Source organism: Bacillus sp. TH30, from assembly GCF_016650875.1.
Taxonomy (GTDB): domain Bacteria; phylum Bacillota; class Bacilli; order Bacillales; family Bacillaceae_G; genus Bacillus_A; species Bacillus_A mycoides.
The window spans coordinates 230687-346029 of record NZ_JAEKEY010000002.1; the positions used below are offsets into that span (position 1 = coordinate 230687).

The following is a 115343-nucleotide window of genomic DNA, read 5'->3' on the forward strand; positions in this document are numbered from 1 at the left end:
TGTAACTGATGATTTGACTTCAAAAAATTAATGAACTACATAGAAAAGAGCCAAGGAAAATATCCTTGGCTCTTCTCTATTATATATCCAATTTTTTTACTTCTTCTCTCTTTTTAGAAAGTTTCCCTGGCCAAAAAGCAAAGCGTCCTAAAACGACTGTAATCGCAGGTACAAGCAGTGGTCTTACAATAAATGTATCTAGCAATACACCGATTGCTGTCACAATACCGAATTGAACTAAAACTTGAATTGGCAATGTACCTAATACTGCAAATGTTCCTGCTAAAATTAAACCTGCGGATGTAATTACACTACCTGTTTGTATAACACCATTTTTAACTGATTCTAAATGATTTTGTTTCTTTTTATTCTTCCATATTTCTGAAACCATAAAGATATTATAATCTTCCCCTAAGGCAACTAAAAATACGAATGCATATAACGGTATCGCACCTTGTATCGCGGGAGCTCCCATACCGAAATGCAGTAAAATCCAGCCTGCTCCTAATGCAGAGAAGAAAGATAAAACGACAGTTACAATTAAGTAAATCATCGCAACGATTGAACGTAAATACACGAGTAAAAGTAAAGCGATGATACTAATCATAACCGGAATAATAACCGCTTCATCCCGTTCAGTAATTTGCTTTGTATCATATAAGGAAGCTGTTTCTCCGCCAATCCATAAATGATTCTCAGCTTGACTAATTCCTTCATCTTTTAATACCTTTTCTACACTATTTTTCAATTTAGGGATTTGATCTAATGCTTCAATTGAGTATGGGTTTTCCACTAAAGAAACTTCATACATTTGCAATTGATTATTTTCTTTTCCCTTCATTGGCTCTTTCACTTTATTAACAAAAGATAATTTCTCTATTTCTTGTTTAATAGGTAAATCTTTTCCCTTTGAATCAACTACAATCTTTACTGGCGCTAATTCTCCAGCTGAAAAATGATCCGTAATTAATGTAAATCCTTCGCGTGATGGCATATCTTTCGGGAATGATTCTAATAAGTCGTACGTGTATTGAATACGCGGTACAAATGAAGCAAAGCCTCCTAATAAAAATACGGTTAGCATAATAATTGTCCACGGTTTACGTACAACAATATCCCCAAGTTTTTTACTAAAGAACCCTTTAGTATTTTTTACTTTTACTACTTTCTTTTTCTTTCTTGCAAACTCTTCATTCATTTCAGCTGTTCTCGGTATGAACGGGAAAAATGCAACTCTACCGAAAATTAATAATAATGCTGGAAGAATCGTTAAAGCAGCGATTCCCATAATGAAAACAGCCACACTAAATGGAACTGCGAATCGATGAAAAGCTCCATAATGAGCAAGTAATAACGTTCCTAACCCTAATACTACAGTAAGTGCACTCATTATAATTGCTCCACCTGATGCTTTTATCGCAAGTTGCAATGCTTTATACTTACTTTCTTCTTCTAGCAAGTACTCTTTATATCTTGAAATAAGAAATAAACAATAGTCCGTTCCTGCTCCAAACAGTAAGACAGTCATAATCGATATAGCCTGTGCATCTACTTTAATCCATCCATTGTCTGCTAAAAAGCCCAGTGTCGGACTGATAATTCCGTATGCAAAACCAACAACGAGTAAAGGTAAAATTGCTAAAATTGGTGAACGGTACAGTAAAATTAATAAAACCAATACTAGTAGTACAGTAGCAACTAATAATTTCACATCAGCTTGACTAAATAAACTTACCGCATCCGTTTGAATACCTACAGGTCCAGATAATCGAACATGTAAACCAGAGTCGGTAATTTTTTGTTTGAACGGATCTTCATCCACTTTACTATTCACTATTTTTCGTAACTCTTCTAAATTACCTTTTAATATATCCGTTCCAGCAGATTTATTAAAAAATATTGGTGTGACAAATGATGTACCATCTTTTGATCCACTTTTTGATAATACTTGCTCTGGAATTGTATCAAATGGTGGTAACAATGATTGTTCTTTTAAAGGGTCCGTTTTTAACTCTTTATAAACGTCCTGTATTAATTTGTAGTCTTTTGACTCTAATCCACCATCCCGATGCCATACAACTAACAACGGGTTTCCTGCATTATTAGGAAATTCTTTTTTCATAAGTGCTTCAGCTTGCTGTGACATAGCTGTTTCAGGTAAATTTTTCGGATTCGATTCTTTCGTACTGTTTACTTGTGGTAACGTAAATGAAAGTACTAATGTAATAAGAATCCATACCGATAAAGTTATCCATTGCGTATTCTTCCCTGCTACAAGCCTCCCTAACATATGTAACGGGTGCTTTTTCATAAAACCCCACCTTCCTTTTTTCCTCCAATATTAATTATATATACTGGTCGGTTAATTAATCAAGAATGATTAAAAAATTATGTTATAATTATCTCAATAATAAATGTCAGGAGCGAATGTATTTGGATCAAAAACAACGTCCTCTCGGAAGGCCTCGTCAAAATAAAAATACAAAGTCTACAAAAGAAATCATTTTAGAAGTTGCAACTAGGTTATTTCTCACTCAAAATTATCAAGTTGTTTCAATGGATGAGGTCGCGAAAGAATGTGGAGTTACAAAAGCAACTGTCTACTATTACTACTCAACAAAAGCTGATCTATTTACCGCTACTATGATTCAAATGATGGTGCGCATAAGAGAAAATATGGATCAAATACTCTCTACGAATAAAACTTTGGAAGAAAGATTATTGAACTTTGCTACAGTATACTTACACGCAACGATGGATATTGATATGAATAATTTTATGAAAGATGCAAAACTTTCTTTATCTGAAGAGCAATTAAAAGAATTAAAAAATGCCGAGGATAACATGTATGAAGTGTTGGAAAAAGCGCTAGATAACGCAATTCTCCTTGGAGAAATTCCTAAAGGAAATCCTAAATTTGCTGCCCATGCTTTCGTCGCTTTATTATCAATCGGGAATTTTAAAGATGAGAATCACAATCCTACTCTTGCAAATATAGATGAATTAGCAAAAGAAATCGTTTCGTTTTATTGGAATGGATTAAGTCATCAAAATTAAATTGATTATATTTAATAAAGAGCACATTTGAAATTCCTTCAAACATGCTCTTTATTAATTTAAGGGTTTTATTTATATACTAGCAATTAAATTATACTTTAGCACTGATTAACAAAAAATTCTTATCTATAGCTCTTGAATTTGTGCATTTATATTCCCCTTACTTAATCCACCATGGTAACAAACTACAGAATCAATTTCTAGATTTAAATACTTCTTCAAAGAATTTTGCGCTTCTTTTATATCCAAAGTAGTTGGGGCATGAATTCCCCCTAAAATTCCGTTTACGCTATACATTGAATCCCCAGCGATAAGAGTTTTACTTTTTCTCAAATATAAACTAATATGACCAGGAGTGTGCCCTGGGGTATGAATAATAAGAATACCACCGCAATATGGAAGTTCTTGGCCGTCAACCAAAGTATCATCCACTTTTCCTTTCGGAGGATTCTGTACTTGTGCATCCTTCAACAAAGGTAACTCCCCCTCGATATACGGCTTATCTAGATCGTGAGCATAGACTTTTATATTACTTCCACAGTTTTGTAATAGTTCAGGAAGACTACCTATATGATCTATATCTTGATGCGTCAAAATCACGGCTTTTAGTTTATCAAACGATACTCCAACCTTCCCCATCTCTATTCGTATATCTTCAATTTGTCCAGGAAATCCAGTATCTATTAAAACTGCCATTTCATCATCCCATAAAAGAATTGGGTGAATAATATACTCTTGAAATTCAAGATGTAACATCTCTACCCCTTTAGCAATCTCCATAACATTATTCTCCTTTATAACGAAATTTTTGAAATCTAAAAATTGGCCTGATAAACAAGTAATTCTAAATTACAAAGCCCCGCTATCGTTTAATATGTTTCGTCATACCAATCGAAAATTCCTCAAATCCAATTGATTCATAGTAAGATTTTAAATCTTCAACACACATAAGTTGTGGAATAACTCGTTTTTGTTCACAGTGCCGGATTAATCGTTCCACTATTTCCTTTCCAACGCCCATGGACTGATACTCTGGCATTACACATACACCGCAAATAATGCCCGTTATTACACCATCTGATATTACTCGTCCCATCCCAATTAATTGTTGCTCTTTAAAAGCATATATCACATACCAACTTTGTTTACACATTTGCTCTAACTCATTAACCGATAAGTTAAGAGAATTCCATCCTAAAGATTCATACATAGTTAATAATTCATTGAAATCTTTAGGGGGTTCAATTGTGTACTTTAAAATAGTTTTCATGTAAATACTCCCTATCATCCTTTTTGTTTTTATTCCAAAAAAATTTTGACCATCGTCAAACTGACTCGAACAATACTTCAATAAGAAAAAAGGAAACTCCTTCTCTTTAAAAACATAAGGAACTTAATAAGATTGGTACCATATATATTTCTCTATTTAATATTTGTTTAGTATATCAACTAATGGTGAGTATAAAATATATACATTTCAACCATCACCAAATACTGAATCTAAATTACAATTATAAGAAAAAGAAGGTATCTCATCTTTGTGAAATACCTTCTTTTATATCAATCTATCATTATATTATCAGCCGAAAATCATACAGCTACATACGATAAGAACAAACAAAACTAATAAACTATTTGAGAAATAACCCATAGAATACTACCCCTTTATTTCATTATGTAAAAGATTTTACCATAAAATTATTAATAGTATAATGACTGAAAAAGACATTGGCTTCATTAGTTTTTTATGTATAAAGTAATATTTTATAATTTTTCCATTCTCCTCTCATAAAAATACTTTAACTTTTCCTCTACTGTATTTCTCACGACTTAAATAACATCGTATTAGTAAATAAATAATTACTAATATCAATGTAATTATTTGATTTTAAGTGAAAATAGCAATAAAATAATTACTAAATTGATAAAGGACACGAAAAATAATGACTAATAAAGAATTAACAAACGAATACATGAATTTATTATTAAATATGTCAGGTACTTTCAAATTATTATCAGAGAAATCTACTGAATTTACACATTTAGAGCAACACATAATTGAGTATATTGCCCAGCAAAAAGTCGCTGTAAATTTAAAAATGATTGCTAGTTATTTAAACATACCTAAACAACAATTAAGTTTAACCGTTCGTAATTTAGAGCAAAACGGATACATTGTAAAAAAGCAAGATACAGTAGATAAACGAGCTGTTTTAATTTCCCTAACAGATAAAGCTGAAAAAGTACATTATGAAAGATGGAAACAAATTTATAATAATTTCACTAGTAATCTTGAAAAACTCAGTGAAGAAGATCAACGTGATTTAACTTACGGACTGTATAAAACAAATAAAATGTTATCAAAAATGCTAAATAACGACTAATCATATAAAAATTTTTTTATTATTAAACGGAGGATGTTTCATGGTTAAAGAAATAGATTTACAATCAGTTCAAGGTACTATGCTTATCCCACTATGGGGACGAGCATATGGTAGTGAGCAAAACAAGGATATTTTAGATGATACGGAAGCTATTCGGATTATTAAAGAATGCGACTTTGATTTCTCTAAAATAGCAGATACATTTGGCGAATATGGATGTATCACTTACATTACCCGTGCAAGAAAAATAGACGATACTATTAAACAATTTATTAGAAAACATCCGAATGCTACTATAGTAAATATCGGTTCTGGACTAGACACTACTTTTTCAAGAATTGATAACGGTACTATACAGTGGTATAACCTTGATTTGCCTGATGCGATCGCTTTCCGCAAAACATTAATTGAAGATACACCACGAAATATAAGCATTGCCAAATCATTTTTTGACACTTCTTGGTTCAACGATATAAAATATGATCCAAAAGACGGTATTCTTTTTATATCAGCAGGTGTGTTTTATTACTTTAAAGAAGAAGAACTGAAGGAGATATTTGTCGCTATGGCAAAACGTTTTCCTGGAGGAGAGTTATATTTTGATGCCGAATCAAAGTTCGCACTGACACTTTCGAATGCTACTGTAAAAAAATCTGGTAATAACGGCGCTATGATGTATTTTTACGTAAATAATCCAAAGACAATAGAAAAGTGGTCTTCTAACATAAAAATATTAAGCTGCTCCCCTTTCTTTAAACATATACCTACAAATAAAGATTGGGATGGAAGTACACGAATTATGATGCGGATTGTAAATTTAATAAAGATGTTGAAGTTCGTTCATATACGGTTTGAAAAATGATAAATCTATAGCTTATATATTAATCATATATAAAAGAAGACCTCGATTTTATTAAATTCATATAATAATCTATAGGATAGTTAGTCCATTATGAGGGCTAACTATCCTTTTTTATTTACATAATGAATGAAATAAGTAAACAATAAATATTTAGTTTAATCAGTATAATAAAGATATATAACTTGAAACGTTCGATTGGTTTTTTGGGAGGGCATAGCCTCGGTGCGAAGGCAACACTCCGCTTTCGAGGACATGCTTCAGTTATAGTTTGTCACTATTTGAATTATAAATCAGTTATTTTATCTTTATCTGGATTCTTGCCCAAACTAATGACCTCTTCTCCTTTTCAATAGTTTCGAGTTAGGTCCGGGATTTCTAAAGGTCGCGTACGTTCCAAACAATCTCACCGCGCTCGTCCCACGTACTGTGATGCCTCTTAAATCCTATCTTTTCTAACACCCGGAAGGACGCAACATTCCAAGCGCCTACAGTCGACCAAAGTCTGTGGCGCCCCGTAGCAATCGCAGCGTCCAGCACAACAGACGCTGCCTCAGTCGCATAGCCTTTGCCATGAGCACTGCGGAACAACTCGTATGCGATCTCCGGCTCTTCCAGTGTGGAACGACCGATAATCAAGCCACAGTATCCGATGAAATCACCTTCGTCTCGTCGGCGAATAGTGAGAAGGGAAATGCCATTTTCGCCTGCTCTCTTACGCATCTCTATAAGCATGCTACGAACGGCGTCAAGGGTTGGCATATCCACACCACGTTCGCCAATTAATTTTCTCATCCAGACTGAATCGGATTCCTCCCACATACTCAGATCAAGTCGTTCAGTTTTCAGCTGGAACTCCATAGCTTTAAATAAAGCTGTCATAGTGGAAACCTCCTAGTTATGTCACTGCACTCATAATAGCTTCGCATCTCATCACCACATCAGGTTGGAAACCCGGCTATTTTCCAACTCTCGCGAGAATTTATAGCAACAGTGTACAAAAAATTAGTGTTATTTTATGCATAGGTAATTACCCTACAAAATAGACCTTTTTATCAAACTTCTTTCAAAACTAACTATAATATAAAGGCAAAAACATATTATACATATCAAATAGGTCCTTGCCTTTACTTTTATTGACTTCAACAACTATAGCCTAAATATAATTCGGACGAGGTCTTTTTTATTTATCTTTCAACTAAGCTAATTGCTAACTCACGTTTGTATCGAATAGATGTGAAACCTTCGCCTACAGGTAGCCCATAAGCTGGTCTTTCATCTTGGTATTTAAATCCAACTGCTTCATAAAATGGAATTCCCATATCATTATCTTTTGCAACTGAAACCCATTGTTCTTTTGCACCTCGTTCAATTTGATCATTTGCAATTATAGAAAGTAATTCTGTACCAATGCCTTCTCTTTTTCTATTTGGATTTAAATATATTACAAATAACTCTGCTGTCTCTTTGCCAGTGAAACCACCTCCACCAGCACCGAGTATTTCTCCATGATCACTTGCAACAAACCAACCATTCCACTCTTGGCTAATATTTAATATTTCACTTCTCACTCTTTCTTCATTGTAAAACTCCTTGATCGTACTTTCTATGTATTGCTGGGGCAACAAACCTGGATATGTATTTCTATAACCGTCTGAACACACTTTAATAATCCCCTGTATATCTTCCACTCTTGCTTTTCTATATTCAATCATATTGCATCCTCCCCAATTATAAATAAACAATTCATTCATTATATAATTCAATATTCAAACAATTAATCCTATCCGTGTTTTTATACTATATTTCTAAAAACCCTATAATCGTTTCACATACATTATCTGTTTCTTCGATATCTGGAAAATGTGCACTATTTTCATATATAACAAGATCAGATATATCTAAATATCGTTCACCATCTTTTAACATATAATTAATCACTTTGCGTCTCTCCCTTATGTATAATGCCCTTACTATTAGACTTTCATTTTTAACTAACTACTAAATGTATTTTATCCCACCACAAATCGAGATCACATTCACTTATATTTTTTCTTTACATACTTAACTCTCTCCTTTAAATTGATATTAATTTTTTTACAGGTGAATAATCGCTACATTTCCCCATATAAATTCCAAACAAATATTACAACAAAAGCTGCACCCTTATACAAAAAAGGTACAGCTTTTTAACAACATACACTAAGAGGTTTATTATCCTAACTAAATCACTTTCACATAACTTCAATAATACATTTGTTAACATGCATTTCAAATTCTTTCGATACATTTAATCCATATTATTGTTTAATTTTTATAATCAAATAAAACAAATTTAACTACAGTACATTAACAGCTTTATTCTTCAAAACAAACTTTCCAAATAAGAAACGTACAAGAGGTCCCATTATTATTAATTGGAGTGGGTACGCCATAATAAAATTTTTAATAAAGACCGAGAAATAAATTGAAATGAATGAGTCACCATGTAACCCATTATGTAAATACATCATAGCCATTCCGTAAAATGACATAAAGAATACCATTCCGATTACCATTGTTGTTGCCATCGCAATAATCATGTTTACTTTTTTTGATTTATCAAATGGTAATGCAAATACAATCTTTTTCGTACACGGTCCAACGATACATATTTCAATTAATAGCGCAATAATAAATCCAATTATTAGTTCTAATGCGATCTCCTTAATATGAATTGGCCCTCCTGCTCCATTCATTAATAAATTGTAAAACGTCATAACTATAACCATCCCAAGGCACATCATCATACCAAATTGGAGGTTTTCCTTTCTTGTTGTTGGCAATTTTCATCATCCCTTCTCTTTGAGTCTTTGTCATTATATCGATATTGGAAACTCCTTCGTAAGTGAACATTTTGTGAACATTTTTAAAGCGTTTACGTGCATTTCTTCCACTCTTCACTCCAATCCTCCCACTCTATAACTTTTTACTTACAAAGGTTTTATATATTTTGATGTTGAATTATTAAATTTAATATTGAATTATATGATAATTACTACTAGGAGGATAACCATGAATAAAGCAGAACTTTACGCATATCACATCGTTACAAGGAAAATAATGAGTATTGGACAAATCATTCACTTTGACAAAAATCAAACTAATACCCTCTATCACTTCTTTTTTGAAAGAGAACAATTAAATTCTAATGATGAAGACTCCATTCAAATTTTAAAAAGGCATTATATCAATGAAGAATTACATATAAATAATGAAAATGCTAAAGTAGTTCTGAATTATATAGATCAAACAATTAGAGCAGTTAGAGAAACGATTGTGGAAATGGTTAGGCTGCAAGAATTTCCTGAATACCCGTCAAGGTTGTCTTGCTTATATGCTGCCAAAAGCTATGAAGATGCTTTGAAATGGAAAGCTTTATTTGATTCTTATAATCGAGATGTTTTACAGATTGTTAAACTACGAGTGATCGGTAGTTCTTTTGAAGGTGACGGAAATCTTTTACCGAAAGAAGATGGTATTCCTTTCGCTCAAAAAATGGAACAAGCTAGAGAGTATTGGAAAGGAAACGTTAGAAATGAACTTCCTGAGTTACTGATTAATGGGAGAATTGAAGTGGTGGAAATTATTGATGATTTTTCATCAATTAAAATTTAATTCCTGGTTAAATATTAAAGAATGGAGATTAAAATGATGAAAAAAGTGTACTTCAATCATGATGGTGGTGTAGATGATTTAATATCACTATTTTTACTACTCCAGATGGAAAATGTAGAACTTACAGGTGTTTCAGTTATTCCTGCAGATTGTTATTTAGAGCCAGCAATGTCTGCCAGTCGTAAAATTATAGATCGCTTCGGCAAAAATAATATTGAGGTAGCAGCGTCCAACTCTCGTGGAAAAAACCCATTTCCAAAAGAATGGCGGATGCATGCATTTTATGTAGATGCTTTACCAATTTTAAATGAGTTTGGGAAAGTTGTTACACCTGCATCAAAAAAACCTGCACATCATCATATAATAGAGACTCTTCTACAAACTGATGGAAAAACAACTTTATTATTTACAGGGCCCCTGACTGACCTTGCTCGTGCACTATATGAATCTCCAATAATCGAAGATAAAATTGAACGTCTCGTTTGGATGGGCGGTACATTTCGTACTGCAGGCAATGTACATGAGCCAGAACATGACGGAACAGCCGAGTGGAATTCATTTTGGGATCCCGAAGCAGTAGCTCGTGTTTGGAATGCTAATATAATCATTGATTTAGTAACTCTAGAAAGTACAAACCAGGTTCCGCTAACTATAGACATACGTGAACAGTGGGCAAAAGAGCGTAAGTATATTGGTGTTGATTTCCTTGGTCAATGCTATGCAATGGTTCCCCCTCTCGTTCACTTCTCAACGAACTCTACTTACTATTTGTGGGATGTATTAACCGCTGCCTTTGCTGGGAAAGCTGATCTTGCAAAGGTACAAGCGATTAAAAGTATTGTTCATACATACGGACCTAGTCAAGGACGTACAGTGGCAACTGATGATGGGCGACCTGTAAATGTCGTTTATGATGTAAAACGTGATGTATTTTTCAACTATATAACTGAATTAGCAAAGAAAGCTTCTACTTGAAATTCTATCTATACGAAAAATAAATAAAGTCGTATAACTTCAGATGATGAGCCTGCAAAAAAATTCAAATTGGTTGCGACTTAATATTTACTTATTAAAAGGAGTATTGAATTAACTTTCAATACTCTTTTTGTGCAATTATATTATATTTGATCAAAATAAGCGTTAATTTGATTAGAGTTGTATTTTACAGCTTAACCATTTCATAACCATTTACAAAGTACGTTATTGTTTCTAGCTCATCTTCATTTAATTCTCTATCTAGTTCTTGTTTATATGCTGCCTTTATCTTCTCTTCATCGCCTTTATGAGTTTCCGTATAAGTTCCTACTGTTTTTAATAAACGAATCTCTCGCAAAAATTCATTTCGATCTATAGCTTCCCCATGTGAAAGAATATAGGTCTCGGCATCAAATTTCTCTAACTCTTGTATCAGTTTAAACGTTCGTTTCGTCGTATAGTTCCACTTAGAAGAAAAAATATCTGCATAAATACAATCTCCTAAAAATAAAATCTTTTCTTCTTTAATATAAATGACAACAGAGTCATGTGAATGGTCTCCGCCCACATGCTCTAACACACATGTCACATCACCAAGGTCTAATTCAAGTTGTTTCTGAAAGGTTAAGGACGGCGGAAGAATTTGAATATTTCTTGGTTTTTCACTGAACTCTTTTTTTATACAGTCCGCACAAAATTCAATTTCTGTACCCTCTTTCACTCGTGCGTCCAATGCCTCATCCGACCACTCATAAGAAACAAGTGTGTTCATCTCTTTTTTTGTTTCAAAATGTGCGATAGACAATGCATTTTGTAATACAGGCAATCCAAAAATATGATCCCAGTGCCAATGCGTTAATGCTACAAAATCAGGATTTGAGATATTTTGCTCTTTTAGCATTTCTAAAAACAATTGTGTATGTGCTTCTGAATTACCTGCATCTATCATCAAAGTCTTTTCTTTTCCAACTACCATTCCTAAGATAGGTCTATCAGTCTCGGAAACAGGTGTCATATACCAAAATGCGTTTCCTATTTTTTTAATTTGCTGCATAACTATTGCCTCCATTTTATGACTGTGTAAAAATTTCCAGCCGAGAATTTCCTTTATTTTGATTACTAGTAAATAACAATGTCAGAAATGAAATCATTCTACATTTTTTATTATCTAGTGAAATACAAATACTAATTTTAACAAGGGAATCCTTTCTCAACATTTGTTACTTTTAATCTATTTTACGCTACGAATTTACATTTAAATTATATTACAATTTGTATAAATGAGATACATTTTACAATATCGAAGGGGTGTTGAACCTGGAATGCAAAGGAAACAATCATTCCCTATTTCGGTAATGTGTTAACAGGTAAAGAGTTGATCAATCAATGAATTTAATGAGGATGGCTACCATGTTATCAGCTGAATAAAAAGCAGCAACTATACAGTTGCTGCTTCCAACATTTCTTTTTGTATTTCAACACGTTTGATTTGGTGAGGGTCTTTAGAAAGAATTTTAAATGCATATCCTTCGCTATTCACTGTTTGCCCTTCCTGGATATCATAATTCTGCATCAGAATCCAACCACCAATCGTGTCAACATCACTATCATTCATATGTAATCCTAGTAAATCATTTAATTCGCTAATTAATACCTTACCTTCTACGACAACATGTCCTTCATTCATTTGCTGAATGGGCGGACGCTCATCTTCATCGTATTCATCACGTATTTCTCCTACAATCTCTTCCAGTATATCCTCAATGGTTACAATACCAGCAGTACCGCCGTATTCATCATATAAGACAGCCAACGGAATACGTTTCTTTTGCATTTGTAGTAAAAGATTATGTATTGGTATGGTCTCAATTACTTCAATTACTGGACGCGTATACGATTGAATAGAACTGAATTCTTTTGTTTCCTTATTCATATAACGAATAAAGAAGTCTTTCACATTCACCATGCCAATGATTTCATCTTTATCTTCCCCAAATACTGGGTAACGTGTATACTTTTCATCACGGATTATTTTCATATGGTCTGCTAAAGAATTATCTACATGTAGCCCTATAATTTCTGTACGAGGGACCATGATTTCTTTCGCAATACGATTATCAAATTCAAAAATATTATTTACATATTTGTATTCAGCTTGATTAATTTCTCCACGTTCATAACTTTCAGAAAGAATCAATCGTAATTCTTCTTCTGTATGTGCTACATCATGCTCTGATGCAGGTTTTAAGCCGTACATTCCTGTTATCATCCTTGCAGAGCCATTTAACAAGCGAATAAACGGATACATGATTTTGTAGAACCAGATAAGCGGAGCCGAAAATAATAAAGTAACCTTCTCAGCCTTTTGAATCGCGAATGTTTTTGGTGCTAATTCACCAACTACAACATGTAAGTACGTCATAATAGTAAAAGCAATTCCTAAAGATAATACACCTGCAATGGAAGGATTGATGTTCCACTTATCAAATAAAGGATGTAAAAGTCTCTCAATCGTTGGTTCACCTAGTGCCCCGAGTCCCATTGCTGTAACTGTAATCCCTAATTGACAAGCTGACAAATACTCATCCAAGTTTGATGTCACTTTCTTAGCTGCTAGCGCACCCTTCTTTCCTTCTAATACAAATTGATCAATCTTTGATCCTCTTACTTTTACAATAGCAAACTCAATTGCCACGAAAAATGCAGTACATGCGATTAAAACCGCTACCATTATTAAATTAAATATGTCCAACTAATTCCCTTAGCTTTCTTGAAACTAAAGGATTCACCTCCTGATATATTTTCTCTTTCCATACCTATAATTTCATACACATTAACATGAGATTGTATACAATCTACATTCTCAAAATGATGAGGGGTACTCTGAGAAAATCGAGGTCATTTAGCCACCTATCCGAGTCAACATCTGAGTCCAATACATTTCCACCGCCTTGATTAAATTATCTATATGTTAGCATGAGAAATAAATCCCAGTCAACGTTAACATTTGAAATACCCTGAAAATTAAACAAAGAACTTCTCTCCCCTGTTTCCTTAGATTTCTTAATGTGTGCACCAAACACTATACCATACCCTCCGCTTCCACTAACTATATTATTTTTTGTTCATTATTTACATTCCTTCTCACAGTAAAAAGTAAAGCGCAGTAATTTTTATCAGACTTTTCGAAAACACTTTGACACACATATTAGCCAATGCTAATATGAATGAAGAATAAACATATTAGTAATGACTAATACGATTGGAGTGAATACGATTGTGCAACTCAAATGACTTAGATATAAAAGCCAAATTTATTCGAGGCTTTGCTGATAAAACAAGACTTCAGATTCTTCAATGTATGTTGGATGGTGAAAAAACGGTATCCGAAATTGTAGAAATCACTAAAGGAAATCAGTCAAATATCTCACAACACCTAAACTGTTTAAAGGGCTGCGGCATTATCCTAGGTAGACAAGAAGGAAAATATGTCTACTATTCCTTACGCAGTACACAAATTGAACAGTTACTTACAATGTTCGATGTTGTCTTTCATGAGGTACAAAATGAAGTAGCATCATGTGACAAAAACGATGGTTGTTTATCTCAAAAAGGAGAGAACTGACATGACAGATAAAAAGATGAGCGGAAAACAAGCGAATTGCTGTCAAGATTCTTCCATAGCACCCACAAAAGAAGAATTAACAACGGAAACTTCATCGTGTTGCTCTTCAAGAAAAGAGATTCCTATTGTTCCAGTTGCTAAAAACACTTCTTGTTGTAATGGTGAAACTAAAACTGAAAACGAAGAAACTACAGATGAAGCAGCATCGTGTTGTTCTTCAAAAAAAGAGATTCCAATTATCCCTATTACTAAGGAAATCTCTTGCTGTAGTAGTAACAACAATTCTATTAAAACTGAAACCTGTTGTTCATCTGAATTAGACCTATCCAAAGAACCAGTGACATCAAAATCTTCTTGCTGTAGTGACCCATCACCTCTTCTTAATACTCAAAAAATATCAGGAGATGGCGTACAAACTTATCTTGTAGAAGGTATGGATTGTGGGGCATGTGCTTTAACAATCGAAAAGCATCTACACAACGTTTCTGGCGTGGAAGAAGTTCGAGTAAACTTCGCTACTGGAAAAATGCATATTCGTCATGACCGGAATGTGGATGACATTATAAAAGAAGTGTCTAACGCAGGATTTGAAGCGTCTCTAGCTGGAGCTCGTAGAGGGGCAACACCTGTTTCAAAATCAAAAAATACAACTTTGATTCTCTCAGGCGTATTTTTAGCTTTAGGATTTGGAGGAAGTTTTACAACCATATCGCCTCTTCTTATTACACTTCTCTATGCGGCGAGCATTGGTATTAGTGGTTATAAACCTGCTAAAAGTTCTTTTTATGCAATTAGAAGTAAATCACTCGATATGAACGTTCTCATGATATCGGCCGCTATTGGTGCTGCATTAATTGGTCAATGGCTAGAAGGCGCAACAGTTGTTTGGTTATTTGCATTAGGGGCAACGCTACAAAATAAATCAATTGAACGTACACGAGAATCTATTCGTGGATTAATTGATTTAGCACCATCAGAAGCTTGGATAAAAATTGGAACTGAACTTATAAAAAAATCCGTTGATGATATTGCATTAAATACAACGATTGTTGTAAAGCCAGGTGAAAAAATCCCATTAGACGGCACAGTTATAGGAGGCACTTCTACTGTAAACCAAGCGCCGATAACTGGTGAATCTATCCCAATTGATAAACAAATTGGCGATTCCGTATATGCAGGAACAATCAATGAAGAAGGTTCGCTTGAGATTACAGTAACTAAACTTGTTGAGGATACTACATTATCTCGAATTATTCATCTTGTAGAGGAAGCACAGGAAAATAAAGCACCGACAGAAGCATTTGTAGATCGTTTCGCAAAAATCTATACACCTATCGTTTTTGTATTAGCAATTGGTGTCATGATTATCCCACCCCTTCTTGGTATGGGCGAATGGATGGAATGGATTTATAAAGGTTTAGAACTTCTTGTTGTTGCGTGTCCTTGTGCTTTAGTTATCTCAACTCCTGTTGCTATTGTATCTGCAATTGGAAATGCAGCAAGAAACGGTGTACTCATTAAAGGTGGTACAGCTCTAGAAATTGCAGGTTCATTAAATGCTATTGCATTTGATAAAACAGGTACATTAACCGAAGGAAAACCAAAAGTAATGCATGTACGAAGCGTGGATTGTAATGAAGATGAGTTATTATCAATTGCAGCAACAATTGAAGAATACTCTAATCATCCAATTGCAAAAGCAATTACAGCATATGCGAAAGAGCATCAAACTTCTATCCAAAGTGGAACAGACTTCCGCGCCATTGTAGGAAAAGGTGCGCAAGTAACGATAGATGGCGAAACATACTATGCTGGAAATAAAGCATTATATGAAGATTTTGGAGTTTCGCTTCAAATGTGGAATGAACCAGTTCGAGAGATGCAAAAAATTGGTCAAACCGTGATACTTATTGGAACAAACAAAGTCATTTTAGGAATGATTTCAGTAGCAGATTCCATTCGTTCTACTACTTATGGAACAATTCAAGAATTAAAACAATCAGGTATTCGGGAAACTGTTATGTTAACAGGAGACAATGAAGGAACAGCTGAACACATTGCACAGAAAGCGAAAGTAGATCGCTATTTTGCTAACTTACTTCCAGAAAATAAGGTTCATTCTGTCAAACAACTTCAATCTGAAGGGAAAACAGTGGCTATGATTGGGGACGGCATAAATGATGCCCCTGCCCTCGCTACCGCAAACCTAGGGATTGCAATGGGCGGTGCAGGAACTGATACCGCAATGGAAACGGCAGATATTGTATTAATGGCAGACAATCTTGAAAAACTTCCATATACAATGAAACTAAGTCGGAAAGCATTGCACATCATAAAACAAAATATATGGTTCTCATTGATTATTAAATTTATCGCCCTTGCCTTTATCTTCCCAGGTTGGCTTACTCTTTGGATGGCTGTCCTAAGTGATACAGGCGCTGCACTTATTGTAATCCTTAACAGTATGCGTTTATTACGGAACAAATAATAAGATAAGGAGCTACTGAGTAGCTCCTTATCTTATATACAAATTGAATTAGGATGTAGAAATGTTATCATTTAATGGGCGTTTACAAAAATAAGCGTTACTGCGAGAACAGCTGAGTTACTATGAACCTATGCCAACACACTCTATCTTTTCCTCATCTTCTGATTTAAAGGTCATCCTCTTCTTGTTTTTCAAAATCACTCCATGTCCAATTGATCCAGTCATTGTATATCTGTAACAATTCAAACCCATTCGCTACAAGTAATCTTTCTAATTCTTGCGGATACGTATACCAAAGATCTATTGTTGTTTTCAGTTCCTCTACTAGCGTATCCTCCTCATAAAACCTTCTTGTTGTTATGTAGTGCTGTATTTGTTGAATTGAATCATAATTCATCTCAGTATATAAATCACATCTCCTTCCCTTTTCATCTGTAATAGTTGTCCAATATTCTTCTGTAGATGGTTGTATTAATTCTTCCTTTGACGGAAAACGTGTATCAAATATGAATATACCATTATCAGTTATTACATTATGAATCGATGCTAATAATTGATTTTGATGTGTATTAGTAAGAAAATGTTGGAATCCATGTCCTACCATAAATGCTAACGGGATTGTTTCTTCGACGCTCAATTGTAAGCAGTCTTGCTATAATCATTTCACATTCTTTAAACTCGCAGATTTACTCTTCGCTTCAGCAAGCATACCTTCATGTATATCTACACCAATCATATGATATCCTTCTTCGATAAAAGGAATAGTGACTCTCCCTGTTCCACATGCAATATCTAAAATCCATTCATTTTGTATATTAAGTTTCCTTGCCCAAGAAAGTAAAAATGGAAAATCTGACAAACTCTTATTTTCTACATCATACCGTTCCGGATTCTCATATTCAGATCAACTCCATTTTGTTTGCAATCTTATTCCCCATTTCGCATTACCTATTTAAATTCAATATATAGATTATAACGAATCGATAGACTTTTCTCTATAATCAAACATAATTACTTGGACTAATCTGCCTCCCCTATTAGTAAGCTAAAAACAAGGGTATAGAATCGGAGTGTGATAATATGGAACGATTATGGATTCCAATGATCGTTACGTTTTTTTCGTTCGGCGGGTTACTATTAGGCGGTGCTGTTGGATTTGCAACACGCCAACTAATTGAAGAAAAGATGCATCGCTTATACGCATTATGTGGTGGTATTTTACTTGGATTATTATCACTTGAAATTATTCCTGAAACATTTTCAAGCTATGAAATAATAGGTCCTTTACTTGGAATTGCTATAGGAGTATTAGTTATGAGCTTATTAGATAACTATTGTCATCATCCAATTATACATAAGAAAGATCAACAAGCATGGCAAACCTTCCTTTTTCTTTCTTTCGCCATATTCATTCATAATATGCCGAGTGGGTTTGCGTTAGGTGCAGCATTTATGAATCATAATGACTCTGCCATTCCTTTCTTACTTGCGATTGTTATTCACCATATTCCAGAAGGATTAGCTTTAATTATTCCATTTCTCTTTACAAAACATAAATATATTTCATTTTTATTAACAACTTTATTACTTTCTCTTATTCTCGGTACCGGTACTGTTTTTGGTATTTTAATGGAAGGAAAAGCTCTTCATCTACAAGGTCTCATTATGGGAAGTGCTATTGGTTCACTTGGCTATGTTACAATTCATGAAATGCTTTGGAAAGCAAAAAAACAGCTACCTTTCCTGCAGTTTCTATCGTGGTCTACTAGTGGCTTTTTACTAATAATAGTGTTCACTCTATTCGCTGGACATCATTAAAACAAAAAAGTAATATCATTTGTATATTTTTCCTTTTTCTCCAAAACATAATAGTATCTACCTATTATAAGGAGGAACGATTATGTTTGGGAAAACAGCCGGTGAAGCATTAGTGGATCTTTTAATTGACTGGGGTGTAGAACACATATATGGTATGCCTGGAGATTCCATCAATTCTATAATTGAAGCTTTAAGGAAAAAACAAGATAAAATTAAATTTATTCAAGTTCGCCATGAAGAAGCTGGTGCGTTAGCAGCGGCAGCATATGCGAAATTAACAGGAAAACTTGGTGTTTGTATGGCTATTGCAGGACCTGGAGCGATTCATTTATTAAATGGTTTATACGATGCAAAACTCGATCAAGCTCCTGTACTAGCAATTTCAGGACAAGTAGAAACCGATTTACTCGGAACGGATTTTTTCCAAGAAGTAAACTTGGAAAGAATGTTTGATGACGTTGCGGTTTATAACCAACGAATTATGTCAGCTGAACAGTTACCTGCTGTAGTGAATCAAGCGATTCGAATGGCATATACGAAAAAAGGTGTCTCTGTTCTTACAATTCCAGATGATGTTCCGAAATTTGAAATAAAAAATGGTGCACGTATTACAAACTCTTCCTTTACATTACCAGAAATATTTCCGCAAGAAGAAGATTTAGCTATAGCAAAACTCGCACTTAATGAAGCGAAAAAACCTGTTATTTTAGCCGGAAAAGGAGCAAAACATGCGAGAGAATCTTTACTTGCATTTGCAGAACATATCGGTGCACCAATCGTACTTACATTACCAGCTAAAGGGATTGTTCCTGATGAACACCCTCTTTGTATCGGTGGATTAGGATTAATTGGGACGAAACCTTCTTATGAAGCAATGAAACATGCCGATACTTTAATTATGGTGGGCACTTCTTATCCGTTCACTGGTTTCTTACCCGAAAAAGCAAAAACACTTCATATTGATACAGACCCCGCACAAATCGGGAAACGTTATACGACAGATATCGGCTTAGCTGGTGACGCTGATAAAACATTAAAATGGTTAATTGAAAATGTAGAAAAACACGAGGACCATTCCTTCTTAGAGCATCATCAAGAAATGATGAAAAAGTGGGAAGAAAAATTACACAATCAAGAAGAAGATTCTTCGACTCCAATTAAACCACAGCGAGTTATGCATGCACTGCAGAAAGTAGCCGAAGATGATGCAATTCTTTCAGTAGATGTCGGAAATGTAACAGTGTGGACAGCAAGGCACTTCCGTATGACAAACCAGAAATTTATCATTTCTAGCTGGCTTGCAACACTTGGCTGCGGTTTACCTGGTGCACTTGCTGGACAAATTGCTTTCCCGGATAAACAAGTGTTTGCAGTTTGTGGTGACGGCGGGTTTGGAATGACAATGAATGACTTCGTAACAGCTGTTAAATATAAACTGCCAATCGTTGTCGTCGTATTAAATAATAATAAAATCGCCATGATTAAATTCGAACAAGAGGTTATGGGTAATATCGAATTTGGTACAGACTTAACGAATCCTGATTTCGCAAAATACGCAGAGGCGTGCGGTGGTATTGGATACCGCGTCGAACAGTTAGATGACTTACTTCCTGCCTTTGAAAATGCGGTAAAACAAAGTAAACCATGCATTATTGATGTAGTTGTAGATGTAAATGAAGCACCAATGCCAGCAAAAATCACATTTGGTCAAGCAGCTGGTTATACGAAACATATGATAAAAGAATTATTTGAAGAAGGTAAGATAGATTTACCACCACTTTAAACAAAAAAGATAGCTGAAAACAATTTGTCTTCAGCTATCTTTTTTTATTTTTGCACCTCACTATGAAATGAAAAATCATTCATGGTAGGCTGTATTTGTTTCTCTACTTTCACTTCTTCCTTCTTCCGATTCGCTCTTCTAACATTTCCTAGCTTAATCGCATCTTGCATACTATTACTAATCAGATTTCCTGACAAAATTGTCATACTATAGAAAGCGATTGGTATAAGTACAATCCATGTATGAGTAGTTAAGTGACGGAAGTTTTGACCAATTAGGCCAGTCCATTCCTTTGTTACACTATCTGCATCTATAGCGCCAAAAATTATTGTTCCGCCAAAAAATAATTCCAACAAACCAAGATGCAAGAGGAGTAATAAAGTACTTACAAATTGCTGGGCTACTAATAAAAGAAATGATGGTAACATATGCGGCCATACATGGCGTTTCAACCGCTGCCACTTACTCCCTCCGAGCACAGTAGCAGCCAACATAAATTCTTCTTTCTTAATTCGCTTGACTTCTTGCGCTACATACAACATAACTGTTGGTACTGCAAGACATGCAAGAACTATAATTTGAAACGCAACTCGCAAATGAAACGGAGCAGCTGCCTCTCCACTGTCGAACATTAAAACTTCCTTTAACATAAAATAGGAAATCATAACCATTGGCACGATACTGAATGGATCAAAAAAAGATGAGATAACTGAAAATGAGCGTTTACTGTACATACCAAGTAATAAACCAATAGCTCCTCCAATTACTACACGTAAAACTGCGATAACGATACTTGCACCAACTGTCCATTTCGCTCCTTCTATTATTAACTGGAACAGGTCACGGCCTTTCTCATCAGTTCCAAACCAAAATTTACTCGACGGTGAAAACGGAGCAGCCTCTAATTCTCCTTTTTCGTTATACATCATAGTTAGTTCACGAATATTCCCATCGAAAAACAGCGTATTTCCAATACTAACAATCATTAGTACACTCAAAAAAGTAACACCTAGCCAAAATCTCACATCTCTTTTTACAACTTGCCACATGTTACACACGCTCCTTTATAACATTTTGTAAAAGCGTATGTAATAAACGAAATAGTATAAAAAGCGGTACGTATAATAAAACTAAACTCACTGTAAATATTTCTAATTTTGAATTTTCTTTCACGAAAACGAACATACCGTACGTATTAAACAGCCATTCAATAATATATAAGTTTGATAACATAAATAAAATATTCGTTTTTGCATAATAGACTGTTGTTAACAGGACATTTCTTGAAATATGATGTGTTAAAATATGTCGTAAACTAAGCCCTTTACTTTTAGCAAATATACTATAATCTTTCTCTAATTCTTCTCTGAAACGTAATAGTAGTAACTTAATAAATAATAATGTTGTAGGTAAAGTTAGACATATTATTGGCAACAGGCGAGCCCTTTCCTCCCCAATCCCTGCAAGTTTCACTGGCATAAATCCCGTCTTTTGAAAGATTATTACTACTAGAAGTTGAGATAATAAAATTATTAAAATATCTGGGATGCTTTCAAGTGCGACAAAAATCCCATTCCACATTCGTTGCTTTGATTGAGACCGTTGTAATACCCAGACAACGAGAAGATACGCAATAAGTAAAGACAGTAAAAATGACGACATAAATACAAACATTGTCTCTAAATAATGAATCCAGATTTGTGGGAATAACTTTCTTGAGTCTCGAAATCCATATGTAATTTCACCTGGTTGAAGTAACTTTCCTCCAAGAAGCACAATCGTGTTCCAAAAACCGATTAAATCAATTTGCAATCCCTTAAATAAACGCGGTAGCGCACCTAGGCAGATTATACATAAGATTGCAGCAAATAATTGTAAACAAGTAATTCCACACCACTTAGCAGTTCGCATCAACATAACTATTCCCCTTACCTTCTTAATAGAATATTCAGAAATAAAAAGTTGGACATATTACATCTCTTCAGCTATACCCTGCACTCTCTTTTGCCCACTAGTTCATATAGCTTGATAAAGGCACGTAACAAATAATAATAAACCAAATAGAGCATACAAACTATTTACCATTTGATTAATACCTGTCGCTGCACCGTATTGATCTAACAAGTAAAACATTACAGAAATTCCAGCAATCATAGAACCGAGTCGCTCTAAAATATTTGCTAGAAAAAACCGTGCATACACTTTCTTTCGAAATAGCTGTAGTATTTCTTTCATACTCAATATCCTTTCTCTCGACAAAATATTATTATTTCAGTCATTTATCGGAAGTCTTGTTATATTTTTCGACCATTATCCAATCTTTTCCTTCTTTATAAAAAACAGGCTAAAAAAAGACCCTTGTTCATAAATACAAGAGTCTTTACATTTTTCTTCGCTTCATGAATTTGTCGTGGATATTTATCTAAAATCTTTAAAATTCTCGCTAATACCTACTTAATCTCTCAATTTTTTTAATTTCCTAAAGTTCGGATACATTTGATTTACTTGACGAATGTTTCACACATCCATTTATAAAACTTTTCCTTCTCTTCAAATTGCGGATAATGAGCTGATTTCTCAAAAGTAATAAATTCTTTTTTATCCGCTTCAATTATATCAAAATATTTTCTTGCTGCAAGAAATGAAGTATTATAATCGTATTTTCCCATAAGAAAATAAAACGGTAGATTCAGCTTAGTTACTTTAGTAGGTAATGGATTCTTTAAATCTTTTTCTAATAAAACTGTTTGAGAATAGGATAATCCATAGTTATAACGAATTACGTCAAACAAGTTATATTCATTACTGAATAACATCCCTATGTTATCACCATCTGGATTTTCAATAAGTCTTGAAGTTCCACCATATTTCGCAACATAATTTCGCGGGGTATATGTATCGCCATTTTTAATTTGTTCAGTTAACCCTTTTAAATGTGAAACCTCATCCGCATTCCCAGCATTTTGTGCCTGTTCAATAACGTAGTTTAAACTATCCATCTCACTTTCTACTGTATCGCTCATCTGTCCAATGCCAATATATGCTTCATATTTTTCAGGAGCTTTGTTGGCAGCCTGTATTCCAATATATGTACCATAAGAATGGCCTATTAAAATTACTTTTTCTTTGCCTAGACGTTTTGAAACGTAATCCGTCATAGCTAATAAATCCTCCACGAGTAGATCTGATGAAAGGTTAGAATAGTCTTCAAAGAAATGATACGATTTTCCACTTGCTCTTTGATCGTAATTGACAACCGTGAATTTCTCTTCCAATAAGTCTTGGTATTTTTGAGCATATGGTATTTCCGAAGAACCTGGTCCACCATGAACAAAGATAATAACTGGATTACTCTTATCTTTGCCTCGTATCATAATTTCATGACCAGTTCCATTTATCTCTACTTGTTCTAATGTACTTATACTGTTTTTGACCTTTATTTGTGAGGTCCATGTAGGAAATACCAACGCTATGATTAGTAATAGTATAGTAATGACTCCAATAAGTTTTATTAATTTTTTTATCTTCCTCATACAACGTTTCCTTTCCTTTAAATTTATAAAAATATCAATTCCATCTAAATTTGTTTGTACATTATTAGTCTCCCATACACTTCTTAACTTTCCACTACATAAACCCTTAACATTTCCTTAATTTTCTATATATTCATTACAGAAAGACTTGAAAACATCTCGCATACACGTATTTATGTATCACAAGCACAGAAAAAAGCCCTTGTTTTCATAACAAGGGCTTTTTCGTTAAACTATTTCACCACTTCTTCTTTCGGCATTACCATTCCTTTATAAAGTTGGACAGTAATCCAATAATAAATGAAATAAATTACTATGAAGATTCCTATTGGCATCCACACTTTTACAAACGGGTCAACTAATATAAAGCTGAATAAGTTAAGCCCTACTAACACGTGGGAAATTCCAATAATTGCTGGGAATATAAATAAATATGAGATTTCTTTATATATACTTTTTGTTAACATACTACGTCTCACACCGATTTTTCGTAGCATTTCATAACGGCGTACATCACGAGAAGCGCCTGTTAATATTTTGAACATAAGAGAACTCGCCATCATTGCTAAAAACGCAATTCCAAGGAAAAACCCCATAAACATTGTTCCGCTCATGAAACTGTTCATGAACTGATAAATTGTCATTTTCGTATATAGTTCTACTTTTGCGCCTGTTGTTTTTTCAATTAATTCTTTTTGTCTCTTATCTATATCGAGCAACAATGGTTTATATTTTTTCATATCATCTACTTTTGCTAATGTTACAGTATGTTCTGTTCCTTGAATTCCTTTATAACGCTCTTCATCTGCAATTCTTACAGGTTTTCCGTTAAATTGATTATGTGTAATTTGTATCTCTCTTACAACCGCATCTTCCCAATCTTTTGGCATACGAGGAAGCTTATTCGCTACTTCAGGAGCTTCCAAAGCAGAATAGACAGGTTCAGTTAAAGGTGTAGCCACACGTTTACGAGCAGGTTCTTTTAAAGTCTTTGTATCAAAATGATCTGAAATAAGTGGTGGTTTTTCAGTTAAGTCGTTACGTAAATAATAAACCGCTTCTCCATCTACTTTATACTTATACTTGCTTTCTTCAACAATTTCCATTTCTTTTAATGCCGCTTTATCTTGTTCATTTGGATCATGAATTACGACATCATATACACGTGAGAAGTCTGTCATAATGCCTACATTCTTTTGAAACGCCATACCTGCTGTCATTGCACCTGCACCTAATGCAATTAACATCGCTACAGTGCCTAGTACCCTCGATAAACTAGTTACTCGAAAACGTAACTGTGCATAAGTAAAACTATTTAATCCCGTTTCATTTCGTTTTTTATTTCCCTTAATTTTCATTACAAAAAGTGGGAGCAACGAGCTAAAAATGAAATACGTTCCTACTGTCGTAACAATTGTCGCTATTATAAATCCTAGTTCAGCAAACATTTTTATATTCACCATAAAATAGTATCCTGTACTTACTAGCAATACACCTAGTACTGTCATAATAACAGTGCGAGTCTTACTTTTCTTCACCTCATCTTGCGTTTCATCTTCACGTATTAACTCTAATTCTGTTTTACGTAATAATCGGAAACTATTCATTAAACCAGTAATGAAAAATAATATTAAGAAGAAAATAGATGTAACTAATATAGCTGGTGTGTACACAGATGCGTAATTACCTTTTGCTGAAATTTCCATTCCATTCATTAAAAAATTTCCTGCTACACTAGCAAGTACTATTCCTACTAAAATACCGATAATAATACTGACAATCCCCATACCAAAAGTCTCAATAAATAATAATTGCGCTACTTTTTTCTTTTTCGCTCCAAGCATCATGTACATACCGAGTTCTTTTCTTCTTAATGTAAGTAAAAAAGAATTGGCATATATGATATAAAAAACTGTAATGAAAGAAAGCAATATTGCACCAACCCAGAAGACGAGCCTAATACTACTAATAAGACTATTATCTTTTGTAAATTCACTATTCATCGCCATCGTTTGGAACATGTAAAAAATACTAATACTAATGACTAGACCAATAAGTAAAACCATATAATCCTTTAACATTTTTTTCATACTATGACGTGATAATTTGAATAACATAGTCTCGCCCCCTTACTTCGACTCAGTTGCTGAGCCCATTTGGGCAAGCACACCTAAAATATCTTGATAAAAATTTTCTCGTGTTCCTTGACGTTTTAACTCTTTATAAAGAAGTCCATCCTGTATAAATAAAATACGTTCACAATAGCTCGCACTAAATGCATCGTGTGTTACCATCAAAATACTTACATTGTGATTTTCATGTAAATCTTGCATCGCTTCTAATAAACTTTTTGCATTTTTACTATCAAGTGCTCCTGTCGGTTCATCTGCTAATACGATTGCCGGATTATGTACTAAAGCTCGTGCTGCCGCTGTTCTTTGTTTTTGTCCACCAGAAACAGCAGTCGGATATTTTGTTAAAATTTCAGTAATCCCTAATTTCGTCGCAACCCCATTTACTTTTCCAGTAATCTCACTTGACGGTACGCCTTGCAGGGAAAGTGGCAAAGCGATATTTTCATAAATTGATAAATTTTCTAGTAGATTAAAGTCTTGAAAAATAAATCCTAGTTTTTGAGAACGAAAATCTGATAATGCATTCCCCTTCATAGAAGTAATATTTGTGCCAGCTATTGTTACACTACCACCTGTCGCTTGATCAAGTGTACTAATCACATTTAATAATGTCGTTTTACCAGATCCAGAAGGACCCATAATCCCTACAAACTCTCCTTCTTTAATACTTAATGAAACACCCCTTAATGCTTTTGACTGATTCTCATTTCTTTTCCCATACGTTTTTTCTACACTTTCTACAGTAACTACATTTGTTGACATCTCTTTCACTCCATCCCTTTTGTATAGTATAAATTTCCCATATATTTCTTATATTTTTCTCATAAAAATTCTTAAGAATTTTTAAATTTTCCAAATGCAGATTGAGATACATAAGAAATACAAACGATTTCTCTGCTTAATATTCTCACTTTTCTAAAATCCTTTCATTCGATTTCCCTTACATTTACCTTACATTTTTGTAAGGTTAAAAAAAACAAACCACTTCATAAGAGCATTTCTTTGGAATGAGAAATGCTTTTTATTGTTATCAAAATTTAAAAGATATTTCAATAGAAATAATAACACAATAAAAAACAATACATTTTTATTGTAAAACGATAAATCTCATGATAAAATCATGTTGTTATTACATAAGTGAGGTGCTTTTTATGAAACAAGTTACGACACTCTTTTTAAAGCTAGCTATTATTTTTATAGGATTCCCAGTTCTTGCATTGTGCATATTTTTGGTGCCTAAGATTGGGAATTTCGCTGGAGAATTGTATCCAGATATTGCTTATATGAAATCTCTCGTTTTAATCGATATGTACGCGGCAGCGATACCTTTTTACTTTGCTCTGTATCAAGCCTTTAAACTTTTAAGCTATATTGATAAGAACCAAGCGTTCTCGGAATTATCGGTAAAGGCTTTAAAGAATATAAAATACTGTGCCATCACGATCAGTACCTTGTACTTGCTAGGTATGCCACTCTACTATCTCATGTCGAAAAAAATTGATCCTCCAAGTTTCATACCAATCGGATTGACCATCATTTTCGCCTCTATGGTGATCGCCGTTTTTGCTGCTGTTCTCCAAAGGCTTTTACAAGAAGCTATTAATATAAAATCAGAAAATGATTTAACGGTCTGAGGTGGAAAATATGGCAATTATTATTAATATTGATGTGATGTTAGCAAAACGAAAAATGAGCGTAACGGAGCTTTCGGAGAGGGTTGGGATTACGATGGCGAATCTTTCCATTCTGAAAAATGGGAAAGCAAAAGCGGTTCGTTTTTCAACATTGGAAGCGATATGTAAGACTTTAGATTGTCAACCAGGTGATATTTTGGAGTACAAAAGCGACGAATTCACTCAATAAATACAGACAACAACTTTCTTCAACCAATGGGATTAAATAGTGAAATTAAAATGAAGGGATAGCAATTAAGCTATCCCTTCTCTTCGTTTATTATTGTTATTTAATATATCTTTAATTACTTTAAATTCAGTATTACATATTAATGGTGTGTTTTATTATCAATCTCTATTTCCTATTTTTAATTTCCTCTTTCATACTTTCCACAAACGCATCTAGTTCAAGAACTTCTGACTTCTCTTCCCCATATTTTCGTACATTTACAGCTTTGCTTTCCATTTCTTTATCACCAATAACAAGAACATAAGGAACTTTTTGCATTTGCGCTTCTCTAATTTTATATCCTAACTTTTCATCTCGTATATCTCGTTCGACACGAATTCCGGCTTGTGCTAATTTATCTGCAATCCTATTTGCGTATTGTTCATGCACTGCATTTGAAACTGGAATTACTTTCACTTGAACCGGTGCCACCCACGCTGGGAACGCGCCTCCAAAGTGTTCAATTAATATCGCTAAAAAGCGATCTAAAGATCCTAATACAGCGCGGTGGATTACAACCGGTCTTCTTTTTTCATTATTTTCATCTATATAATTTAAATCAAATTTTTCTGGCATTTGGAAATCAAGTTGGACTGTTCCGCACTGATGACTTCTATTTAAAGCATCTTTAATATGGAAATCAATTTTCGGACCGTAGAATGCACCGTCACCTTCATTTAATCTATATTTATAATTTAATGACTGTAATACATTTTCTAATGCCAATTCTGCTTGCTCCCATAATTTATCATCACCCATTGAATCTTCTGGACGAGTAGAAAGCTCTACTTCATACTCGAAACCAAAAGTTTTATACACATAGTCAATTTGCGCCAACACTGATTTGATTTCATCTTCAATTTGTTCTGGTGTTACAAATAAATGAGCATCATCTTGGCAGAAAGTACGAACTCTTAATAATCCATTTAAAGCGCCACTAAATTCATGTCGATGCACTTGACCGAACTCACACATACGAATCGGTAATTCACGATAAGAATGTAATTTATTTTTAAACATAAGCATATGGCCTGGGCAATTCATCGGTTTTAACGCAAAACTTTTATGATCTACTTCTGAGAAATACATATTGTCTTTGTAATGTCCCCAGTGTCCTGACTTCTCCCATAATTCTTGATTCATCATAAATGGAGTACGCACTTCTTGATAATTGTACTCATTTTGAATTTCTCTTAAAAATGCTTCTAATTCATTGCGAATAATCTGTCCTTTTGGCCAGTAAAAGGGCATTCCCGGAGCCTCTTCCGAAAACATAAACAATTCAAGTTCACTACCTAATTTCCGATGATTTCTCTTTGCGGCCTCCTCAACAAAATGTAAATACTCTTCTAATTTTTGTTGAGAAGAGAAAGCAACACCATATATACGCTGAAGCACTTGATTGTTACTATCGCCTCGCCAATATGCACCAGAAACATGACTTAATTGAAATGCTTTCAAATAACCAGTAGATGGCAAATGTGGTCCTCTACATAAATCTACAAATTCACCTTGTTTATACAGTGTTACACTTTCCCCATTAGGAATTGCTTCTAAAAGCTCTAATTTCAAACTATCATTCATTTCTTGAAACAATTCTTTTGCTTCTTCTCGAGAAACCTCAACTCGCTCTATCTTTACATTTTCATTTATAATATTTTTCATTTCTTTTTCTATTTTCGGTAAATCTTCTACGTTTACACTACTTTGAAGATCCATGTCATAATAAAATCCATTTTCAATGACTGGCCCTACACCAAGGTTTACATCACCATAAATTCTTTTTACAGCTTGCGCTAATATATGTGCCGCAGAGTGTCTTGCAATTTTTACCCCTTCATCTGAATCCATAGTAATGATTTCAACTTTCGCACTTTCTTCAATGTTTCGTCGTAAATCAAAAGACTGATCATTAACTTTTCCTGCGACTGCTTTCTTTTTCAAGCTACTACTAATTGCCCCAGCAATTTCTTCTAAAGTAATGCCTTTCACAAATTCTTTAACGCTACCATCTGGAAATTTAATTTCGATCATCTGTTCTTTCATTTTTCATCTCTCCATTTCATAATAAAAAGCACACTCATCCCTAAAATAGGGACGAGTGTGCTTTTACCCGTGGTTCCACCCAGATTCCCATCGCAAATATACAATGGCTTCTTTTACGGTAACGTCGTTTACACGGCACTAGATACTTGATTTCCCCAGTGCAGCTCTAAGGTGGTAAGTTATTTTACTGCGTTAGGAAGTTCTCAGCTTTTCTTCCTTCTCTGTATAACCGTTTAAAATAACTCGTGTCCTCTTCTTCGCTTATTATGAAATAAAATATAAAAAAGCATATTCATCCCTAGTAAATAGGGACGAATATGCTTATATTCGTGGTTCCACCCAGATTCCCATCACAAAAAACATAATGGCTTCTTTTGCGATAACGTCGCTTACACGGCACTAGATACTTGATTTCCCCAGTGCAGCTCTAAGGTGGTAAGTTATTTTACTGCGTTAGGAAGTTCTCAGCTTTCTTTCCTTCCTTCTCTGTATAACCGTTTAAAATAACTCGTGTCCTTTTCTTTGCTTTTGTAACAAATACATTTATTGTTATTTAATATATCCTATTCATTTTATTTTTACAAGTGTTAAAAATATATCTTTTATTCAAAAAAAAGAAACCAAAAACATTTTTTGGTCTCCCCTTCTCTTTTTTACCAATCTTGTGGTTCGTAATTTAAGTCTGAAAATAGGCGTTTTTTCTCTTTTTTCGATAAATCTCTCCACTGTCCGACTGGTAAATTATTCAACTCAATATTCATAATTCTCGTACGTTTTAACGTGTATACTTGATAACCCAAAGCTTCACACATACGGCGAATTTGACGATTTAGCCCCTGTGTTAAAATAATTTGGAACTCATATTTTGATAACTGTGTTACTTCACAAGGAAGTGTTTTTGTATCTAAAATTTTAACACCTGCTGCCATTTTCTCTAAAAACTCCGGTGTAATCGGCTTATCTACTGAAACGATATATTCTTTCTCATGTTTGTTTTCAGCACGTAAAATCTCATTAACGATATCGCCATCATTCGTTAACAAAATTAAACCATCTGAGTCTTTATCGAGACGTCCGATGTGATTAATTCGTAAAGGATGATTCACTAAATCGATAATATTACCTTTTACGGCTTTTTCACTTGTACATGTAATACCTACTGGTTTATTTAAAGCGATATACACATGGTCTCGAGCAATACGAAGTTGCTCTCCATTTACTCGTACGTCATCACCTGGATTTACTTGGTCACCAATTTTTGCAACCTTACCGTTAATAATTACTTTTCTCTCGTTAATTAACTTATCTGCTCCACGTCGAGACGCTTTTCCAGCTTCACTAATAAATTTATTGATACGCAAGTTAGGCACATCCTTTTCATAAAAAATTTCAAGCTCACACTGCTTCTACCGTACAATACAAAAGGGTAAGCCTCCTATTATAACTTAAATATATTAACATGAAAGGGTATATGACGTCTTCACTTAATTACATGTTTACACGAAAATAATTGGTCCTCTTTTCCTTTTCACCTCAAACTGTTTAGCAGTCAATAGATCAACCCTTGAATATAACATCATTTATTTACTTTTTTCATAGATAATATACCGATATAAGTTTGATTAATCATGCCTAAATAACTCACAATATGTGAAAAATAAAAAAGAACCCTTTTGAAAATAATCAAAATGGATCCTTCTTCAACTAAACGAATACTAGTTTTTATACAAAAGTGTTCAATAATTATAATCTTTGATAGAAAACATCGTTCAACAAACAAAATAATCTCGAACTCCCCTAATTTTTTACGCTTCACTATTTTCTTCACATACTCCAAAAAGAAGCCCTTGATTATCTATACAATAAGCAAAGTAACCCATATTAGGAATAGCAGTTTTAGGTACAACTACTTGTCCACCATTTTCAATAACTTTATTTATGTACTCATCAACTGAAGGTACTTTAATCGAATTAGTTGTCCTAGTAGCACCATCAGGTGATTTCATTAATCCACCATCGATACCAGGTCTATCACTCTCACCTGTAATTATGAACCAATAGTCATGTGGCCCAGGCATTTTTTCAAACTTCCATCCAAAACTATTTGTATAAAATTGAATAGCTTCTTCAGGGTTTGGGACTTGCAATTCAAATCTTAAAACTCTACTCATTTAAATATCTCCCCTCTTATTCTTGTACAAAGTAATTATAAAAGAACTAATGTTCTGTATCAAATTTTTCGAAACTAGCTACTTTAATAAGTTCTAACTTTATTTAGAAGCGGCAACAGACCATTCTTCCTTCCGAATAACTCTCTTCCCATTTATATTTTCAACATACTCATTTACATTTGCTGACTGATATAACTCTGGGAAAATTTCTTTCATATAGAGTTCGTGTGCTATTTCATCTTGCCAATACGTTAATACTATGTAACGATTTTCAGTCTTTAAAGACTTCCCAACAACTCCACCTAACATTCCTTTTGCATTTTCCATTCCTTTATTCCAAATTGTTTCTTGCGTATGTAAAAAATACTTTTCTTTTCCTTCTTTCACATCGCAAATTGCAACTCTTACAAATGACCCTTGTGCAGTTACGTCTTTCAAAGGAGTTTCTGTTATATCATACAACGTTTGAAACATTTCAATATTACAGGAAATATATGTGCCTTCTTGATTACTATTTAAAAAAATTGTATCATGAGCATCATTCATGAATGATTGATATGCATTTCTATCTTCCCATAAAGTATATACACACGCTTCCCCTTCATTCCACCCACCAAATTGTCCATAGAATCCGTCTAAATACTGTAAATCACGCCATTTTTCTTGCGCATCAGAAAACAATTCCCTTTTCTCTTCTTCCACCTTGCAAAATATTGTTTTTAATAGCATTTCTAATCCCCCTTATGATACGGTCCATTTCCCTCTTGTAACATTTTGTTTACATAATAAAATTATGTAAACAAATTGTATCTGCTGTTATACTCCATACACAACTAACCATTTTTAGTTACTCTAAATCTATCAAACCACCAAATTGATTTTATTTCAAATAATTCGGAATTTAAAGGGAATGTAATCCTATACAGATTACATCTCACTATTAACTCATTTACTATTTCAAAATAAAAAATGATTGCATTTCACTAATTGTATATCTATAATGTTTTTATTGATTCTATACAGAATCAATGCGTTCAAGTTTTTAATTTTATAATTCGGATGAACCATTCAGGAGAAGGTCTATTGATCTACCGACGGGGCAAAAAGTTGCTGAACCAACTTTGAAACTCTCAGGTCTTGTTTACAAGTAGAACTGCATGGGGACGAATCTCTGGAGAGACTCCCTCTCGCTTCATATAGCGCGGAGGAAAACGAGCACCGAAGGAGCAAATCCGCTAATCTAGCGGATAATCTCTCAGGTAAAAGGACAGAGACAAGCGAAAGAAAATGCCGATTTGTATCGGTTTATTTTTCTATCCCTTGTTTCTCCAGAGACCATTTCATTTCCTTGAAGTGGTTTTTATTTTTTCTAAAAAAGGAGAATACAGATGGAGACAGTAAGTAAAGTATTAGAACAAATTAATCAGTATGTGTGGGGGTTACCAACTTTGTTGCTACTCGTTGGAACTGGTATCATTCTCACAGTGCGCTTAAAAGGTTTACAGTTTAGTAAACTAATATACGCTCACAAGCTAGCTTTTAAAAAATCAGAGGATACATCATCTTCTGGAGATATTAGTCACTTCCAAGCACTGATGACAGCTATGGCTGCAACGATTGGTATGGGAAATATAGCAGGTGTCGCAACTGCTGTGACAATCGGTGGACCCGGCGCAATCTTTTGGATGTGGATTACTGCTTTATTTGGAATGGCAACAAAGTATGCCGAAGCAATCCTTGCGGTGAAATACCGTGTTAGTAATGAAAATGGTGAATACTCCGGTGGACCAATGTATTATTTAGAACGTGGTTTAGGAAAAAAATGGCTGGCTGTTTTATTCGCTATATTCGGCACAGCTGCTTCTTTCGGTATCGGTAATATGGTTCAATCTAATTCAGTTGCAGAGGCAATGCGAATCAATTTTTCTTTCCCTCCTGCATTAACTGGTATACTCATGTCATTCTTAATCGCTATCGTTATTTTGGGCGGTGTAAAAAAAATTGGTAGAGTTACTGGATATATCGTTCCTATTAAAGCATTCTTTTATATAATCGCTGGCCTTATTATTATTTTCTATCACTTTGATCAAATTCCAGAAGCATTTTCACTTATTTTTTCTGGTGCATTTCAAGGTACTGCAGCTGCTGGTGGTTTTATCGGAGCAACAGTTGCATCTGCAATTCAAATAGGAATGGCACGTGGTGTATTTGCTAACGAGGCTGGTTTAGGAAGTGCTCCTATTGCTGCGGCTGCTGCCAAAACAGATTCACCTGCAAAACAAGCTTTAGTTTCTATGACTGGTACTTTTCTAGATACATTTATTGTATGTACAATTACGGGGCTAGTATTAATTACTACAGGCGCATGGAAATCAGGTAAAACTGGTGTTGAAGCTACAACATTAGCATTCCAATCCGTATTCGGTACTGCTGGTAGTATGATTCTCGGTATCGCCATTATATTATTCGCCTACTCTACTATTTTAGGTTGGTCGTATTACGGAGAGAAGTGTGTAGCTTATTTATTCGGACAAGGTGCTGTACGATATTATAAAGCAATCTTTATCGTTATGATTGCAATAGGTGCTAATTTAAAGCTAGGTGTCGTATGGACATTTGCCGATATTGCAAATGGACTTATGGCGATTCCAAACTTAATTGGTCTAATCGGATTAAGTGGTATTGTTGTCGCTGAAACGAATCGCTTTTTACAAGCAGAGAAATTGAAAGAAAGTCATAAAAAACAGGCAAGTTAATCACTAAAAAAAGGAATGGCTCATTTATAATAAGCCATTCCTTTTTTCTCTATTTCAATTCCTTTTCCTCCTGAACCATATGTAAATAAAGTACAAAATCCATCATTGTAGATGAATAACCAAGTTGACGGATCATTGCTGTTATATTCCCTCTATGATATGTACCATGATTTACGACGTGTTGCACTAACTCTAAAATGGAAGTGTCTAATGCACCTGCATATGGGTTCTCAATAACAAATACAGTATTTACGTCTTGTATTCTACTTAAAAATTCTTTATATTGATTTGCCATGTTTTCAAACATTTTTTCTAATTCATGTAACGATTTAGTTTCGATTTGTTTTCGTAATTTTTCTCGGTCTTGTATTACTTCACTCATACTTTTACCATGCAATATGTGTAACCACACTTGATCTGTAATATAAATATGTACAAAAGTATCCTTAATTGATGGGAATACACTCTGTATCTGTTCATTAAAAATTGTCTCATAGTTTGGTAACTCTTTTAGTCGGTTGAATAATCGTGTATTAGCCCAAGCATGGTAATCAAACTGTTTTAACATGTAATCTTTCAATCTAAATCTCCTCCTTATTGTATGAAACGAATGTTTTGCTTCTTCATTTCCGCTTCTCTATCAGCTTTTACAATCCCTTTTTCTTTAACTTCATGTTTATTTATAGTTTTATATTTTACATATGTATAAAATTCCGTTTTAAATGGAAACGATGTAATTTGAATTGTTTCTTCATCCACCCATTCGGCTTGAATAGGCTTCTCCCCCTTACTATTAAACATTTCTATTCCTTCAAAACCCTCTTTAAATAAATCAATTTCATCTTTCTTTTTTACACCAGGTTTATTCATACATACATATAAAGAAAGTTCATCACAAAACTTTAATAATCTATAATGTTTATCAAACATCGCATATTGTTCTTTTGTTAACGTTTTCAAAATTCTTTTTTGTCGTTCCAATTCATTTTTATAAAAAGACATCATCTCTTCATCTTCCTCATTTAATGAAAATGATAAAAAGTGCTTACTACAAAGTAGCGCCCCGTATGGATTTGACTCTTCAATTGCATTCAAACCAATCGTATAAAAAACAAAGCGTAATGAACTTGGACAATCCATAAATGTATATGGAATATTTTTAGTATCATTCAAAATTGGTACTTTATCAAGCTCTATCCATCCTCTATCATGCTCATATATAGCATCAATTGTCTCTTTTAAGTATATTTTATCTTCAAAAAAATCTTCTATTATATGTCTTGCAATTTCACCAGCTAAAAAACCATGATCATGTTGACGAATTAATATACTTTCTTTCTCATTCTTTTCACGAAAAATCATCCGTATATTCCCCCTCATCCTCATATTACAGCTTGTTGTATGCATCAATTCTTAATTAATCCCTAAATATTAGCAGGGATTCAGTTTCTTTCAACGAAATTAACATAAATATACAGCATTCTTTCTAATCACAAAGTTAGCTTTATCTTTACTAACCATTATACTAAAACATTCATTCTAAAAAATTTTTTATGAGGTGAAAACATGAACAAAACAGAATTAGTTAAAAATGTAGCACAATCAGCTGATATTTCTCAAAAGGATGCTTCTGCAGCTGTACAATCCGTATTTGACACAATTGCTAATGCATTACAATCTGGCGATAAAGTGCAACTAATCGGCTTTGGAACTTTTGAAGTGCGTGAAAGATCTGCTCGTACAGGGCGTAATCCGCAAACTGGAGAAGAAATTCAGATTGCTGCTGGTAAAGTTCCAGCATTTAAAGCAGGAAAAGAATTAAAAGAAGCTGTTAAATAAACAAGAAACCAGCCATTTTATAGGCTGGTTTCTTGTTTATTATTTATTGTTTATTGTTTATTTAAGCAGTTCCTTTATATTCTCTGCATGATACACTTCACAAATATAAAATACACATTTGCAGTTACTTACAATTTGATATTTTCTAGTTGGATAAACATTCGCCGCAACAGAACATCCATCAAACAATTCGATAATATTTCCAGATGGCTGATATCCTTCATATAATACGTTTCTTCTTACTTCCATCTTTTCTATAAGGTTTTCAACAGGAATATTTCCACTCTCTAATTCACTCTTTATTGTATCCGGTAAAAACGAAGTGTCTGCAAAAATTAGATTTTCAGATAACACCTTACCTTTATAACTAACATTAGATACGCGATAAAGAAATGTTCCGTTTTTATCAAAGAAATTCTTTGCTTCTTTCGGAATGTATTGTCTATCAAGCGCTTCCTGTTCAAGTACATCAAACTGAACTGTATCTTTTACAAGTTTTTCTAAAGCTAGAATAGATGACGTATTTCTAGAAAACAACATATCTTTAATTGCCTGTACATTATAAGTTAATTCAGTTTTTCTATTTTCCGCTACTAACATGAGGAACACCTCTTCTATAAGAAATTTTATTAAAAATTAACGATGATTTAATAGTAATCCCGCGTCTAACTGCGTAATTTCAGTTACTTCTTTACTAAATGTTGCAATGGAAGCCATATAATCTAAACTAGGTCTTACATCTTCCATCATTGTATTTTCTGCTAACTCTTGTCTATCTTTAAAAATCAACAATTTTGGAGGGTCATTTGGAGCTGATACTGTAATTTCTACTGGTGGGATCAATAGTCCTTCACCTGTCGCTTTCAGCACTGCTTCTTTTCGAGTCCAATATGTTAAAAATCCTTCTAGTCGCTGCTCATCAGGTAACTTCATAACTTGTGCTATTTCAATGTCTGTTAATACGCCCTCTGCCATTTTCATAACATCTACATTTGGATTCATTTGCTCAACATCAACACCAACAGGTGCAGATTTAGTAAATGCAACAACAACCCACTCACCCGAATGTGAGACTGATATTTGCGGCATACCTTCTGGTAACTGTGGTCTGCCATGTTGTAATTTACATACTGGGCACATTCGATCAATTGGCACTTGAACTGGCGACATAGAAAGTACCTTTCCAAGTACTAATCTACTAATTGCACAACCTATTATAAAACGCGCACGGTCTGCCGAATGATGATATGAATTTGCTTTCTCCCGCTCTACATCATTTAGTAAATTGTAATGCCATGATTGTAAATCTGAAATTCTTGCCCACCATATTTGACAACTATTCTCATTAAGAGTTGGTACAGAATCTACAACTTTACTCTCTATCATGTAAACTCTCTCCTTTTAAATGCCAATATTACTTTATTTTAAAAGAGTATTAGCATGCTGCAACTCATTCATTTACAACTTCTTTCTCTTTTTGTAATACAGATAACGGCTTTTTATTCTTCTTTGACATTACCTCTTTATCGGAAATACGTAAAGAAAATAGTAATGCTATGAGTAAAAATATTGCTGATCCAATTAATGCTGCTTGATATGGTAAGAAATCTGACTGTGCATTATTCTGTACGTTATTAATTCCAAAACCAGATAGTATACTAGCTAAAACAGCAACTCCTATTGCAGATCCTAATCGGTTTTGCACATTGAATATAGTAGTTGCTCTCCCCATAGAAGGTGGTGCAATATTGTTAAAAGCAGAAAATTGAACCGCACCGACAGATTGACCTAAGAAAATACCAATGCCAAACAATAGTGCCCGAATTTGCCATGGATTCGTATCATGATTTACAAAACTTAATAAAATAAAGATAACCGCCGTACTTACTAATCCAATAGAGATTACCTTTCGAGCTCCTAATTTCTTATATGACCATGGTACAATCTGCGAAGAAATCATTAATCCAATCGCCTCTGGGAATGTAGTAAGACCCGATTCCAGCGCGGAAACTCCTATTACATTTTGATACATAAGCGGAAAAACAAATAACATTCCTAGTAAACCAGCTGATGAAAACAACGAAATAAGACTCATTTTTCTAAAGACCGGTTCTTTTAATAAGTGTAAATCTAACATCGGTTGCTTTACTTTAAGTTCTACAATAATAAACAATGTAAGTAATACAATCCCAGCTATCCCAATACTAATTATTTCTGGAGAAACCCAACCTTTTGACGGGCCTTGACTGAGTGCATAGATGAGCATCGCAAAACCTGGTGCTGAAAGAACAAAACCGAGAGAATCAAAACGACCAGCCGATTTTTCAATATGCTCTGCTAAAAATAGAAGTCCAAATAGCAACGCAATGATACCAAACGGCAGATTAATATAAAATGCCCAGCGCCAAGACATTTGATCTACAAAGAAACCGCCAATAATTGGTCCGATCGCTGGTGCTACAGCAATTGGAAGTACAATAAATCGAGAAATTTTTGGTCTTTCCTCTGGTGAAAATGTTCGGAATAACATCGCCATCCCGACTGGTGTTAAAAATCCGCCACCAGCACCTTGAATGATACGAAAAATGTTTAATGAAGTAATATCATTAGCAATTCCACATAGTGCAGATGCAATTGTAAAAACGAAAAGGGCAGTTAAAAATACTTTTTTCGTACCAAAGCGATCTCCTAACCAACCAGAAATCGGAAGGAAAATAGCTAAGCTAACTAAATACCCAACATTTACAGTCCCCATTGCAGATGGGGGCACTTGCAGTTCTTTGCTTATCGTTTGCAGTGCTACATTCACAATCGTTGCATCCATCGCAGCCATAAACATCGCTGTTATATAAACGATGCTTACAACTACTTTTGGATTTATTTTTACTTTCATTATTGTTTTCCTACTAATATTTTTTCGCTAATTTGATTTTTTTTCGGCTCTAAATCATTCCAGTTAACTTCAACGTATTCTAAGCAAACTTGTCTGCTAGCTTCTTCATGTACGACATTCCATCCAATTGGTACATCGAGAAAGGCAGGCCAGAGAGAATACTGGCCCTCCTCATTCATTAATACTTTATATGTGTAATTATCATTTTCAAATGGATTCGTCATACTTTACTTACCCCTTTCTTATTCTGCAAATATTTCGCTAGCACTTGTCCAATTTCTGTAAGTGGACCTGGCTGACATAAATCTTTATGTCTACAATCAATGTCATGCTGCACGATTTCCCCGTCTAAATAATTTAGCCACGTATTTGGAGAAATAGGATCAAACCAGTCTGGTATAACAGTAGATCTAAAGAATAAAATATCCCCGTTATAAACTTTTGGCACGTATTTCCCTAACAACCCTACTGAATTTACATATGTTTCTTTCAAGTTTAAAATAGTCTCTTCCTCAAGACTTGCTAATGCACTTCCATCTTTGCGAAGTATTGCAACCGCACTTTCCATAGTAAGTGGTTTACCATCCATGTTATCTGGATCATATCCACCTAAAGCAAGTAATGCGATTAACGCTTCTTCTTCAGTAGGTGCTTCCGTATTCGGTAAGAAGTGACCAGGATACGAATCCAGCATAACGAGTAATTCTACTTCTTCCCCTTCATTTTGAAGTTGCGCCGCCATAGCATGAACAACATTTCCTCCAAGCGACCATCCGAGTAAACGATATGGTCCGTGAGGCTGTATTTCACGAACGTGTTTTAAATAATCCGCCGCCATCTCCTCTAAGCTTTTTGGAAGTTCTTCATTTTCAGCGATACCACGTGCTTGTACACCATAGATTGGATAATCTGTTCCTAAAGATTTCATAAGTCCTGCATAGCACCAACTTAATCCACCTGCTGGATGTACACAAAATAGTGGTAATTGATCTCCGCTTGCTCGTAATGGAAGCAACACATCAAGTGCACTTTGACCATTCCCCATTTCAAGTCTTTCAGCAAGCCCTGCAACAGTAGGTGCTGCAAATAAAGTTCCGATATTTAGTTCAACTCCAAGTGCCTCTTTAATGCGACTCATCAGCTGCACTGCAAGAAGTGAATGACCACCAAGATCAAAGAATCCATCATCAATTCCAATTTGAGACACACTTAAAACTTCTGTAAACAAGTCACATAACATTTCTTCTTGCGGTGTTCTCGGTCCGCGGCTAGAAGATGATGCAATAAATTCTGGAGCTGGCAATGCCTTTCTATCTAATTTACCGTTTGGAGTTAAAGGTAACTCATTTACTACTACAAAAGCGTATGGAACCATATAATCTGGCAAACTACCTCCAGCATACTGACGCATTTCATTCGTATCGATCGTTTCATTATTTGATGCGACGATATAAGAAACTAATCGTTTATCCCCTGGTTGATCTTCCCGTACAATAACAGCTACTTGTTCAACTTTAGGATGTTTCATTATTACCGCTTCTATTTCCCCTAATTCAATTCGGAATCCACGAATTTTAATTTGATGATCTGCACGTCCTATATAATCTAACGTCCCATCTTGACGCCAGCGCGCTAGGTCTCCTGTACGATACATTCTTGTACCTGGCTTACCAAATGGATCTGCGATAAAACGTTCAGCAGTTAATCCTGCTCTTCCTAAATATCCACGAGCGAGCCCTGCACCTGCAACATATATTTCTCCAACTACTCCAGGTGGCATCGGTTGTAAATAGTTATCTAATACGTATACTTTAAGATCCGGTATACTGCACCCGATTAAACTATTTGCTCGTAAAGATACGATACTTTCATCTAATTCAATATAACTAACATGTACCGTCGTCTCCGTTATTCCGTACATATTAATAAGCTTCGGTGCGTTATAAGGATGACGACTATACCAATCTTCTAATCGACTTAGTTCAAGTGCTTCTCCGCCAAAAACAACATATCGTAAAGATAATTTTTGACCAATCTCTTCATTTTCACGATCGGCTTGCATCAATTGATAGAACGCTGATGGAGTTTGGTTTAAAACAGTCACCTTTTCCTTAACAAGCAGTTGTAAAAATTCTTTCGGCGAGCGACTTACAGTATGTGGTACTACAACTAAACGCCCTCCATATAATAAAGTTCCCCAAATTTCCCAAACCGAGAAATCAAAAGCGTATGAATGGAACATCGTCCACACATCGTCTGCGTCAAATTGGAACCAATGATCAGTTGCTCCTAAAAGTCTTACTACATTTTGATGAGGTATCATAACCCCTTTCGGTCTACCTGTTGAGCCTGACGTATAAATAACGTAAGCAATATGTGAAGGAGATAACGGCTTCATGCGCTCCATTTCATCTATATTGTCTTCACTATATTTCTCAATTTCTTCTATTACGTTCACATCATCAACTAAAATCTTTAGTGCTTCATCACATTCAATTTCCACATCTGAATTTGTTAAAACACATGATGGTTTCGCATCGTGTAGCATAAATGAGATACGATTTGACGGATAATCCGGATCTAACGGAAGGTATCCCGCACCAGCTTTAAGAACAGCAAGTAAGCTTACAACCATATTTAAAGATCTCGGCATCGCTAAAGCAACAAGTTGATCAGGACCGATTCCTTTCGCTATTAACAAACGAGCTATTTTATTCGCTTTTCTATTTAACTCTTCATAAGTTAGCTTTTCATCTTCAAAGACGACAGCAATAGAATTTTGATTTACATGAGCCTGCTTTTCAAATAATTGTGGCAATGTCATTTCAGGTACAATTTGAAAACCACCATTCCACTTTTCTAAAACTGTATTTCGCTCTGCTAAAGTTAATATTTCTAATCTACCAATTGATTGATCCGGATGTTTCTCTGCATCATCTAATAATAGAATGAATCGTTCTATTAGTTTTTGAACCGTTTCACGTTTATATAAATCGGTACTAAACTCTAACAATCCGTGTAAGCCGTTTGGAGTACCATCAACTCCGTTACTCTCGCTAATTTCAAATGTTAAATCAAATTTTGCAGAACCAACACTTTGAATTTCAAGGCTTGCTTCTAAATCCGGTACATTAAACGTTGCTTCTGGCGTATTTTGGAAAGCTAACATAACTTGAAACAGCGGATGGCTATTTCGAGTTCGTACTGGGTTTAACACTTCAACAAGTCGTTCAAATGGAACATCTTGATTTTCATAAGCTGCAAGGTTTACCTGTTTCACTCTATTTAATAATTCTTTAAAACTTGGATCTCCTGATGTATTTGTGCGTAACACTAATGTATTTACAAATAAACCAACTATATCCGTGAGTACATCGTCATTTCTTCCAGCAATCGGACTACCTAATGGTATATCAGTTCCAGCACCTAATCTTGTAAATAAGGCACTTAGTCCTGCTTGCAACACCATAAACAAACTAACTCCATTTTTACGAGCGAGCTCCACTAACCTACTATGCATACCTTCATCTAAATGAAAATGAATTGTTTCCCCGCGATAACTAGTTTCAATTGGGCGCTGGTAATCTGTAGGTAACTCCATTTGATCTGGTAAACCTTTTAACTCTTCTTTCCAAAAATCTAATTGTGTTGAAATAATACTGTCTGGTTTTGTTTCATCACCTAATAGCTGTTGTTGCCATAGTGAATAATCTGCGTATTGAACTGGAAGGGTTTCTAGTTGAACACTATCACCTTGACATCGTGCTTTATAAGCCGCTGTAAAGTCTCTCGTTAACGGTTGTAATGACCAGCCATCTCCTACAATATGATGTAAAAGAATTAGTAATACATGCTCATTTTCACTCGCTTTAAAAAGTTGTAAACGAACTGCTGGCTCAACATCAAGGTTAAAGCTATATTTTACCGCCTCTGAAAGTACACTTTCTAATTCATCTTTACATGTTTTTGTTATAATCATTTCTAGATTTAAGTCTTCCATATTTAAAATTTCCTGATATGAACTACCTAATACATTAGGGAAAATTGTTCTAAGTGTTTCATGTTTCTTCACTACATCATAAAAGGCACCTTGCAGTGCTTCCTCATTCAATTTTCCAGACATACGAATGACTAACGGAATATTATAAGTAGGGCTTGGACCTTCTAAACAATTTAAGAACCATAACCTGCGCTGTGCAAATGAAAGTGGAACTTCATTTGGCCTACTTACTTTCTTAATAGCTGGTCTTGCGCTTTTTGCATGATCCAATTGTTTCGCTAATTCAGCAACAGTTGGTAATTCAAATAGCTTTCCGATTCCTAATTCTACACTTAACGTTTCACGAATTCTTGCCATTAAACGAGATGCAAGAAGCGAATGGCCGCCCATTTCAAAGAAATTATCATCTATACTAATTCGTGAAACACCAAGTACCTCAGCAAATAAATCACATAATATTTCTTCTTTCGGATTTCTAGCAACTCTCTCATTGTTCATTCCATTAAAATCAGGAGCAGGTAATTTCTTTCTATCAACCTTACCATTTGGCGTTAATGGTAATTCTTCTAGCACAACAAATGCCGATGGTACCATATAATTCGCTAAACTTTCTGAAACATAAGAACGAATTTCTGAAAGATTAATTGGTTCCTTCTCTTCGGCAACGATATACGCAATGATTCGTTTATCATTTGGGCGATCTTCTCGTACCATTACTACCGCTTGTTGAATATTTTCATGTCGTTGTAATACCGTTTCAATTTCAGCTAATTCAATTCGGAAACCGCGAATTTTAATTTGATGATCTGCGCGACTAATGTACTCTAACACACCATCGTTACGCCATTTCACAAGATCACCTGTGCGATACATACGTGCTCCAGCTTTCCCATAAGGGTTTGCAACAAACCGTTCAGCCGTTAACGCTGGTTTTCCTAAATATCCGTTCGCAAGTCCTTCTCCTGCAATATATAATTCACCGATAACTCCAGGTGGAACAGGCTGTAACCCTGCATCCAAAACGTACACTTCTGTATTCCAAATTGGTCTTCCAATAGGAGGTATACCATTTTCACTGTCATCAATATTTATGAAAGTAGACCAAATAGTCGTTTCAGTTGGTCCATATAAGTTAGTTATAGAGCAACCTAATTCTTTTAATTTATTTGCTAAATGTGCCGGAAGAGCTTCACCGCCAACGAGTACGTTTAGCCTTTGTAACCTCTCTGGATATTCAGTTATTAACGCCTGCCAGAGCGTCGGTGTAGCTTGCATAATTGTCGCTCTTTCTTCTTGTAACAATGTCGTTAATGCAGAAGGCTCTTGGATTACCTCTTTTTGTGCAATTGTTAAACTTGCACCACTAATAAGAGGTAAATAAATTTCTAGAGCAGAAATATCAAACGCAAACGTTGTAACTGCTAATAAATGATCGTTTTCATTTAATGAAAACATATCTTTCATAGCTAATAAGAAGTTACTTAAACCTTTCATAGTAACAATTACACCTTTTGGATTTCCGGTTGATCCTGAAGTGTAAATTGTATAAGCTTGGTTTAAAAGTGATTCATCATTTTTAAATGGTAGATTCATATGAGAATATGTTTTTAACGCTATTTTCGTTTCTTCGCTATCTAATATGATTTCTTTAATATCATTTTCTATAACTAAAGTAGATGAAACAGATGAATGTGTTATGATACAAACTGGATTTGCATCATTTACTATATAATGAATTCGCTCGGCTGGGTATTCTGGATCTATCGGTAAATACGCTGCACCAGCCTTTAGAACTGCTAGCATACTAACTACCATTTCTATTGATCTTGGAAATACTAAGGCTACAAACTGATTTACTTCTATTCCTTCTTCTAATAAATAGTGTGCTAGTTCATTCGCTCGTTCATTTAGCTCTTTATACGTAAGTTTTATCCCGTTACAAGTAACTGCTATTTTATTTGGATTTTTTTGTACTTGTTTTTCAAATAATATAGGTAGATTAATTAGCTCTTCAGCTTTCTTCGTTTCATTCCATTCCAATAAAACTTTATGATTTTCTTCAGGAAGAGTAATGTTTATTTTTCCAATCGGCTCGTCTTTATGATAATTATTTATCACTAATTCTAATAGACTCATAAATCTTTCTTTATGCAATGCTAGTTCCGCGCCGTTATATACTTCCGGATTCGCATCAAAATGAATCATTAACTCATTTTCATCGAAACGTTTATATACATTTATCGATAAATCATCAACAGGTCCTGCTGATAAATTATGTGTAATACCACGATTCCCAGCAAAGTTAAGCCCATAATCAAAAGGCATAACATTCACTAACGGTCCAAACAACCTTTGATTTTCACCTAGTAACTTTAAGTCTCTTCTTAATTCCTCATGACGATATTTATGATGACGACGTACGTCTCGAATTTCTTTAGAAACTTGCTGTATTAATTCTGCAAAAGTTATATTTGGAGTTAACTTTAGACGAAGTGGAACTAAATTCATTACCATGCTTGGTGTATGAATAGATACAGAACCAAGACGCCCCATCATCGGTAAACCTAAAACAATATCATTTGCACCTGTTAATTTATGCATGTAAATACTCGTTACGGCTACAACAAATTCGGGCCAACTCGTTAACGAAATATTAATATCTTCTAGTAAAGTTTTTGTACTAGCATTTGATAGATAAGCAGTTTCTCGTAAAAATCCATTTGATGTTCTCGGCGCTCGTTCTGCTAAACTTATAACTTCCGGTTCATCTGCAAACTTTTCTAGCCAAAAAGTACGATCTTCCTGAAATTGTTTAGATTCACGATACTCATTATCTTCTTGTACAATTTTTGCAAGAGAACCAAATGGCTTTTCATTCTTATTTGTTTCTTCTATAAGTGATGTATACTCATTCGCTACCTTTTGGCTAAGAAGTGAAAATCCATAGCCATCCATCACAATGTGATGGATGCGCTGATACCAAAAGAAACGATTATTTTCAACTTGAATAAGTGCTTCAGTAAATAATTTATCTTCTTTTAAATCTATCGGTACAGATAAATCATTTTTCATCCATACTTTAGCAGCTTCTTCAGGATTTTCTTCTTTACGAACGTCAATAAAATGCATATGAAACGTTGACGATTCCTCAATAACTTGCCATGGGCCAATTTCATCCTCTTCGAAACGAACATGAAGTGCTTCTGCTTCTTTTACCACTTTACGTACAGCTAACTCGAAAATTTCATGATTAATATCTCCGTTTATTTCTATATATTCCCCAGTATTATAAATCGGATTAAGCGGATCTAATTGTTGCGCAAACCACATACCAGACTGCGCAGATGATAACGAATGACGAATCTTTTGACTATTAGGCATTCTTTACTACCCCTTTATTATGTAGTCTATTTGTTACAGCACTTGTGCTGCTTGTGAAGATAGTAAACGGTACCAATCATCAACAGTTGGACGTTCTGCTAAATCTGCAAAAGTGATTTCTTTCCCTTCGCGACGCCATTTCTCTACTAAACTCATAATTCTGACCGAATCAAGTCCTCTATTTAATAAGTCTTCATCAACTTCAATACTCTCTACTGGCTCACGGAGTAGTTGTGCAACTAGTTCATGTACTTTCTGTAAAGTGATTCCTTCACTCTCATCGCTTTTTACACTTTGTAAATCTTTTAATAGTAAGTTTGTTGATGTCGTTACTGCACATCTATTTGATGCATACTGCAATGCTTGTTTATGATGCTCTAGTGAAAAATCAGCAACTGCATCTGCTACAAAAAATGGCTCTATACCATCCATAAATGCTTCACAAGCTGTTAAAAGGCAGCCAATATGCGCATAAATACCGCAAATAATAAGTTGATCTCTTCCCTGCTCATTTAAAATTTCTAATAGATTCGTCTTTTTAAATGCACTATATCTCCATTTGGTTAGGAATATATCATCCTCATCTGGAGTAAGCTCATCGACAATTTTCTTTTTATCTGGTCCAGCAGGAATACCGTCACCCCAAAAGTCTTGTAATAACCCTCGTTGTTCTAACGTTTGTCCACCAGGTTGTGCTGTATAAACAACTGGTATACCAAGTTCCTTGCATCTTTCTCTTATCACCTTAATATTTGAAATTAGTTCTACTTTTGGCGATTCTTTATCGCTATATGCATCAAGAAAATATTCTTGCATGTCATGGATTAGAAGAACCGCACGTTTCGGATCTGGCGTCCAATTCACTTTATTTTTTGGTAGTTCTGATTCAATTGGCATTTTATATACTGAAATAGATGGGATAGCCATCTAATCACTTCCTTCCGATTTTTATTATTGTTTTACTGTAATAAGTTTTTCAGCAATGACTTTACGTAATTCTTTTTTGCTTACTTTTCCAACACCTGTTTGTGGGAATGATTCAATAAATTCAATTCGATCTGGAATCTTATAAGCTGCTATACCACGTTCTCTTAAGAACATTTTTAATTCGTTTGCAGTTAGGACTTGTCCACGAGCGATAACAAAAGCGCAAGTGCGTTCTCCTAAATAATCGTCAGGCATAGATACAATTGCTACATCATGTACTGCATCATGTGCTAATAGATGATTTTCAACTTCTTCCGCAGCAACCTTCTCACCACCACGGTTAATTTGATCTTTATCTCTTCCTTCTACAATGATGTAACCTTGTTCATTTACTTTTACAAGATCACCTGTGCGATAAAAACCATCTTCTGTAAATGATCTTACATTATGCTCTTCCGCTTTATAATAGCCACGAATTGTATATGGCCCTCTTGTTAATAAACTACCTACTTCACCAGGCTTAACATCATTATCATGTTCATCAACAACTCGAACTTCATCAAATGTAGACATCGGTCTACCTTGTGTATGAATAATGATTTCTTCTGGATCATCTAGTCTTGTGTAATTTACTAACCCTTCCGCCATACCGAACACTTGCTGTAACGTACATCCGAATGTAGGGCGTATACGCTTCGCAACTTCGGCACTAAATTTCGCACCGCCTACTTGAATAACTTGCAGGCTTGATAAATCGTTATTACGGGAAGATACCGCATCAAGCCAAATCATTGCTAATGGTGGAACGAGCGCTGTAATCGTAACTTTTTCTTTTTCTATAAGAGCAAATGCCTCATCTGGACTACCTCCAGTTGCCAATACTACTTTTCCACCCGCATAGAAAGTTCCAAATGTCCCTGGAGAACTCATCGGGTAATTGTGTGCTACTGGAAGAACTGCCATATAGACACTTTCTGCATTTAAATTACAAATGTCAGCGCTAACACGTAAACTATAAATATAGTCATCATGTGTTCTAGGAATTAATTTAGAAAGTCCTGTCGTCCCTCCTGATAATTGGAGAAACGCAACATCACTTGGCTGAACTTCTGGTAACGGAATCGGATCCATATAAAGATCAGTTATGTTCACGAATTCTTCTTCTTCCCCCACTACGATTACATGTTGTAAAGCGGGAACTTTCTCTTTCACTTCTCTTGCTAGTTTTCGATAATCAAAGCCGAGAGCCTTATCTGAAATAACGTAAGCACTCGCTTCACCAAACTCGCAAAAATAACTAATTTCACTACTGCGATGAGAAGGTAGTGCAAAAACAGGGAGTGCTCCAATGCGAAATAGCGCAAAGCATATTTCGAAAAACTCTATAATATTAGGTAACTGGATTACAACTCGGTCTTCTTTCTTTATTCCTAAATTCAGTAAACCTGAAGCTAAGCGATCTACCTTTTTATCAAGTTCACTATACGTTATATGCGTATTACTACTTACAACCGCAATTTGATCCCCATATTTTTCAGCGCGCTCTTTTAACATCGAACCAAATGTTTCTCCAAGCCAACACCCTTCTTCTCGATAGCGATTGGCAAATTCTTTTGGCCATTCCGTATAACCTATTAACATTCTTTCTTCCCCCTATTTTTCATTCAGCGAATTATCTCTTAACCCTAAAGCCTTCAACATTGTTTGGAACTTAGCTGATGTTTCTGCTAACTCATCTTCTGGCTTTGATTCAGCAACAACTCCAGCACCTGCATATAAGCGAAGTGTATTCTCTTGCACTTCAGCACAACGAATTGTAACAATCCATTCGCCATCTCCATTTAAATCGCTCCACCCTAACATTCCTGTAAAGAATTCACGGTCAAATGGCTCAATTTTTTGAATAGCCTCTCTCGCTTCTTCCATTGGAGTTCCGCAAACTGCTGGCGTTGGATGAAGGGCAATTGCTAATTCTAAAGAAGACGTATTTGGGTCCTTTAGTTCACCTTTCACTTCCGTAGACAAATGCCACATTGCTTCACTATGAATAACTGAGGGTTTTTCTGGAACATGTAATATATGACAGTAAGGGCGAAGCGAAGCGGCAACCGATTCAACTACTACCGCATGTTCATGTAAATCTTTTGGAGAAGAAAGTAATTCTTCTGCCCTTCTTTTATCTTCTACTGGATCCTCACTTCGTGGTCTTGAGCCAGCCAACGGATTAGAAATTACTTGCATACCATGACGTGAAACAAGTAATTCAGGACTTGCTCCAATTAACGTCTTACTGTACTCGTTTTCATCTTTCGGCAAATTAACAGCAAATGTGTAGCCGTGCTTATTATGTTCCGCTAATTCACGGAGTAGTTTTTGTTGATCAATTTTCTCGGAAGACTTAACATCCAATGATCTGGATAGAACGATTTTTCTTAAATCTCCGTCCTGAATTTTTGCTATTCCTTGCTTCACACCATCCATATAAACTTCAGGAGCTGGAACCGGTGTCATTTCAAATGTCAGTTTCTCATTTCGTTTTATCTCATTTGTTGTCTCTAACTGTAAACGCTCAGTAATTCTACTATGTTCTGGTACGATAAGTTGAACTTCTTTTCTACGATCAAAAGGCAAAGCACCAACAACGATAGGATTCGGATTTCCGGCTTGTTTTGCATTACTTAATACCGCTTGTACAAGTTCTGGAAAACTTTCAATTTCATGATGTTTTACTGTAGTAAACTCTCCTTCTGTCAATATCGTTCGAGTTGGTGAAGCGAAAAAGAACGAAGATTCAGTTTTATAATCTTCTAATAATTTTTCTGACAGTTCCTTTACGGCTATAAGTTCATTCATAGTATTAAAACCTCCTGAATTTTTTATTAAACTCCTAATGTAGCTCCGCCATCGACACATAAATTGTGCATTGTAATATGACTCGCTTTATCAGAAGCTAAAAACAATACTGCTTCAGCAATTTCTGAAGGTTGTGCAATTTTTTGTAACGGAATACCGAGTCTATATGTATTTTGAGAACCAGCAATTATATTTTCAGCTCCATTCTCATCAGCCCATAGTAATCTTTGCATTTCAGTTTCAGTAGAACCAGGAGAAACTAAGTTGCAGCGAATATTGTATGCTGCAAGCTCTAATCCTAAACACTTCATAAACATTGTCGTTGCAGCTTTTGATGCAGCGTACGCAGCCATTTCCATTCTCGGAGTATTTGCCGCATTTGAACCAACTGTAACAATTGCCCCTGACCTTCTTTGCATCATATGTTTACTTACTGCTCGAGACATATAGAAAACTCCTGTAGAATTTACAGAGAAGGTTTTATTCCAATCTTCATCACTTAAAGAGTGAATTGGTCCCATACGTAATACCCCTGCAACATTTATTAATATATCTATTGGTGCTATATCATTTTCAATACCGTTTACCATATCTTCAACAGCGGTACTATCACTCACATCTAAATGAAATGTTTTCATACGTGTTTCATTTAATTCATTTTCATTTAAGAGTACGTTTAACCCCTCTTCATTTTGATCAACCGCAATAACTGTAGCTCCTCTTTCTAAAAACATTTTGGCAACAACACTGCCTATACCTTGAGCTGCACCTGTTACTAAAACCGTTTTTCCATCAAATTCCCCTAAGTTCATTTCCTCTATCCTTTCATTTGAAAATTGATCTAATTAAACAAATAGCGATAATGATAACGATTATCACTATCAATGTAAAAATAATACACTTACTAAACTAATTGGTCAAGTGTACTTTTCATCAAAATATTATTCATTGATAATGTTTTTCATTTAATATTCTTACATCGAAATGATAATCTTTCTCAATAAACTTGTCAACCTATTTTTATTTTTCAGATAAAATATTTTAGTACTTCTCAATACAATTACATCTAAAAGCATTAATAAGTACTTACATTAAAAAATTTAATTCGTACTCCTCTTTTTAAAATTGAAGAAGATAAACTGTAGATACCTTCATTTACAAAGCCTTACCAAAAACTCAAGTATATATTTTCTCAACATTTTTCTGAAAATATCGAGAAAGTATATCTTGCAATTACCGATGCATGTCGTGTTTATAATTTAAGATTTAATAAGTATTTCGAATATAATATATCAATTTATGATATTCCAATATAATCCAAACGGATACTTTACTCATTTTTTTGCCTCTAGAAAATTCCACATGTTGTAATTCATAAAAAAGCACCCTATTAAATAGGGTGCTTTTTAGTAAACATAGTGTTAAAGAAGATTTATATACTTACGCTACACTGCGATACTCTTCTTCTTTTTCTTTTTTCTGCTTAGGCACTTGGATTAAAAGTGCGATAATAAATGATACGACACATAATACGCCGATCACCATGAAAGTTGGTTTGAATCCACCTAGAACTGCACCGATAAAGGAACCAGCGAGCGCTCCAAATCCAAATCCTTGATACACAATTCCGTAGTTCTTACTATGGTTTTTCATACCGTAGAAATCACCAACGATAGCTGGGAAAATAGTGATATTTCCACCAAAGCAAAACGCTACACTTGCTACACATACGAAGTAGATACCATAATTTAAATCTACGAAACTTAAAACCAAGACTGAAGCTGCCATAACAACAAATGTACCAGTAACGATTTTTAAACGGCCGATTTTATCTGATAACGGTCCTAAAATAATACGACCTAATGTATTGAAGATTGCAACCATAGCCACCGCATTAGCTGCTGTCGCTGCGCTAAGCCCTACAAGTTGAACACCAATGTCTTTTACCATACCAATTAAGTATAAGCCACTCATACATGATGTAAATAACATAATAAATAATAAGTATACTTGTTTTGTGCCTAACATTTCTTTCGTTGTATATTCCTGAGTTTTTGTTTCATGAACTGCTCCTTGATCTGCAGCTTGATGGATTAAACAAGCACCAAGGACAATCATAGCTGTAACAATTAAACCCCAGTATATAAACGCTTGTGATACACCAACTGATTCAATTAACTGTGCGTTAATATATTTAAAAATTAAGCTACCCGAACCATATGCAGAGACAGAAATACCAGCAATTAAACCTTTACGCTTTGGAAACCACTTTATTAAATTGGATAATGAAGTGATATATGCTGTACCATCTGCATAACCTACAACAACCCCTGCTAGTACATAAAGCAATATTAATGAGGAAGCTTGTGAACTAAGTATTAATCCAATTCCTAATGCTAGTCCAGCTATCATAATAAGTTTACGAAGTCCCCATTTTTCTTGCAATTTACTCGCAAACAAAGTTGAAAACGCTAAAGACAGGCTAGTAATTGAGAAAGTTATAGCAACAGCGTTAAGACTCCAACCGTATTTACTCACTAAGGGCTGATTGAATAAACTCCATGTATATATCGTACCAAGCCCCATTTGTACTATGACTGTTCCAAGGACAACAAGCCATGGATTAACCGATGATTTTTTCATACCATCTCTCCTCCTCTTTCTATTTCAATGCTATTCGCTAAATATGCTTTTTTTATTTTTATTTTCGCCACCTCATTCGACTTAACAACTTCATTGTATAGGATGTTTTCGCTTATGTAAGCACTTACAAGATGGAGCGTCAAAAATATGGAATCAGTTACAGAAAACGAAGGGTGAAATACAAAAAACTACTTGTTAAATACGTAGTAGTTTTTATAATGTTTTACATTAATACGACTTACAGAGCTTTCACATCCTCTTTTACCAAAAAAATTATCGAATTATCCATGGCTGGACTTCAATATTTTGCTTATCCTATTCTTATTTAACTCTTCAACGTTTATAACATGTTGCGTCTGTATTTCTTGATACAAATCATTTAATAGTCTTGTAATCAAAAATTCCATCTTTTATACATTTTAACTCCCATATATCTTGTTTTTTTAACGAAACATACAGAATTACAACGTTTTTTTACAATTTTATACATAAAAATAGAAAATATATAATTCATTTACATAATGTTGCACTTTAATTTTTACTAAACAACAAATATTTTATTGATAAATAAAACTAAACATTCACTAATATATCTATACGTGGTTTAATATATATAATAAACAAACATTTCTGACTTTTATAAGGAGGTACTATGAAAGCAAACGTAGGCGATACTATACTATTTCAACGAAATAACTTAAAGATCACAGCATCTGTACTAAAACTATACACTGAATCGGTCTTAGTTGAAGTCACAGATGTAAGCGGTGGTACTTTTGAATTTGACCGAACAATTGTAAATCATAAAAACTATAAAATTTTAAATGCAAATAAATAAAACAATACAATACAAAATAGCCCCTGCTTAACAGCGGAGGCTATTTTGTATAATAACAATTCATTAATTTACATATCCTAAAACACTAACAATCTTGCTTGCTTTTAAATTATTAATATAATAATAAATTTCTAACCCTCTTCTCTCAGCTCTTAGCACTTTACCTTTCATTTTTGATAAATGCTGCGAAACAGTCGATTGAGGAATATTCAATATTTCTGTTAATTGTGTTACATTACAAGTTTTGCGTGCACTTAATTCATTTACAATTTGTAATCGTATTGGATGCGCCATTATTTTTAAAATATCCACATCTTCTTCAGTTACTAAACTTTTTTTATCTCGCTCGTATATGTTGTCATAAGACATTCCCCTTTTATTTGAATTCCTTTTTATTAAAATCTGCTTCTAAATAAAATATTATCTCTAATATACAATTAAGACCCTTATATAGAAATAATAGGATTTTAATTATTTAAAAGCAGCAATGCTATGTAATTTTATTTATTTGGTACATATACATAATACAATTCCAATTTGTGCTGCATGTGAAGTTAGCATAAATTTATGGTGAAGATTCTTCATTCATTTATACATAAACTGATAGGACTTCTTCGTAGTTCATTTATTATTTCGATTGGCTTATTGTCTTTTATATAGATGCGAGGTATCCTTCTACTTAACATACAAGTAATCTCATAATTAATTGTACTTAATATATCTGCAACGCAATCTACACTTATTGATTCCTCGCCTTGATTACCATAAAAGACCACCTCATCACCAACATGTATTGGCATGATTTTTGTTACGTCCAACATTAACTGGTCCATACAAATACGTCCTATAATAGGAACTTTCATACCCTTTATTAATACAAACCCTTTATTCGAGAGTTGCCTGCTGACACCATCCGCATATCCAACCGGTATCGTCGCAATCCATTCTTCTCCTGTCGCTGTATATGTTGCTCCATAGCCAACCCCATTTCCTTTTTTTACTTTTTTGATATGCGCAACTTTTGATTTAAATATCAGGATAGGCTGTAACGAAATAGCTTCTTGATTGACATCTGCAGATGGATAGAGACCGTATAACGCGATTCCAAGGCGGACCATATTTCCTTTTGTTTCTCTCATATCAATTGTAGCAGCACTATTATTGGCATGAATCCATGGAATAACAATTTGTAACTCTTCTGCTTTGCTTACGGCTTTTTGAAATACCTCTTGTTGCATGAGAGTATACATTTTATCCCTTTCATCTGCACAAGCGAAGTGCGTGTACATTCCTTCAACCTGAATATATTTTGTACACTTTAATGTTTGTAAAAACAATGTGACTTCATTAAGTTGTAAACCGAGTCGGCTCATTCCAGTGTCAATTTTAATATGGATGTACGCATTCTTTTCCATTTGTGAAGCAACCTCTTCTATAGCATGCAAATCCTCAATTGTATATACTGTCATGCTTAAATCATACGTAATTGCATCTACTATCGCTTCATACGGTGTGTATCCAAAGATTAATATTGGTACAGTTATACCAGCTTCTCTAAGTTCAATTCCTTCATCTACAAACGCAACTGCCAAGTGACTTGTGCCTGCCTCTGTTACCGCCTTCGCAATCGGAACTGCCCCGTGTCCATAGGCATTCGCTTTTACAACTGTCATAATTGCTGTACCAAATGGAATAGCTTGTTTGTACTGTTGGAAATTACGTTGCAGTGCATTTAAATCAACTTCAATAATAGTATGTCTACCGTAGTTAACGTTCATAATTTATTTACCTCCTATATTAAGCTATCAAAAATGCTCTTCCTGAAGAGCCAAGTTCATGAATCCGTAAAAGTCATTAGTATTCAAACGAAAATCCGTCGGTTATTATTTTTTTAGTATTCCTTCAGTTATTTTTACCTCGTAGCCTTCCGTGAGCTAAAATCGTTAAAAATCACATTCACTCTCACCCTCATATTTTTACATATCTTCACCTATCCAAAAAGGTACACACATTATGTATTTTTACATTCTAGTGGTATGGTGGAGAGGTATAGATATACCTCTTTGTAATACAATTGCTTTTCGAAGTAATACTATATGAGTAATAAATATATCTACTGTATAAAAATATTCATAAGATGACGTCATGTCCTACAACTATATAATTTAACAATTCATTTTTAAGGTAATTTTAATTTATATTGACCATTTAAATATAGTAATATATAGTTTGCGAATTGATAATTAGGAGGCTGTTTTAAAGTGAATTACAAAAAGGGTATTTTAGTTGGTCTTATATGTGTATTTGTATTTTCATTAAGTGGTTGTAATTTTATCGATGGGTTTAAAAGCGGATTTGCTTCTAAAACGGAAAAGGTAGAAAACCAGGAGGAAAAATAAATCCGTACAAAAAAGACGACATTTTATATGTCGTCTTTTTTGTTTCAACTTTAAAGTGAACTCTCATTATTACTTTATTGCACCAAAGCCCGTCAGTCATTCCTTAGTTCAAAACCAGTAAAAGCTTACACTGTTTTCCATAATGATAAAGCATAAATCCAGTTTGGATCCCCATTTCCTTGGTAATTTTGGACAGCTTCATACACTTTCCCTTCGTGTACGACTCTATCTCCCTTTTTATATGCCTTTTTTGAATTCCACGCTTCGTATGAAGCGCTTTCAGTTTTTGTGGTAACTGTGAATACATCGCTTTGTATTGATTCATTACCAGCTACATCAACAACTTTCACCGCATATTTATATGTAGTATTAGCAAGCAAATTTTTGTCCATATGAGAAGTAGTGTTGGATGTTCCAATTTTTTTCATTACGCCTGATATTTCTCTGTAAATATCGTAATGGTCTACACCGTCATTATCGTCAGACGGACTCCACATCAGATCAACACTTGATGCTGTCGTTCCCATGCTGTGTAATCCTTTTGGCTGTGTAGGTGCTTTTGTATCAAGAATCGCTACTGATGTTTTCACTTTAACTGCCGTACTTTCTTTCGATACATTTCCAGCTGCGTCAATCGCTTTTACAGTATAAGAGTATTCAGTACTTGGTTGTAATTGTTTATCAATAAAATGAGTGCCTGGTACTGTGTCAATAATCTCTCCATTGCGTAGGACCTGATAACCTTTTACCCCTACATTATCTGTAGAAGCGGTCCATGCTAGTTCTACACTATTTGCTGTAACTTTTGTTGCCTCAAGTCCATTTGGATTACTTGGTACTTCTGTGTCTGGTTTTTCATTATTGACTAGATTTACATCAATTACATTATAGAATGCATTTGCTGTATCAGCTACATCCCATACCGCTAAAATAACATGGTATCCACTACGATCAGTAGGTACGTTAATTTTGTGATTTAAATTGTTTAAAGCTGCAGAACCATCATGTTGTACAGTTCCAATTGGCTCAAAGTTTGCTCTTGTTAGCGCTTTATTTGGATTCCAACCTTTTTTCGTAATATAGTAATGCCATTTGCTTGTTAAGTGAGGAGCTGTATAATTCCATGTGAACGTATTTTCTCCACCTGTTATCGTATTTTTAAACCAACGCTCTGTTGTTTGTTGATCCAAAATACCACCAAATTTCCCGCCTGCCGAAGCAATCTGCCCATCAACTGGGCCAACTTGCGGAAATCCTTTTGGAGCTTCTAAACTTTGAGGCTCATACATAATACTTCCGCAGTTCACGTTCAGTGCGCCGTAAGTTGGGCTACATAAAGCAGAACGACTTCCAGGTTTTTCAACAAAACCGTGTGCATATGCATTTTGAGGAATGAGAGTCGTGCCTATGATTCCAGCCGTTAATGCAACGGCTCCCAGGCTTTTCTTGTTCATCTTCATATTTAGTAGGTGTTTTAAAATTCGATTATTCATGTTCGTATCCCCTTCTTGTTATACTTCGTAGTGTGATGAGGGCTTTGATGCAAAAGAATAACAATAAAGACACTTGTTTTGGGGAGTGCGTAAGAAACGCACACTTAATAATGAACGAATGTTTCATTCATTATTATTTAATATTTAGCTTTATGGATATACCATGACATATAAACTACTAAAACTTGTGCAGAAGTTGCGCAGAAGCGTTGAACTTAATACTAACACTAGCTAAATACTAAATTCACTTAGATGCTTATACATATAACTTCTTCATTTTTAACACATGTTAGGCGTTTGTATATACTATTACAAAACACATTTTTATAAAGGAGGGAATCATATGCCTACAATGTTACAAGAAGAAGTTGAAGAAGCACGAGAAACATATGTCAGTCGTATCATATTAGTAGGTGGATCAGCATTATTTTTAGCGGGTGGTGTTATATCGGCAATTTCTGCTTTTAAAACTTATAATCGATTATCACATACGCCGCCTACTTCAGATAACTCATAGTTCCTTATTTCATACAAACGCCGCCTCCAATAAGGAGACGGCGCTTTATTTATTATTTCACTAAATTTTTCAGCAATTAAATCTTGTTACTTCACCACAAACTTAGTCTGACTACACCCATCCTTCTGCTTCGTTACCTCTAATACAGCTGGCATTGCGTTTTTCAGTTCTTGAACGTGTGAAATTACACCGATAAAGCGACCTGATTTTTGCAAGTCGATTAGGGCGTCAACTGCTTTCGTTAATGACTCTTCATCTAATGAGCCGAATCCTTCATCGATAAACATCGTTTCGATGGAAATACCACCCTCATACGCTTGAATTACATCTGCCATTCCAAGTGCTAAGCAAAGTGATGCGTTAAATTTCTCACCGCCAGATAATGTTTTTACATCTCGGGTTTGACCTGTATATGCATCATATACATCTAATCCTAATCCACTTTGTCGATTCCTCTTTTCAACTCGTTCGCTTCGTTTTAAATAAAATTGTCCATTTGATAATTTACGTAGTCGTTCGTTCGCAATTTGAACAATTTGTTCTAAATACTCAATTAAGATGTAACGTTCAAAGGATATACGACTATCATTATCCCCTTTCATTACTTCATATAAATCAACAAGTTCTTGGAATGCTTTTTCTTCCTCATGAATTTGTTCATCAATTCGTTTAATATTTTCATGTAAATCCGTAATATATGATACGGCGTTTTGAGCACGTTGTCGTTTTTCTTTAATAATATCAAGGCTAATTTCCAATTCTCTCACTTGCTCATCTAATGAAGAAATGTCCATATACTCTTTATCTTTTAAGTCTGCTTTTAATTCGTCAATTTGTTTTGTAAGTACTTCTAGAGATGAGTAATAACTTTGGATTTCTTGTTGTAACTTATCCATCTCAGCATCATTTAATTTGGATTCTTTATATGTTAATTGATCTGTAAATCCGCTTTGTTCTAGCTCTTTCATAAAGCGTGTAAACGTCTCTTCTTTCTTCTCTTTTGCACTATTAAATTGATTAGAAGCATTATCATGTTCTGCTTGAATACGTATATTTTCATTTTGCCAATGTTGATACGCCTCTTGTACTTTCTCCCATTCATCTTCCATTAACCTAAGTTCTTGCAGAGCTTGGTCAAACTGTACTTTCCAAGCTTGTACCGTTTGCAAGCTTTCCGGAATATTTTGCTTATCATGTTCATATGACGTACGAAGCTGCATACACTCCATTTCAGTACGGTGCTGCACAGTTTCTACTTCACGCTTTTGTTTCTGGAGTTCTTCTACTTTTTCTTCTACGCTTTTTATATTCACAGCAATTTGCTTACGCGTTTCTTCACTTGCTTTTAACGCATTAACTTCTGCTACTAATTGCTTTCCTTTTTGAACGAGCGCACTATATGTTTCTACTAATTCTTCTGAGCGATAGCCTCGCTTTAGCACTTCTTCTATCACTTGTTCATATTGAACTCGATAGAAATTCCACTTTTCTTCTAATTGAACATGTAATTTTTCCGCAATATTTTTCTTTTCTCTTAGCTCATTTAACTCTTTTTCATCAATTGCATTACTTTGCTCTGTAGCTTTTTTCGGGTGGTCCATACTACCACATACTGGACAAGATTCACCATCATGTAAATGAAGAGCTAATATACCAGCTTGTTCACTTAACCAGCGGCGTTCAATATTTTCATATGTACTAACTGCCTGTTGCATCTTATGAAACGCACTTTCTTTTTCTAGCTCGTATTTTTGTTTTTCTTGCCATACATCATATGCCTGCTTTAATACTTTTGCATCTTCTCGCATATTCGTTAGTTCTTCTACTTTAGCTACATATTGTTCAAGCGCTGCTTCTAATTGCTGTAATTCGCCAGACATTCTTTGTTTTTCATTTTTATGCGCTTCTAGTTGTTCATCTAACTTTTGCATACCTTCTTTTAATTTTCCTATTTGAATTTCAGCATTTTGCAAATTTAACTTTTTCTCAGCTAATGATGCAATAATTGGCTGTAACTCTTCTAGTCTTTGAACTTGTTTTTTAGCATTTTCTCGCTCGGATGCCTTATTCTTTAATGCTTCATATTTCTCCTGAGCAAGTGCAAAACTGTTCATTATATGCTCTTTTTTTGCGATTATCTGTTTTAACAAACTTTCAGACTGCTGTTCATATTGCATCGCTTCCTCATACCATTGCTCAAATGGTAATAATCGCTTCGCCTGTTCCGCATGTTTAAAAGATTTTTCTTTCATTTCGATTACGGCACGGTTTTCTTGTAAAATACTGTACTTCTCATTCTTTTGTTCTAAATCTTTGAATTTCTCATTTACAGCTTTTGCTGCATGAAAACGTGCCTCTGCTTCTTTTAATTGTTTCGTTTTGTCATTTTGTTCTAAGTGTAATTGCTCAACCTCTGCATTGTACCAAACTGTTTCTTGTTCTAATGCCTCTACTACTTGATGTGTATTTACATGCTCTTGTTCCACTAATGTCTCTAATAATGCCCCATCACGTATTGGTAATTTAAATACATTACGGAAATATAGCTCACGTTCTTTTTGTTTTTCTTGTAAGACGTCTTTCCATTGTTTGCGCTTTTGATCTAATATCTCACGCATTAATTTATAACGATCTGTTTTAAAAATGCGGCGTAGTATTTCTTCTTTATTTTCCGTTTCAGATGTTAATAATTTTCGGAACTCTCCTTGCGGTAACATGACAATTTGGCTAAATTGATGTTTACTTAATCCAATTAAATCTTCAACTTTTTTATTTACATCCGTTACATGAAAACGATCGACACATGGAACTTTTTCCTCATCAATTACTTCATATAATTCGACTGCATGTCCTGTAATTGTTTTATTTCCTTGTTTTTTATGGCCCAGTTGTCGTTTAATTTCATAACTTTTTCCTTTTAATTGAAAAGTTAATTCCACACTTGTATAAACATCATCATCAGCAAATTGGCTACGAAGCATGTTTGTATCACTGCGCTCTTCTCCACTAGCCTCTCCATATAATACATAACAAATCGCATCAAAAATCGTTGTCTTTCCAGCTCCTGTATTTCCAGAAATAGCGAAAATACGATGCTCACCAAGATCTTTAAAATCGATTACTTCTTTCTGTTTATATGGACCAAACGCGGTCATTATAAGCTGAATCGGTCTCATCCTCGCTCACCTTCCCGTTCTTGCACTGTTTGCAAAACATCTAAAAATAGACGTTCTTTCTCTTCTGATAAATCTAGCCCTTTCATTTCTTTATAAAATGCTTTTAAAAGAGATAAATCATCCGTTTTATGTCTTGAAACAGTTACTTCATTTTCATCTGTGAACTCTCGTCTTTGAATAGATCTTTCAACATGCATTGCATTTGGGTATACAGAACGTATTTTTTCCATTGGCTGCAAGACAGGATTTTCATCTAATAATTTCACAAATACATAATCTTCACTCACTGGATGAAGCAATAAATCGTCTATTTTGGCTTCTACTGTACGCATTTTACGACGTGGTGTAAGTAAACGTTTTTCAATTGTTGTTTCACCTTTTTCATCCAGTTCCACAATATAATATCCTTTTTTATGCTTTTCTTCAGAAATAGAATATGCAAGTGGTGAACCTGAATAACGAATTGTCTCATTACGTACAAAATGCGCTTGATGTAAATGGCCAAGCGCCGTGTAATGAAACTTATCAAAATAATGGCTATTTACATATTCAGCACCACCAATTGAAAGTGGTCGTTCCGCATCACTCGTATTTTCCTCTGCCTCTCCTGAAGAAGTTACAAATGCATGTCCTACAAATATGTGTCTCGCTTCTTTATCCATCGTTTCAGAGAGTTCGTTCATAAAAATACGCATCGCATCATCATGAGAACGAACATCTTCATTTTTCAATATATGTCTAACAATACTTGGATCTGCATACGGAACGAGATGGAAATGAACCTCTCCGTATTCATCATTTAAAACAACAGGATTGTATGGAAACTGGAATTGTCCAACAATATGTAATCCTTGTTTTTTCATTAAATTACTACCAAAATGTATGCGGTCCGGACTATCGTGGTTTCCTGCAACTGCAATTATTGGTGTTTGTAAATCAATAACTATCTTTTGTAATACATCATTTAATAAGTCTACTGCTTCTGTAGGTGGAATTGCTCGGTCATATAAATCTCCTGCAATAATTACAGCATCCGGTTTTTCCTCTTCAACAGCTTGTACAAACTGATCTAACACAATTTTTTGATCTTCAGTCATATATACACCATGAACAAGCTTACCTAAATGCCAATCCGCTGTATGAAAAAACTTCATATTACCCTTCTCCTTTTAGTTTACTGATTGTAGTGAAACAAGCTGATAGTTTAGTGTAGTTTTTCCGTTCTCCCATTCTAACTTTTGGACAATTGCACTACCGATTCTTTCTTCGTTTGATTTATATAAAGGCAATATTTCTTGAATAGTAAATAGATGATAACCATCTAAAATTAATTGAAATAAATTATCTTCTATATGTAATCTTACTTCTTTTTCATTTGAAATAATTTTTGTATGCATCTCAAATTTCATGCTAGATACAACCCCTTTTTTCTAATCTCTACATTTTAATAGTATAGTGGTCATGCAAGATTGACAAGTAAATACACCGCGATGTACATACTTTTTTAATTATAAATATTTTATGTTTTTTTATATGAAATACGGTATGTGAAATTATTAATCTACAAAAATAAAAATGCCCTTTCAGGCATCCTTATTTTTGTAAGTACTCTTTCATAACGTAGTACAATACAGTTATTAAGACAATCGCTACAAAAAACGCAAATACGGCCACAACATACCCATCTTTATTTAATAAAAAGCATATGGAAATAGATATTATAAAAATCGGAAACACGAGACGTACCTTAGCCTTCACTTCTTCTGTCGTATCTGTATGATGAAAATACTGTGTAATTCCTACCATAAGAGATGACAAAATAATAACCGACAATAGTAAAGGTCCTGGCATTCCGATCTCTCCTTTCTCTATTTCTAATTATATACAAACCCCGCGCTCTTTAAAAGTTAGATAATTCAGCCTTTTAACTTTTTCTACATCAACTCTTTAATTTACGCCACGTATACTAACTCAATATAAGTTATACATATAATAGCGCCTTCAACACGACATTTTCAAATAATAGCACTTACAGTAATGTTGTAATATTCCTCTTCATTCTCTGAAATCCTGCAAATATAACTCGTCAAAATATGCGATAAATACTAACACTAAGCACCTAATTTAGACAAAAATTATAGAGGACATTTCAGCATGTATCAAGAAATAAGAATAGAAAGATAAGTAAGGGAGGATTTATAATGACTGAACACGTTTTATTTTCTGTTAGCGAAAACGGCGTTGCATCTATTACTTTAAACCGTCCAAAAGCACTTAATTCTTTATCCTATGACATGTTACAACCAATTGGGCAAAAACTTAAAGAATGGGAGCAAGATGAGCGTATTGAACTCATCGTTTTAAAAGGAGCTGGGACGAAAGGTTTTTGTGCAGGTGGTGATATTAAAACGCTATACGAAGCACGTTCTAACGAAGTTGCATTACAACATGCAGAGCAGTTTTTTGAAGAAGAATATGAAATTGATACATTTATTTATCAATACAAAAAACCAATTATCGCTTGTTTAGATGGAATTGTAATGGGCGGTGGTGTCGGTCTGACAAATGGAGCGACGTATCGAATTGTAACAGAGCGTACGAAGTGGGCAATGCCTGAAATGAACATCGGTTTCTTCCCTGATGTCGGTGCTGCTTATTTTTTAAATAAAGCGCCTGGATATACTGGTCGATATGTTGCTTTAACAGCATCTATTTTAAAAGCTCCTGATGTATTATATATTAACGCTGCTGATTACTTTATGACATCAGATTCATTACCAAATTTCCTTACCGCACTTGAAAAGGTAAATTGGAAAAAAGAAGATGTACATACTCATTTAAAAGAAGTTATTCGTACATTTGCAACTGCTCCAAACTTAGATGGCAATCTTTCTTCTTCAGTAGAAGAAATTAATTCGCATTTTGCATTCGATACAATTGAGGGAATCATTCAATCGTTAGAGAAAGATCAAAGTCCATTTGCCCAAACAACGAAAGAAAAGCTATTATCCAAATCCCCTGTTTCATTAAAGGTAACATTAAAACAGTTTATTGATGGCCAAGAAAAGTCAGTTGAAGAATGTTTCGCGACAGATCTTATACTCGCTAAAAACTTCATGCGACATGAAGATTTCTTTGAAGGAGTACGCTCCGTTGTAGTTGATAAAGACCAAAATCCAAATTATAAATATAAACAATTAAGTGATGTTTCAGAAGAAGATGTAAATCGATTCTTTAACTTACTTAACGCTTAAACAAAGAGGCCATATATTGTAGCACACTCTCAGCTACTCTATATGGCCTCTTCTTTTTAGTTAAATAATTTTAAATATAATTTAATTTTATTTAACTAAAATGTATGTTAAACTAACGTTAATCGAATTTTCTAAAAACAAAAAAGGAAGGCGGATAACATTATGGAAAATTTTTTTCTGTTTATTATTATGTCTATATGTCTTATTATTCTACCCGGTCCTGATACAGCAATGGCTACGAAAAACACATTGATTGCCGGCAAAATCGGCGGCGTAAAAACTGTTTTTGGTACTTGTGTTGCGCTTTTAATTCACACTTTAGCTGCTGTAATTGGTCTTTCAGCACTTATTGTAAAGTCTGCTCTTTTATTTTCTATTTTTAAATATGTTGGTGCTGTATATTTAGTCTATATTGGTATTAAAGCCCTTTTAGCAGTAAGAAACACAGAAGACTTAAATACAAATGACGTTCCAATAAATAATGACAATAAACATACTTCTTGCTTTCGCCAAGGGTTTCTTACAAATTTACTAAACCCTAAGATTGCAGTCTTCTTTTTAACTTTTTTACCACAGTTTTTAAATCCAAATCATAATACATTTATACAACTTCTCGTTATGGGACTTACTTATCTCATTTTAACCGTCATTTGGTTTGCTTTTTATATATTTTTAATTGATAAAATTAGTGCTTTTATGAAAAAACCGAAGACACAGCGTTATATTCAAGGGATTACAGGAATCGTCTTAATTGGGTTTGGTATTAAATTAGCCTTTGAAAGAAATAGTTAACACAATACAAACGAAAATACACTACTCCATTATGAGTAGTGTATTTTCGTTTGTATTATTTTTATAATGAGTGGGAATGCACCCCACTCATTATCATTTCACTTTATTAAAACCAGCGCTCAGTTACAACTTTTTTACGTGTATAAAATTGAACGCCATCCGTACCATTTGTACCAAGATCTCCAAAGAATGAAGCTTTGTTTCCTGCAAATGCGAAGAATGCCATTGGTGCTGGAACATTAACGTTTACACCAATCATACCAGCATCAATATTGTCTCGGAATGTTTGTGCATGTTTTCCATTTGATGTATAAATAACAGCACCATTCGCAAATTTCGATTGATTTGTCAGCTTAATACCTTCTTCTAAATCTTTTACTCTTACAATACTTAATACTGGAGCGAAAATTTCATCTTGCCAAATTTTCATTTCTTGATTTACACCATCAAAGATTGTTGCACCAACAAAGTAACCTTCTCCAACTTCTTCATTGATTTTACGGCCATCTACTAGTAAAGTTGCTCCATCTGCTACACCACTATTAATATAGCCTAAAACACGTTCTTTATGAGATTCACGGATTAATGGTCCAACATAATTATCTTCGTTGAAACCGTCACCTACTTTTAACTTCTTCGTTTCCGCTACTAATACATCAATGAATTCATCAGCAATTTCATCAACTACTGCTACTACTGAACATGCCATGCAGCGCTCTCCACTACTTGCAAACGCAGACCCAATTACACCTTGTACTGTTTTCTCAAGGTTGCAATCTGGCATTACAATCGCATGGTTTTTCGCACCTGCTAACGCTTGTACACGTTTACCATTTTTTGTACCAGTTTCATATACGTAGCGTGCCACTGGCTCAGAGCCAACAAACGAAACTGCTTGAATATCTTTATTTTCTAAAATACTATTTACAACATCTTTTCCGCCTTGTACTAAATTTAATACCCCTTTTGGAAAACCAGCTTCATAGAATAACTCTACAAGTCGCTCAGCTAAAAGTGGCGTTCTTTCAGATGTTTTTAATACGAATGTATTACCGCAAGCAATTGCAAGTGGGAACATCCATAATGGAATCATCATCGGGAAGTTAAACGGTGTAATACCAGCAACAACTCCGATTGGGTAGCGCCAAATCGATCCATCAATTCCACTAGCAATATTCGGAAGAGCTTGTCCCATCATTAAATTTGGTGCTGATGTTGCAAGTTCTACCGCTTCAATACCACGCTGTACTTCACCAGTTGCATCCGTTAGCGTTTTACCGTTTTCTAGCGTAATGATTTTTGCAAGCTCATCTTTATTTTCTTGTAACAGTTGTAGATATTTGTATAGTTGTCTTGAACGATTTGGAACTGGCACTTTAGACCATGTTTTGTATGCCGCTTTTGCCGCTTCAACAGCTTTTTCAACATCTTCTTTTGGAGAAAGTGGAACGTAAGCGATGATTTTTCCAGTTGCTGGATTCGGAACCGCTTCTACTTCCGTACCAGTAGATTCTACCCATTCGCCATTAATATGATTTTTCACTCGTTTAATTTCAGTTGTAATCATTATATTCTCTCCTTTTTTATCATGGTTTTTATAAGTGCACTATTTTTGATTAGAAATTAATTGTTCGCTAACTTTCTTATATAAAGCAGCCATATCGTTTTCACCATATCCTGCCTCACTCGCTTCTTCATATACATTTAATAGCATCTCACTTACCGGTAAGTGAAGTTCACTTTCTTTAGCTAACTCTATCGCAAATCCTAAATCTTTCTTTAATAAATTTACAGTAAAGCCTGGCTCATAATTTTCTGATGCAATGAAACTTTTATAATTACGCTCATAAATTCTACTTTGACCGTAACTTACATTTAAAATATCAAACATTTTATCTAAATCCATATTGTTCTTTTTCGCTAATGTTAAAGCTTCACTCACACCAGCTGTATAAAAACCAATTAATAGATTATTAATTAATTTAACAGTTGTACCACTATCAATCTGCTCACTAACATGGAAAACATTCGCTCCAAGCACTTCCATGACAGATTCAGTTTTCTCATATACTTCTTTCGATCCACCAACCATAAACGTTAATGTACGGTTTTCTGCACCAATTACCCCACCGCTAACAGGTGCTGCTAAAAAGTCTACTTTCTTTTCCTTCGCCGATTCCTCTAATTGTTTGTTTAATTGTGGAGATACTGTACTTGTATCAATTAAAGCTACATTCGAGTGGCTATTTTCAAATAATCCTTCTTCTCCAAAATATACCGCTTCCACAGCACGAGGTGAAGGCAAACTTGTAAAAATCACATCGCATGTCTCTGCTAGTTTTGAGATTGATAGGCCGATAATTCCTCCTTCTTTTTCAAAGGAAGCTTCCGCCTCTTTATTCAAGTCCACTCCGTATACTGTGTAGCTAGATTTAACTAAATTTTTAGACATTGGAAGACCCATGTTACCTAAACCGATAAAACCAATCTTTTTCATATCGCTTTCCTCCTATTTACACAATATATTTCCCGCGATTTATAATAACTTTCGCAATATCTCTCTTTTTCGTAAATAAGTTTGAGTATAAAGGCACTAATAATTGACGGATTTCAGCTAATATTTCTTGTCTATTTTGTTCTTCTGTGACAGCTGCTGAAAGAATGGAAATCGCCGATTCTTCTACTTTACGATATCCTTCTTCACAAATAACATCTGTTATCATTTGCTTCGTACGCTCTTTTTCCTCACCATTTTTACTAACTGCTTTCCTCGTACGTAAAAATGCTGATTCCATGACGTACACGTCCGTCAACATATTTGATAATACGCGTGAATATTCTTGCTCTTGCTCAATTTTTAAACCTGGAGTTTTAGAGAGCGTTTTCAAAGATTGTTTCAACAATTTTTTCGATAATAAAATGTAACGATGGTTTCTTTCTACATTTGCTACATCAATTTCTACTTCAGCATCTTCTATTTGTTCGATTTGCTTCATTAACATTTTTGCAACTGTTAATCTATTAATTTCATTCGTTCCTTCAAAAATACGACTAATCCTAGCATCACGATATAATCGTTCTACTTCATATTCTTGCATATAACCGTAACCACCATGAATTTGTACAGCTTCATCTACGATATAAGCAAGTGTTTCAGAAGCGTTTACTTTATTCAGTGCACATTCAATTGCAAATTGGGACATTTTTTTCATAAGATCTTCATCACTCTCATGAATTGCTTCATCAATTACACCCGCTGTACGGTAAGCTGCACTTTCTGCTCCATATGTAGAAATAATCATATTGGCAATTTTCTCTTGAATCATCGTAAAATCTACTAATTCCGTTTGGAACTGTTTTCGCTCTTTTCCATATTGAACTGACAAACCGATTGCTTGTTTTGCTGTTCCAATATTTCCAAAAGCAAGTTTTAGTCTAGCGAAGTTAAGAATATTAAGAGCTACGTGATGCCCTTTCCCAACTTCCCCTAAAATATTTTCAGCGGGGATGACAACATCTTCTAAAATAAGCGTCGCTGTTGAAGAACCTTTAATCCCCATCTTCTTTTCTTCTAATCCTATTGATACACCTTCACATGTTCTTTCGACAATAAACGCTGTCATTCCTTTATTTGTCTTCGCAAAAACAACGTATACATCTGCCATATGAGCATTTGTAATCCACTGCTTCTCACCATTCAACTTCCAAGCAGTACCCTCTTCATTCAATACTGCACTCGTTTTTGCACTTAATGCATCAGAACCAGCATTTGGCTCAGTTAAAGCATAAGCACCAATCCATTCTCCCGATGCGATTTTCGGTAAATATTTTTCTTTCTGTTCTTTCGTTCCATAATATATGTAAGGCAATGTACCTACACCGGCGTGTATATTAAAAGAAACGCTAAATGCACCAGCGTAACCCATTTTCTCTGCTACAAGACCTGAGACAGCCTTTCCTAACTCGAATCCACCATAATCTTCTGGTACCTCAATGCCTAATAATCCAAGTTCCCCAGCTTTCTCAAATAATTGACGAGAAACTTTATAGTTATGTTGTTCAATATTCTCAATTTGTGGGACAATTTCTTGTTTAACGAATTGTTCTGTCGTTTTTGCAATTAAATCTTCATCCCCTGAAAAATCTTCTGGTGTAAAGAAAGTATTATTCACATCTTGATTGAGTGAAAAAAATTCATCCCATGGTAACTTCGTTTTCTCCATCTGAATCCCCCTATCATTTCGGCCTTCATTGCTAATGCATATGCTCGTCTACGATGAGTGGAATATCTTATTATTGAAAACAGAAGGCGATGATTCTTCACATCAAGCAGTTCGTTTTGCCAAAGATGTATTCTCATCGCCTTAGTTGTTCTACCTATTGATCTTCAGATAATACGGTTTTTGCAATTCCAGTATCTAACTCTTCAAAGTCATGATATGAAATTGTTTCATATAACTCACTTCTCGTTTGCATATTAGAAAGTGCATCTTTTTGAGAACCTGTTTCCTTAATTAAAGTAAATACATTCTGATACGCTTTCGCTGCAACGCGAAGTGAAGTTACAGGATAAATAACCATTTGGAAGCCCATATTTGCAAATTCCTCTGCACTATAATATGGAGTTTTACCGAATTCGGTCATATTCGCTAATAAAGGGGCATTTACTTTACTATTAAATAGACGGAACTCCTCTTCTGATTGAAGTGCTTCCGGGAATATAGCATCTGCACCTGCTTTTACATATGCGTTCGCTCTTTCAATCGATGCATCTAATCCTTCCACGCCGCGAGCATCTGTGCGTGCTACAATGTATAAACTTGGCGCAACTTCTTTAATCGCTTTAATTTTTTGAACTAATTCTTCTGTAGTAACAAGTTTCTTACCATTTAAATGTCCACATTTCTTTGGTAATTGTTGATCTTCAATCTGAACAGCCGCAACTTTCGCTTCCACCATTTCTACAGCTGTTCTCGCTACGTTTAGTACTCCACCAAATCCTGTATCAATGTCAACAAGAACTGGTAAATCTGTAGCTCTTACTAGATCTCTTGCTCTCTCTGCTACTTCAGTAGACGTCACGATTCCTAAATCTGGTAGCCCTTTACTTGCAGTATAGGCAGCTCCCGATAAATAAAGAGCTGAAAAACCTGTATTTTTCGCAACAAGAGCCGCCATTGCATCATGAGCACCTGGAATTTGCAAAATTTCATTTGCTTCTACTAAAGCTCGGAAGCGATTCGCAAGCTCCTCTTGTGTTGACTGTTTATTCACAACCCAAGCCATTCTAAATTCCCCCTATTATTAAATTAAGAATAGATCTACAAATTCGTTTACATTCATATTTTCTAGTTTTTCTTCATTTAGACAAGCTTCATGGATTTTTTCTTGTTGCTTACTAGAATAATGACCCGCCATATTTGCAGTGAATTTCCGAACAACTTTTGGAATTGCTTCGTCTCTACGGAAACGGTGGCCAAGTGGGTATTCACATTCCACATTTTCTGTTACAGTACCATCTTTAAAATGAACTTGAACAGCGTTGGCGATTGAGCGCTTGTTCGGGTCAAGGTAATCTAAACTGTACTGTTTGTTTTCAACAACAACCATCTTATTACGTAATTCATCTACACGTGGATCATTCGCTACTACATCCTCATAATCATCCGCAACGATATCTCCTTTTAATAAACCTATTGCCGTAATGTATTGTAAGCAATGATCGCGATCAGCTGGGTTATTTAATGGACCTTCTTTATCGATAATACGAATTGCTGACTCATGAGTTGTAATTGTAATACGATCAATTTCATCTAATCTTTCTTTAAGTTCCGGATGTAATTTCACTGCACATTCTGCAGCTGTTTGTGCATGGAATTCTGCTGGGAATGACACTTTGAATAATACATTTTCCATTACATAAGATTCTAGCGGTCTTGCTAATTTTAATTCTTGCTTGTTAAATAACACATCTTGGAATCCCCATCCTGGTGCAGATAATGCCGTTGGGTAACCCATTTCACCTTTTAATGCAGTCATTGCAAGATGAACACCGCGGCTCGTCGCATCACCTGCTGCCCATGATTTACGTGAACCTGTATTTGGAGCATGACGATATGTACGAAGACTAGAATTATCAATCCACGCATGTGATAATGCATTAAAGATTTCTTCACGCGTTCCGCCAAGCATTTTCGCAACTACTGCAGTTGTTGCTACTTTTACGTATAATACATGGTCAAGACCAACACGGTTTAAGCTGTTTTCTAAAGCAAGTACACCTTGAATTTCATGTGCTTTAATCATCATTTCTAGTACTTCACGTACTTTTAATGGTTCTTTTCCTTCTGAAATACGAACGCGGCTAATATAATCTGCAACTGCTAAAATTCCGCCTAAGTTATCAGATGGATGTCCCCACTCTGCTGCAAGCCAAGTATCGTTATAGTCTAACCAACGGATCATACATCCGATATTAAATGCGCCTTTTACTGGATCTAGCACATAAGATGTTCCTGGTACACGTGTACCATTTGGCACGATTGTTCCTGGTACAACTGGTCCTAATAATTTCGTACACTCTGGGTATTGTAGTGCTAAAATTCCACATCCAAGTGTATCAAGTAATACGTAGCGAGCCGTACTGAATGCCTCTGCACTTGTAACCTCTTTATTTAATACATAGTCCGTAATTTCTTCTAATAATGCATCTTTTTGTTTAATTTCATTTGTTTTAATCATGCTATTCTTCCCTTTCTGTCGAAAATTCGTTATTATTAATGATGGGCGTCGGTCAAACACCCATCTGGCGGGCGGCGCTAACAACTCCCCAGTTGTTTTTATTTACTAAATGCATGTCGCTCGCCAATATAATTTACACGCGGACGGAACAAACGATTGTTCGCATGTTGCTCAATTACGTGTGCACATAGCCCTACTGTTCTAGAACTAAAGAAGATTGGTGTGTAAAGTTGAATTGGAATACCAAGCATCCAATATACTGGAGCAGCATAATAATCAAGATTCGGATAAATTCCTTTTTCCTTCTCCATAATTTTTTCTCCAGCTTCACACATTTCATATAGTGTATAATCGCTTTTCACATCACATAACTGCTTTAATGCTTCCTTCATCATAAGTGCTCTTGGATCCATCTTTTTCATATAAACACGGTGTCCAAAGCCCATAATTTTTTCTTTGTTATATAGTTTCTTCTGTAATAACTCTTCAAATTTCTCAACATTACCAGCTTCTAAAAGCATGTACATAACCGCTTCATTCGCACCGCCATGAAGACTTCCTTTTAAGGATGCAACTGCTCCTGTTAAAGCGCCGTATAAGTCGGATTGCGTTGATGCAATAACGCGTGCTGTAAATGTAGAGTTTGGCATTTCATGTTCACTATATAAAACAAGGGAACGATCAAAGATCTTCTCTTCAAGTTCAGTTGGTTTCTTTCCAGTTAACATATAGAAGAAATTCGCACTATATGACAATTCTTGAAGAGGCTCAATTGGTTCCTCATTATTTAAAATATGGTAGCTATTCGCTACAATATTTGGCACTTTACTTAAAAGCTTGTATCCTCGACTTTTATTCACTTCTAACGAGCGGTTTTCGATATCACTATCGTAACCAGCTAATGCAGACACACCTGTACGTAGCCCATCCATAGGATGCGTTTCCTTAGGCAATGCCTTTAGAACATTGAATACACCTTCTGGCACTGCATATTCTTCTTTTAATTTCTTTTCAATTGTTGCTTTCTCATCCTCATTCGGTAAACGTTCTTCTAATAAAAGGTGCACAATGTCTAAATACTCTTTTGTTTTTGAGAGTTCGATTAAATCATACCCTTGAATTACAATTTCACCTTTTACTGTGTCAAGAAACGAAATTTTCGTTTCCGCTGCTACTACACCATCTAATCCCGGGGAAAATTTTTCTTCAGCTTTCATCATTATTTCCTCCAATCCTAATAGATCTTCGTGCACATAACTGTAAGCCTTTACAATAATATGAAACTACATTTCTATTTCAATGTATCAGAGTTTTTAGAAGATTTCAATTTATTTTATAATGATAAGTTTCCTATACTTTTACCGATGTAATAATACAATTTTTCAAAAATAACTTTCATCTTTTATAAAGAAAGGACAGACATCCTTTTACAATTTTTTAAAACGAAATATAACAATTATCCATATAATCCCACTAAATATACCTTTAATCCCTTTTTCTTCAACAAACATAAAAAACCGAGCTGCACTCATGCACAGCTCGGTTTTTTATAATATTTATTTTATATTCCCATAAATATAATTCTTATATAAAATTTATTTATTTTTAATAAAATTATTATTTTACATAATTAAATTAAATTTCTTCCGTTTCTTTACGCTAGCTTACAACTAATTCATAGTTTTGAAAGTACGAAAGATTATCAAAATCTATAAAAATAAACTACCGTCTTTCTCAACTGGCACTATTTCCCGAACTGGTTTCTCAGAAACAATCCCTAAAGAATATCCGGGCTGAATTGAGCTATTTCCTCCGTACCTTACAATACATCAAATAGATTCATCATGTTTTATACGCAATTCTTCCTTAAAGCATCGTCGAGCATCATGTTCAATTGAAATTTTCATCTTCGCTCTTCCTGTTTACGCAAAATCTTTTTTACCTAATCGTTGTTTTACAAAAATGACAAATATAATTAAAGCTATTAATCCTGAAATTGCACTACCTGCGAATAAAACACGGTAACCAAACATTTGTGAAACAACTCCAAGTAAAATCGCACCTAATCCAATCCCTAAATCAAAAGCGGTAAAGAATGAAGCGTTAGCAACTCCTCTTTTACTAGGATCAACAATTGTCAGCATCGCTGCTTGTAAAGCGGGCTGTGCTGAACCGAATCCAACACCATATAATGCCGCTGCAATCATTACACCTATCAAACCATTTGAAATCGTTAGTACAACTATCGCTAAAATAGTAATACATAGTGCCGGAAGTATGATAAAAACTTCTCCATACTTATCTAATAGTTTTCCTGAAATAGGTCGTACAATTGTTAAAGCAATTGCATATACAAGAAAGAATGTCCCAGGATTCACATCAATTGATGACGCGAATAACGGTAAAAATGTTGTTATTCCTCCATATGCAAATGATAAAAAGAAAACAACAACCGTTATTGATAAAACGGATTTTTCAAACAGCTGAATTTTCCCTTTTTCTTTTTGTGGCGTGAATGGCATTTTCGTTATTAACGATAATACGACTGCCATAAAGGATAAAAGAGTTGCTAACAAGAATAGACCATGAAATGAATAATTTTGTACAACCCATAATCCAATCATCGGGCCAATTGCCATCGCGATTGTCATCGCCATACCATACCAGCCCATCCCTTCACCACGACGTGAATCTGGAATAATATCAGTTATCGCTGTTCCAACTGCTGTTGTAGAAACAGCCCACGTCACTCCGTGAATAACGCGTAAAACAGCTAAAAGGACAATAGTCGATGCTAAATTATACGAATACATCGTTATCCCAAAAAATATGAGTCCGAAAATAATAAAAGATCTTCTACCATATTGATCTAACATACCTCCAATAATCGGTCGTATTACAACTGCCGCTATTGTAAACATTCCCATCATCAGTCCAACTTGCGATTCATTTCCACCAATCTCTTTAATAAAGAGCGGGAGCGTTGGAACAAGTAAATAAAACCCCGTAAATAAAAATAACATCGCGATAGTCATTTGTATAAATGATTTCGTCCATAATCGTTCCATTAAAATTCCTCCATAAACACGTAAAATATTACAATCAACACATCAATTGTATATTTTTCATGTTCCCTTGCCCTCCGCTAATAGACGTATCTTTTCATAATAAATGGTCTACCATCAATTTAAGTTGGTCTTACGACTTTATGCCTATGTTTTAAGCAAAAAACCTATATATGTACCTTTATATGTTCTAGAAGAATATACTATTTTATTATTAAACTTAGGAGTGATCGTTTTCATGTGGGTATCACCAAGAATAACCGCCGTTGTCCCAGCAGCTCCCTCAATACATGTTCCTGCCGTTCATACAGCTAGTTCTGATGTTGGTATCGAACTTCCTGCCGCTTGGCAACAATATCAATCGACTGACCAAGTCACCCCTTCATTTTGGCATCATGGTACACACCCGAGTAGTGCTACTTTTTATGGACCTAGTTATCCAATACCGCCAACTCAAATTTTTTATCATTTCCCATCAATTTACTTTCAAAATTTCTATGGTACTTTTAATATTTAAAAATAATATTACTCTTTATAATACAAAAAGCACCAAAGAAACCGTTTTTCCCGGTACCTTTAGTGCTTTTATATACATTACTTATTGTCCATTATTGACAGGGACTTCTCCTGTGTTCTCGCCAGTAGTTGGTGGCGTTGTTGCTGGTGGCGTTGGAGTTGTATTCCCTTGGCCTCCTCCACCGTTAGTCGGTGGGGTAGTATTTCCTTGATCCCCACCGTTGTTCGGTGGCGTTGTATTCCCTTGGCCTCCACCATTGTTCGGTGGTGTTGTATTTCCTTGGCCTCCACCATTGTTCGGTGGTGTTGTATTTCCTTGGCCTCCACCATTGTTCGGTGGTGTTGTATTTCCTTGGCCTCCACCATTATTTTGTTCATTTTGCTTATTTAATTCATCTTGTTTCTTTTGCTCTTCTTGCTTCTTAAGCTCTTCTTGTTTCTTAAGTTCATCTTGTTTCTTTTGCTCTTCTTGTTTCTTAAGTTCTTCCTGTTTCTTTAATTCCTCTTGATTTTTCTCTTCTTCAGTTTTTTGCTGTTGATCTTGTTTTGGTTGTTCCGTTGTATCCGGTACGCTCGTATTTGGAGATGAATCACGTTTTTCACCTTTTATACGTAACTCACTACCTTCTTGAATAACACTACTTGGCATTTTAAAGCGTGATTTATCTGTAGCCATCTCGCTCATCATTTCTTTAAAGATCAACTGTGCAATTTTCGTATTTTTACTACTAATATACTCGTCTTTACCATCTTTCATATATCCAGTCCATACTGCCATCGTATATTGCGGTGTATATCCTGCAAACCAACTATCACGAGTTGCACTTTCTGGAATTCCATATTGTGCTAGTTGTTTTGAAGAATAGTTAGTTGTACCTGTTTTACCAGCTACATCTAAAGAGGCCACATTTGCCGATGTACCAGTACCTGATGTAACTACAGAACGAAGCATATCAGTAATCATATATGCTGTAGAATCCGCCATAACTGATTTTGGTTTTTGTCCAAAACTTTGTGACTTGCCGTCTGGATAAACTACTTTCTTAACAAAATGCGGCTTCGTATACTTACCGTCATTCCCAAATGCCGCATAAGCACCTGCAATTTCAGTTGGTGACGCTTCATTTGTACCGATCGCTGTTGATTCTGTCGGTGCTACATTAAATGTAATACCTAATTTCTCAGAGAACTCTTTCGATTTACTAATACCTACCTCTTTAGCTGTTTTAATAGCTGGGATATTACGTGACTTTGTTAGTGCTTCACGCATTGAGATTGGCCCTAAATGACTTCTATCTGCATTTCTAACTTCTTGGCCAGTTGAATACTTAAATGGAGAGTCATCAATTTGATGATAAGTAGCCCATTTTAAATATTCAATTGCAGGAGCGTAATCAAAAATTGGTTTCATCGTTGAACCAGCTGCACGATCTAATTCAATCGCCATATTATGCCCTTTAAATACTGCTTTATTTTCACCGCGCCCACTACCTATAGCGCGAACTTCTCCAGTTTTCGTATCCATAAATGTGAAAGCACCTTGGAATTTATCATTTGGATAATTAATAATATTTGTATTCAAAATATTATCAGCTAATTTCTGTGCTTTTGGATCCAATGTTGTATAAATTTCTAAACCATCAGATCCAATATTAACATCTGGTATTTCCTTTTCTACTTCTTTCACTACTGCATCCATAAATGCAGTATGTGGCATCGCTTGTAGTTCAGCTGCACTCTTAATATTTTTATCCACTGGTACTTTCGATGCTTCTTCCATTTCTGCCTTTGTAATATAACCATGTCGATTCATTAAGTTTAGTACAGTATTTCTTCTTTCTGTTGCCCTTTGAACATTTTCTTTTTTCGTTGGGTCATAGTTATTCGGTGCTTTTGGTAAACCGGCAAGCATCGCAACTTCTGGTAATGTTAAATCTTTTAATTCTTTACCATAGTAGTTTTGTGCCGCTGTTGCGATTCCATATGAACGGTTACCTAAATTAATTTTATTTAAATACATCTCTAAAATTTCATGTTTTGAATACTGTTGTTCTAGCTTATAGGCTAAATATATTTCCTGAACTTTACGTTTTGACGTTTTTTCCATCGATAAGAAGTAGTTTTTAATAACTTGCTGCGTTATCGTACTTCCACCTTGAGAGCCATAATCTCCCTTAAGACTAACTAAAACTGCACGAGCAGTCCCTTTAAAGTCTACCCCGCTATGTTCGTAAAAACGTGCGTCTTCTGTCGCTAAAAATGCATTTTCTACTAATTTTGGAATTTGATCATACGTAACATTCGTCCGCTTTTCTTTCCCATATTCATATACCAAATTCCCGTCTTTATCATAAATTTTTGAGGATAACGGATTAACAAGTTTTGCTTTCTCAAGTTTTGGTGCATCCTTAATCATTACGAAAAAGGTAGCAACCCCTGCCACTAAACCTAAAATACCAAGTAGTAAACAACTGATTAAAAATTTACGAAAAAACGATGTTTTACCTTTTGGTTTTGTTTTTTTAGAAGCTGGCTGTTTTTTCTTTTGAACTTGTCGTCGCTCCTCTCGAGAACGATAATTTTCTGACATGTTACTTTCTCCTGCCTTTCAATTCTCCCGTTGATTTACTTGAAAATATTGAGGTCACTTTCCCAAATACATTTAATCAAGAAAGTATATTGACCTGGAGCATTCAATATTTTCCCAATTCACAGATTATACATTTTAGAATACTTCTTATACAAACTATTTTCACTTCTATTTTTTCTAATAATACTGCCCCTTAAAGCATAGAATGTAAGAAGTGAATTTTTAATACCTCGTATAAATAATATACCTTTTTTTCAAATGGTCAATATTTTCTTATTTATAAATCAAAGGTGAAATAAAAATAGCACAACGATATGTACTTCGTGTGAACTTCCTTATAATTACGTATAATGAACATTTGATATATTATATATAAATATAATACCTCTTTAATTATTAGGATTTCAACACGACAATCCCCTTATCTACAAGAAACCATCTAAAATGAAAAATAAGGAGTTGCGTAATGATGAAGCTATCTCCCGTTATTTCAAAAAAATTAGTTGCTGTTGGCTATAATCCTTTTTCTATGATTTTACGTATTCAACTAAAGAATGGTATGTATGATTTCTTTAATGTGCCAGAAAGCATTTACACCGGTTTATTAAACGCACACTCTAAAAGTTATTATCATAATACTTATATTAAAAATTCTTACCGCTATACTAAAATTTAAACTTGATTGGCATACAAAAAAGAAAGGCGAATCAAATCCCCTTTCTTTTTTGTATGTCAATCGCAATTTACCTTCTATTTCTTTTATTAATTTCATCATACGCTTGAACTTGTTTTTTAAGTCGCCTGTCGGCTTTTTTATCATGTACGACAAGAACTGCGTGTATCGCGCCTGGAACCCAAAAAATTAAGGTTAAAATGAAATTAATAATCGCTTGAAACGGCTTTCCGCAAAATAAAACAGCTACCGGCGGAAGTAAAATTGCTAATAAGTACATCATGTCTGAAAAACTCCTTAATGTTTATTTTCCGATTCTTCCCCATCCATCTCCTACACTATCAAACCTATGAAATCATGTTATTTCTAAAAGCGTATATAAGAACTCATCATTACAAAAATCACATATAATAGTATAACTAAATGAGAAGCCTCTCACTAACGTTAACAAGTTATTTTCACCTGTTCATTTATATGTATATTCTACGCCTATATGAAAAAGCCTACAAAAACAATTAACACATCCATCTTGTCCTACTTCTAAAATTGAAATACTCCAAACTTCATTGAAATGAGTATTTCATCACCTTTTCTTAGATTCCAATCGTTGTTCCTCTACTATTTCGGTTAATCCAATTGCTGAAATTACAGTACCTATTGCCTGTATCCAAATACCTATTAGCCCTATTATACGTTGATCTTCTTTATCTATATTACTGTCTTCTTTTCCCTTTTCTTCTTTTGGTATATTTTTAATACCTTCATATGCTTGTAATCCCGCACCTAAACTTTGCATTGAATTCCCTAATACGATAATCCACTGTATTCCATTTATCTCATTCAATGCTACTTCTACTCCTAAAAAAGCGCCAATTGATTGCAAACTATTTCCAGTAATTATAAGGAAATCATTTTCTTTCATTTGTTCATTGAGATTAAAATACGTTCCTATTACATTTGAAATATTACCTAAAGCTAATAACTCAATCCCCGTTTTCGCTAGCGCTTTATTTTTATTATCTATAGTTACCTCTTGCTTCTCACATTTATCTTCATCTTTCGCATCATTAGTTGCTATAATTTGTAATATATATCCGAGAGCTTGTAATGAACTCCCTACAATAACGAGATCCGACTCAATCTTTTCTTCCCCTGCAAACCCTCTAGTTGTTCCAATTGCTGCTATAAGATTTCCTCCTACTTGAAACCAGGCACCTGTCAATTCTAAATCGCGTAGGTTCATTTCCCATCACCTATATTTAAATTTTCTAGTACATTCAAAACAAACAAATATCACCTTTAATTCATTATTCTATTTTTCATATGTAATTTTGTGCATCACATAATGTACTAATAATACAAAAGAGCACCTTTCAGGCGCTCTTTTTGACAAGGAGTTTCTCAATGAATGTATGCCGGACATGTCAATGACTCACCGTTTTTATCTATTGATATATTTAATATATAATGAATTGCTTTATGTGACCACATTTCAGGTGTAGGAGATTCTTTTACATATTGAGGTGCACATAAGTGAAGCATTGGAGTGCTAATACTGCCACCTGGATCTAAAGCAACTACTGCCATACCATTTGGTAGTTCCATTGCCATTGAATGCGTGATACCTTCAACAGCAAACTTCGAGGCACAATATGGCGCAAGTTCAGCCTCGCCTTCTCTTCCCCAACTAGAGCTCATGTTAATAATAATTCCTTCTTTCCTAGCTATCATCGCCGGGACGAACGCCCTAATGACATTTACTACCCCGTTCACATTTACACTCATTACACTTTCAAATTCTTGTGCGGTAACTTTCCATAGAGGTGCATTTTGATTAACAATCGATGCATTATTTATTAACATATCGGGAGCCCTATACTTATTAAGAATACGACTTGCCCATTTACTAACTTGGTGATGATTTGAAACATCAATTATTTGAAAATCATGTGAAGCACCGTAATATTTATTAAGCTCTTCAATTTTATTTTTTGAGCGTCCACACCCTGCTATGTTCCACCCCAATTCATGAAACCTATCAACCATTGCACGTCCTAACCCTTGCGTTACTCCAGTAATAATTACAAGTTTCCCAATGTCGTTTCGCTCCAACTTCATCTCCTCCTTTCCATTAATATTACTCTTTTTATTCTTATTCAACTTCTCACTTAAGTATCAATTCATTTCATACTTTAGAAGTATTTTTGATATTACATATTACAAACAAAAAGAGTAACTATCATAGTTACTCTTTTTGTTTGTATCATTATTATTTTTAAATTGTATCTTCTATTTCCTACATTTCTCACATCGATAAATATAGGTTACACCTTAATGAAAGTATATTTATGTTTACGGTTCGATTTATCCAAATACTTTTCAATCCACTTTTTCAACTTAACAGAGCCCACCTCTATCAATAAATTTCCACCTAGTCTTATAACATACTTTTATTTAAATTCTCAATCTCATTTTGCAACTTTTTAAATTGCTCAAAATGCATTGTTATAGATTGAATACTATTCCTTTCAACATTTTGCTTTACTAATAAAACGCCTGTATCGTGAAAAATTGCTTCAAGTTCTTTCCTTATAGATACTTTCGTAATATATGCGGTTTTAATTGCCGATAAAATTGCTATTTCATTAAACTTTAATTTTATTTCATTAGGACAAAATGCTTTTTCGATCAATGTGACATCATTACTATAAATATAAGCAATAAGTTTACTTGATTCTGCATCTGTTAAATCCACTGTTTTTATAACATTATCCATTACATTTTGCCTCCTTTAATTCCATATATATTAATTATTCAAATTTATTCTTTTTAAAATTCAGCTCTTCATTAATTTTAACATACTTTTTGCTCGATTGATTAAACAAAGCTTCAAACATTTTTCTATTCCGGAATATTTGTCAAATGAACCAATTAGACTATACCTTCATATAGTAATGCAAACAATTACTTATAAAGTAGGTGAAAATTATGCCCTCAGTTGTTGGGAATTTAGTTGTACAAAATAGTAACGGATCTTTCAACTTAGGTGATTTCTACAATGTTTCTCCAAAAGAGAATACGAAAGCTTATAACGGCTCTGGCGCATCTAACGTTGGTTTCGTAGTGAACACTTTTAGTGGGGTTAGCGCGACTAATACATTTGATTCTGATCTAGCAGATCAAAACCAAGTTGGTACGGCCTAACCAGATCTGTAATCATTTTTGTATAACATTTTAAAATTTGTCTATACTATACTCAGGCTGATACACAGCTATCATTGATTTTTTGAGTGCCAATCTTTTTCTCCCTTTCCCTGGGGCTAAGCAGCTAGCTTGCAGCTAGCTGCTTTTTCATTTAGTTCTTCACCTCTTCAAAAAATTAGGTTTTAACAGGTAGCCTGACTCACAGCCGAATTTTGAGGTGTGAATCTGCCTGTCCGTAAATAGCTAGATAAATTAAAGAAGTTAAACTTCAAAATTCAGCTTCTTTTAGGTTACATCAATTATGTCCATTGCAGAAAATATATATGTTTTATAAAATGCATCTGTACATTTTACAATTTGTTGAATTGGATTTATATGAACCACTGTCATATAACTCGTAAGTATGTATCCTTCTTCAAAATATGTCACTAACATCTCTTCTTCAGACAATAATGAAGTTAATAATTTGTCTGAAATGCTGTCTTTCGCTTCATTTGTTATTAGCGGTCTTTGGACTTTTAATTTCTCTCCAATAATTTTTTTCATACTTAATAATTGTTCCGACATTACTGTAAACGGAACCCACTCTCTTCCTTTTTCCTGTATCTTTACATAATTCATTTTCTTTACTCCTCAATTTTCTATATCTATCCATTCTTGAACTACCCCACTTTCACTTCGTTTAGAAGTGGGGGATTCCTAAGTAAAGAGTTCTTAGGCTATCTCCGCAGTCCTTGCGGTTAGAAGCCTTATCGCTTCATTCTTTAGATTGATACTTGCGTTAATATCCCTATCATGATGTGTACTACAAGAAGGGCAGTCCCATTTACGTAGGTTTAGATTTTTAACGTCTTTGTTTTGATATCTACAACAAGAACATAATTGGCTTGAAGCAAATGTTTTCGATACGACAATGACTTGTTTGCCGTATCATTTTGCTTTATATTCCAACATGGTTCGAAACTGTGACCATGATACCTCACTAATTTCACTTCTAAATACACTTTATCCATCTCTTATTTATATGTAGCGTAGCTTTCCAATTCAAAACTATTTATGAATTTGTAGAAATATCCACTCCGAAAGAACATTCGTTCTAATTATACACGAACGAATGTTCTTTCGGAAGTGCAATATGTAAATTTTTCAAACAAAATGCAACTTTAATATATGAAGTTTATTCATACTCATTTATTACTCCCTTTTATTAATCAAATTTCTTTGCACTTCCTATCGCATCATAGAATACGTGTAGCAACAATAAAAGCGACTCCACCTAATGTGAAGTCGCTTTTATTGAACTAATTATATTTCTAATTTTACTTTTCTATCCTAACTAACGTTCTTTCTGTAATACAAATTTCAGCTACATCTCATTAACCATCCTTCAACAAAAGCATACACTTTTATTATGAACGAACTCACAAAGCTTTAGAAACTTATGATGTAAAACAATTCATTCCTCATAAGTTTCATACATATCGACAATTACTACCATTTATCCTGCTATTTGCAGGCAGTAAGATTCACACTCATTAATTTTTCACTTTCTTTATTGAATATGCTTGGGTTGCATTATAATATGTAATTCTCTCTCTGTTTCTGTTTTTTTCGGATTCCGATAATATTCCAGTTTATATTCTAATACTTCATACTCAACCATCCCAATCTTTATCCCTTTTGTTTCTTTTAATACAGCTAATAGAACGCTTATATTTTCATTAGATGATTCAAAAATTTTCCCTCCGCCTTCTCTCTTAAAAATAACTTTCATATATTCTCCCCCAAATTAATTTAATAATCTAGTAAATATAAAAATATTCATCCTATTTTAATAAAGTGAAGGCTAATAATCAGTGGGGGTTTTACGAGCAGTAAGACTCCCACAAATAGCGGGATAAATAATTCTTATCATCATTAAGAACATCCTTTTGTACTAAATGTTCAACATGTCACTTCCTATAAAGCTAATTTATACTCCAATAAATATGATATGTACCATTCTTTAAATTATGTCCTCAATTCACTCTCCACGAAAATATATTTAGTTTATATTTAACAAAATTAATTAACTAAAACATTATCATTTTAACATTTTGCGAATTTAATTGCTTATTCCTTTATCTACATCCAAATTTTCCTATTGTAATTCTTAATATTTAAATGTAATATTGTATTGTCTTACTATCTATTTATAACTCACACACTAACGCGAAAAGGGAACTCTATATGAGTTCCCTTTTCTATTGAAAACAAAAAAACAGAAATATAGCATTATGCTAAATCTCTGTTTTTCTTCTAAACCTTATTTCTCATCTAAGAATTTAAATGTATCTTTAAATTCTTTATCTGTTACTTTAATATCTGCTTCTTTCAATAGATTATTGATTACTTGTTGTTTCCATTTACCTGTCGCATCTTGCAGTCTTTGTTGTTCTAAATCTTTTCGAATCGTATCTTTTACTTCATCAAATGGTTTCAATTCTTTTTTATCCGTCACTTTTATTATATGATAACCATAAGATGTTTTTATTGGCTCACTTACTTGTCCTGCATCTAATTTATACGCAGCTTCCTCAAACTCTTTCACAGTTTGACCAGGAGCAAAACCAGCTATTTCTCCGCCCTGTTCCTTTGAACCAGTATCTTCCGAATACTGTTTCGCTAAAGCAGTAAAATCTTCACCATTATTTATTTTCTCTTTTACTTCTTTCGCAGTTTTTTCATCTTTCACTAAAATGTGACTTACCTTCATTTCAGGTTTATGGTTATCTTTCACATCTTTATCTGTGACAGTCGCTCTAATCGCTTTCTCAAGTGCAATTTCTGGCTTCATTCTCTCTTTTAATTCATCTTCATTCTTTAATCCTACTTGCTCTAAAGCAACTTTAAACTTGTCACCCATTTGTTCCTTCGCTGCTTCTACTTGTTTTTTAGCTTCTTCATCTGAAACTTTATATTTATCTAGCAATGCCTTATTTAACATCATTTGAGATAAAGTACTTTTTCCATATGTTTGCCTTAATTCTTTACTTAACTCTTTCTCTGTCAAGTTTCCTACTTTTGATGTTGCAACATTTTCTGAGGAACCACACGCAGACAATGTTAACGCCACACATGCAATAATAGTTCCCATAAATAGCTTTTTCTTTTTCAATTCAAATACCTCACTTTGATAAATGTATATTAGGAACTATACAGCGCTATTGTGAAATCAATGTGTTTTCTACAAGTATTTCTCTTCATACCAGAGACAAGCTTTATTAAATAAAAAAGCCGGCATAAAGCCGACTTTTTCACATCATTTAATCTGCACATGTTCTTCTTTGATCCATTTGTTCCCACCTATATCTATATATCCATCTTGACGATTCCAAATACGATAAGGGACCTTCCCATCGACCGCACCTGTATCATTCCCGTTTGGCCCATCGTACGTTCTAATTTCATATCCAGGTGTGTACTTTGAATATGCATAAAACCATTGTACATTAAAATGTTCTAACTTAGCCCACTGTTGTTCACCACCTAAACAAATCATATCTTTTTCGCCACCTCCCCAATAACCTTTATAGATTAAATATGGGATTTTTTTCGTAAGTCTTCCTATAAATTGCGGATTCGCAGGATTTTCATATAAATTAATTCCGTATCCATCATCATATTTTGAAACTGCAATACCAATTCCATTTGGTTGCTTACTGTCTCCAATACTAGATTGATTTGTTTGATTTGAACCTATAAACCAAGAAAGATTTTTATTCCCAATTAATTGATTCAAATCACATTTTCCAATACCAGGAACATTTCCTGAATCAGTATATTGCCAAATATCACAAGGATATGCTGGTTTATTCCCTCCATAACGAGGAATCCAAATAAAATCAGCATCAATATTGCGAGCTCCAAATGATACATACGTATGATGTCCTACATATAAACCAATTTTTTTTGCACCTAATCGGCGTAATTCATCAATAAATGCTTGAGTCCCGCCTTGCATATCTACCATTGTTTGAACTTCTACATCTGCCACCCAAAATTTAGCGTTTTTATCGCCACGATTCCAAAAATCTTGCGCTTCTTTTTTTGCATCTGAAATAGATATAAAACGGCAAAATGCATAATTCCCAAATGGGATACTACGTTTCTTCATTTCTTTCACATAACCTTGATACATAAAATCGACCGTATTCGAACCATCTTGAACTCTAGCAATAACTAAATCTAGCTGAGACGCTGCAATATCCCAATTAATATTTCCATTCCATTTCGAAATATCTACAATATAACCCATTACTAATCAACTCCTTTTTATTATCTTATTCAAAGCTTGTTTTATTGCTAAACCCATACGCCTAATAGCAAGCTTCTATAAGACAAATAAATATATTTTCATCATTTTTTAAAACTAAATAATTTCTTTTTATCCATAATAAATAAGTCCTTCTTTTTTTCATTTGTAAACGATAAACTTGCGTTTATTTCATACTAAGTATTGGGATAAAACTATAAATAATGTACATACTACATATAAGCAATTTTTGCTTATACTCATGAATGACCTCCAAGATTTTTCAATCTCCCTGTAAAAAGGCAGCTAAAAAAGGCAGCTAAAAAAAGCTGCCTTTTTACAATTTATTATATAAAGACAAGTTAATTAACGCTTATTTCCTCATATTAGTCTGTTTTTAAGCTTTTTATAAACATGATATATATTTTTTCACAACACTATTTTGATACGTAATAGAAATTACATCAACTCATACAGTATATGTAATAATCAACTACAATAAAAATTACATATTATATTAATATGTCTTCCTAATTAAAAGGAAATAAACATATAACCTCTGTTATGTAAGGAGTTTATTTAATGAAAAAATCCCTATCGTATTCAAAGTTCCCCCGAATTCAAAGCTAAAAGTTACATTCTATGGTCCTTGTAACGAAGTAATTACAAATGTATCTTTAATTAATCAACTACTCACCCCTACCTGCCAAACTATATCTCAATATCCAGACTTCAAGAAATATATAACTGAAGTCCGATCATTATCAAATTGTTAATCGTATAATTTTATGATTTATCATTTCGAACAGTACGATAACAAAATAATAAAAAGAGCCGCATCTTTCAAAAGAAACGGCTCTTTTTCATTTCACAAAACATGACTTCATTAAAAAACTAAAATAACTCATTAATTGATATTCTGTTGATATTTTGTTGATATTTTACACATATTAATGAAATGCGCATATATTATCGTATGGAGATTCTCCACTCATAAAACCTATCTTTTTTGAGCATACTTTATTTGTATGCTCCTTTTTTATTCTTTACTTAACGGCTTACCCTGTTAATATTTCCAAATATCATCTGAACGAACATTGAATATTTCAATTTTTTCTTATTATGTGCTATGAATATAAGTTTAATAATTTATCTGTAGCTACATTTTCAGTATCACTTAAATCGACAAAATAATGAAGTTGCCACAATTGACTCTTCTTAGCTTGATTACTAATAGGTTTATCCCAAATAGGGTAAACCCTCATAGCCATTTTCCCTTTTTGATTTTGAGTTTTTAATATTTTTTCTTTTAGAAGAATCTCTTTTGGAAAAATAAATTGTCCTAGTTTATTATCCGCTATACAAGTGATAACTAAAAGGTTAGGAGCTGAATCATAAGAAAATGCCTGATTGCTCATGGAGGCATTCTTCTCCCAAAAAGAAACAAATTGTCCAATCTTATTAGGCGTAATTTTTGATACCCTAAATCGGATGCTTCTATTATTTAGCTGGAATACCCCTCCTGCATATTCTGAATTTTGCTTTTCTTCTTTTCGTTTAGTAATTAATAGATTATTAGGTTTGTAAATCATTTCATCTAGTTTTTCAATTATATTACTAAAATTTGTCATGTAAACGCACCTTTTTTATTTTCCAGTATACCAAGAACGTTCGTTCTTGTATATTAAACTTAAACAAATGTTGGCTTTGAATAGTCTTTCAAAGATTATTTTATCTACTCCATCCATAACTTCAAATTTACTTTTATAGTATTTATTACATTACTCTTCCAATTCCTTGTATTCTTCATTATTTCATTAATATATTAATAAAAAACGAGGTACATATTACATGAATCCATCCAAAATTGACTTCGGCTCCATAGAGCAACCTTTATTCCTATTAATTTTATATCTTATCGCAATTCTTTTAACACTCGGCATTACATTTAGTATATGTCATTCCCTTTTACTAAATTTAAATGCACCGAGATGGGTAGCAAAACTGTTAGCTATCGTATTAACTCTAGGTGTTGCTTATCAAGTGTTTATGAACTTATTTTAATATATTACCAATTTAACACCTTTAACTAAAAGGCCCTACCATAAGGTAGAGCCTTTTTCAAAAAAATAGTCCATAAATCACAAACATGTCTTTTATTTTATTGGAGATGGGAATCTTGCAGCTTCAAAATGCGTACTAATAAATCCTGGATCATTTTGTATAATCAGTCCATCTACATCACTCTCAGCAAAAATTTCAACTACATCTCCTGCATGTAATTGAAGTATTGTTGAAACAGCTACGACATTTGCAAAATTGGGTGGACCAAAAAAGTCATTATCTATCGCTATAGCTAGATTATCATTTACCCGAATTTCTACACGCGCTCTATAATTCGTATTACTATCATTAGGTGCAAAGCTGATTGTACCAATAATAGAATAAACCCCTCTAGTCTTCGGAATAAAATCTGATGTTACTGGATTATATTCCTTCGCTAAATCAAACTGTTCATTTTGGAATAATACTTTAACAAAAGTATTTGCAGTGACATTTTGATCTACTGTACTAACCGCTCTAAAAGCAGATGCCCTTACAAGTTTATCTTTCTCATTATCACAACACTTATCGTAATAATCTGTACTCTTCTTACAACAAGTATGCTTTGTCTTTTTATAGCCATTGCAATGCTTACAATAATAATAAGACATATTTATATCCCCTTTCTAAATCTATTGTTGTATACTATGCAAAATAAATTTAAAAAGTTTGGACGAGCTATTGCTATTATGAAATTAAAAAACTCCACCGAAAAGCAGAGTTAATAAAATTTTTTCCTTTTTAATATTTATACAATTGGAGATGGGAATCTTGCAGCCTCAAAATGAGAACCGTCTTCTGTACTACTAATAACCCCATCTATACTACTTTGTGCAAAAATCTCGACAATATCACCTGCATGTAATTGAAGTATTGTTGAAACACTTACGACATTACCGAAATTTATTGGACCAAAAAAGTCGTTATCTATAGCAATTGCCGCATTTCCATTCACTCGAACTTCTACACGCGCTCTATAATTTAAATTTGTATCGTTCGGAAAGAAACCAATCGTCCCAATTACGGAATAAACTCCTCTAGTCTTCGGAGTAAAATCTGATGTTGCTGGGTTATATTCGTTCGCTAAATCAAATTGTTCATTTTGAAATAATACTTTAACAAAAGTATTAGCTGGAAGGTTTTGATTAACTGTATTTACAGCTCTAAAAGCAGATGCTCTTACAAGGTTATTCTCCTTATGATCGCAAGAACAGTCATCACATCTTTTACCGCACTTATTATAATAATCACTTCTTTTTTTACAGCAATCATGATTTTTCTTTTGGTAACTCTCACAATTCTTACAGTAATAATAACAAGACATATATAGTGCTCCTTTCTAATCTACTACTGCATAATATGTATGCTAGACTTGGAAAGTTTGGACAGGTTATTGCGATTACAAAAATAAAAATGCTCCACCATAAGGCAGAGCCAAGAGAAAGTATAACTTTAAAAAACAAAGTACTCATGTAATATTCTGGTTAAATCAGTAATACAAATTATCTAGTTTCATCAACTCGGATTTTCAGAAAAAACTCCTCTGTACGATTTTATTATTATTGAATAGATTATATTGTTAAGTGAGATATGCAATATTTCATATTTTATTATTTCAATATTCCTTTATTATCGTTGAGTTGTAAACATTCTCTTTAAAACACTTTAAAATCAACACTTACTCTATAACAAATACTTTTTCATCCTTTAGAATTACCTATAAGCATTATATTCAAATATTATTATTGTAAATTATTGACCTGTACAAACGTATAATTTTTGTGTATTCTATGGACAAGGAGTAAGGTAAGAGTTACTCTTTGCCATTTTAGGAAAGGCCCTGTTGGAGACAACAGGGCCTTTTTTCATAAACTAAATCGGTAAGATCCCCTAACTAGTAAGCTTTCTTTACCTAAACATCATGCATTTCTTTTTGCATACACCGCTACTCTTCTTCGACTGTTTCGTTTACAATCATCAGACACTATTTAACAGTACATAGTTCATTTATCCAGCACTTTCAAAACAGCTTGTACACCGTTAAAATACTTCATGCACTACAAATAAATTATCCGTTCTTGTACAGGATGAGTATAAATTTTGGAATGTCCTGATATTAAATTACTTACAAGGTTTCATACCACTTATACTTTTGGAGACGGGAATCTTGCAGCTTCAAAATGCGTACTATCTTCTACATTACTAATAACTCCAGCTACGCTACTTTGTGCAAAAATCTCGACTAAATCCCCTGCACTCAATTGAATTATGGATGAAACAGCTACAACATTAGCAAAGTTTATTGGACCAAAAAAATCATTATCTATTTCATAGACACCATTTATCAAACACTCCATGTTTCTTCACCTCTTGAATATTTTTTAAATAAAAATACATACTATTTTCAAGTCGTCGTATCCACGGCTAGTACTTCTTTCTTTTGTTACAGTAGTAAGCAGGCAGGTTCTTCACCTATCTGCTTTCTCTGTATATTTTTTTAGATATCGAAAACACTACCTACAAGCTGTTTGAACTAGCAGCTTCACTCTTCTTGTAATGGGAAAGCAATTTATCACAATTAGCTAACTCATTCAACTCACAGGCAGACAACCAAAATTGTTGTCTGCTTTTTGTATGGAATTTTTCATTTTGCATATACTACTTTTGAGCCTGTTTACCAACGCAAGCCATTTTGGTGTTTTGAATTCCGACTAAGCTTTTATGTTGCATAGATTATTACATCTTTGACAACACTGGTTAAAAGCGCGTTTTCTGGTTATTCGTAGTTCTAGTCCAGAATAATTTTCCTCCTATAAAGGACAGCAGGTACGACTGCTCGTCCTTTTTTATTGCCCCAAATACTTTTGTAACAATTCCAACGCTTCATTAATGCTCCCATTTAAATCATCAAGTTCAGCATCTTCTGGACACTCCTGCAAAATCACTACCGCTCGACTTATGACATCTTGTAACTTTTCGATATCGATAGAAGTTGTAATAATTCCCTCTTGTTCTTGCGGATCAGCTTTGCCGTAGCCATTGTGCATGGATATCGTGTTTTCTAGCATCTAGCTCACCTCCTTAAAAAATGCAGGATTTTCCTTTCCATTATCGAATTAGTAATGTTTGAAAAGGGGGTGTAATATGGCAGAAATTAAAGTAGGACTTACACAATTTTTAGACTTCACACTGAAAAGTAGTGCAGCTAAAACAAACTTTGTAAAAAATCTAAAATCTCAACCGGAATACCAACCAGCTTTTGATTACTGGAAACAATTACGAGACACTGTTATTAAATTTCATCAAAACGAACTACCTTTTGAATGTTTCGAAACATTAGTGCAAACGGTTGATCAGAAGAAAAAGCAAAACTACATTGATGTCATAAAACAGTACAAAAAATTTATTAAAAACAAAGACGTCTCTTGGTTCGATCCAGGTAAATCACATTGGATATCAGATGATTTAATCGTCCGCTCATCACCTGAACTCGGTTTGCTCATTAATGATGAGCCGCATCTTATCAAACTGTTTTTCAAAGGAAAAAAAGAGCGAATTGATAAATACAACATCAACTCAACGCTGACATTATTAAACGAATCGACATTTTCAAATGAACATAACGATGTGAATTATACGGTTCTTAACATCCAAAAGAACAGAATGTATACGAATAACTCTATTAATAATGATCATTTAATAGCGCTTGAATCAGAAGCTAACCAGCTTTGTTATATATGGAATAAGATGTAAAGAGTACTATTCATCTCTTTCAATACCTTTTCCATGCATAATTTGGGCACAATTTTCACAGATCCTATCAGTTTCGTTTAATTGAAGCTCACCTTCTTGTTCCTCACGAACAACGCAGGGTGGGCGTTTTTTCGAAAATAGTTTCTTTAACCATTTCCGCATCCTAACTCACCTCCTCCGAAAGAGTGATATAATGAGCTCTCTCCACTAAATCAGCGTTAACCCCCTGGTTTTTTAACCGATGAAGAAGATCTTCGTTTTTTAGAACATGCAAAAGAAAACCGTTATTATATCGCTTATCTTCTTGCTATTACATGTGGAATGCGTAAAGGTGAAATCTTAGGTCTACAATGGAAAGAGATTGCTGATTTTACCTGACATTACTTTAATGGCACTAAATGACCATCTGCAAAAAATCTCTGAGGAAAAAGAGCGATATGATGAAAGCTATAATGACTACGATTTGGTCTGCCGTTTCAGAAGTTTGACACAGCTCTGGAAAAAGCTTATAAAGAAAAGTGAGGTTCCCGATATTCGGTTCCATGATCTGAGGATTATGTTAAAGCAAGGTATACATCCGAAGATTGTAAGTGAACGATTAGAACATAAAAGAGTAGGCATCACATTGGAAATCTACTCACATATTGTACCAGGACTTCAGGAAACTGCGGTGGATCAATTTGCAAACGAATTATTCGGAAAGAAAAACTTTTGTTAGAAGTTTTCGTTTCTAGGCAAAAACACCGCCTAAATAACCCAAAATATTATAAGTGAAAAAGGAGCAACAAAAACATGAAAGAAATCAAAGCTGAACAAGAATTCAAAGACATCATCGCAAGCGAGGAGCCAGTAGTTGTTAAGTTCTTTACTACATGGTGCCCAGATTGCGTGCGTATGGACAACTTTATCGGAGATGTAATGGAAGAGTTCAATAAATTTGAATGGTATTCTATTAATAAAGATGAGTTCCCAAGTATTGCTGAAGAGTATCAAGTAATGGGTATTCCAAGCCTACTTGTATATCAAAATGGCGAAAAGTTAGGTCACTTACATAGTGCAAATGCAAAAACGGAAGAGCAAGTTACTGAGTTTTTAGAAGCATACTAAGAAACGAAAAACCTCTGAAAAATCATCAGAGGTTTTTTTCGTTTTCAAATTGTTCTTTGCCTTTGTCTCTTTCTGGAAAGTGAATATTATAATGCTTTCTCCTCTTCTTATTGAAGAATTTTGTTATCATTTCTTATATATTACTCACACGAGGAATTACAAAGAATCATTTTGCGAAAAATATATATGAAAAAAATTTTGAGAATCATTATTCTCGCCCTCTTTCCATTTGCCATAATCATCATTAATTGTTTAATAAATTTCTACTTTGTACTTTTCAACATATTTTTCCTTAACGAAACTTTGTTATCCCCTTCTTAAAAAGCTATAAAACGTCAACAATGTTTGTATAGACCCACACGAGTTTCGTTTGATACTCTATGTATAGAAAGAAATTCCTTGTAGAAAGGCGAGTGATTAAAATGGATTCTCTTTCTCATAAAGAAGCTGATAAAGGTGCTATTGTCAGCATTATAGCCTACATATTTTTATCCTCTATGAAAATCATCATCAGTTATATTACCCTCTCTAGCGCATTACGTGCTGACGGTTTGAATAACTTAACGGATATTGGTGCTTCTTTAGCAATATTAATTGGCCTGAAAATTTCTCGTAAGCCTCGTGACCCAGATCATCCATATGGGCATTCGCGTGCAGAACAAATCGCATCACTTGTTGCTTCCTTTATTATGGCAACGGTCGGATTAGAAGTTGTTATTAGTGCAATTCAGTCGTTTTTCAATCCGAAACAAGCAGCACCTAATGTACTTGCTGCATGGGTGGCTTTATTTTCTGCTGTCGTTATGTACGGTGTATACAAGTATACGAAAAAGATTGCAATGCGAACAAAAAGTAAATCATTAGAGGCTGCTGCAAAAGATAATTTATCAGATGCTCTTGTAAGTATTGGTACAGTAGTAGGTATAGTCGGAGCACAGTTCCAAATGCCTATTTTGGACCCTATTGCTGCTTTACTTGTCGGTCTTATTATTTGTAAGACCGCGTGGGAAATTTTCGTAGAAGCTTCTCATATGCTAACGGATGGAATTGATCCTGAAAAAATGGATGAATACGCTGATGCTATAGGGCATATTTCAGGTGTAGAACATATTGTAGATATTCGTGCTCGTATGTATGGGAACCAAACGTATGTGGATATTACAATTGAAGTAGATGCTCGAATGGATGTTAGCGAAAGCCATTGTATTACTGACAATATTGAAGATATGCTTCGAAAAAAATTCGGAATTTACCATGCTCATATTCATGTGGAGCCCATGCAAAAAGAACCTATTATGACATAGGTTCTTTTTTAATGAACGCCTTATGAAATATAATACATAAAACGAGCCAGCTACCGCCCGCTGCCCATCCGGCTAATATGTCAGATGGATAGTGCACGCCAAGATAAATTCGGCTAACTGAAATAGATAATACAACGAAGCTTGCTATAAAAATAATCAGCAACTTTTTATGCAATGAAATACGATCTTCTGTAATTGTGACGTATGCAATAAATCCTAAAAAAGCAGTAGCATTCATCGTATGACCGCTCGGAAAGCTATATCCAGTTGCTGTAACAAGCTGCGTCACATCAGGTCGTGCTCGTTCATACCATAGTTTGAGCATACTGTTCAAATAACGTGATCCGTAATAATTAATTGTTAGAAGTAATGCACTTAATATTTTTTTCTAAGAAGAAAATACATTACAAGTATAATGAGTAACGGGAAATATATTCTTTTTGAACCGATAAAGGACACCCAAGTAAAATAGGTTGTCAAATACTCGTTTCGGAAACTTTGAATAAAGTGTGCGACTACATTATCAAATTTTTCAATACAAGCGGTATGATACGAAAGTGATAGTGCGACAAAACAAATGAGTAGTGTACAACTTAACAAGTATAAATGTCGGTATCGTTTCACATACATAACCTCACTATGCAAAAAAATGGAGCGGTTGTTTTAGTTTTCCTCTCCATTTCTTTTTTATGCATAGTTTATTAAAAAATATTATTGTTAATTTTTTGCTGCATCGTTGGAATATCTTCGCTTGTTACTGTAAAGCGAATAACCTTCTCATCAAGATCAAGCGCTTCTGCGAATAAACCAGCCAATCCACGTGATTTTCTATCTACTTCCATAATGATTTCTAATCGGTCGTGGGCACTTGGCAAAATTAATAATTCTAATTCATCTAATTTCCCATAATACTCTCCGGAAACTGGAATAAACTCAAATTCTTGCGCGAATGGAACTTGCTTACGTAATCGATACGGTAATTCTTCGCATTCTACATGACGCGCTTTAAAACCTAATTGATTTACACTATTTAATACACTGTTCAATAGCGCATTCGGCAATACTTGAATATAATCACGGTCACTTGGATCAATACTACGTTTAATATCAAGACCTGTATGAACCCAAACCGTTTTCATTCCAAGTGTTAGTGGTGCTTCAATTGGCATTAAAAACGAAAATGGAATTTCCACTTTTTCATTTGGCTCTACAGAAAATGGATCTGTTAAACGAACTCGCTCTAAATCATACGATGCAGTTACTTTTTTATCATCCACTTCTCTTACATATGACGTCGACAACGTTAAGTAAATGCTTTCAATTTCTTGGCTAACTGAACCTCCAGTTATATGAACCTTCCCTACTATCTCTTCTCCAACTGTATACTCATCTCTTTCAAGAACAGTATCTACTTTTGCACTTCCAATTCCAACGCTTGCTAAAAACTTTTGAAACATGGGGTCTCCATCCTTTCTAAAGCGTAAGCTACATCTTTTTTCAAATCTTGTACATTTTCATAGTATGGCGCTTTCATTTGTAACATTCGCATTAGCATGTCGCGATTATATTCTTCCAGCACTAACTCTTCATACCAAGGTTTTTCCTTTTTTTCAGTCGATTCATAACCAGCATACAATAAAAATAATACGAAATGACCGAGCGCATAAAAGTCGCTACGAAAGTGAACTTCTCGCATCAAAGCTTGTTCACCTTCATAAGTTATAGCTCGCTCATCACCCTCACCTTTCAATTTAGCCAATCCAAAATCAATAATACTAATCTGATTTTCTTTCATTAATATGTTTGGAATACGTAAATCTCGGTGAATGATACCTTTACTATGAAAATATGAAACAATTCCTAGTACTTCATATAAAATTTCAAAAACTTCACGTTCATCATATACTTGCCCATCTAAGAAAATATGATCTTCGAAATTTTCCCCCGGCATATACTCCATCACAAAAAGTTCTTTTTCTCCCATATGAAATGATCATGTAGATTAGGAATTGACGCATGATTTAATGTTTGTAAAATCACTTTCTCTTGCTCAAATGATTTTCTACCAGACTCATATCTTTGTTTACTTTGCCTTAATTGTTTTAAGACTTTATATTTATTTATTTGTAAATCATTAACGACATATGTAACCCCATAACTGCCCATTCCAATTACTGATTCAATCTTATAACGCTCTGCAACGATTGTATTTTTTCGCAGTGGTCTATCAAATAAAGCTAGTATACGACGCCATTTCATCAGCTACTTGAAAAGAAGCTACGGCTTTTACGTTTTCTTTTATAATGCTGATGCCCATAACCGGATGAACGTCGTTTATTATCGCTACTTGAATACGAGCGCCCTCTATGACGATAATCACTACTTGAATACGAACGATGTTTTTTCTTTCCTAATAAAGAATCAATAATTTTTTTGAACATCCCTTCACCTCTTGTATAAAATTTTCTTTTAATTATACCAACAATTCTTGTCTATATTTGTGACAAGTTTGTAAAGAGTAAAAAACGACGAGTTAAGCCCGCCGTTACTTTCAATCTTCCTCTTCATCAAAAACTTCATCAATCATGCATTTCTCTAATAAATACTCAAATGTAATATCTGCCAGGTCCTCAATTTCTTCTCTTTTTGGAACGTACCCTCTTTCAATTAGTCGCTCATAAAAAAACTCCGCAATCTCTTCCGTGTCAATTACGACTTCAATTTCCTTCATGAGCATCACTCCTTTATTTCTGTTTTATGAAAAAATCTCAAAATTATGTATATGAGATTAGAAAAATAGTTTTTTCTTTTTTATAAGTCATATCATGTAGGCAAAGGGCATACGATGTTAGTACAAGCTATCCAAAGGGGGAAATAATAATGGAATACCAATATGAAGTAGATCAAGAAGTAGAGCAAACAAAAGAAGAGTTCATGCATGAAGATCAATGGGCAGACTCTCTTATTAAATGGCTTTTTATTTTTTTAATAATTGTAGGCATACCTTATACTGCATATGTTGTTGTTCAATTTATTCTCTCTTTCTAGTTAACTATTTTTTCTCTGTCAATTTAACTAAATAATTTTGAACAACATCCATAACAATTTTATATTCTTCATCTTTAAATGTATCGAATAATAAATGATAATCATTATAAATATCTAATAACCCATCAATAATTTCTTGGCGATTCGTCTTTACACTTACTTTTTTCGAATTGTTAATTGACTTCAATTTTCCTAAATCTAATTTATTCATACCCGCTTTATCTTGTTTCATTTTCTTCAAAATTGCATTTGCCGTTTGTGCATTGGCAAGTAATGTTAAATCCGATTCATCAGCTTCTAACCATTCACCATCAGTAATTCGTGACAATTCATATATAGTATCTTCCCATGCATCATTTTTATATCTCCATACTTCTGTACGAAAACCAACAATACGAAAAACATCTTTATCATATCCAGTTACTTGCACGAGATCACCAAACGTAAAGTTATAATTTAATTCAATCCACTCTGTGTCGCCCTTTTTCATTTCTTGCTCTGTAACATGCTGCAAAGTTTGTTCTACATAAAATCCATCGTGATTATTTACTTCGTATACGTAAACTCCATCTAAAACTTTCATATTTGTAACTTTCCCAACGGTTCCATATAGCGTAATCACGACTATGTCCCCTACGTTATATTTAGGTTGTTTTTTCCTTGCCATCAATATCTCTCCTTTTTTAAACGTCGTGATTTTGATAACAGTATATGCAACCTACATAAAAACGCTTATCACAGAAGCTTATATTCATAAATTTTTTCAATAAAAAAGTAGAATTTGTATATAACTTAAAAAAGCTAGTATTTAAACTAGCTTTCACTTTTCATTTATGTTCTAACAACAAGACGTATTGTAAATAAAAAAGCATAATGAATACTTCACTTCTTTCAAAGTAATGTATTCATTATGCTTTCATTTTCCTAAAACTTCATATCGTTATCTCTCTTGTATATATAAATCCCATGCATCATCAAATATAGACATACTTTCTAGCATTCCACTTAACTCTAAGTATGAACTAATTACATCATAGTCTTCAGATTGCTTCGGAAAACTTAAATCATCATACATCGCCTCTGCTAAATCTGATATTTCATTTTTAAATAAAGCTGCACGGTGCTTCATCATATAATGGTAAAATGTCTTTTTCAAAAATATTCCCTACCTTTCTAACTTGGGTACATTATACAAGGCAAAAAAGAAAAAAACCAGCATAAAAGCTGGTTAAAAGTCGAAATAATTCCTTTTTAATAAACGTGGTCTTCCCATCAACTCTTCGTATGTTAGTTGTTTTGGCAAATCTTTCGTATAAATTAAAAACAACTGATCTTCAATTTCTTTTACAGTATGGTCTGCTTGATAGTCCATTCCACATGAGGAACAAGTAATACATGGTGTCTCTTGGATTTCAATGGCTTTCGTACCATCTGGTAATTCCCAATATACAGTATTCAAGCTTTCTTTCGCTTCTGTACTGTCACACCACATACAATTCATACTACGTCACCCTCATTTTTTTTGTCATCATCTAACTTTGCTATTTGTGCTTGATATTTTTTATCTTTTAATTGATCACGCTTATCACGTTTATCTTTTAAAGAAGCATGCGTTTCATTGACTTCATAATCTTTGCGGCGATTCATACGTTGTAAATCATCTGGAACAAGATTAAATTTCTTATCACTCATCAATCCTGCAACGCCGATATCAGAACGTTTCTCTTCATAAGTCGGATAAATTTCTTTAAAGTAGCCTTCTGCTCTTCCTGGAATATAGTTTTCTGGTTCTGGATACGTTGTAATAACCCCTTCAAAGTTACGAAGAACAACTTTATCCGCACTTTGTGAAATTAAATAGTTTGGCTGAAGCGCAATTTTTCCGCCTCCACCCGGTGCATCGACAACGAAAGTTGGTACTGCATAACCAGACGTATGTCCACGTAAGCCTTCAATAATTTCAAGACCTTTCGAAACTGGTGCACGGAAATGACCGATACCTTCTGATAAATCACATTGATAAATGTAATATGGACGAACACGAATTTTCACTAAATCATGCATAAGTTTTTTCATAATTGGAACGCTGTCATTAATTCCAGCTAAAATTACAGCTTGGTTTCCAATTGGAACACCTGCATTTGCAAGCATTTCACATGCTAGTTTCGATTCTTCTGTAATCTCAATAGAAGTGTTAAAATGCGTATTTAGCCATACTGGATGGTATTTTTTAATTATGTTACACAGGTTTTCTGTAATACGCTGTGGGAATACAACTGGTGCTCTCGTTCCGATACGAATAATCTCAACATGCGGGATTGCTCGTAAATTCTTTAATACATATTCTAAAATTTTATCATTAATTAGAAGTCCATCACCGCCAGAAATTAAAACGTCACGTACTTGTGGTGTTTCACTAATATAAGCAATCGCATCATCTAATTGCTTTTTCGGTACGCCCATTCCAATTTGTCCACTAAAACGACGACGTGTACAGTAACGACAATACATAGAACATTGATTCGTTACTAAAAATAGTACACGGTCTGGATAACGATGAGTTAATCCTGGAACTGGTGAATCTTCATCTTCATGAAGAGGATCTTCTAAATCATATTTTGTTTTATATAACTCTTCCGAAATCGGTACTGATTGCATCCGAATCGGACAGCGTGGGTCATCAGGATTCATTAGCCAAGCATAGTACGGTGTAATGTTTAACGGGATCGTTTTCGTTGAAATTTTAACGCCTTCTTCTTCGTCAGGTGTTAAGTTAATTACTTTCTTTAAATCATCTAAAGTTTTGATCGTATTCGTTAATTGCCAAACCCAATCATTCCATTGTTCTTCTGTAACATCTTTCCATAATTCAATATCCTTCCAGTGACGATTTGGTTTGTATACATCATGTAACATTGCTATTCCCCCTTTTTATACGCTCATCCTTTATATAAGCAATAATTATGCCAACTTCATATTCTTGATAAGTAAATGCGAGAAATACCCTATTATATAAGAGAATAAATATTTTTAAGTGCTGTACTAAAACGATATTTACTATCATATTCATTACTTGTTATATATGTAAACGCTCTTTTATTGGTGCAAACACACAAAAACCGCCGATTATTCGGCGGTTTTGTCGTACTTGCTCAGTTTATATTGAAGCGTTTGACGAGGAATACCTAACATTTTTGCTGCTTGCAAAATATTCCCTTCCGTTTCAATTAACGCTTGATCTATTAATTCCTTTTCCATTTGATAAAGAGCTTCCCTAAGCGGTAATATACTTTTCTTCTTCGGAAGTTTCTCTTTCCGAAATGTTCGTGGCAAGCAATTTGCTGTTAACGAATTCCCTTCTGTAATAATGACAGCATGTTCAATCGTATGCTTTAACTCACGAACATTTCCAGGCCATTGATAAGCTTGTAATCTTTCTTTCGCTTCCTTATCAATTTGAAGTACACCTTTTTTATAACTTTTATTATATTCTTTCAAAAAGTAAGACGCTAATAACAGTACATCCTCAGTTCTTTCGCGAAGCGGCGGGATATATAATGAAAACACATTTAATCGATAGTATAAATCAGTGCGAATTTTATTTTCTCTTAAACATACTTCTGGAGGCTGATTCATTGCAGTAATAACGCGAACATCTACTTTTCTCGTCTTATTATCACCAATGCGACGAATAACTCCATCTTCTAATACACGTAGCATTTTTGCTTGTAAATCAAGCGGCATTGAATTCAGTTCATCTAAAAATAATGTCCCTCCATCTACAAGTTCAAATAATCCTGCTCGTTCGATTGCCCCTGTATAACTACCTTTTGTCGTGCCAAACAGCAAACTTTCTAATAGCGACTCTGGCAAAGCTGCACAGTTTTGTGCAATAAACGGCTTATTTTTCCGTTTAGAAGCTTCATGAATCGCTTGCACAAATAGCTCTTTCCCCGTTCCAGTTTCACCATATATTAAAACATTCGCATCGGTTGGCGCTACTTTTTGTGCTAACTCTTTCGTCTGTTTAAAGCGGGAATCATCAGTTACAATTGTCTCGAATGCAACATGCTTTTTCACCGTTTTTTTGCTAGTCGATCGTTTTATTTTCGATTGTAGATCTACAATCGTATCAGTAAGCTTTTGAATAGTAGAATAATCTTTCGCAATTTCTACAGCACCAGCAATATTTCCATCTATTAAAATAGGTAACGTTGTATTGACCGTACAAACGTCTTCCCCATTTAAATTTTGGTAATGTTGAACTTGGTGTACGATTGGTTTTTTTGTATCTAATACTTTCATCAACGTACTTGTTTCTCTGGATAATGACGGGAATGCTTCTAATAAATGCTTTCCTAGCACATTTTCAATTTTAGATCCATCATGTTTTGCAGCAACTGTATTATAAAATATTGTAATCCCATTTTCATCTACTGCATGTATGGCCTCATCTATACTGCCCAAAATCGCTTCAATGACTTCCTGTGTCGAAACTGCTAGCAATGTCATCCCCCCTTTTGCCGAAAATCCAGCAAATTCAACGCCGAATTCCCGGCACCCTCTGTGCGATTATAAGCATGACGATTCCGTTCTATTATTTTGATGAAATGTATATATATTTTTATTGCTTATTTATGGTTAAGTGAAACTTTAATCAGTGGGGCTTTATTATTAACCCGACTCCCACCTAACTTCTTTGCTTTACAGCCGAATTTTGAGGCGGGAGTCTTACTGCTTTCGAATAGCTGGATAAATCTTTCACCCATATATTCATATCTTCCAACTTATCAAAAATGTAGCAATTATTCGCAAGCCTTCCCGTATATGTATAGCCTAATTGATGAAAGGCTGCATTCATACCGAAAGATAGCGAGCGAGCAATTGTATAAGAACAAAAAATAGATTTTTCTTGGAGCTCTTCCTCCAATTTAATTAACAGACTTTTCATGAAACCATGTTTTCGATATTCAGGTAATGTAGCACAATTCGTTAATTCTGCATTACCTTCTTTCACGTTCATTTCAGCAGATGCTGTACTAATAATTTTCCCCTCGAATTCATAAACATAGTAAATTGTATCGTCTTCCTTCATCGTCTGCTTTACATAATTCCCATCATTTAAAGGTGTCGGATAAACTTCAAATACTTTTCCAAAGACAATTGCTAATTCTTCCGCGTCCTCTTCTGTCGCTTTTCTTAACACAAATTCCTCTGGGACTATTTTTTCTTTCACTTCTTTTTCTTTTACACCACTTAAAATAGTATCTTCCTCAGTCCAATGAATACTATTTCGTCTTTCATCATTATGATATTTCACGAAGAAGTGCGCATCGTGCCCTTGAAAATAATGAGGTATCGTTGCTTCCAGTAAGAAACCGAAAGAGAGCCATGTTGAAACATGCTCTCCCTTTCCTTTAATAATACATTTAGTGAAAGAATGTTTCTTTGCTAATTCATCGATTGTTTGTATGATGCTTTCAACATTTCCTGTATAGTGATCAACTCTAATACGTTTATTAAAATAATCTAAAACCCCTTCTACTGTATAATGCTTTGTCTGTTCACTAAAAGATTCATAGTATTTCATTTTTTCACCTCACACCAATCTAGTAATGTACATGCAATTATTTTTGCGGCAGCAATCATTTTATCAACTTCTATATATTCGTTTGGATAGTGTGCTACTTTCGTCTCTCCTGGACCAAATACTATCGTGGGTACGTTAGCTATTTGTGTGAACAAACCTCCATCTGTTCCCCATGGCGAAGCTTCTATAATCGGCTCGTTCCCTTCGATTTCAACAAAGTTATGTTGAAGCGTTGTAATAAGTGGATGATTTTCTTCTAGTTCACCAGGAACCCATCTAGCCCCAAACCATTCTACTTCTACAGGATTTTTTACAAACCAACTATCCACATCTTTTAATTCACCAATCCAGCCCTCAAACTCTTCTTTTGCTGCCTCTATAGTCTCATTCGGCGCAATACCACATCTTCCTTCTAAAATTAATGAATCGGGAACAGAACTTGGCCAGCTTCCCCCTTCAATTTTCCCAACGTTAATTGGAATTGGAATCGGAATCCCCTTAAATAACGGATCTGTAATTCGACCATTTCTCTTCTCTTCTAATTTTCTCAAATGCTCTACAACAAACATACTTTTTTCAATTGCACTTACTCCTTCATAACGTGTACCACCGTGTGCTGCTTTTCCCTTTATATGTAGACGAAACCACATTGATCCTTGTTGTTTCGGAAAAAACTTCATATTCGTCGGCTCAGGAATAATAACGCCATCTGCCTTATATCCTCGTAAAATAGCAGCTAATGTTCCTGCCCCACCGCTCTCTTCTTCTATTACACTTTGAAAATGTATATCACCTTTTAGTTCAATACCAGATTCAATAATCGCTTCCATCGCAAGCATAAGTGAAACATTGCCGCCTTTCATATCTGTTGTTCCACGTCCATATATGCGGTTCCCTATTTTCTCTCCACTATATGGATGATGGTCCCACTGATTTACATCCCCTTCTGGTACGACATCAATATGCCCGTTTAAAATCATAGATTTCCCTTCGCCACTTCCTTTTAAAGTCGCTACAATATTCGGGCTATCTGTAAAACTTGTACGAGGTGATACGAAATAAGGGTGATCTTTCATTTCATTAAAAGCAGGCTCCCAAATATCAAGATCTAGACCTAACTCACGCAACTTTTCAATAACAATTGCCTGCGCACCACTTTCATCACCAGATACGCTCTTTTCTTGAATTAATCGTGTTAAAAATTTTACACTCTCTTCTTCATGACCCTCAATATAATCACAAACTTGTTTTTTTAATTGCTCCATATATTACAACTCCCCTCATTCAATTACTAGTAAATTTGAGCTTATATGAAAATCAGCTGTCGTATGTCGTTTTACATCTTCTACAGTATATGGACTCATTAATTCTTGTAAGACAAGTCCTCTTTGGGTCACTTCCATGACAGCCATGTCTGTAATAATTAAATCTACACATTTTTTCGAAGTTAATGGCAATGTACATTCCGAAACAATCTTTGCATTTCCGTATTTATCAACATGATTCATCACAACAACGACCCGCTTCGCTTTTTGCGCTAAATCCATCGCTCCTCCAATACCTGGAACGCGTTTTCCTGGTACAATCCAGTTCGCTAAATCACCATTTGCACTTACTTGTAACGAACCAAGTATCGTAACATCAAGTAATCCTTTTCGAATCATGCCAAACGCCATGCAGCTATCAAAATAACTTGCTCCTGTAATAAGAGATGTTGGTAAACCAGCTGCGTTACATAAATTCTCATCTTCATTCCCTTTACTTGGCGTTGGTCCCATACCAACAATACCGTTTTCCGCATGAAACATAACATTCATATCTTCTGGCAAATGATTCGGTACAAGCGATGGAATTCCAATACCTAAATTTACAAGCATACCATTCTTAATTTCTTTCGCTGCACGTCTTGCAATCTTATCTCTTACTTCTACGCCCATACCCATTTCCAATTCACTCCTTCCGATGGCACGATATAATTTACAAATACACCTGGGACGACAATTTCTTCTGGATCTAAACTTCCAAGTGGAACAATTTCTTCTGCTTCTACAATCGTTATGTCACCAGCCATAGCTACGTGTGGATTCATATTACGAGCACTTTTATCAAATACAAGATTGCCAAACGGATCCGCTTTTTTCGCATATACAATTGCGACTTCAGCCGTTAAAGCTGTTTCAACTAAATATGTCTTTCCATTCATTTCAACTGTACGCTTTCCTTCTTCTACAATCGTATCAACACCAACGTCAACTAAAATACCACCAAGCCCTACACCACCAGCGCGAATACGCTCTGCGAGTGTTCCTTGCGGAGAGAATTCAATTTGCAATCTTCCTTCATTTAATTGTCTTCCCGCATTTGGATTTGACCCAATATGAGAAGTAACTAAAGATTTAACCCTTTCATTCGTAACAAGACGACCGATTCCTACATCAGGAAATCCAGTATCATTTCCTATTAAATTTAAATTTGTAATGCCTTTATCTAAAACAGCTTGAATTAAAGATGGAGGGGATCCGATTCCTCCAAATCCCCCAAACATTAATGTCATATCATCATGGAACAAAGAAATTACTTCCTCTATTTCTTTTAATTTACCGAATGTATTTGTAATAGTTGTCATGCGATACTATGCCCTCCTTTTTGCATCATCTCTTCCACGCTCTTTACAAAAATTGAAAGTAATTCATCTAACTCGGAATATGTAGTTGTCATTGGTGGTGCAACAAGCAGTGCACTATCCTCTTTTCCTGCTTGCCCTGAAACAGCTTGGTATAAGAGCAGTCCATTTTTAGCAGCAACTGAAATAAGCTCCGACGCTTTTGTAAACGGTTGCAATTCTATTCCAATTAGCAATCCTTTTCCACGCACATCGGCAATGATTGTCGATTGTTGCTGAACTTTCTGCAAACCTTTTAATAAATACTCTCCCTTTTCTGCTGTTTTTTCAGGTAAATTATGTTTCTCCATATATTCAATAACAGCTAAAGCCGTTGCTGCAGACAATGGATTTGCACTAAGCGTATGCCCGCTCATTACAGAACGTGATCCACGTAAAATTGGCTCCATAACACGGTCACTTACAACTGTTGCTGCCATTGGTGTATAACCCGCTCCTAGCCCCTTACCAAGGGTCATAATATCCGGTTCTACACCCCAGTGCTCCATCGCAAACCATGCACCAGTACGACCAAGTCCAGTCATTACTTCATCCGCAATAAATAATATATCGTAATGACTACAAATATCTTTAATTACTTTATAGTATTCTTTCGGCGGGACAACCGCTCCTCCAGCAGCTCCGATAATCGGTTCAGCAATAAAAGCTGCAATATGTTCTGCACCAATTCGATCAATCGCTCTTTCTAGTTCAGTCGCACAAGAAAGTTGACATGTTGGATATACCTTTTGTACAGGACATCTAAAACAGTATGGAGCTGGAATAGTCGGATAATCTTCCAAAATAGAAACGAAACGTTGTCTGCGCAGTGGATGCCCAGACATAGATAAAGCTCCCATTGTAATCCCGTGATAGCTCATCCATCGTGACAAAATTTTATGCTTCCCTTGAATGCCACGCTCCTGAAAATGCTGAATTGCGATTTTCATAGCTGTTTCATTTGCTTCCGTACCACTATTCACAAAAAAGCTCCAGTTCAAATCTCCTACACATAAATCACTTAACTTCTTCGCTAATTTTTCAGCTGGTTCACTCGTAAACTGTGATCTATAAACGAAAGCGATCTCCTCTGCTTGTTTTTTAATAACTTCTGCTATCTCTGCTACGCCATGTCCAATACCTGCCGTAATCGCTCCAGACGAACCATCAAAATATTTATTTCCGTTTTGATCATACAAATACACACCTTTTCCATGTGAAATCATCGGATACGGCTGACCAACAAGTGGTTTAATTAAGTAATCGCGCATAGCGCTCCCCCATTTCTCCAATTTGTATATGTATATGAAGAAAATTGACGTTTCTTTCATAAAAAAGAATCCTCTGCAAAAGCAGTGAATTTATCAAAAAACTATTATAAAATATACAAATGACTGCTAAATATTATTTTAAAAACAGAAAATTCAGAACTTAAAATGAAGACTAATCTTACCTGTACGCTTAAATACCCCTTCCTGATTTAAGATAACAGCAAATTGAATATTTTTTTAATATAATATCAACTTCCCTCAATTGCTGACATTGTGTAAACTTCGACGGAACTCCCGTTATTCTCCTTCCTATTATCCTACTTTATATTGCATATTTTCAAACAAAATTCGACATTTTACTTCGCCTCATTTATCATAACTATTTCTTAACAAATAGTACCACCTGTTTAGAACAATAAAAAAAGAACCGATTAACCACATTAATCAGTTCGGCACGACGCTCTTTTATCGGTATTACCTTATCCAACGCATCACTAAAATTAATAGAAATACTCATAATACAAATCCATAATTCGTCCCACAGCCTATAGCACCAAATCCTCCATAACTTCATTCCCAATAACTATGGGGATATCCCCATCCCAATGGTTCCACTCCTTCCATCAAAGTCAAACTACCTTTCCTTTATAATTTATGTAGGACAATTATCGATTTGTATGTGTGTTTGCCTATAAATAAAAAAATCCCCATTTTAACTTTTCCTTCTAGAAAGGCAAGTTTTTTGCATAACCTCTTTCTAGCTTCGCATATATTTGTAATGATGATAAAGGAGGAATGTTCATGACTCAATCCGAAATTGAAAAATACGGCCAAGAAGCTGCACGTTACGAACAGCTCGCTCGTTACTATCAATATAGCAATCCTAAAAGATATGTAGAACTCTATATGAAATACTATGATGCAATTACAAAACTTGTACAAGCATATGAAAAGAGAGATTCACAAGAAGCGACTTTACCGTCACATATGAGAATCTTCCACACAGCTCCCCATACACCAGCAGTTGATATTATAATAAACGGACAAAAGGTTATTAAAAATATTTCTTTTAAACAATTCAGTCCGTATTTATCATTAGTGCAAGGTAAATACCGTATTGATATTGTCCCTGTCGGAAACGAAACTCCAATATTTTCAGCATTAGTACCAATAATGGGGAATCACACTTATACCCTTGCAGCGGTCAATAGCGATAATCATCTCCAATTACAACCCATTCTTGATAATACTCATTTACCATCTGGTCAAGCAAAAATACGGTTTGCACATTTTTCACCAGACACTCCAGTTGTAAATGTAAATTTAAAAGATGGGGATCATTTATTTGAAAATGTACTCTTTAAGCAAATAACAGATTTTTTACAAGTTAGCCCTGGTACAGCAGATATTGAAGTTTCACTTGCTGATACAAAAAAAGTACTATTAACCATTCCAAAATTCAACGTTGAACCAAATACAATTTACACAATTTCAATAGTTGGTTATTCAACTGAGGATCCAAAATTAGAGACCGTTATACTTACAAATTAAAACAGTCTACACCATTCGCATGGTGTAGACTGTTTACTTTTGAAACGTAATTTGAAATTCTGTCCAATCGTTATCCGAACGACACAATATGGATCCTTTATGTTTTTCTACAATTTGTTTACATACAAATAATCCAATACCAGTTCCTAGCTTTTTAGTAGTTACAAATGGCTCAAAAATAGTCTCTACATTGTCTGCTGGAATCATAGGTCCATTATTTTTTATAACAATGCGAACAGCCTGATCCTCTTCAAATACATCAATGATAATTTTCCGCTCTTCTTTCACCGATTCAAGAGCATCAATCGAATTCATTAAAATATTTAAAACTACTTGCTTCACTTCACTCCGGTAACCAACGAGTGGAATAGGATACGGCAAATTCTTTTCAATCAAAACATTTGCATTAACTAAACTTGGATATAAGAATTGTATAATATCTTGAAATAAGTCATTTACAAAAAAACGTTCAGATTCATTCCACATTTCTTTTTTCGATACAAGTAAAAATTGCGAAATCCTAAAATTTAATTGATCTAATTCATGTGAAATAATATCTAAATACGATAGATTAGGGTGATCTGTCTTCAATAACTTTACAAATCCCATAATCGAAGTTAGCGGATTACGAAATTCATGTACAAAACTAGCCGACATTTGCCCTAGAATCGTAAGCCTTTCTTTATGTGTTTCATTTATATATTGCTGTTTTTCTTCTAAATTTCTCGATATAATTTCTGAGTATTTTAAAACGGTATAATAAATTAATTTGTCAAAACAAGTATGTATTTTGGCCATAATCGGTTTCAGTTCACGAGCGCTTACATCCAATTCGCACATTGCTTCAAAAAGTTCATTTCTTCCCACATTTGCATTGTAAACAAAATCTCCAATATTCGCATCTGCCCCTGCACGCTCAATGGCAATTTTCTCACATAATGGCTGAAGATAATTAATGTCTTTATCTTCCATAATAAGTTCGATAATTAACTCTAATAAATTCGCTCCATTTTGAACTACCTCTTGTTTAAATGGATCTTTTTCGGAAATTATCATTTTGTTTTTCCAGTTCTCTACGAATTGGTGCCTGTTGTTTTTCAAGTGCGAACAAAATACTTCTTTAATATCCTTATCGATTGGAAAAACCTCCATTCCCTCCATTTCCATACGACGAATACCCTTTATATTTTGAATATTAACACAAAAAATACATTTCGTTAATAGATTGTTGTCACATTTTGTTAATTTCTGTTGATAAAATTTATTTTTCCCTTCTTATTTAAATAAGTTTTATTCATATATCCCTTTTCTCTTCTCATTTTTTTAATTATTTTCCTGTTCAAAACTACTTTTTTTTGCATCCTTTTTAATTCTTGCGTACAATAAGAAGTGAAAGGTGTGAAAAATATGGTAAATAAAAATGTGGAAGACTATCTCCAAGAAGGCATATATGGCCAAAAGCAAAACAAACCAGAAGAACGTAATATGTACTTAACTACATTACGTGAGCGTGTAGAAATCGCTTTAACAATCGGTCAAGTAATGCAAAGTAATGTGTATACAGAAGTAACGGGTAACATACGTTCTTCTCAATCATTACAACTATTCCTAAATGGAAGCATTGCTTACCCACATTTATCAAAATACATTAAATTAGCAACTGAAAAAAATATTCCTTTTACAATTGTTCAAAATAAAGGTACTGAAACACCAATAGGTTTAGTACTCTCTCATAGCACTGCTGTAGATAAAGAACATATTTATGTCGAAGATGATATTTTCAAACAAGAAATGAAGTAAAAGGTACACTTGATTAAATGTAATCGTTCCGAGAAACGTAAAACAAACAATAAAAAACGAGTATGGAATCGTAAACATTTCCTGCTCGTTTTTTATTGCGGTGTTTAAGCTCGATCTACTTTATTTTTTAATACACACTAATTTCATTTCTGTCATTTCTTCTATTGCATATTTAATCCCTTCACGGCCTGTTCCACTCTCTTTCACACCGCCATAAGGCATATGATCTACTCTGAACGTTGGAATATCATTAATCATGACACCACCGACTTCTAATTCATCAATTGCACGCATTGCCTTACATAGATTGTTTGTAAATACACCTGCTTGTAATCCATAACGTGAATTATTTACTTGTTCTAAAGCCTCATCAAATTCTTTAAATGTATTTACAGTCATAAGTGGACCAAATACTTCTTGGCACTGAACAGATACATAATCTGGAACATTTGTTAATACAGTTGGTTCAAAAATCCTTGCATCACGTTTGTTACCACCGTATACAACATTAGCTCCTTCCTTAACTGCCTCTTCCACCCATGAATTTATACGTTCTACATCTTTTTTTGAAATAAGTGCTGATACATCTGTTTCTTCATGAAGCGGATCTCCTACTACAACGTTTTCCATTGCTTTCGTTAATTTTGTAATAAACTCTTCCATTTTGCGTTCATGCACAAAAACACGTTGTACTGAAATACAAACTTGTCCATTATTCACAAACGCGCCCCATTTTACACGTTCAATTATTTCGTCTGTCAATTCAACATCTTCATCAATAATTACTGCAGCGTTCGATCCTAATTCTAACGTCACTCGTTTCAACCCGGCTTTTGCCTTAATTCCAATACCTACTTTCGGACTTCCTGTAAAAGTAATACTAGCAACGTTCTCATCTTTTACTAATGCCTCACCTACAACAGATCCAGGTCCAGAAATTATATTGAAAGCTCCCTTTGGTAAACCAGCTTCTTCAAATAATTCTACCAATGCATACGAAGAAAGTGGCGTTTGGTCGGCAGGCTTTAGCACAATAGTATTTCCAGCCGCAATTGCTGGGCCTACCTTATGTGCTACTAAATTAAGTGGAAAATTAAATGGTGTAATAGCACCAATAACCCCGATTGGTTGTCGAATTGTATACGCTATACGGCCACCTGCTCCTGGTGCAGCATCTAATGGTAACGTCTCACCATATATTCGCTTCGCTTCTTCAGCTGCAAACTTATATGTTTGAACAGTGCGATCTACTTCTCCACGTGCAGCACGAATTGGTTTTGCAGCTTCTTTTGCGATAATCTCTGCAAACTCTTCTCTTCTCTCATCCATTTTTTGTGCAACCTTTTCTAAAATAGTTGCACGGTCGTATGCGGATAATTTTTTCATTTCTTTCATTGCATTTTTGGCCGAAACTATTGCTTCCTTAACGTCATCTTCTGTACCTTGCGCAATCTCCGCTAATGTTTCTTCAGAATATGGTGCATACAATGGTTTATACGTCTCTACTGATTTCCATACCCCATTTATATATAAATGTTTTTTCATAGTGGTTCTCCTTCCGAATATATGTATACAATAATACATTTCATTTATTTCACCTGGTGAAAGGTCTGACTTGTGTAATTGTATCATAGCCCTAATACATCAAAAAAACATTTTGCTCAAAAAAACTCTGCTACAAAGCAGAGTTTACGAACTAATTTGTTCTTGGAGCGAAATCTTTTTTTCATCTCCTACAATAACAATCGATTCTGAAGGTTTCGTTACTTCTAATCTCTTAATATAGTGTCCATCTAATTTTTTCACGCAAAATTTATAATTTTCAATCTCAATGGTATCACCCTCGGAAATCTCAATATTTTTTGTTAGGATCCAACCGCCAATCGTATCGACATCATCGTCGTCAATAGTCAAACCTAATAATGCGTTCACTTCACTAACAAGTACTTTTCCCTCTAAAATCGTTTTCGTCTCACTAACTTGTTGGATTTCCGGTTGTTCATCAGTATCGAACTCATCTTGAATATCCCCTACAATTTCTTCTAAAATATCTTCAACGGTTACAAGACCTGATGTACCACCATATTCATCAATTAATATAGCGATATGAGTTCTTTCTCTTTGCATTTTTAAAAATAGATCATGAATCGGGATAGATTCAATAACTAAAATAATTGGTCTAATATATTGCTCCACTGTCTTTTCACTAACAACTCGGTGCTTCACAAAATCTGTAAATATATCTTTAAAATTCACAAAGCCTATTACATGGTCCTTATCACCATCAACAACCGGATACCTCGTATATTTTTCATGAGACATTTTTTGTAAAGCCTCTTCAGCAGGCATTTCTTTATTTAAAATATTCATCTCTGTTCGTGGTACCATTATTTCTTTCGCAATACGATCATCAAATTCAAATATTTTATTCACATACTTATATTCAGATTGATTAATTTCACCATTTTTATAACTTTCTGAAACTAACAACCGCAATTCTTCTTCTGAATGCACTTCATCATGCCCTTTTGGTGGTTTCAACCCAAGAAACTTTGTAATTAACCGAGCTGATCCATTTAAAATCCAAATGAATGGGAATGCAATACGATAAAACAAAATGAGTGGCTTAGCAACAAAGAAACTCACTTGTTCTGCTTTTTGAATCGCAAATGTTTTTGGAGCTAACTCTCCTACTACCACATGGAAAAATGTGATAAACAAAAATACTAAAATTATAGCTAAAATGTCTGCGAGTTGAGTAGGGACGTTCCAATTTGCAAACAACACATCAAACATGTGCTTTAGCGCAGGTTTACCAGACCACCCAATCCCAAGAGCTGTAACAGTTATTCCTAATTGACAAGCTGATAAATATTCGTCTAAGTTTGTAATGATTGTTTTGACAGATATTGCACGATTATTTCCTTTTGCAATTAAATAGTCAATTCGTGAACTCCTCACTTTAACAATTGCAAATTCTGCTGCAACGAAAAATGCCGTTAAGGCAATTAAAACAATCACTATACTTATACTATATATGTCCAAATACTTTTCCTTACTTACAGTGTAAGCAAGGAAGCCACCTCCTACTTAAATTTATTCAAGTGAAGTAAGCATTCTTATACTCTAATAAAATTCTACATTAGTAACCACCTTTTTATATATTATATGCATACATAAAAAAGATATTTATAATTATGATAATCTAATTAGCTTATTATCGTCAAACTATAATAAGCCCAATTTTCCGATAACTAAAAATGATTTATATAAATAGTATGTGCTAAACAGCTGAACTTCGTGAAAAAACACTTTCTTTGCCGATTCCACACTTCTTTTGTCACACCTGAAGGGAACTTGCTACATAACTAGAAATCATTCAACAGGATATATATAGGAGGGATTATTTTGGAATATAAAACACCATTTATCGCAAAGAAATTAGGTGTTAGCCCAAAGGCTGTTGTCCGGATTGCACAACAATTAAATCTTACGATAAAAAAAAATAAATATGGTCATTTTATTTTCACACAAGGTGATTTAGATCTAATGTTAGAATACCATCGCTCTCAAATGGACCAGCCTCAAAACTCTCAAACTACTCAAAAACCATCTTCAAATGATGTAGAAAAATTAAAAACTCAAGTAAACACAATTGTTCAAAACACATCATCGAATGATTTTGAGCAATTAACAGCTCAATTTACCACAATTACGAGAAGACTAGATCGAATGGAAGAACAAATGCAAGATAAAGCAAATGATGTCGTTACATACCAACTTTTACAACATCGCCGCGAAATAGAGGAAATGTTAGAACGAATTCAAAAACTAGAAGCTGCCCTAAAAAAAGAAGAACCAATATACATTACTCCTG

At 34.4% G+C, this 115343-nt stretch carries 106 protein-coding genes, 8 pseudogenes, 1 riboswitch and 2 other annotated features (2 of these 117 running past the window's edge); of the genes and pseudogenes, 32 read left to right on the forward strand and 82 right to left on the reverse strand.

Annotated features, from left to right (window positions below; genetic code table 11):
- Positions 1-31, forward strand: the 3' end of a protein-coding gene (locus JFU20_RS03470; RefSeq protein ID WP_002012828.1) for a DUF4021 domain-containing protein. It extends 152 nt beyond the left edge of the window; only the last 31 of its 183 coding nucleotides appear in the window; its start codon lies off the left edge, out of view; its stop codon occupies positions 29-31.
- Between the two features lie 48 nt (positions 32-79).
- Here the strand turns inward: JFU20_RS03470 and JFU20_RS03475 are convergent, their stop codons facing one another.
- On the reverse strand, positions 80-2311 hold the full coding sequence (locus JFU20_RS03475) for an MMPL family transporter (protein WP_002165847.1): 2232 nt from the start codon (positions 2309-2311) through the stop codon (positions 80-82).
- 122 nt (positions 2312-2433) lie between these two features.
- Between JFU20_RS03475 and JFU20_RS03480 the strand changes: the two genes are divergently transcribed.
- A complete protein-coding gene (locus JFU20_RS03480) occupies positions 2434-3057 on the forward strand; it encodes a TetR/AcrR family transcriptional regulator (RefSeq protein WP_002085667.1) in 624 nt (207 codons plus the stop codon).
- Between the two features lie 126 nt (positions 3058-3183).
- Here JFU20_RS03480 and JFU20_RS03485 read toward each other — a convergent pair whose 3' ends face one another.
- Together JFU20_RS03485 and JFU20_RS03490 are read right to left on the reverse strand one after the other, a co-directional pair.
- Positions 3184-3837, reverse strand: coding sequence for an MBL fold metallo-hydrolase (locus tag JFU20_RS03485; RefSeq protein WP_002165848.1), 654 nt, complete (start codon positions 3835-3837; stop codon positions 3184-3186).
- Between the two features lie 82 nt (positions 3838-3919).
- A complete protein-coding gene (locus JFU20_RS03490) occupies positions 3920-4327 on the reverse strand; it encodes a GNAT family N-acetyltransferase (RefSeq protein WP_002012822.1) in 408 nt (135 codons plus the stop codon).
- A gap of 673 nt (positions 4328-5000) precedes the next feature.
- Between JFU20_RS03490 and JFU20_RS03495 the strand changes: the two genes are divergently transcribed.
- On the forward strand, positions 5001-5441 hold the full coding sequence (locus JFU20_RS03495; protein ID WP_002165849.1) for a MarR family winged helix-turn-helix transcriptional regulator: 441 nt from the start codon (positions 5001-5003) through the stop codon (positions 5439-5441).
- A gap of 40 nt (positions 5442-5481) precedes the next feature.
- On the forward strand, positions 5482-6303 hold the full coding sequence (locus JFU20_RS03500; RefSeq protein ID WP_002165850.1) for a class I SAM-dependent methyltransferase: 822 nt from the start codon (positions 5482-5484) through the stop codon (positions 6301-6303).
- 375 nt (positions 6304-6678) lie between these two features.
- Here the strand turns inward: JFU20_RS03500 and JFU20_RS03505 are convergent, their stop codons facing one another.
- From JFU20_RS03505 to JFU20_RS30530, 5 genes are all read right to left on the reverse strand, one after another.
- On the reverse strand, positions 6679-7182 hold the full coding sequence (locus JFU20_RS03505; protein WP_002012819.1) for a GNAT family N-acetyltransferase: 504 nt from the start codon (positions 7180-7182) through the stop codon (positions 6679-6681).
- Between the two features lie 305 nt (positions 7183-7487).
- The gene (locus JFU20_RS03510) at positions 7488-8015 is read right to left on the reverse strand and encodes a GNAT family N-acetyltransferase (protein ID WP_002165852.1); all 528 of its coding nucleotides are present in this window, start codon (positions 8013-8015) and stop codon (positions 7488-7490) included.
- 85 nt (positions 8016-8100) lie between these two features.
- Complete coding sequence (locus JFU20_RS03515) at positions 8101-8241, reverse strand: hypothetical protein (protein WP_002165853.1); 141 nt, start codon at positions 8239-8241, stop codon at positions 8101-8103.
- Positions 8242-8639: 398 nt separating this feature from the next.
- Positions 8640-9089, reverse strand: coding sequence for a DUF2798 domain-containing protein (locus JFU20_RS03520; protein ID WP_232304711.1), 450 nt, complete (start codon positions 9087-9089; stop codon positions 8640-8642).
- Positions 9007-9243, reverse strand: coding sequence for a hypothetical protein (locus JFU20_RS30530; RefSeq protein WP_002165854.1), 237 nt, complete (start codon positions 9241-9243; stop codon positions 9007-9009). The genes JFU20_RS03520 and JFU20_RS30530 overlap by 83 nt, the downstream gene beginning before the upstream one ends.
- Positions 9244-9354: 111 nt before the next feature.
- On the opposite strand from JFU20_RS30530, the gene JFU20_RS03525 reads away from it, so the two are divergent.
- Both JFU20_RS03525 and JFU20_RS03530 read left to right on the forward strand, forming a co-directional pair.
- Positions 9355-9957 (forward strand): DUF2441 domain-containing protein, encoded by a 603-nt coding sequence (locus JFU20_RS03525; protein WP_002012814.1) that lies wholly within the window; start codon positions 9355-9357, stop codon positions 9955-9957.
- A gap of 33 nt (positions 9958-9990) precedes the next feature.
- The gene (locus JFU20_RS03530) at positions 9991-10932 is read left to right on the forward strand and encodes a nucleoside hydrolase (RefSeq protein ID WP_002165856.1); all 942 of its coding nucleotides are present in this window, start codon (positions 9991-9993) and stop codon (positions 10930-10932) included.
- 187 nt (positions 10933-11119) lie between these two features.
- Here the strand turns inward: JFU20_RS03530 and JFU20_RS03535 are convergent, their stop codons facing one another.
- Both JFU20_RS03535 and JFU20_RS03540 read right to left on the reverse strand, forming a co-directional pair.
- Complete coding sequence (locus JFU20_RS03535) at positions 11120-11986, reverse strand: MBL fold metallo-hydrolase (RefSeq protein ID WP_002165857.1); 867 nt, start codon at positions 11984-11986, stop codon at positions 11120-11122.
- A 384-nt stretch (positions 11987-12370) separates the two neighbouring features.
- The gene (locus JFU20_RS03540) at positions 12371-13684 is read right to left on the reverse strand and encodes a hemolysin family protein (protein ID WP_033715752.1); all 1314 of its coding nucleotides are present in this window, start codon (positions 13682-13684) and stop codon (positions 12371-12373) included.
- Positions 13685-14209: 525 nt separating this feature from the next.
- Here JFU20_RS03540 and JFU20_RS03545 point away from each other — a divergent pair.
- A complete protein-coding gene (locus JFU20_RS03545; protein ID WP_002109853.1) occupies positions 14210-14557 on the forward strand; it encodes an ArsR/SmtB family transcription factor in 348 nt (115 codons plus the stop codon).
- A 1-nt stretch (position 14558) separates the two neighbouring features.
- On the forward strand, positions 14559-17045 hold the full coding sequence (locus tag JFU20_RS03550; RefSeq protein WP_002165859.1) for a heavy metal translocating P-type ATPase: 2487 nt from the start codon (positions 14559-14561) through the stop codon (positions 17043-17045).
- 166 nt (positions 17046-17211) lie between these two features.
- On the opposite strand, the pseudogene JFU20_RS03555 reads toward JFU20_RS03550, so the two are convergent.
- Positions 17212-17970: pseudogene (locus JFU20_RS03555) on the reverse strand (class I SAM-dependent methyltransferase).
- A gap of 155 nt (positions 17971-18125) precedes the next feature.
- On the opposite strand from JFU20_RS03555, the gene JFU20_RS03560 reads away from it, so the two are divergent.
- Both JFU20_RS03560 and JFU20_RS03565 read left to right on the forward strand, forming a co-directional pair.
- Positions 18126-18863 carry a ZIP family metal transporter gene (locus tag JFU20_RS03560; protein WP_002012804.1) on the forward strand — a complete coding sequence of 246 codons (738 nt, stop codon included), beginning with the start codon at positions 18126-18128 and terminating at the stop codon, positions 18861-18863.
- An 82-nt stretch (positions 18864-18945) separates the two neighbouring features.
- Positions 18946-20646, forward strand: coding sequence for a pyruvate oxidase (locus JFU20_RS03565; protein WP_002012802.1), 1701 nt, complete (start codon positions 18946-18948; stop codon positions 20644-20646).
- A gap of 44 nt (positions 20647-20690) precedes the next feature.
- Here JFU20_RS03565 and JFU20_RS03570 read toward each other — a convergent pair whose 3' ends face one another.
- The 6 genes and pseudogenes from JFU20_RS03570 to JFU20_RS03595 all read right to left on the reverse strand — a co-directional run bounded on the left by JFU20_RS03570 (position 20691) and on the right by JFU20_RS03595 (position 27076).
- A complete protein-coding gene (locus tag JFU20_RS03570; RefSeq protein WP_002012801.1) occupies positions 20691-21695 on the reverse strand; it encodes an ABC transporter permease in 1005 nt (334 codons plus the stop codon).
- Between the two features lies 1 nt (position 21696).
- Entirely contained in the window at positions 21697-22563 is an 867-nt protein-coding gene (locus JFU20_RS03575) for an ABC transporter permease subunit (RefSeq protein WP_002012799.1), read from the reverse strand.
- 123 nt (positions 22564-22686) lie between these two features.
- Positions 22687-22881 (reverse strand): annotated as a pseudogene (locus JFU20_RS30100) (ABC transporter permease); the annotation flags it as partial.
- A gap of 266 nt (positions 22882-23147) precedes the next feature.
- Positions 23148-24179, reverse strand: a complete 1032-nt coding sequence (locus JFU20_RS03585; RefSeq protein WP_201038346.1) for an alpha/beta hydrolase — start codon at positions 24177-24179, stop codon at positions 23148-23150.
- 233 nt (positions 24180-24412) lie between these two features.
- On the reverse strand, positions 24413-26296 hold the full coding sequence (locus tag JFU20_RS03590; protein ID WP_002012794.1) for an ABC transporter permease: 1884 nt from the start codon (positions 26294-26296) through the stop codon (positions 24413-24415).
- Positions 26297-26308: 12 nt separating this feature from the next.
- Positions 26309-27076 carry an ABC transporter ATP-binding protein gene (locus JFU20_RS03595; RefSeq protein ID WP_002127303.1) on the reverse strand — a complete coding sequence of 256 codons (768 nt, stop codon included), beginning with the start codon at positions 27074-27076 and terminating at the stop codon, positions 26309-26311.
- Between the two features lie 389 nt (positions 27077-27465).
- On the opposite strand from JFU20_RS03595, the gene JFU20_RS03600 reads away from it, so the two are divergent.
- Together JFU20_RS03600 and JFU20_RS03605 are read left to right on the forward strand one after the other, a co-directional pair.
- On the forward strand, positions 27466-27948 hold the full coding sequence (locus JFU20_RS03600; RefSeq protein WP_002165865.1) for a DUF2975 domain-containing protein: 483 nt from the start codon (positions 27466-27468) through the stop codon (positions 27946-27948).
- Positions 27949-27958: 10 nt separating this feature from the next.
- Positions 27959-28177: a helix-turn-helix domain-containing protein gene (locus JFU20_RS03605; protein WP_002141696.1), complete on the forward strand. Its 219-nt coding sequence runs from the start codon at positions 27959-27961 to the stop codon at positions 28175-28177.
- Between the two features lie 165 nt (positions 28178-28342).
- Here the strand turns inward: JFU20_RS03605 and thrS are convergent, their stop codons facing one another.
- The 4 genes from thrS to JFU20_RS03625 all read right to left on the reverse strand — a co-directional run bounded on the left by thrS (position 28343) and on the right by JFU20_RS03625 (position 33162).
- The gene (gene thrS, locus JFU20_RS03610) at positions 28343-30262 is read right to left on the reverse strand and encodes a threonine--tRNA ligase (RefSeq protein ID WP_201038347.1); all 1920 of its coding nucleotides are present in this window, start codon (positions 30260-30262) and stop codon (positions 28343-28345) included.
- A 44-nt stretch (positions 30263-30306) separates the two neighbouring features.
- Positions 30307-30529: a binding site (T-box leader), on the reverse strand.
- 37 nt (positions 30530-30566) lie between these two features.
- Positions 30567-30794 (reverse strand) — a binding site (T-box leader).
- 121 nt (positions 30795-30915) lie between these two features.
- The gene (locus tag JFU20_RS03615; RefSeq protein ID WP_002085707.1) at positions 30916-31623 is read right to left on the reverse strand and encodes a pseudouridine synthase; all 708 of its coding nucleotides are present in this window, start codon (positions 31621-31623) and stop codon (positions 30916-30918) included.
- A gap of 444 nt (positions 31624-32067) precedes the next feature.
- A complete protein-coding gene (locus JFU20_RS03620) occupies positions 32068-32433 on the reverse strand; it encodes a VOC family protein (RefSeq protein WP_002012787.1) in 366 nt (121 codons plus the stop codon).
- Between the two features lie 99 nt (positions 32434-32532).
- Positions 32533-33162 (reverse strand): YdbC family protein, encoded by a 630-nt coding sequence (locus JFU20_RS03625; RefSeq protein WP_002127296.1) that lies wholly within the window; start codon positions 33160-33162, stop codon positions 32533-32535.
- A gap of 432 nt (positions 33163-33594) precedes the next feature.
- Positions 33595-33714: riboswitch (glycine riboswitch) on the forward strand.
- Between the two features lie 107 nt (positions 33715-33821).
- On the opposite strand from JFU20_RS03625, the gene JFU20_RS03630 reads away from it, so the two are divergent.
- Positions 33822-35189 (forward strand): alanine/glycine:cation symporter family protein, encoded by a 1368-nt coding sequence (locus JFU20_RS03630; RefSeq protein ID WP_002012784.1) that lies wholly within the window; start codon positions 33822-33824, stop codon positions 35187-35189.
- Positions 35190-35238: 49 nt separating this feature from the next.
- Here JFU20_RS03630 and JFU20_RS03635 read toward each other — a convergent pair whose 3' ends face one another.
- Entirely contained in the window at positions 35239-35769 is a 531-nt protein-coding gene (locus JFU20_RS03635; RefSeq protein ID WP_002165867.1) for a DinB family protein, read from the reverse strand.
- Positions 35770-35783: 14 nt separating this feature from the next.
- Positions 35784-36551, reverse strand: coding sequence for a DUF3891 family protein (locus tag JFU20_RS03640; protein ID WP_002012781.1), 768 nt, complete (start codon positions 36549-36551; stop codon positions 35784-35786).
- A gap of 204 nt (positions 36552-36755) precedes the next feature.
- On the opposite strand from JFU20_RS03640, the gene JFU20_RS03645 reads away from it, so the two are divergent.
- Entirely contained in the window at positions 36756-37028 is a 273-nt protein-coding gene (locus tag JFU20_RS03645) for an HU family DNA-binding protein (protein WP_002012780.1), read from the forward strand.
- A gap of 57 nt (positions 37029-37085) precedes the next feature.
- Here the strand turns inward: JFU20_RS03645 and JFU20_RS03650 are convergent, their stop codons facing one another.
- The 10 genes from JFU20_RS03650 to JFU20_RS03695 all read right to left on the reverse strand — a co-directional run bounded on the left by JFU20_RS03650 (position 37086) and on the right by JFU20_RS03695 (position 53725).
- Positions 37086-37628 (reverse strand): hypothetical protein, encoded by a 543-nt coding sequence (locus tag JFU20_RS03650; protein WP_002012778.1) that lies wholly within the window; start codon positions 37626-37628, stop codon positions 37086-37088.
- Between the two features lie 36 nt (positions 37629-37664).
- A complete protein-coding gene (gene sfp, locus JFU20_RS03655; protein ID WP_002012777.1) occupies positions 37665-38414 on the reverse strand; it encodes a 4'-phosphopantetheinyl transferase Sfp in 750 nt (249 codons plus the stop codon).
- 64 nt (positions 38415-38478) lie between these two features.
- Positions 38479-39921, reverse strand: a complete 1443-nt coding sequence (locus JFU20_RS03660) for an MDR family MFS transporter (RefSeq protein ID WP_002012775.1) — start codon at positions 39919-39921, stop codon at positions 38479-38481.
- Positions 39921-40145 carry an MbtH family protein gene (locus tag JFU20_RS03665; RefSeq protein ID WP_000184075.1) on the reverse strand — a complete coding sequence of 75 codons (225 nt, stop codon included), beginning with the start codon at positions 40143-40145 and terminating at the stop codon, positions 39921-39923. Before JFU20_RS03665 ends, JFU20_RS03660 begins: the two co-directional genes overlap by 1 nt.
- A complete protein-coding gene (locus tag JFU20_RS03670; RefSeq protein WP_002012771.1) occupies positions 40142-47302 on the reverse strand; it encodes an amino acid adenylation domain-containing protein in 7161 nt (2386 codons plus the stop codon). Before JFU20_RS03670 ends, JFU20_RS03665 begins: the two co-directional genes overlap by 4 nt.
- 33 nt (positions 47303-47335) lie before the next feature.
- Positions 47336-48229, reverse strand: a complete 894-nt coding sequence (locus JFU20_RS03675) for an isochorismatase family protein (protein ID WP_002012770.1) — start codon at positions 48227-48229, stop codon at positions 47336-47338.
- Between the two features lie 24 nt (positions 48230-48253).
- The gene (locus JFU20_RS03680) at positions 48254-49870 is read right to left on the reverse strand and encodes a (2,3-dihydroxybenzoyl)adenylate synthase (protein WP_002168442.1); all 1617 of its coding nucleotides are present in this window, start codon (positions 49868-49870) and stop codon (positions 48254-48256) included.
- 12 nt (positions 49871-49882) lie between these two features.
- Positions 49883-51082 carry an isochorismate synthase DhbC gene (gene dhbC, locus JFU20_RS03685; RefSeq protein WP_201038348.1) on the reverse strand — a complete coding sequence of 400 codons (1200 nt, stop codon included), beginning with the start codon at positions 51080-51082 and terminating at the stop codon, positions 49883-49885.
- 26 nt (positions 51083-51108) lie between these two features.
- Positions 51109-51894 (reverse strand): 2,3-dihydro-2,3-dihydroxybenzoate dehydrogenase, encoded by a 786-nt coding sequence (gene dhbA, locus JFU20_RS03690; protein WP_002012767.1) that lies wholly within the window; start codon positions 51892-51894, stop codon positions 51109-51111.
- A 628-nt stretch (positions 51895-52522) separates the two neighbouring features.
- Positions 52523-53725, reverse strand: coding sequence for an L-lactate MFS transporter (locus JFU20_RS03695; RefSeq protein ID WP_002085734.1), 1203 nt, complete (start codon positions 53723-53725; stop codon positions 52523-52525).
- A gap of 652 nt (positions 53726-54377) precedes the next feature.
- Here JFU20_RS03695 and JFU20_RS03700 point away from each other — a divergent pair.
- On the forward strand, positions 54378-54563 hold the full coding sequence (locus JFU20_RS03700; RefSeq protein WP_002012762.1) for a YkvS family protein: 186 nt from the start codon (positions 54378-54380) through the stop codon (positions 54561-54563).
- A 63-nt stretch (positions 54564-54626) separates the two neighbouring features.
- Here JFU20_RS03700 and JFU20_RS03705 read toward each other — a convergent pair.
- A pseudogene (locus JFU20_RS03705) lies at positions 54627-54925 on the reverse strand (ArsR/SmtB family transcription factor).
- A 219-nt stretch (positions 54926-55144) separates the two neighbouring features.
- Positions 55145-56341, reverse strand: a complete 1197-nt coding sequence (alr, locus tag JFU20_RS03710; RefSeq protein WP_002012758.1) for an alanine racemase — start codon at positions 56339-56341, stop codon at positions 55145-55147.
- A 483-nt stretch (positions 56342-56824) separates the two neighbouring features.
- Between alr and JFU20_RS03715 the strand changes: the two genes are divergently transcribed.
- Positions 56825-56962, forward strand: a complete 138-nt coding sequence (locus JFU20_RS03715) for a hypothetical protein (protein WP_002012757.1) — start codon at positions 56825-56827, stop codon at positions 56960-56962.
- A 125-nt stretch (positions 56963-57087) separates the two neighbouring features.
- Here the strand turns inward: JFU20_RS03715 and JFU20_RS03720 are convergent, their stop codons facing one another.
- The gene (locus JFU20_RS03720) at positions 57088-58455 is read right to left on the reverse strand and encodes a lytic polysaccharide monooxygenase (RefSeq protein WP_201038350.1); all 1368 of its coding nucleotides are present in this window, start codon (positions 58453-58455) and stop codon (positions 57088-57090) included.
- Positions 58456-58798: 343 nt separating this feature from the next.
- Here JFU20_RS03720 and JFU20_RS03725 point away from each other — a divergent pair, with 343 nt between their 5' ends.
- Positions 58799-58972 carry a hypothetical protein gene (locus tag JFU20_RS03725; RefSeq protein WP_002012755.1) on the forward strand — a complete coding sequence of 58 codons (174 nt, stop codon included), beginning with the start codon at positions 58799-58801 and terminating at the stop codon, positions 58970-58972.
- An 86-nt stretch (positions 58973-59058) separates the two neighbouring features.
- Here JFU20_RS03725 and JFU20_RS03730 read toward each other — a convergent pair whose 3' ends face one another.
- The 4 genes from JFU20_RS03730 to JFU20_RS03745 form a co-directional block, all read right to left on the reverse strand.
- Positions 59059-62148: an AAA family ATPase gene (locus JFU20_RS03730; protein ID WP_002165870.1), complete on the reverse strand. Its 3090-nt coding sequence runs from the start codon at positions 62146-62148 to the stop codon at positions 59059-59061.
- Positions 62145-63302 (reverse strand): exonuclease SbcCD subunit D, encoded by a 1158-nt coding sequence (locus JFU20_RS03735; protein WP_002012752.1) that lies wholly within the window; start codon positions 63300-63302, stop codon positions 62145-62147. The genes JFU20_RS03730 and JFU20_RS03735 overlap by 4 nt, the downstream gene beginning before the upstream one ends.
- Before the next feature lie 15 nt (positions 63303-63317).
- Positions 63318-63557, reverse strand: coding sequence for a DUF2584 family protein (locus tag JFU20_RS03740; protein ID WP_002085739.1), 240 nt, complete (start codon positions 63555-63557; stop codon positions 63318-63320).
- Positions 63558-63741: 184 nt separating this feature from the next.
- Complete coding sequence (locus tag JFU20_RS03745; protein ID WP_002012747.1) at positions 63742-63999, reverse strand: hypothetical protein; 258 nt, start codon at positions 63997-63999, stop codon at positions 63742-63744.
- 350 nt (positions 64000-64349) lie between these two features.
- Between JFU20_RS03745 and JFU20_RS03750 the strand changes: the two genes are divergently transcribed.
- Together JFU20_RS03750 and JFU20_RS03755 are read left to right on the forward strand one after the other, a co-directional pair.
- On the forward strand, positions 64350-65402 hold the full coding sequence (locus JFU20_RS03750; RefSeq protein ID WP_201038351.1) for an enoyl-CoA hydratase/isomerase family protein: 1053 nt from the start codon (positions 64350-64352) through the stop codon (positions 65400-65402).
- A gap of 159 nt (positions 65403-65561) precedes the next feature.
- Complete coding sequence (locus tag JFU20_RS03755; RefSeq protein ID WP_085960726.1) at positions 65562-66194, forward strand: LysE family translocator; 633 nt, start codon at positions 65562-65564, stop codon at positions 66192-66194.
- A gap of 106 nt (positions 66195-66300) precedes the next feature.
- On the opposite strand, the gene JFU20_RS03760 is transcribed toward JFU20_RS03755, so the two are convergent.
- The 8 genes and pseudogenes from JFU20_RS03760 to JFU20_RS03795 all read right to left on the reverse strand — a co-directional run bounded on the left by JFU20_RS03760 (position 66301) and on the right by JFU20_RS03795 (position 76003).
- A complete protein-coding gene (locus JFU20_RS03760) occupies positions 66301-67761 on the reverse strand; it encodes a CoA-acylating methylmalonate-semialdehyde dehydrogenase (RefSeq protein WP_016126890.1) in 1461 nt (486 codons plus the stop codon).
- Positions 67762-67800: 39 nt separating this feature from the next.
- On the reverse strand, positions 67801-68691 hold the full coding sequence (locus JFU20_RS03765) for an NAD(P)-dependent oxidoreductase (protein WP_002012741.1): 891 nt from the start codon (positions 68689-68691) through the stop codon (positions 67801-67803).
- A gap of 16 nt (positions 68692-68707) precedes the next feature.
- Positions 68708-70417: an acyl-CoA dehydrogenase family protein gene (locus JFU20_RS03770; protein ID WP_002012740.1), complete on the reverse strand. Its 1710-nt coding sequence runs from the start codon at positions 70415-70417 to the stop codon at positions 68708-68710.
- 154 nt (positions 70418-70571) lie between these two features.
- Positions 70572-71480 carry a methylisocitrate lyase gene (prpB, locus tag JFU20_RS03775; RefSeq protein WP_201038352.1) on the reverse strand — a complete coding sequence of 303 codons (909 nt, stop codon included), beginning with the start codon at positions 71478-71480 and terminating at the stop codon, positions 70572-70574.
- A gap of 18 nt (positions 71481-71498) precedes the next feature.
- Complete coding sequence (prpD, locus tag JFU20_RS03780) at positions 71499-72935, reverse strand: 2-methylcitrate dehydratase (RefSeq protein WP_002085755.1); 1437 nt, start codon at positions 72933-72935, stop codon at positions 71499-71501.
- A gap of 98 nt (positions 72936-73033) precedes the next feature.
- Entirely contained in the window at positions 73034-74155 is a 1122-nt protein-coding gene (gene mmgD, locus JFU20_RS03785) for a citrate synthase (RefSeq protein WP_201038353.1), read from the reverse strand.
- 439 nt (positions 74156-74594) lie between these two features.
- Positions 74595-74842, reverse strand: a pseudogene (locus JFU20_RS03790) (HesB/YadR/YfhF family protein).
- A 15-nt stretch (positions 74843-74857) separates the two neighbouring features.
- Complete coding sequence (locus JFU20_RS03795) at positions 74858-76003, reverse strand: MFS transporter (protein ID WP_002012732.1); 1146 nt, start codon at positions 76001-76003, stop codon at positions 74858-74860.
- 235 nt (positions 76004-76238) lie between these two features.
- On the opposite strand from JFU20_RS03795, the gene JFU20_RS03800 reads away from it, so the two are divergent.
- Positions 76239-76517, forward strand: coding sequence for a hypothetical protein (locus JFU20_RS03800; protein WP_201038354.1), 279 nt, complete (start codon positions 76239-76241; stop codon positions 76515-76517).
- Between the two features lie 81 nt (positions 76518-76598).
- On the opposite strand, the gene JFU20_RS03805 is transcribed toward JFU20_RS03800, so the two are convergent.
- Entirely contained in the window at positions 76599-79106 is a 2508-nt protein-coding gene (locus JFU20_RS03805; RefSeq protein WP_002012731.1) for a transglycosylase domain-containing protein, read from the reverse strand.
- 466 nt (positions 79107-79572) lie between these two features.
- On the opposite strand from JFU20_RS03805, the gene JFU20_RS03810 reads away from it, so the two are divergent.
- The gene (locus JFU20_RS03810; RefSeq protein WP_002085762.1) at positions 79573-79782 is read left to right on the forward strand and encodes a KTSC domain-containing protein; all 210 of its coding nucleotides are present in this window, start codon (positions 79573-79575) and stop codon (positions 79780-79782) included.
- 67 nt (positions 79783-79849) lie between these two features.
- Here JFU20_RS03810 and JFU20_RS03815 read toward each other — a convergent pair whose 3' ends face one another.
- From JFU20_RS03815 to JFU20_RS03830, 4 genes are all read right to left on the reverse strand, one after another.
- The gene (locus tag JFU20_RS03815) at positions 79850-80062 is read right to left on the reverse strand and encodes a YqaE/Pmp3 family membrane protein (protein ID WP_002085763.1); all 213 of its coding nucleotides are present in this window, start codon (positions 80060-80062) and stop codon (positions 79850-79852) included.
- A gap of 300 nt (positions 80063-80362) precedes the next feature.
- Entirely contained in the window at positions 80363-81022 is a 660-nt protein-coding gene (locus JFU20_RS03820) for a DUF6944 family repetitive protein (protein WP_002035373.1), read from the reverse strand.
- A gap of 158 nt (positions 81023-81180) precedes the next feature.
- Complete coding sequence (locus JFU20_RS03825; protein ID WP_201038355.1) at positions 81181-81891, reverse strand: SDR family oxidoreductase; 711 nt, start codon at positions 81889-81891, stop codon at positions 81181-81183.
- A gap of 325 nt (positions 81892-82216) precedes the next feature.
- Positions 82217-82555, reverse strand: coding sequence for a hypothetical protein (locus JFU20_RS03830; protein WP_002031841.1), 339 nt, complete (start codon positions 82553-82555; stop codon positions 82217-82219).
- A gap of 212 nt (positions 82556-82767) precedes the next feature.
- On the opposite strand from JFU20_RS03830, the gene gerPF reads away from it, so the two are divergent.
- Positions 82768-82983 carry a spore germination protein GerPF gene (gerPF, locus tag JFU20_RS03835; RefSeq protein WP_001141569.1) on the forward strand — a complete coding sequence of 72 codons (216 nt, stop codon included), beginning with the start codon at positions 82768-82770 and terminating at the stop codon, positions 82981-82983.
- Between the two features lie 285 nt (positions 82984-83268).
- Here gerPF and JFU20_RS03840 read toward each other — a convergent pair whose 3' ends face one another.
- The 5 genes and pseudogenes from JFU20_RS03840 to JFU20_RS03860 form a co-directional block, all read right to left on the reverse strand.
- Entirely contained in the window at positions 83269-83604 is a 336-nt protein-coding gene (locus tag JFU20_RS03840; protein ID WP_002085766.1) for a YolD-like family protein, read from the reverse strand.
- 93 nt (positions 83605-83697) lie between these two features.
- Positions 83698-83970: pseudogene (locus JFU20_RS03845) on the reverse strand (zinc ribbon domain-containing protein); the annotation flags it as partial.
- 565 nt (positions 83971-84535) lie between these two features.
- Positions 84536-84757: a hypothetical protein gene (locus tag JFU20_RS03850; RefSeq protein WP_002012623.1), complete on the reverse strand. Its 222-nt coding sequence runs from the start codon at positions 84755-84757 to the stop codon at positions 84536-84538.
- Positions 84758-85288: 531 nt separating this feature from the next.
- Positions 85289-86140: a peptidylprolyl isomerase PrsA gene (locus JFU20_RS03855; protein ID WP_201038356.1), complete on the reverse strand. Its 852-nt coding sequence runs from the start codon at positions 86138-86140 to the stop codon at positions 85289-85291.
- A 144-nt stretch (positions 86141-86284) separates the two neighbouring features.
- Positions 86285-87280, reverse strand: a complete 996-nt coding sequence (locus tag JFU20_RS03860) for a glycoside hydrolase family 25 protein (protein ID WP_002136170.1) — start codon at positions 87278-87280, stop codon at positions 86285-86287.
- Positions 87281-87867: 587 nt separating this feature from the next.
- Between JFU20_RS03860 and JFU20_RS03865 the strand changes: the two genes are divergently transcribed.
- A complete protein-coding gene (locus JFU20_RS03865; protein ID WP_201039211.1) occupies positions 87868-88053 on the forward strand; it encodes a hypothetical protein in 186 nt (61 codons plus the stop codon).
- A gap of 351 nt (positions 88054-88404) precedes the next feature.
- Here JFU20_RS03865 and JFU20_RS03870 read toward each other — a convergent pair whose 3' ends face one another.
- Positions 88405-88908 carry a MepB family protein gene (locus JFU20_RS03870; protein ID WP_002012628.1) on the reverse strand — a complete coding sequence of 168 codons (504 nt, stop codon included), beginning with the start codon at positions 88906-88908 and terminating at the stop codon, positions 88405-88407.
- Between the two features lie 220 nt (positions 88909-89128).
- On the opposite strand from JFU20_RS03870, the gene JFU20_RS03875 reads away from it, so the two are divergent.
- On the forward strand, positions 89129-89341 hold the full coding sequence (locus JFU20_RS03875; protein ID WP_002012629.1) for a hypothetical protein: 213 nt from the start codon (positions 89129-89131) through the stop codon (positions 89339-89341).
- Between the two features lie 92 nt (positions 89342-89433).
- Here JFU20_RS03875 and JFU20_RS03880 read toward each other — a convergent pair whose 3' ends face one another.
- The 4 genes and pseudogenes from JFU20_RS03880 to JFU20_RS03895 all read right to left on the reverse strand — a co-directional run bounded on the left by JFU20_RS03880 (position 89434) and on the right by JFU20_RS03895 (position 92448).
- Entirely contained in the window at positions 89434-89991 is a 558-nt protein-coding gene (locus tag JFU20_RS03880; protein WP_002012630.1) for a hypothetical protein, read from the reverse strand.
- Between the two features lie 137 nt (positions 89992-90128).
- The gene (locus JFU20_RS03885) at positions 90129-90704 is read right to left on the reverse strand and encodes a C1q-like domain-containing protein (protein ID WP_002012631.1); all 576 of its coding nucleotides are present in this window, start codon (positions 90702-90704) and stop codon (positions 90129-90131) included.
- Positions 90705-91524: 820 nt separating this feature from the next.
- Positions 91525-91710: pseudogene (locus JFU20_RS03890) on the reverse strand (hypothetical protein); the annotation flags it as partial.
- Between the two features lie 516 nt (positions 91711-92226).
- A complete protein-coding gene (locus JFU20_RS03895; protein WP_002141667.1) occupies positions 92227-92448 on the reverse strand; it encodes a hypothetical protein in 222 nt (73 codons plus the stop codon).
- 76 nt (positions 92449-92524) lie between these two features.
- Between JFU20_RS03895 and JFU20_RS03900 the strand changes: the two genes are divergently transcribed.
- Positions 92525-93133 carry a hypothetical protein gene (locus JFU20_RS03900; protein ID WP_002012636.1) on the forward strand — a complete coding sequence of 203 codons (609 nt, stop codon included), beginning with the start codon at positions 92525-92527 and terminating at the stop codon, positions 93131-93133.
- 6 nt (positions 93134-93139) lie between these two features.
- Here JFU20_RS03900 and JFU20_RS03905 read toward each other — a convergent pair whose 3' ends face one another.
- Positions 93140-93295 carry a hypothetical protein gene (locus JFU20_RS03905; RefSeq protein WP_002012637.1) on the reverse strand — a complete coding sequence of 52 codons (156 nt, stop codon included), beginning with the start codon at positions 93293-93295 and terminating at the stop codon, positions 93140-93142.
- A 199-nt stretch (positions 93296-93494) separates the two neighbouring features.
- Between JFU20_RS03905 and JFU20_RS30535 the strand changes: the two genes are divergently transcribed.
- The 3 genes from JFU20_RS30535 to JFU20_RS03920 all read left to right on the forward strand — a co-directional run bounded on the left by JFU20_RS30535 (position 93495) and on the right by JFU20_RS03920 (position 95544).
- Positions 93495-93851, forward strand: a complete 357-nt coding sequence (locus JFU20_RS30535; protein WP_002165875.1) for a site-specific integrase — start codon at positions 93495-93497, stop codon at positions 93849-93851.
- Positions 93852-93925: 74 nt separating this feature from the next.
- Complete coding sequence (locus JFU20_RS03915; RefSeq protein ID WP_002012639.1) at positions 93926-94240, forward strand: thioredoxin family protein; 315 nt, start codon at positions 93926-93928, stop codon at positions 94238-94240.
- A gap of 422 nt (positions 94241-94662) precedes the next feature.
- The gene (locus tag JFU20_RS03920) at positions 94663-95544 is read left to right on the forward strand and encodes a cation diffusion facilitator family transporter (RefSeq protein WP_002085782.1); all 882 of its coding nucleotides are present in this window, start codon (positions 94663-94665) and stop codon (positions 95542-95544) included.
- Here JFU20_RS03920 and JFU20_RS03925 read toward each other — a convergent pair.
- The 5 genes and pseudogenes from JFU20_RS03925 to JFU20_RS03945 form a co-directional block, all read right to left on the reverse strand.
- Positions 95534-96168 (reverse strand): annotated as a pseudogene (locus JFU20_RS03925) (phosphatase PAP2 family protein). The gene JFU20_RS03920 and the pseudogene JFU20_RS03925 overlap by 11 nt on opposite strands.
- A gap of 77 nt (positions 96169-96245) precedes the next feature.
- Positions 96246-97001, reverse strand: a complete 756-nt coding sequence (locus JFU20_RS03930) for a sporulation protein (protein WP_201038357.1) — start codon at positions 96999-97001, stop codon at positions 96246-96248.
- Positions 96983-97803: pseudogene (locus JFU20_RS03935) on the reverse strand (serine/threonine protein kinase). Before JFU20_RS03935 ends, JFU20_RS03930 begins: the two are co-directional and overlap by 19 nt.
- Positions 97803-97985 (reverse strand): hypothetical protein, encoded by a 183-nt coding sequence (locus JFU20_RS03940; protein WP_002141661.1) that lies wholly within the window; start codon positions 97983-97985, stop codon positions 97803-97805. The pseudogene JFU20_RS03935 and the gene JFU20_RS03940 overlap by 1 nt, the downstream one beginning before the upstream one ends.
- 110 nt (positions 97986-98095) lie before the next feature.
- Positions 98096-98275: a YozD family protein gene (locus tag JFU20_RS03945; RefSeq protein WP_002012644.1), complete on the reverse strand. Its 180-nt coding sequence runs from the start codon at positions 98273-98275 to the stop codon at positions 98096-98098.
- A 149-nt stretch (positions 98276-98424) separates the two neighbouring features.
- Here JFU20_RS03945 and JFU20_RS03950 point away from each other — a divergent pair, with 149 nt between their 5' ends.
- A complete protein-coding gene (locus JFU20_RS03950; protein ID WP_002012645.1) occupies positions 98425-98592 on the forward strand; it encodes a DUF3930 family protein in 168 nt (55 codons plus the stop codon).
- 4 nt (positions 98593-98596) lie between these two features.
- On the opposite strand, the gene JFU20_RS03955 is transcribed toward JFU20_RS03950, so the two are convergent.
- The 10 genes from JFU20_RS03955 to JFU20_RS04000 form a co-directional block, all read right to left on the reverse strand.
- Positions 98597-99259 carry a hypothetical protein gene (locus JFU20_RS03955; protein WP_002012647.1) on the reverse strand — a complete coding sequence of 221 codons (663 nt, stop codon included), beginning with the start codon at positions 99257-99259 and terminating at the stop codon, positions 98597-98599.
- A gap of 273 nt (positions 99260-99532) precedes the next feature.
- The gene (locus JFU20_RS03960; protein ID WP_002085796.1) at positions 99533-99748 is read right to left on the reverse strand and encodes a YozE family protein; all 216 of its coding nucleotides are present in this window, start codon (positions 99746-99748) and stop codon (positions 99533-99535) included.
- A gap of 72 nt (positions 99749-99820) precedes the next feature.
- Positions 99821-100093 (reverse strand): YokU family protein, encoded by a 273-nt coding sequence (locus JFU20_RS03965; RefSeq protein WP_002085797.1) that lies wholly within the window; start codon positions 100091-100093, stop codon positions 99821-99823.
- Positions 100090-101508 carry a lysine 2,3-aminomutase gene (gene kamA, locus JFU20_RS03970; RefSeq protein WP_002012651.1) on the reverse strand — a complete coding sequence of 473 codons (1419 nt, stop codon included), beginning with the start codon at positions 101506-101508 and terminating at the stop codon, positions 100090-100092. The genes JFU20_RS03965 and kamA overlap by 4 nt, the downstream gene beginning before the upstream one ends.
- A gap of 210 nt (positions 101509-101718) precedes the next feature.
- Positions 101719-103104 carry an arginine utilization transcriptional regulator RocR gene (gene rocR, locus JFU20_RS03975; protein WP_201038358.1) on the reverse strand — a complete coding sequence of 462 codons (1386 nt, stop codon included), beginning with the start codon at positions 103102-103104 and terminating at the stop codon, positions 101719-101721.
- 178 nt (positions 103105-103282) lie between these two features.
- A complete protein-coding gene (gene ablB, locus JFU20_RS03980) occupies positions 103283-104182 on the reverse strand; it encodes a putative beta-lysine N-acetyltransferase (RefSeq protein ID WP_002085802.1) in 900 nt (299 codons plus the stop codon).
- A complete protein-coding gene (locus JFU20_RS03985) occupies positions 104179-105447 on the reverse strand; it encodes a peptidase (protein ID WP_002012655.1) in 1269 nt (422 codons plus the stop codon). The genes ablB and JFU20_RS03985 overlap by 4 nt, the downstream gene beginning before the upstream one ends.
- Positions 105448-105462: 15 nt before the next feature.
- Positions 105463-106125: a CoA transferase subunit B gene (locus tag JFU20_RS03990; RefSeq protein WP_002165877.1), complete on the reverse strand. Its 663-nt coding sequence runs from the start codon at positions 106123-106125 to the stop codon at positions 105463-105465.
- On the reverse strand, positions 106110-106808 hold the full coding sequence (gene atoD / locus JFU20_RS03995) for an acetate CoA-transferase subunit alpha (RefSeq protein ID WP_002085805.1): 699 nt from the start codon (positions 106806-106808) through the stop codon (positions 106110-106112). Before atoD ends, JFU20_RS03990 begins: the two co-directional genes overlap by 16 nt.
- Positions 106805-108115, reverse strand: coding sequence for an aspartate aminotransferase family protein (locus JFU20_RS04000; RefSeq protein ID WP_033708325.1), 1311 nt, complete (start codon positions 108113-108115; stop codon positions 106805-106807). The genes atoD and JFU20_RS04000 overlap by 4 nt, the downstream gene beginning before the upstream one ends.
- Before the next feature lie 801 nt (positions 108116-108916).
- Between JFU20_RS04000 and JFU20_RS04005 the strand changes: the two genes are divergently transcribed.
- Complete coding sequence (locus JFU20_RS04005; protein WP_002012659.1) at positions 108917-109666, forward strand: DUF4397 domain-containing protein; 750 nt, start codon at positions 108917-108919, stop codon at positions 109664-109666.
- Positions 109667-109699: 33 nt separating this feature from the next.
- Here the strand turns inward: JFU20_RS04005 and JFU20_RS04010 are convergent, their stop codons facing one another.
- Positions 109700-110833 carry a BA2291 family sporulation histidine kinase gene (locus JFU20_RS04010; RefSeq protein WP_002012660.1) on the reverse strand — a complete coding sequence of 378 codons (1134 nt, stop codon included), beginning with the start codon at positions 110831-110833 and terminating at the stop codon, positions 109700-109702.
- 240 nt (positions 110834-111073) lie between these two features.
- On the opposite strand from JFU20_RS04010, the gene JFU20_RS04015 reads away from it, so the two are divergent.
- Positions 111074-111466, forward strand: coding sequence for a YueI family protein (locus JFU20_RS04015; protein ID WP_002085811.1), 393 nt, complete (start codon positions 111074-111076; stop codon positions 111464-111466).
- A 120-nt stretch (positions 111467-111586) separates the two neighbouring features.
- Here the strand turns inward: JFU20_RS04015 and JFU20_RS04020 are convergent, their stop codons facing one another.
- Both JFU20_RS04020 and JFU20_RS04025 read right to left on the reverse strand, forming a co-directional pair.
- Positions 111587-113011, reverse strand: coding sequence for an aldehyde dehydrogenase family protein (locus JFU20_RS04020; protein WP_002012663.1), 1425 nt, complete (start codon positions 113009-113011; stop codon positions 111587-111589).
- 144 nt (positions 113012-113155) lie between these two features.
- Positions 113156-114511 (reverse strand): hemolysin family protein, encoded by a 1356-nt coding sequence (locus JFU20_RS04025; protein WP_002127238.1) that lies wholly within the window; start codon positions 114509-114511, stop codon positions 113156-113158.
- A gap of 363 nt (positions 114512-114874) precedes the next feature.
- Here JFU20_RS04025 and racA point away from each other — a divergent pair, with 363 nt between their 5' ends.
- On the forward strand, positions 114875-115343 hold the 5' portion of the coding sequence (gene racA / locus JFU20_RS04030; protein WP_002012665.1) for a chromosome-anchoring protein RacA. 74 nt of this gene lie beyond the right edge of the window; the window shows 469 of its 543 coding nt (coding positions 1-469); it begins with the start codon at positions 114875-114877; the stop codon falls past the right edge of the window.

Coding starts and splice junctions, on each gene's coding strand:
- JFU20_RS03475 (WP_002165847.1), bottom strand. CDS start 2,311: ATGAAAAAGCACCCGTTACATATGTTAGGGAGGCTTGTAGCAGGGAAG.
- JFU20_RS03485 (WP_002165848.1), bottom strand. CDS start 3,837: ATGGAGATTGCTAAAGGGGTAGAGATGTTACATCTTGAATTTCAAGAG.
- JFU20_RS03490 (WP_002012822.1), bottom strand. CDS start 4,327: ATGAAAACTATTTTAAAGTACACAATTGAACCCCCTAAAGATTTCAAT.
- JFU20_RS03495 (WP_002165849.1), top strand. CDS start 5,001: ATGACTAATAAAGAATTAACAAACGAATACATGAATTTATTATTAAAT.
- JFU20_RS03500 (WP_002165850.1), top strand. CDS start 5,482: ATGGTTAAAGAAATAGATTTACAATCAGTTCAAGGTACTATGCTTATC.
- JFU20_RS03505 (WP_002012819.1), bottom strand. CDS start 7,182: ATGACAGCTTTATTTAAAGCTATGGAGTTCCAGCTGAAAACTGAACGA.
- JFU20_RS03510 (WP_002165852.1), bottom strand. CDS start 8,015: ATGATTGAATATAGAAAAGCAAGAGTGGAAGATATACAGGGGATTATT.
- JFU20_RS03520 (WP_232304711.1), bottom strand. CDS start 9,089: ATGATGATGTGCCTTGGGATGGTTATAGTTATGACGTTTTACAATTTA.
- JFU20_RS03525 (WP_002012814.1), top strand. CDS start 9,355: ATGAATAAAGCAGAACTTTACGCATATCACATCGTTACAAGGAAAATA.
- JFU20_RS03530 (WP_002165856.1), top strand. CDS start 9,991: ATGATGAAAAAAGTGTACTTCAATCATGATGGTGGTGTAGATGATTTA.
- JFU20_RS03535 (WP_002165857.1), bottom strand. CDS start 11,986: ATGCAGCAAATTAAAAAAATAGGAAACGCATTTTGGTATATGACACCT.
- JFU20_RS03550 (WP_002165859.1), top strand. CDS start 14,559: ATGACAGATAAAAAGATGAGCGGAAAACAAGCGAATTGCTGTCAAGAT.
- JFU20_RS03560 (WP_002012804.1), top strand. CDS start 18,126: ATGGAACGATTATGGATTCCAATGATCGTTACGTTTTTTTCGTTCGGC.
- JFU20_RS03565 (WP_002012802.1), top strand. CDS start 18,946: ATGTTTGGGAAAACAGCCGGTGAAGCATTAGTGGATCTTTTAATTGAC.
- JFU20_RS03570 (WP_002012801.1), bottom strand. CDS start 21,695: ATGTGGCAAGTTGTAAAAAGAGATGTGAGATTTTGGCTAGGTGTTACT.
- JFU20_RS03575 (WP_002012799.1), bottom strand. CDS start 22,563: ATGTTGATGCGAACTGCTAAGTGGTGTGGAATTACTTGTTTACAATTA.
- JFU20_RS03585 (WP_201038346.1), bottom strand. CDS start 24,179: ATGAGGAAGATAAAAAAATTAATAAAACTTATTGGAGTCATTACTATA.
- JFU20_RS03590 (WP_002012794.1), bottom strand. CDS start 26,296: ATGTTATTCAAATTATCACGTCATAGTATGAAAAAAATGTTAAAGGAT.
- JFU20_RS03595 (WP_002127303.1), bottom strand. CDS start 27,076: ATGTCAACAAATGTAGTTACTGTAGAAAGTGTAGAAAAAACGTATGGG.
- JFU20_RS03600 (WP_002165865.1), top strand. CDS start 27,466: ATGAAACAAGTTACGACACTCTTTTTAAAGCTAGCTATTATTTTTATA.
- JFU20_RS03605 (WP_002141696.1), top strand. CDS start 27,959: ATGGCAATTATTATTAATATTGATGTGATGTTAGCAAAACGAAAAATG.
- thrS (WP_201038347.1), bottom strand. CDS start 30,262: ATGAAAGAACAGATGATCGAAATTAAATTTCCAGATGGTAGCGTTAAA.
- JFU20_RS03620 (WP_002012787.1), bottom strand. CDS start 32,433: ATGAGTAGAGTTTTAAGATTTGAATTGCAAGTCCCAAACCCTGAAGAA.
- JFU20_RS03625 (WP_002127296.1), bottom strand. CDS start 33,162: ATGCTATTAAAAACAATATTTTGCAAGGTGGAAGAAGAGAAAAGGGAA.
- JFU20_RS03630 (WP_002012784.1), top strand. CDS start 33,822: ATGGAGACAGTAAGTAAAGTATTAGAACAAATTAATCAGTATGTGTGG.
- JFU20_RS03640 (WP_002012781.1), bottom strand. CDS start 36,551: ATGATTTTTCGTGAAAAGAATGAGAAAGAAAGTATATTAATTCGTCAA.
- JFU20_RS03645 (WP_002012780.1), top strand. CDS start 36,756: ATGAACAAAACAGAATTAGTTAAAAATGTAGCACAATCAGCTGATATT.
- JFU20_RS03650 (WP_002012778.1), bottom strand. CDS start 37,628: ATGTTAGTAGCGGAAAATAGAAAAACTGAATTAACTTATAATGTACAG.
- sfp (WP_002012777.1), bottom strand. CDS start 38,414: ATGATAGAGAGTAAAGTTGTAGATTCTGTACCAACTCTTAATGAGAAT.
- JFU20_RS03660 (WP_002012775.1), bottom strand. CDS start 39,921: ATGAAAGTAAAAATAAATCCAAAAGTAGTTGTAAGCATCGTTTATATA.
- JFU20_RS03665 (WP_000184075.1), bottom strand. CDS start 40,145: ATGACGAATCCATTTGAAAATGATAATTACACATATAAAGTATTAATG.
- JFU20_RS03670 (WP_002012771.1), bottom strand. CDS start 47,302: ATGCCTAATAGTCAAAAGATTCGTCATTCGTTATCATCTGCGCAGTCT.
- JFU20_RS03675 (WP_002012770.1), bottom strand. CDS start 48,229: ATGGCTATCCCATCTATTTCAGTATATAAAATGCCAATTGAATCAGAA.
- JFU20_RS03680 (WP_002168442.1), bottom strand. CDS start 49,870: ATGTTAATAGGTTATACGGAATGGCCAAAAGAATTTGCCAATCGCTAT.
- dhbC (WP_201038348.1), bottom strand. CDS start 51,082: ATGAATGAACTTATAGCCGTAAAGGAACTGTCAGAAAAATTATTAGAA.
- dhbA (WP_002012767.1), bottom strand. CDS start 51,894: ATGAACTTAGGGGAATTTGATGGAAAAACGGTTTTAGTAACAGGTGCA.
- JFU20_RS03695 (WP_002085734.1), bottom strand. CDS start 53,725: ATGAAAAAATCATCGGTTAATCCATGGCTTGTTGTCCTTGGAACAGTC.
- JFU20_RS03700 (WP_002012762.1), top strand. CDS start 54,378: ATGAAAGCAAACGTAGGCGATACTATACTATTTCAACGAAATAACTTA.
- alr (WP_002012758.1), bottom strand. CDS start 56,341: ATGAACGTTAACTACGGTAGACATACTATTATTGAAGTTGATTTAAAT.
- JFU20_RS03720 (WP_201038350.1), bottom strand. CDS start 58,455: ATGAATAATCGAATTTTAAAACACCTACTAAATATGAAGATGAACAAG.
- JFU20_RS03725 (WP_002012755.1), top strand. CDS start 58,799: ATGCCTACAATGTTACAAGAAGAAGTTGAAGAAGCACGAGAAACATAT.
- JFU20_RS03730 (WP_002165870.1), bottom strand. CDS start 62,148: ATGAGACCGATTCAGCTTATAATGACCGCGTTTGGTCCATATAAACAG.
- JFU20_RS03735 (WP_002012752.1), bottom strand. CDS start 63,302: ATGAAGTTTTTTCATACAGCGGATTGGCATTTAGGTAAGCTTGTTCAT.
- JFU20_RS03740 (WP_002085739.1), bottom strand. CDS start 63,557: ATGAAATTTGAGATGCATACAAAAATTATTTCAAATGAAAAAGAAGTA.
- JFU20_RS03745 (WP_002012747.1), bottom strand. CDS start 63,999: ATGCCAGGACCTTTACTATTGTCGGTTATTATTTTGTCATCTCTTATG.
- JFU20_RS03750 (WP_201038351.1), top strand. CDS start 64,350: ATGACTGAACACGTTTTATTTTCTGTTAGCGAAAACGGCGTTGCATCT.
- JFU20_RS03760 (WP_016126890.1), bottom strand. CDS start 67,761: ATGATTACAACTGAAATTAAACGAGTGAAAAATCATATTAATGGCGAA.
- JFU20_RS03765 (WP_002012741.1), bottom strand. CDS start 68,691: ATGAAAAAGATTGGTTTTATCGGTTTAGGTAACATGGGTCTTCCAATG.
- JFU20_RS03770 (WP_002012740.1), bottom strand. CDS start 70,417: ATGGAGAAAACGAAGTTACCATGGGATGAATTTTTTTCACTCAATCAA.
- prpB (WP_201038352.1), bottom strand. CDS start 71,480: ATGGCTTGGGTTGTGAATAAACAGTCAACACAAGAGGAGCTTGCGAAT.
- prpD (WP_002085755.1), bottom strand. CDS start 72,935: ATGATTAAAACAAATGAAATTAAACAAAAAGATGCATTATTAGAAGAA.
- mmgD (WP_201038353.1), bottom strand. CDS start 74,155: ATGATGAAAGCTGAAGAAAAATTTTCCCCGGGATTAGATGGTGTAGTA.
- JFU20_RS03795 (WP_002012732.1), bottom strand. CDS start 76,003: ATGGAACGATTATGGACGAAATCATTTATACAAATGACTATCGCGATG.
- JFU20_RS03800 (WP_201038354.1), top strand. CDS start 76,239: ATGTGGGTATCACCAAGAATAACCGCCGTTGTCCCAGCAGCTCCCTCA.
- JFU20_RS03805 (WP_002012731.1), bottom strand. CDS start 79,106: ATGTCAGAAAATTATCGTTCTCGAGAGGAGCGACGACAAGTTCAAAAG.
- JFU20_RS03810 (WP_002085762.1), top strand. CDS start 79,573: ATGATGAAGCTATCTCCCGTTATTTCAAAAAAATTAGTTGCTGTTGGC.
- JFU20_RS03815 (WP_002085763.1), bottom strand. CDS start 80,062: ATGATGTACTTATTAGCAATTTTACTTCCGCCGGTAGCTGTTTTATTT.
- JFU20_RS03820 (WP_002035373.1), bottom strand. CDS start 81,022: ATGAACCTACGCGATTTAGAATTGACAGGTGCCTGGTTTCAAGTAGGA.
- JFU20_RS03830 (WP_002031841.1), bottom strand. CDS start 82,555: ATGGATAATGTTATAAAAACAGTGGATTTAACAGATGCAGAATCAAGT.
- gerPF (WP_001141569.1), top strand. CDS start 82,768: ATGCCCTCAGTTGTTGGGAATTTAGTTGTACAAAATAGTAACGGATCT.
- JFU20_RS03840 (WP_002085766.1), bottom strand. CDS start 83,604: ATGAATTATGTAAAGATACAGGAAAAAGGAAGAGAGTGGGTTCCGTTT.
- JFU20_RS03850 (WP_002012623.1), bottom strand. CDS start 84,757: ATGAAAGTTATTTTTAAGAGAGAAGGCGGAGGGAAAATTTTTGAATCA.
- JFU20_RS03860 (WP_002136170.1), bottom strand. CDS start 87,280: ATGGGTTATATTGTAGATATTTCGAAATGGAATGGAAATATTAATTGG.
- JFU20_RS03870 (WP_002012628.1), bottom strand. CDS start 88,908: ATGACAAATTTTAGTAATATAATTGAAAAACTAGATGAAATGATTTAC.
- JFU20_RS03875 (WP_002012629.1), top strand. CDS start 89,129: ATGAATCCATCCAAAATTGACTTCGGCTCCATAGAGCAACCTTTATTC.
- JFU20_RS03880 (WP_002012630.1), bottom strand. CDS start 89,991: ATGTCTTATTATTATTGTAAGCATTGCAATGGCTATAAAAAGACAAAG.
- JFU20_RS03885 (WP_002012631.1), bottom strand. CDS start 90,704: ATGTCTTGTTATTATTACTGTAAGAATTGTGAGAGTTACCAAAAGAAA.
- JFU20_RS03895 (WP_002141667.1), bottom strand. CDS start 92,448: ATGCTAGAAAACACGATATCCATGCACAATGGCTACGGCAAAGCTGAT.
- JFU20_RS03900 (WP_002012636.1), top strand. CDS start 92,525: ATGGCAGAAATTAAAGTAGGACTTACACAATTTTTAGACTTCACACTG.
- JFU20_RS03905 (WP_002012637.1), bottom strand. CDS start 93,295: ATGCGGAAATGGTTAAAGAAACTATTTTCGAAAAAACGCCCACCCTGC.
- JFU20_RS03915 (WP_002012639.1), top strand. CDS start 93,926: ATGAAAGAAATCAAAGCTGAACAAGAATTCAAAGACATCATCGCAAGC.
- JFU20_RS03920 (WP_002085782.1), top strand. CDS start 94,663: ATGGATTCTCTTTCTCATAAAGAAGCTGATAAAGGTGCTATTGTCAGC.
- JFU20_RS03930 (WP_201038357.1), bottom strand. CDS start 97,001: ATGTTTCAAAAGTTTTTAGCAAGCGTTGGAATTGGAAGTGCAAAAGTA.
- JFU20_RS03940 (WP_002141661.1), bottom strand. CDS start 97,985: ATGTTCAAAAAAATTATTGATTCTTTATTAGGAAAGAAAAAACATCGT.
- JFU20_RS03945 (WP_002012644.1), bottom strand. CDS start 98,275: ATGAAGGAAATTGAAGTCGTAATTGACACGGAAGAGATTGCGGAGTTT.
- JFU20_RS03950 (WP_002012645.1), top strand. CDS start 98,425: ATGGAATACCAATATGAAGTAGATCAAGAAGTAGAGCAAACAAAAGAA.
- JFU20_RS03955 (WP_002012647.1), bottom strand. CDS start 99,259: ATGGCAAGGAAAAAACAACCTAAATATAACGTAGGGGACATAGTCGTG.
- JFU20_RS03965 (WP_002085797.1), bottom strand. CDS start 100,093: ATGAATTGTATGTGGTGTGACAGTACAGAAGCGAAAGAAAGCTTGAAT.
- kamA (WP_002012651.1), bottom strand. CDS start 101,508: ATGTTACATGATGTATACAAACCAAATCGTCACTGGAAGGATATTGAA.
- rocR (WP_201038358.1), bottom strand. CDS start 103,104: ATGACATTGCTAGCAGTTTCGACACAGGAAGTCATTGAAGCGATTTTG.
- ablB (WP_002085802.1), bottom strand. CDS start 104,182: ATGAAATACTATGAATCTTTTAGTGAACAGACAAAGCATTATACAGTA.
- JFU20_RS03985 (WP_002012655.1), bottom strand. CDS start 105,447: ATGGAGCAATTAAAAAAACAAGTTTGTGATTATATTGAGGGTCATGAA.
- JFU20_RS03990 (WP_002165877.1), bottom strand. CDS start 106,125: ATGGGTATGGGCGTAGAAGTAAGAGATAAGATTGCAAGACGTGCAGCG.
- atoD (WP_002085805.1), bottom strand. CDS start 106,808: ATGACAACTATTACAAATACATTCGGTAAATTAAAAGAAATAGAGGAA.
- JFU20_RS04000 (WP_033708325.1), bottom strand. CDS start 108,115: ATGCGCGATTACTTAATTAAACCACTTGTTGGTCAGCCGTATCCGATG.
- JFU20_RS04005 (WP_002012659.1), top strand. CDS start 108,917: ATGACTCAATCCGAAATTGAAAAATACGGCCAAGAAGCTGCACGTTAC.
- JFU20_RS04010 (WP_002012660.1), bottom strand. CDS start 110,833: ATGGAAATGGAGGGAATGGAGGTTTTTCCAATCGATAAGGATATTAAA.
- JFU20_RS04015 (WP_002085811.1), top strand. CDS start 111,074: ATGGTAAATAAAAATGTGGAAGACTATCTCCAAGAAGGCATATATGGC.
- JFU20_RS04020 (WP_002012663.1), bottom strand. CDS start 113,011: ATGAAAAAACATTTATATATAAATGGGGTATGGAAATCAGTAGAGACG.